Annotated in this window: 95 protein-coding genes and 6 pseudogenes; 79 read left to right on the top strand and 22 right to left on the bottom strand. The window is 43.0% G+C overall.

The annotated features are described in order from the left end of the window. Positions 1-416: 416 nt before the first annotated feature. A complete protein-coding gene (locus AB6E51_RS14445) occupies positions 417-1676 on the bottom strand; it encodes an adenylosuccinate synthase (RefSeq protein WP_372058412.1) in 1260 nt (419 codons plus the stop codon). Positions 1677-1890: 214 nt separating this feature from the next. Here AB6E51_RS14445 and AB6E51_RS14440 point away from each other — a divergent pair, with 214 nt between their 5' ends. The 4 genes from AB6E51_RS14440 to AB6E51_RS14425 all read left to right on the top strand — a co-directional run bounded on the left by AB6E51_RS14440 (position 1891) and on the right by AB6E51_RS14425 (position 6772). Then, entirely contained in the window at positions 1891-2763 is an 873-nt protein-coding gene (locus tag AB6E51_RS14440; RefSeq protein ID WP_017059183.1) for a LysR family transcriptional regulator, read from the top strand. 276 nt (positions 2764-3039) lie between these two features. Then, a complete protein-coding gene (gene dmeF / locus AB6E51_RS14435; RefSeq protein WP_017059184.1) occupies positions 3040-4035 on the top strand; it encodes a CDF family Co(II)/Ni(II) efflux transporter DmeF in 996 nt (331 codons plus the stop codon). Beyond that, positions 4013-4429: a MarR family winged helix-turn-helix transcriptional regulator gene (locus AB6E51_RS14430; RefSeq protein WP_017059185.1), complete on the top strand. Its 417-nt coding sequence runs from the start codon at positions 4013-4015 to the stop codon at positions 4427-4429. The genes dmeF and AB6E51_RS14430 overlap by 23 nt, the downstream gene beginning before the upstream one ends. A gap of 618 nt (positions 4430-5047) precedes the next feature. Then, positions 5048-6772: a methyl-accepting chemotaxis protein gene (locus AB6E51_RS14425; RefSeq protein ID WP_372058417.1), complete on the top strand. Its 1725-nt coding sequence runs from the start codon at positions 5048-5050 to the stop codon at positions 6770-6772. A gap of 145 nt (positions 6773-6917) precedes the next feature. Here AB6E51_RS14425 and AB6E51_RS14420 read toward each other — a convergent pair whose 3' ends face one another. The 4 genes from AB6E51_RS14420 to AB6E51_RS14405 all read right to left on the bottom strand — a co-directional run bounded on the left by AB6E51_RS14420 (position 6918) and on the right by AB6E51_RS14405 (position 10477). Then, a complete protein-coding gene (locus tag AB6E51_RS14420; RefSeq protein WP_004733935.1) occupies positions 6918-7157 on the bottom strand; it encodes a PAS factor family protein in 240 nt (79 codons plus the stop codon). A gap of 112 nt (positions 7158-7269) precedes the next feature. Beyond that, complete coding sequence (locus AB6E51_RS14415; protein WP_065583616.1) at positions 7270-7914, bottom strand: HAD family phosphatase; 645 nt, start codon at positions 7912-7914, stop codon at positions 7270-7272. 20 nt (positions 7915-7934) lie between these two features. Then, positions 7935-9020: a class I mannose-6-phosphate isomerase gene (locus AB6E51_RS14410; protein ID WP_065583617.1), complete on the bottom strand. Its 1086-nt coding sequence runs from the start codon at positions 9018-9020 to the stop codon at positions 7935-7937. A gap of 2 nt (positions 9021-9022) precedes the next feature. Next, the gene (locus AB6E51_RS14405; RefSeq protein ID WP_372058411.1) at positions 9023-10477 is read right to left on the bottom strand and encodes a mannitol dehydrogenase family protein; all 1455 of its coding nucleotides are present in this window, start codon (positions 10475-10477) and stop codon (positions 9023-9025) included. Between the two features lie 223 nt (positions 10478-10700). On the opposite strand from AB6E51_RS14405, the gene AB6E51_RS14400 reads away from it, so the two are divergent. From AB6E51_RS14400 to AB6E51_RS14385, 4 genes are all read left to right on the top strand, one after another. Beyond that, on the top strand, positions 10701-12473 hold the full coding sequence (locus AB6E51_RS14400) for a sodium:solute symporter family transporter (RefSeq protein WP_372058410.1): 1773 nt from the start codon (positions 10701-10703) through the stop codon (positions 12471-12473). A 67-nt stretch (positions 12474-12540) separates the two neighbouring features. Further along, a complete protein-coding gene (gene uxuA / locus AB6E51_RS14395) occupies positions 12541-13722 on the top strand; it encodes a mannonate dehydratase (RefSeq protein ID WP_065583620.1) in 1182 nt (393 codons plus the stop codon). A gap of 142 nt (positions 13723-13864) precedes the next feature. Then, entirely contained in the window at positions 13865-14407 is a 543-nt protein-coding gene (locus tag AB6E51_RS14390) for an acyltransferase (RefSeq protein ID WP_065101257.1), read from the top strand. 11 nt (positions 14408-14418) lie between these two features. Next, complete coding sequence (locus AB6E51_RS14385) at positions 14419-16698, top strand: heparinase II/III family protein (RefSeq protein WP_065583621.1); 2280 nt, start codon at positions 14419-14421, stop codon at positions 16696-16698. A gap of 37 nt (positions 16699-16735) precedes the next feature. Here AB6E51_RS14385 and AB6E51_RS14380 read toward each other — a convergent pair whose 3' ends face one another. Then, entirely contained in the window at positions 16736-17494 is a 759-nt protein-coding gene (locus AB6E51_RS14380) for an FCD domain-containing protein (protein WP_083190198.1), read from the bottom strand. Between the two features lie 414 nt (positions 17495-17908). On the opposite strand from AB6E51_RS14380, the gene AB6E51_RS14375 reads away from it, so the two are divergent. From AB6E51_RS14375 to AB6E51_RS14360, 4 genes are all read left to right on the top strand, one after another. Continuing rightward, complete coding sequence (locus AB6E51_RS14375) at positions 17909-18907, top strand: DHH family phosphoesterase (RefSeq protein WP_372058408.1); 999 nt, start codon at positions 17909-17911, stop codon at positions 18905-18907. Between the two features lie 487 nt (positions 18908-19394). Continuing rightward, the gene (locus tag AB6E51_RS14370; RefSeq protein ID WP_372058406.1) at positions 19395-21584 is read left to right on the top strand and encodes an immunoglobulin-like domain-containing protein; all 2190 of its coding nucleotides are present in this window, start codon (positions 19395-19397) and stop codon (positions 21582-21584) included. 229 nt (positions 21585-21813) lie between these two features. Continuing rightward, positions 21814-22734 carry a LysR family transcriptional regulator gene (locus AB6E51_RS14365; protein ID WP_372055872.1) on the top strand — a complete coding sequence of 307 codons (921 nt, stop codon included), beginning with the start codon at positions 21814-21816 and terminating at the stop codon, positions 22732-22734. A 181-nt stretch (positions 22735-22915) separates the two neighbouring features. Continuing rightward, positions 22916-24943, top strand: a complete 2028-nt coding sequence (locus AB6E51_RS14360) for a TonB-dependent receptor domain-containing protein (RefSeq protein WP_372058405.1) — start codon at positions 22916-22918, stop codon at positions 24941-24943. A 129-nt stretch (positions 24944-25072) separates the two neighbouring features. Here AB6E51_RS14360 and AB6E51_RS14355 read toward each other — a convergent pair whose 3' ends face one another. Continuing rightward, positions 25073-25816, bottom strand: a complete 744-nt coding sequence (locus AB6E51_RS14355) for a class I SAM-dependent methyltransferase (protein WP_102428729.1) — start codon at positions 25814-25816, stop codon at positions 25073-25075. Positions 25817-26275: 459 nt separating this feature from the next. On the opposite strand from AB6E51_RS14355, the gene AB6E51_RS14350 reads away from it, so the two are divergent. From AB6E51_RS14350 to AB6E51_RS14320, 7 genes and pseudogenes are all read left to right on the top strand, one after another. After that, a complete protein-coding gene (locus AB6E51_RS14350) occupies positions 26276-26800 on the top strand; it encodes a GNAT family N-acetyltransferase (RefSeq protein ID WP_017066999.1) in 525 nt (174 codons plus the stop codon). A gap of 14 nt (positions 26801-26814) precedes the next feature. Beyond that, positions 26815-27411 (top strand): LysE/ArgO family amino acid transporter, encoded by a 597-nt coding sequence (locus AB6E51_RS14345; protein WP_017059193.1) that lies wholly within the window; start codon positions 26815-26817, stop codon positions 27409-27411. A gap of 13 nt (positions 27412-27424) precedes the next feature. Next, positions 27425-27598 (top strand): annotated as a pseudogene (locus AB6E51_RS14340) (porin family protein); the annotation flags it as partial. A 213-nt stretch (positions 27599-27811) separates the two neighbouring features. Then, a complete protein-coding gene (gene sbcD, locus AB6E51_RS14335; RefSeq protein WP_372058403.1) occupies positions 27812-29065 on the top strand; it encodes an exonuclease subunit SbcD in 1254 nt (417 codons plus the stop codon). 5 nt (positions 29066-29070) lie between these two features. Further along, the gene (locus tag AB6E51_RS14330) at positions 29071-32787 is read left to right on the top strand and encodes an AAA family ATPase (RefSeq protein WP_372058402.1); all 3717 of its coding nucleotides are present in this window, start codon (positions 29071-29073) and stop codon (positions 32785-32787) included. 336 nt (positions 32788-33123) lie between these two features. Further along, positions 33124-33258: a DUF2256 domain-containing protein gene (locus tag AB6E51_RS14325; protein ID WP_372058400.1), complete on the top strand. Its 135-nt coding sequence runs from the start codon at positions 33124-33126 to the stop codon at positions 33256-33258. 160 nt (positions 33259-33418) lie between these two features. Further along, entirely contained in the window at positions 33419-34303 is an 885-nt protein-coding gene (locus AB6E51_RS14320; RefSeq protein WP_372058399.1) for a PA4780 family RIO1-like protein kinase, read from the top strand. A gap of 147 nt (positions 34304-34450) precedes the next feature. Here AB6E51_RS14320 and AB6E51_RS14315 read toward each other — a convergent pair whose 3' ends face one another. From AB6E51_RS14315 to AB6E51_RS14305, 3 genes are all read right to left on the bottom strand, one after another. After that, a complete protein-coding gene (locus tag AB6E51_RS14315) occupies positions 34451-35191 on the bottom strand; it encodes an SDR family oxidoreductase (protein ID WP_372058398.1) in 741 nt (246 codons plus the stop codon). Continuing rightward, on the bottom strand, positions 35191-36762 hold the full coding sequence (locus AB6E51_RS14310) for a cryptochrome/photolyase family protein (protein ID WP_102321009.1): 1572 nt from the start codon (positions 36760-36762) through the stop codon (positions 35191-35193). The genes AB6E51_RS14315 and AB6E51_RS14310 overlap by 1 nt, the downstream gene beginning before the upstream one ends. 293 nt (positions 36763-37055) lie before the next feature. After that, positions 37056-37478 carry a universal stress protein gene (locus AB6E51_RS14305; RefSeq protein ID WP_017063967.1) on the bottom strand — a complete coding sequence of 141 codons (423 nt, stop codon included), beginning with the start codon at positions 37476-37478 and terminating at the stop codon, positions 37056-37058. Positions 37479-37713: 235 nt separating this feature from the next. Between AB6E51_RS14305 and AB6E51_RS14300 the strand changes: the two genes are divergently transcribed. The 12 genes and pseudogenes from AB6E51_RS14300 to AB6E51_RS14245 all read left to right on the top strand — a co-directional run. Next, the gene (locus AB6E51_RS14300) at positions 37714-38844 is read left to right on the top strand and encodes a PcfJ domain-containing protein (protein ID WP_017059201.1); all 1131 of its coding nucleotides are present in this window, start codon (positions 37714-37716) and stop codon (positions 38842-38844) included. Positions 38845-38867: 23 nt separating this feature from the next. After that, complete coding sequence (locus AB6E51_RS14295; RefSeq protein WP_017070712.1) at positions 38868-39002, top strand: hypothetical protein; 135 nt, start codon at positions 38868-38870, stop codon at positions 39000-39002. Positions 39003-39068: 66 nt separating this feature from the next. Then, positions 39069-39503: a GNAT family N-acetyltransferase gene (locus AB6E51_RS14290; protein ID WP_017059203.1), complete on the top strand. Its 435-nt coding sequence runs from the start codon at positions 39069-39071 to the stop codon at positions 39501-39503. A 242-nt stretch (positions 39504-39745) separates the two neighbouring features. After that, positions 39746-40000 (top strand): DUF3297 family protein, encoded by a 255-nt coding sequence (locus AB6E51_RS14285; protein WP_017059204.1) that lies wholly within the window; start codon positions 39746-39748, stop codon positions 39998-40000. 541 nt (positions 40001-40541) lie between these two features. Beyond that, positions 40542-41915 (top strand): glycerol-3-phosphate transporter, encoded by a 1374-nt coding sequence (glpT, locus tag AB6E51_RS14280; protein WP_029235560.1) that lies wholly within the window; start codon positions 40542-40544, stop codon positions 41913-41915. Positions 41916-41992: 77 nt separating this feature from the next. Then, the gene (gene glpQ, locus AB6E51_RS14275) at positions 41993-43048 is read left to right on the top strand and encodes a glycerophosphodiester phosphodiesterase (RefSeq protein ID WP_372058397.1); all 1056 of its coding nucleotides are present in this window, start codon (positions 41993-41995) and stop codon (positions 43046-43048) included. A gap of 262 nt (positions 43049-43310) precedes the next feature. Further along, entirely contained in the window at positions 43311-43778 is a 468-nt protein-coding gene (locus AB6E51_RS14270; RefSeq protein WP_372058395.1) for an ASCH domain-containing protein, read from the top strand. 72 nt (positions 43779-43850) lie between these two features. Beyond that, positions 43851-43985: pseudogene (locus tag AB6E51_RS14265) on the top strand (D-2-hydroxyacid dehydrogenase family protein); the annotation flags it as partial. A 39-nt stretch (positions 43986-44024) separates the two neighbouring features. Continuing rightward, a complete protein-coding gene (locus AB6E51_RS14260) occupies positions 44025-44525 on the top strand; it encodes a GNAT family N-acetyltransferase (RefSeq protein ID WP_017080565.1) in 501 nt (166 codons plus the stop codon). Positions 44526-44568: 43 nt separating this feature from the next. Then, complete coding sequence (locus AB6E51_RS14255) at positions 44569-45063, top strand: HAD family hydrolase (RefSeq protein ID WP_372058394.1); 495 nt, start codon at positions 44569-44571, stop codon at positions 45061-45063. Positions 45064-45184: 121 nt separating this feature from the next. Next, positions 45185-45565 (top strand): STAS/SEC14 domain-containing protein, encoded by a 381-nt coding sequence (locus tag AB6E51_RS14250; RefSeq protein WP_102454181.1) that lies wholly within the window; start codon positions 45185-45187, stop codon positions 45563-45565. A 248-nt stretch (positions 45566-45813) separates the two neighbouring features. Next, a pseudogene (locus AB6E51_RS14245) lies at positions 45814-46104 on the top strand (NUDIX hydrolase); the annotation flags it as partial. Between the two features lie 53 nt (positions 46105-46157). On the opposite strand, the gene AB6E51_RS14240 reads toward AB6E51_RS14245, so the two are convergent. After that, the gene (locus AB6E51_RS14240) at positions 46158-46559 is read right to left on the bottom strand and encodes a YkgJ family cysteine cluster protein (protein ID WP_017065706.1); all 402 of its coding nucleotides are present in this window, start codon (positions 46557-46559) and stop codon (positions 46158-46160) included. A gap of 208 nt (positions 46560-46767) precedes the next feature. Here AB6E51_RS14240 and AB6E51_RS14235 point away from each other — a divergent pair, with 208 nt between their 5' ends. The 24 genes and pseudogenes from AB6E51_RS14235 to AB6E51_RS14120 all read left to right on the top strand — a co-directional run bounded on the left by AB6E51_RS14235 (position 46768) and on the right by AB6E51_RS14120 (position 59608). Continuing rightward, positions 46768-46929 carry a hypothetical protein gene (locus AB6E51_RS14235; RefSeq protein WP_017059212.1) on the top strand — a complete coding sequence of 54 codons (162 nt, stop codon included), beginning with the start codon at positions 46768-46770 and terminating at the stop codon, positions 46927-46929. Further along, entirely contained in the window at positions 46929-47627 is a 699-nt protein-coding gene (locus AB6E51_RS14230) for a pseudouridine synthase (protein ID WP_229647298.1), read from the top strand. Before AB6E51_RS14235 ends, AB6E51_RS14230 begins: the two co-directional genes overlap by 1 nt. Positions 47628-47692: 65 nt before the next feature. Continuing rightward, complete coding sequence (locus AB6E51_RS14225; RefSeq protein ID WP_017083580.1) at positions 47693-48067, top strand: VOC family protein; 375 nt, start codon at positions 47693-47695, stop codon at positions 48065-48067. 96 nt (positions 48068-48163) lie between these two features. Further along, positions 48164-48772, top strand: a complete 609-nt coding sequence (locus AB6E51_RS14220) for a sugar O-acetyltransferase (protein ID WP_061024768.1) — start codon at positions 48164-48166, stop codon at positions 48770-48772. Between the two features lie 160 nt (positions 48773-48932). Beyond that, entirely contained in the window at positions 48933-49271 is a 339-nt protein-coding gene (locus tag AB6E51_RS14215; protein ID WP_108111852.1) for a hypothetical protein, read from the top strand. A gap of 432 nt (positions 49272-49703) precedes the next feature. Beyond that, the gene (locus AB6E51_RS14210) at positions 49704-50117 is read left to right on the top strand and encodes a GFA family protein (RefSeq protein ID WP_372058393.1); all 414 of its coding nucleotides are present in this window, start codon (positions 49704-49706) and stop codon (positions 50115-50117) included. Positions 50118-50119: 2 nt separating this feature from the next. After that, positions 50120-50752: an RraA family protein gene (locus AB6E51_RS14205; protein ID WP_372058391.1), complete on the top strand. Its 633-nt coding sequence runs from the start codon at positions 50120-50122 to the stop codon at positions 50750-50752. Between the two features lie 30 nt (positions 50753-50782). Continuing rightward, a pseudogene (locus AB6E51_RS14200) lies at positions 50783-50932 on the top strand (GNAT family N-acetyltransferase); the annotation flags it as partial. Positions 50933-50950: 18 nt separating this feature from the next. Then, positions 50951-51508, top strand: coding sequence for a nucleotidyltransferase family protein (locus AB6E51_RS14195; protein ID WP_102333296.1), 558 nt, complete (start codon positions 50951-50953; stop codon positions 51506-51508). A 139-nt stretch (positions 51509-51647) separates the two neighbouring features. Continuing rightward, positions 51648-52064, top strand: a complete 417-nt coding sequence (locus AB6E51_RS14190) for an NUDIX hydrolase (RefSeq protein WP_102333297.1) — start codon at positions 51648-51650, stop codon at positions 52062-52064. Positions 52065-52089: 25 nt separating this feature from the next. Continuing rightward, positions 52090-52527, top strand: a complete 438-nt coding sequence (locus tag AB6E51_RS14185) for an NUDIX pyrophosphatase (RefSeq protein ID WP_102333298.1) — start codon at positions 52090-52092, stop codon at positions 52525-52527. Between the two features lie 87 nt (positions 52528-52614). Next, the gene (locus tag AB6E51_RS14180; RefSeq protein ID WP_102333299.1) at positions 52615-53022 is read left to right on the top strand and encodes a VOC family protein; all 408 of its coding nucleotides are present in this window, start codon (positions 52615-52617) and stop codon (positions 53020-53022) included. 168 nt (positions 53023-53190) lie between these two features. Beyond that, positions 53191-53661, top strand: coding sequence for a GNAT family N-acetyltransferase (locus AB6E51_RS14175; RefSeq protein WP_102462992.1), 471 nt, complete (start codon positions 53191-53193; stop codon positions 53659-53661). A gap of 89 nt (positions 53662-53750) precedes the next feature. After that, the gene (locus AB6E51_RS14170; protein ID WP_017063932.1) at positions 53751-54095 is read left to right on the top strand and encodes a VOC family protein; all 345 of its coding nucleotides are present in this window, start codon (positions 53751-53753) and stop codon (positions 54093-54095) included. Positions 54096-54214: 119 nt separating this feature from the next. Further along, entirely contained in the window at positions 54215-54631 is a 417-nt protein-coding gene (locus AB6E51_RS14165; RefSeq protein ID WP_017061801.1) for a VOC family protein, read from the top strand. Positions 54632-54683: 52 nt separating this feature from the next. Beyond that, the gene (locus AB6E51_RS14160; RefSeq protein WP_102333300.1) at positions 54684-55100 is read left to right on the top strand and encodes a GNAT family N-acetyltransferase; all 417 of its coding nucleotides are present in this window, start codon (positions 54684-54686) and stop codon (positions 55098-55100) included. 150 nt (positions 55101-55250) lie between these two features. Next, on the top strand, positions 55251-55610 hold the full coding sequence (locus AB6E51_RS14155; RefSeq protein WP_372058390.1) for a histidine kinase: 360 nt from the start codon (positions 55251-55253) through the stop codon (positions 55608-55610). Between the two features lie 75 nt (positions 55611-55685). Then, entirely contained in the window at positions 55686-56093 is a 408-nt protein-coding gene (locus AB6E51_RS14150; RefSeq protein ID WP_102333302.1) for a GNAT family N-acetyltransferase, read from the top strand. A gap of 67 nt (positions 56094-56160) precedes the next feature. Continuing rightward, the gene (locus AB6E51_RS14145; RefSeq protein ID WP_017063928.1) at positions 56161-56742 is read left to right on the top strand and encodes an HD domain-containing protein; all 582 of its coding nucleotides are present in this window, start codon (positions 56161-56163) and stop codon (positions 56740-56742) included. A 202-nt stretch (positions 56743-56944) separates the two neighbouring features. Then, positions 56945-57202: a hypothetical protein gene (locus tag AB6E51_RS14140; protein WP_017066541.1), complete on the top strand. Its 258-nt coding sequence runs from the start codon at positions 56945-56947 to the stop codon at positions 57200-57202. 69 nt (positions 57203-57271) lie between these two features. Further along, positions 57272-57793: a GNAT family N-acetyltransferase gene (locus AB6E51_RS14135; protein WP_136974254.1), complete on the top strand. Its 522-nt coding sequence runs from the start codon at positions 57272-57274 to the stop codon at positions 57791-57793. 200 nt (positions 57794-57993) lie between these two features. Beyond that, positions 57994-58458 (top strand): DUF302 domain-containing protein, encoded by a 465-nt coding sequence (locus AB6E51_RS14130; protein WP_017066540.1) that lies wholly within the window; start codon positions 57994-57996, stop codon positions 58456-58458. A gap of 259 nt (positions 58459-58717) precedes the next feature. Then, on the top strand, positions 58718-59233 hold the full coding sequence (locus tag AB6E51_RS14125; protein WP_065583646.1) for an adenylate kinase: 516 nt from the start codon (positions 58718-58720) through the stop codon (positions 59231-59233). Between the two features lie 132 nt (positions 59234-59365). Then, the gene (locus AB6E51_RS14120; RefSeq protein ID WP_372058389.1) at positions 59366-59608 is read left to right on the top strand and encodes a hypothetical protein; all 243 of its coding nucleotides are present in this window, start codon (positions 59366-59368) and stop codon (positions 59606-59608) included. A gap of 104 nt (positions 59609-59712) precedes the next feature. Here AB6E51_RS14120 and AB6E51_RS14115 read toward each other — a convergent pair whose 3' ends face one another. Further along, positions 59713-60045: a PBPRA1643 family SWIM/SEC-C metal-binding motif protein gene (locus AB6E51_RS14115; RefSeq protein ID WP_017068336.1), complete on the bottom strand. Its 333-nt coding sequence runs from the start codon at positions 60043-60045 to the stop codon at positions 59713-59715. 255 nt (positions 60046-60300) lie between these two features. Between AB6E51_RS14115 and AB6E51_RS14110 the strand changes: the two genes are divergently transcribed. The 7 genes from AB6E51_RS14110 (at position 60301) to AB6E51_RS14080 (ending at position 64180) form a co-directional block, all read left to right on the top strand. Then, on the top strand, positions 60301-61017 hold the full coding sequence (locus AB6E51_RS14110; RefSeq protein WP_372058388.1) for an HAD family hydrolase: 717 nt from the start codon (positions 60301-60303) through the stop codon (positions 61015-61017). 51 nt (positions 61018-61068) lie between these two features. Then, a complete protein-coding gene (locus AB6E51_RS14105) occupies positions 61069-61452 on the top strand; it encodes a nuclear transport factor 2 family protein (protein WP_372058387.1) in 384 nt (127 codons plus the stop codon). An 89-nt stretch (positions 61453-61541) separates the two neighbouring features. Continuing rightward, complete coding sequence (locus tag AB6E51_RS14100) at positions 61542-62273, top strand: glucose 1-dehydrogenase (RefSeq protein WP_017066537.1); 732 nt, start codon at positions 61542-61544, stop codon at positions 62271-62273. A gap of 93 nt (positions 62274-62366) precedes the next feature. Beyond that, complete coding sequence (gene catB, locus AB6E51_RS14095) at positions 62367-62999, top strand: type B chloramphenicol O-acetyltransferase (protein ID WP_017063920.1); 633 nt, start codon at positions 62367-62369, stop codon at positions 62997-62999. Between the two features lie 170 nt (positions 63000-63169). Continuing rightward, on the top strand, positions 63170-63421 hold the full coding sequence (locus AB6E51_RS14090) for a Rho-binding antiterminator (protein ID WP_137001806.1): 252 nt from the start codon (positions 63170-63172) through the stop codon (positions 63419-63421). An 8-nt stretch (positions 63422-63429) separates the two neighbouring features. Continuing rightward, entirely contained in the window at positions 63430-63663 is a 234-nt protein-coding gene (locus tag AB6E51_RS14085; protein ID WP_004733848.1) for a hypothetical protein, read from the top strand. Between the two features lie 67 nt (positions 63664-63730). Continuing rightward, positions 63731-64180, top strand: a complete 450-nt coding sequence (locus AB6E51_RS14080; protein ID WP_372058385.1) for a GyrI-like domain-containing protein — start codon at positions 63731-63733, stop codon at positions 64178-64180. 223 nt (positions 64181-64403) lie between these two features. On the opposite strand, the gene AB6E51_RS14075 is transcribed toward AB6E51_RS14080, so the two are convergent. Further along, on the bottom strand, positions 64404-64994 hold the full coding sequence (locus tag AB6E51_RS14075; protein WP_017061817.1) for a glutathione S-transferase: 591 nt from the start codon (positions 64992-64994) through the stop codon (positions 64404-64406). Positions 64995-65167: 173 nt separating this feature from the next. Here AB6E51_RS14075 and AB6E51_RS14070 point away from each other — a divergent pair, with 173 nt between their 5' ends. After that, positions 65168-67423, top strand: a complete 2256-nt coding sequence (locus tag AB6E51_RS14070; RefSeq protein WP_102333308.1) for a peptidase U32 family protein — start codon at positions 65168-65170, stop codon at positions 67421-67423. 187 nt (positions 67424-67610) lie between these two features. On the opposite strand, the gene AB6E51_RS14065 is transcribed toward AB6E51_RS14070, so the two are convergent. Both AB6E51_RS14065 and AB6E51_RS14060 read right to left on the bottom strand, forming a co-directional pair. Beyond that, positions 67611-68075 (bottom strand): thioesterase family protein, encoded by a 465-nt coding sequence (locus tag AB6E51_RS14065; RefSeq protein ID WP_017061819.1) that lies wholly within the window; start codon positions 68073-68075, stop codon positions 67611-67613. Between the two features lie 149 nt (positions 68076-68224). Then, positions 68225-69187: pseudogene (locus AB6E51_RS14060) on the bottom strand (ATP-binding cassette domain-containing protein); the annotation flags it as partial. 133 nt (positions 69188-69320) lie between these two features. Here AB6E51_RS14060 and AB6E51_RS14055 point away from each other — a divergent pair. From AB6E51_RS14055 to AB6E51_RS14020, 8 genes are all read left to right on the top strand, one after another. After that, positions 69321-70823 (top strand): tyrosine-type recombinase/integrase, encoded by a 1503-nt coding sequence (locus AB6E51_RS14055; RefSeq protein ID WP_372050146.1) that lies wholly within the window; start codon positions 69321-69323, stop codon positions 70821-70823. 8 nt (positions 70824-70831) lie between these two features. Next, positions 70832-73753, top strand: coding sequence for a hypothetical protein (locus AB6E51_RS14050; RefSeq protein WP_372050145.1), 2922 nt, complete (start codon positions 70832-70834; stop codon positions 73751-73753). A 12-nt stretch (positions 73754-73765) separates the two neighbouring features. Then, complete coding sequence (locus AB6E51_RS14045; RefSeq protein WP_372050144.1) at positions 73766-75889, top strand: hypothetical protein; 2124 nt, start codon at positions 73766-73768, stop codon at positions 75887-75889. Next, the gene (locus AB6E51_RS14040) at positions 75886-76347 is read left to right on the top strand and encodes a transposase (RefSeq protein WP_372050143.1); all 462 of its coding nucleotides are present in this window, start codon (positions 75886-75888) and stop codon (positions 76345-76347) included. Before AB6E51_RS14045 ends, AB6E51_RS14040 begins: the two co-directional genes overlap by 4 nt. 463 nt (positions 76348-76810) lie before the next feature. Beyond that, positions 76811-78295: a caspase domain-containing protein gene (locus AB6E51_RS14035; protein WP_372050142.1), complete on the top strand. Its 1485-nt coding sequence runs from the start codon at positions 76811-76813 to the stop codon at positions 78293-78295. Positions 78296-78455: 160 nt separating this feature from the next. Continuing rightward, a complete protein-coding gene (locus tag AB6E51_RS14030; RefSeq protein ID WP_372050141.1) occupies positions 78456-78905 on the top strand; it encodes a hypothetical protein in 450 nt (149 codons plus the stop codon). Between the two features lie 4 nt (positions 78906-78909). After that, positions 78910-79443, top strand: a complete 534-nt coding sequence (locus AB6E51_RS14025; RefSeq protein ID WP_372050140.1) for a hypothetical protein — start codon at positions 78910-78912, stop codon at positions 79441-79443. 27 nt (positions 79444-79470) lie between these two features. Next, complete coding sequence (locus AB6E51_RS14020) at positions 79471-80244, top strand: hypothetical protein (RefSeq protein ID WP_372050139.1); 774 nt, start codon at positions 79471-79473, stop codon at positions 80242-80244. A gap of 240 nt (positions 80245-80484) precedes the next feature. Here the strand turns inward: AB6E51_RS14020 and AB6E51_RS14015 are convergent, their stop codons facing one another. From AB6E51_RS14015 to AB6E51_RS14000, 4 genes and pseudogenes are all read right to left on the bottom strand, one after another. Beyond that, positions 80485-80970, bottom strand: a complete 486-nt coding sequence (locus AB6E51_RS14015; RefSeq protein WP_372050138.1) for a DUF1353 domain-containing protein — start codon at positions 80968-80970, stop codon at positions 80485-80487. Between the two features lie 21 nt (positions 80971-80991). Next, complete coding sequence (locus AB6E51_RS14010) at positions 80992-82077, bottom strand: hypothetical protein (RefSeq protein ID WP_372050137.1); 1086 nt, start codon at positions 82075-82077, stop codon at positions 80992-80994. A 13-nt stretch (positions 82078-82090) separates the two neighbouring features. Then, positions 82091-83182 carry a hypothetical protein gene (locus AB6E51_RS14005; protein WP_372050136.1) on the bottom strand — a complete coding sequence of 364 codons (1092 nt, stop codon included), beginning with the start codon at positions 83180-83182 and terminating at the stop codon, positions 82091-82093. Positions 83183-83403: 221 nt separating this feature from the next. Continuing rightward, positions 83404-83816 (bottom strand): annotated as a pseudogene (locus AB6E51_RS14000) (IS4 family transposase); the annotation flags it as partial. 236 nt (positions 83817-84052) lie between these two features. On the opposite strand from AB6E51_RS14000, the gene AB6E51_RS13995 reads away from it, so the two are divergent. The 5 genes from AB6E51_RS13995 (at position 84053) to AB6E51_RS13975 (ending at position 95535) form a co-directional block, all read left to right on the top strand. Continuing rightward, positions 84053-85996: an ATP-dependent endonuclease gene (locus AB6E51_RS13995; protein ID WP_372050135.1), complete on the top strand. Its 1944-nt coding sequence runs from the start codon at positions 84053-84055 to the stop codon at positions 85994-85996. Next, the gene (locus AB6E51_RS13990; RefSeq protein WP_372050134.1) at positions 85996-87753 is read left to right on the top strand and encodes a UvrD-helicase domain-containing protein; all 1758 of its coding nucleotides are present in this window, start codon (positions 85996-85998) and stop codon (positions 87751-87753) included. The genes AB6E51_RS13995 and AB6E51_RS13990 overlap by 1 nt, the downstream gene beginning before the upstream one ends. A gap of 262 nt (positions 87754-88015) precedes the next feature. Continuing rightward, entirely contained in the window at positions 88016-88906 is an 891-nt protein-coding gene (locus AB6E51_RS13985) for a DNA/RNA non-specific endonuclease (RefSeq protein ID WP_372050133.1), read from the top strand. Positions 88907-89178: 272 nt separating this feature from the next. After that, positions 89179-90120: an HNH endonuclease gene (locus AB6E51_RS13980; protein WP_372050132.1), complete on the top strand. Its 942-nt coding sequence runs from the start codon at positions 89179-89181 to the stop codon at positions 90118-90120. A gap of 333 nt (positions 90121-90453) precedes the next feature. Continuing rightward, positions 90454-95535 carry an AAA family ATPase gene (locus tag AB6E51_RS13975; RefSeq protein ID WP_372050131.1) on the top strand — a complete coding sequence of 1694 codons (5082 nt, stop codon included), beginning with the start codon at positions 90454-90456 and terminating at the stop codon, positions 95533-95535. A gap of 100 nt (positions 95536-95635) precedes the next feature. Here the strand turns inward: AB6E51_RS13975 and AB6E51_RS13970 are convergent, their stop codons facing one another. The 3 genes from AB6E51_RS13970 to AB6E51_RS13960 all read right to left on the bottom strand — a co-directional run bounded on the left by AB6E51_RS13970 (position 95636) and on the right by AB6E51_RS13960 (position 97683). Beyond that, entirely contained in the window at positions 95636-95938 is a 303-nt protein-coding gene (locus tag AB6E51_RS13970; RefSeq protein ID WP_372050130.1) for a hypothetical protein, read from the bottom strand. Between the two features lie 141 nt (positions 95939-96079). Continuing rightward, positions 96080-96559 (bottom strand): hypothetical protein, encoded by a 480-nt coding sequence (locus tag AB6E51_RS13965; protein ID WP_372050129.1) that lies wholly within the window; start codon positions 96557-96559, stop codon positions 96080-96082. 803 nt (positions 96560-97362) lie between these two features. Next, a complete protein-coding gene (locus AB6E51_RS13960) occupies positions 97363-97683 on the bottom strand; it encodes a helix-turn-helix domain-containing protein (protein ID WP_048662950.1) in 321 nt (106 codons plus the stop codon). Positions 97684-97797: 114 nt separating this feature from the next. On the opposite strand from AB6E51_RS13960, the gene AB6E51_RS13955 reads away from it, so the two are divergent. The 3 genes from AB6E51_RS13955 to AB6E51_RS13945 all read left to right on the top strand — a co-directional run bounded on the left by AB6E51_RS13955 (position 97798) and on the right by AB6E51_RS13945 (position 100316). Then, a complete protein-coding gene (locus AB6E51_RS13955; RefSeq protein WP_372050164.1) occupies positions 97798-98310 on the top strand; it encodes a hypothetical protein in 513 nt (170 codons plus the stop codon). After that, positions 98304-99683 (top strand): DEAD/DEAH box helicase, encoded by a 1380-nt coding sequence (locus AB6E51_RS13950; RefSeq protein WP_372050128.1) that lies wholly within the window; start codon positions 98304-98306, stop codon positions 99681-99683. Before AB6E51_RS13955 ends, AB6E51_RS13950 begins: the two co-directional genes overlap by 7 nt. A gap of 426 nt (positions 99684-100109) precedes the next feature. Continuing rightward, positions 100110-100316 (top strand): antitoxin Xre/MbcA/ParS toxin-binding domain-containing protein, encoded by a 207-nt coding sequence (locus AB6E51_RS13945; protein ID WP_372050127.1) that lies wholly within the window; start codon positions 100110-100112, stop codon positions 100314-100316. Positions 100317-100501: the final 185 nt, after the last annotated feature.

Raw genomic sequence — 100501 nt, 5'->3', positions numbered from 1 at the left:
AGCTGATCAGATCGTAGGTTCTTGATTTAGTTCCATTGAATTACGCAACAAAGCCGTATTACTATTGAGGTAGATGGGCTGTTTGTCTGAACCTAAACCTAAATCGCAATAGTTTGAAGCTAATTTGAGCTGGCATTGGACTGTAACAAGGTTCAATAAGGTCAGTTCTAAACTTAAGTAACACCAGAAGTAACATCCTAAAACTCTATTTTTATAATATTTATTTTAATCAATCGGATAGGGTAGATAGTAGAGTCCAGTAGCGGCACCAAATTCGTTCTTCATGAACAAACAAAAAAGCCCACCTAGTGTGGGCTTTTTTGTGTCTGTAATTCCTTGTGTTATCTCGTTCTTTATGAACAATCAAAAAAGTCCACTGAATGTGGGCTTTGATGTAGATCTTGTCGTCTTCTAAACTAAGCGCGAATGATCATTTGCTCGCGCTCTGGACCTACCGATACCATCACGATTGGCACACCCATCAGCTCTTCGATACGAGTAACGTAATCTTGCGCTGCTTGAGGAAGGCTCTCAAACGTGCGGCAACCCGTGATGTCTTCATCCCAGCCAGCCATATCTTCATATACGGGCTTTAGCTCAGCCGTTTGTGGCCAAATCGGGTTCTCTGTGTGCTCTCCTGAGTAAGCAGTACAGATCTTAAGCTCAGACAAACCAGACAGGCAATCAATCTTAGTCAGTGCGATTTCCGTTGCAGCTTGCAGGTCAACACCGTTGCGAGTTGCCACTGCATCAAAGTAACCCATATCACGTGGTCGACCCGTAGTTGCGCCGTATTCGTTAGAGCTTTCGCGGAAGCTGTCTTGTTCTTCCATTGCAGTTACTAGCGTGCCAGTACCAACAGACGAGCTGAATGATTTAGCAACAGCGATAACACGTTCAGGACGAAGTGCAGGTAAACCGCTACCAATGCCAGCATAAGCTGCGGTTACATTCGAAGATGTTGTCCAAGGGTATTCACCGTAGACAAGGTCGCGACCTGCGCCTAACTGAGCTTCAAACAGTAGGTTTGCGTCTTGTGATTGCAGCGCTTTAAGCGGCTCAGTTACGTTGCAGATGAACGGGCGCCACGCTTTAGTTACTTCAAGTAGCCATTCTGTCATTTCAGAAGCAGTCTGGGAGAAGTCACATTGAGGGTAGAGCGCTTTAAGCTGAGGCATCTTCCAATCAAGTAGGAATTGAATACGCTGCTCTAAAATTTCAGGTTGATTCAGCCAACCGACAAGAATGCCTTTCTTCATTACACGATCGCCGTACGCTGGTGCAATGCCTTGACGTGTAGAGCCGTAAGCGCCATCGCCCAAACGCTCTTCTTCAAGCGTATCTTCAAGAGCATGTAAAGGGAGACACAGTGTCGCACGATCTGCGATCGCCATTTTCACTTTGATGCCAGCCTCTTGAACTTCTGCAATCTCTTCAGTTAGCGCAGCAGGGCTGATCACCATGCCAGGGCCAAGAACCGCCGTACAATTAGGATTAAAAATACCACTAGGTAGTTGGTGCAGTTTGAATGTACCGAAGTCATTTACCACAGTATGACCTGCATTGTTTCCGCCTTGGAAACGAATGCTAGCAGAAGCTTGGTCTGCTAAAAAATCGACGATGCGGCCTTTGCCTTCATCACCCCAGTTTGCGCCCACAACAACGATAGATGGCATAATTTTTCTCCTAACTGATTGAGGAATCATGTTAGGCCTACAAGGTGGATAAGAGAAATTAATTATCTTTATTATCTTGATAAGGATTTCATATATCCTTAAAGTCTTAAGCTACAAACGAGATTCCCTATCACGTTCGTTCCTCACTGTAGGGAATGACGATGGGGCATTCTTTACTTTTAGGGAATGATATTAGTGACACGAGAGAGAGGACATGATGCTCGATATTAATTTGTTGAAGACGTTTGTGACGCTTGCGGAGTACAAGCATTTTGGGAAAGCGGCCAATGCACTGCACATGACACAACCCAATGTGAGTTTGCACCTAAAACAACTGGAACAACAAACACGCATAAAGTTGATAGAGAGAAGCCCTTTTCAATTGACTCAAGCGGGTGAACGGCTATTGGAAACAAGCCAAAGAACGCTACTCGAACTGCAGATTTGTCAGGCCGATCTCAATGCCATTAACGACCTTAAAATAGGGACGTTAACCATTGCCGTAAGTGACATCATTTCTCGATTTTTGCTAATTCGTCCGTTCCAGAAGTTCAAAGCGCAGTATCCCGGTATTGACCTTACGCTCTTGAATACCACGTCATCTCAGGCATCGAATTTAGTTAAAAATGCTCAAGCGGATATTGGTTTTGTTATCGCCAAAGAGCAGCACAACGAGTCTTTGTATTTCACTAAGCTGCAAGAGCTTTCTTGGTGTGCGCTTGGCGATGGGTTTGATATCCGAGACTCTGATGCAGAGCTCACTTTGATTCTACTAGGTCATGATACGAGAACGCGTGACTTTATTGATGAAGGTTTACCAAGCCTTAATCTACCTAATTATAGGGTGATGGAAGTAGGGAGTGTCGATGCTCAAATCGACTGGGCAGAAGCGGGATTTGGTGTGGCTATTGTCCCGGAGTTTGCGGTATCAACCAAGCAGCACCTGCATTCGAAAGTGACACCATTGACCAACTTCTCGAGCACCAGTCTTGGTTATATTGTTCGGCAGAACCAAGTCTTGTCGAAAGCAACCAAGCAGCTGTTAGGTTGGGTGAATGATGAGATTATTTCATTGCAAAACAAATAAATACAATCATTGAGTTTGACTCAATCAGCCCACCTCGAGTGGGCTTTCTTGTCCCTGGAAAGCCTCGTTTTTACTGAATCAATAATCTTTGGAACAAACTAGCGCTCACCATCAACTATTCGTCCCGCAAATCAGAGTTTCAAAATTCATCGTTGACAAAGTTTGACAATCAAACTAAATTTCAAATTATTACTTTGATCGTCAAATTACTTGTCAATCAAAGGGCTTTTATTTGCAACGATCATCTAACCACAAACACAAGCTAAGGACGCCATTTTGAGTTTTCCAACACGTCACCAACACAACTTTTCTTCACATAACAGTCAAGGTGAGAAACGCACGTTCTATGTCCTGTTATTGACCGTCGTTACCATGGTTGTCGAAATTGTTGCAGGTACTATTTACGGCTCGATGGCATTGCTTGCCGATGGTTGGCACATGGGGACGCACGCCGCAGCGTTTGGTATCACCTTATTTGCATACCGTTATGCGAAGAAACATGCCGAGAGCGAACGTTTCTCTTTCGGTACTGGCAAAGTCAGCGTGTTAGGGGGCTACACCAGCGCGATTGCATTGGGGATTGTGGCATTGTTGATGCTGGTGGAATCAGTACATCGTTTGTTTAACCCACAAGCGATTCAGTTCAATGAAGCGATCATCGTTGCTTGTATTGGTTTAACTGTGAATGTGGTGAGTATGTTTTTACTTGGCGATCACCATCATGATCACGGACACGAGCATGGCCACAATCATAGTAAGAATCACGGTCATTCACATAGCCATGAGCACGACAGCGACCATGGTCATAAACATGGCGAGCATCACGGACACCATCATGATCACAACCTACGCGCAGCCTACATGCATGTGTTGGCGGATACTCTAACTTCGCTGCTTGCGATTGTTGCGCTGCTATTTGGTAAGTTTTACGGTTGGAACTGGTTAGATGCAGCAATGGGAATGGTTGGCGCATTCGTGATTGCTAAGTGGACGATGAACCTTATGAAACAAACCAGCCCAATCCTGCTGGATGAGAATATCGACCAAGATTATCGTGACTCAGTGACCAAAACCTTAACGCCTTATGCGTCGGTCACCGATTTCCATATGTGGAAGGTGAGTGGGCATCACTATTCAGCAGCGATTACTCTTGAATCAAACAGTGATAAAACCGTCTCTGAATATAAACAAATGCTCGCCAAGTTTGATAAGATTAATCATCTTACTCTTGAAGTGCATTCAAACGACCATGCGAAATATAGAACAGCTTAACCAAATACTGACTGAGTTCTACGATAAAATGTCTTCGTGGGAGCAGTCTGTTGTCAAAGAGACGGGTTATTCCCTGGCTCAAGTACACACCATTGAAGTACTTGGTATGCATGGTGCGTTAAGAATGAAAGAGCTCGCTGAAAAGTTGGGTATTACCACGGGTACACTTACTGTTCAAATAGAAAAGTTGGTTAAAGCTGAATTGATTGAGCGCCATGAACACCCAACAGATCGTCGTGCGATTGTGGTTGCCTTGACGGATGAAGGGCAGAAGATACACGTTCACCACAATCAGCTTCACTTGAATTTGGTTAATGAGCTGACGCAAGATATCGAAGAAGACGAGAAAGCGGTGTTATTGAAGTGCCTAACCAAGATGGTAAAAGCGTTTTAGCCAGCCTTGAATTCGCACCTAACTCTTTAGCTGCAAAGCGATTGACTAGAAAATCAAAAGATGGACCTGACTCGAATTGAGTAGGTCCATTTTTTTCGCCGTTTACGCTCTACTGTACAATCATCAATAGACGGATTCACTGTTTAAAAACCAAGTCAAAACCTCCAATATTGCGCTTCGCTCGTGCTCTTCTGGAGAGCCAAAAAAATGTCATCATAAATAATGCATCCAAATGTGCGTCAAAGTCTTTTAATTCAATGCCTTGTACACCATGACATTCAAGCCATTTATGTTCCGTCAAATAGCTGTCTCTCACTTTTATCATTCAACTAATGTACATGTATTCAATTTGTGTTATTGATGCTTTTATCTTTAGTGAAAAGATTCATTCTCTGTTTGAATACCATTGAGAATGTCACTGCTGGTGGGCTGAACAGTCGCTAGATTTAGTGCTCATTACTGATACAAAAAATATAACAATAATCAGGTCGCGCAAGTTGGATATCCATTCTTTGATGCGATTTATTTGGATACTCATAGTTAATTTAGTAAAGACGAGCCACGTATATGAACATAAAGAAAAAGCTCTATTCGTTGGGGATGTTCTCCATCTTCGGCATGATTTCACTGCTGTTTACCACATCACAATTTGCAGACACCACCGCTCAAATGAGCGAAGCCAAACAAATTACCAAAGAGCTTGAAGTGCGTTTGCTCAACCTTCGCCGTAACGAGAAAGATTTTTTACTGCGTAGCGATATGAAATACCTCGACAAGTTCGACGTAAACTACAAAAAATTCTTAGCGTTTGAATCTGAGCTAGATACAGTGCTCAGTGATTTAGGTTTAGCCAACAGCACACACCTACGTGAAGACATCGAAACCTACCACACCAGCTTTGTTAACTTAGTTAAAGCGAGCGAAGTCTATGGGCTATCACGTGACAAAGGTATGCTAGGCGAGTTTCATGTTTTGCTCGATAACATCAGCGCGACAGCCAGTGCGGAACAAAAAATCGAGCTTTACCTGTTCAATGACTTAATTGAGAAGGGGGAGTTTGACCCGAGTGTTCTTTCTATAACTTCAAATATGAGTAGCTCAGCGGCTTTGATAGACGCTGCTCGCCAAGTGGTTGAGCAAAAGCGCGTGATCGGTTTGAAGCATAACGAAGGCCTGCTAGGCGAAGCGCGTTCTGGTTCGCACGTTATCGAGACTCAGTTTAAAGAATTCTCGGCGGTGCTAGACCAACAAACGCAGCAAGAGATGGACAAACTATCGCTGATCAACAACATCCTTTGCGTCACACTACTTGTGTCGATCATTCTGTTCAGCTGGTTAATCGTCCGTTCTATCATTGGCAAAATTGAGTCACTGCTTTCGGTTATCCGTAATATCGTTAACTCAAACGACGTGTCTATTCGCTCTCACCTAGATGGTAAAGACGAACTCAGCACGCTAGGCCAATACTTCAACCAACTGTTGGATCAACTGGAAGGGCTTATCGCTGCCTCTCAATCTAAGTCACTGCAACTGACACAAAGCACATCGAACATGCATGATGAGCTAGAGTCAGTAATCAAACAGTTTGAAGTTCAAGCAAATCACACATCTACAATGACAACGTCAGTTCAAGAGATGGTACTCACCATTGGCGAGATCTCTGAAAGCACATCGGTTGCCGCTGAAGGTGTACATCAAGCGAAAGTGAATGCCGATAAAGGCCGTGAAGTGGTGGTTGAAACCATCAGCAACATCACCCAGTTGTCTGAACGTCTTTCAAGCAGCCAAGATTCGATCAGTTCACTGAACCATCATGTTGACCAGATCGGCGATGCAGTAAACATCATCCAAGGCATTGCAGAACAAACTAACCTATTGGCATTGAACGCAGCAATTGAAGCAGCACGTGCGGGTGAACAAGGTCGTGGCTTTGCGGTAGTTGCCGATGAAGTACGCGCACTAGCAAGCAGAACGCATCAATCGACCACAGAGATAACTTCCGTGGTGAGTGCAATTCAAAGCCAGATGCAGGCGTCGATGACAGAGATTGGCGAGTGTAATCAACAAGGTCAACTAACGCTGAAAGATTCGGAAGAGCTGGATGCGAGCTTGCAACTTATCTTGAGCGACATGGAAAGCATCCAAGGTAATTCAGAACGTATTGCTTCAGCGATTGAAGAGCAGGGCGCAGTAATGGCGCAAGTGAGTGACTCAATTACTGAGCTGAACACTATCTCGAACGACAATAACGCTTCGGCGCAGCATTGCTTAGTTGAAGTGGACAAGGTAGCAGAGCAAGCGAACGATATGGACCAAGCGGTCGCGCAGTTCAAGACTTCATAAACAACATAGAACTTACTAAAACAAAAGGCGTGGATCATCTACGCCTTTTTTGTGCCTGAAATTCAAATAGATAGATGACGAGAATAAAAAAACGGCCCGATCTGGGGGAAGATCTGGGCCGTTATATTACGTATTAAAGGGGGGACTACTTATTTCGGCCTTCCAGCACATCCAGTGCCAGTTCAACCGCTTTATCAATATTGTCGCATCCCGCTAACTTACCTGAGCTGATAGGACCAAGCACATTAGCGTATAACGAGAGCTGCTTGTTAAATGGCAGGCTCAACTGCTCATATAAACGCTGGCGAATCTCGGCATGTTGCTCAGGAGCGTGAGCAGCAAGGCTTTTCAAAGTGTCATAAACAAGAGTGGTGGTAGTGTTCATTCGTCTCTTTATCTTTGAGTGGGGGATTTCTATTTTAATATCATTTGGGTACAAGTTGCTGTGATATATGTCATACAATAAGTCAAATAAACTTAGGGTGAGCATTTTGGTCTTAACTGACAAGTGAGAAATCATCAATGATTTTTAACGCACCTGAAAAATCATTGTTTATGTTGAAAGAATGTTGAAATGCAATGACTTCACAACCACTAGCTAAACCAGCCTGAAGTCCTGGAGCCGAGTCTTCAAAGATAATGGTTTTACTTGCGGTTACATTTAATCTAGATAGCGCCAACAAATAAGCTTCCGGATCTGGCTTGTGCATTGAAACATGCTCTTTAGCGATGACAAGATCAAACAAGTGCTCAAGTTTACAAGCTTCCAGTATTTGGTTAGCCATCCACTGTTGCGCAGAAGTTACAACCGCACATCGCTTCCCAGAAGATTTTAGTTGCTGTAGGAGGCCAACGACACCTTTATTGATAGATAATCTTTGTGAAAGGAGTAATTGATAATGTTCCTTAAATTTATCGTTAAACTCTTGTCTCTCTGGTTCGATTTCTCCAACTTTGAAAAAATACTGAACGACATTTTCCCATTTCATACCCATTACATTTTGATAAATACGGTGGTCAACGATGGAACCATAGTCTTTACAGGTCAGCGCTAATGCTTGGCCTTTGAGCGGCTCGGAGTTTACTAATGTTCCATCCATATCAAAGATAAAGGCGTCGTAATAAAGTTTTATTGGTTCCATTTCAATACGTTAACTCAGGATTAATTCGTTAATGGTGGGTAGCATTCAATAATCTCGACGCCATCGTCTGTTTCTATCGTGATATTTTCAATGCCAGCCGGGCAGAAAAATTTATCGTACTTATTGAGTACTAAAATTTCTTCGTCTAATTTAATCGTACAACTGCCAGCAGCAATAACACCGACATAAAAGTCGTTCTCAGATTTGGTGATGCTGCTAATGACTTTTGTGCGACAAACTCGATATCTGTCGGTTGTTTTGTCATCAATGAGAGACTCTTTTACCGATCCGTCAGCATAAGCTGTTAATAGTTGAGGTGTCTTTTTGTTCTGAGTTGCCACAGCTTCAACCGACTTCTCTGAATAGTCAAAAACATCAAGGCAAAAGTCCAAATCTCGCTTCATGTAGCGAGCTTCTTCAGGAAGTGTATAACCAGCTCGTTCAAACTCAAATCGAACAGCCCAGTCCGATGGTTCCATTATCTCAATCATTAGAATGCCTTCGCCAATCGCGTGAGGCATTCCTCCTGGAATAAAGTAACACTCACCAGGAGATACTTTGATTTTTTCGAAGCAAGTTTTCAGTCGGTTAATGTCTTGTTCAACAATGATCTCTTTCAACGTTTCTTTAGTCGGAGGCGTCTGAAATCCGAGATAAATATAAGGATCATCAATCTCCTCACGAACTTGTAAAATATAGTAGGCTTCAGCCTTGCCTGAATTTGAATCTAGGTGCTTTTGGGCAAACTCTCTGGTTGGGTGTGCTTGGAAATGTAAGCGAATTGAAGAGTCTAGAAACTTAATCAAAACCATAGGGTTAGGACCGAATCTACTGAAGTGCTCTTTACCTAAAAAATACTCAGGATCTAGATCTAATAATTCGGCGAAATCGAGTGAGTGATCGCCGATAATCGCAGTTGATTGACCTTCACTGATTGTTTCTCGACCTGGGTTAACGGCTTTAGTGACCGATGCAATCCAGTCTTCAGGAAAATGAGAGTCGACCGGAACGCTTTCGTTATTAATTTGGTCTAAAACCTTACCACCACTGTAAGAGCGCCAAACGCGGTTCTGACCAAATCGAATCAACTTATTTTTGTATTCCATGCCTAGCCCTTTAAGTTCAGTGTTTTTGTTAAGTTATGTAAAGTTTGCATTGCACCAACCTCTTGAATACATTCGAAAAGGTCGACTATCTTATTTACGAATTCGGCATCTGCAAGAAGGCTAGATTCAAAAATACCATCAATGCTTAATAAAGAAATGACAGCTTCACGAGGCGTTTTACTTTCTTGTTTGATTTGCTTGAACACGCCAGCCATTGGATCATGAACCTCGATAGCATCGCCGTTGTCATCCATGCCAATCACATAAGCCATCCACCCTGCAATGCCCAACTCTAACCAAGTTGTTTGAACAGCATTTTCACGGTTATATTTGAGAGATTCACAAAATCGTGGTGGTAATTTCTGACTTCCGTCCATTGCTATCTGAGAGGTAAGGTGTTTTAAATTTGGGTTAGAGAAACGTTCAATCAGCGAATCTGCGTAAGCTGCAATGTCAGTTTCCTTTGGTAACGACAATGAAGGCGTTTGCTCATTCATCATGAAGTCTAGAATCACCTTCTTAAAATATGGGTCTGAAATCGCTTCTGACACATACTTATAACCACTCAAGTATCCCAAGTACGCAAGAAGTGAGTGACTACCATTTAGCATGCGTAGCTTCATCTCTTCAAAAGGTATGACATCATCGACAAATTGCGCGCCCACTTCATCCCAATTTGGTCGACCAATTACAAACTTATCTTCTATTACCCATTGTCGAAAAGGTTCACAAGCGATGGCACATGGATCCGAGTAGCCGATAGCTGTTTCTATATAAGATAAGCTTTCTTTACTCGCCGCTGGAACAATACGGTCTACCATAGTGTTTGGGAATGTGACATTAGCCTCTATCCAAGAATACAACTCCAAGTCGACCAATTTTGCAAAACTAAGAATAGCCGACTTCGCTACTTCTCCATTGTTTTGAATATTGTCGCAAGACAATACGGTGAACGCGTTAATATTCCTTTCTTTTCTGAGTCTTAAACCTTCAACGATATAACCGATGGCGGACACTGGACGAGAAGGTGAGTCGAGATCGAGCTGGATGAGACGATTGTTAACATCAAGAGAGCCAGTACTTGGTTCAATGCAATAGCCTTTTTCTGTGATAGTCATTGAGACTATACGAACGTTTGGATTCGCAATTTTTTCGATGATAGTCGACTGACCGTCTAGATCTGGATGTAAGGATTGAGTGATTGCCTTTGATATTTTTATTTGTTCGCTTGTCGCACCTCTCTCCAAAACAGTGTAGCAATGACCTTGCTCTCTTAACTGCTGAATAAGCGATTGTGAACCAAATAAGTTAATGGAACAGATCGTCCAGTTAGACTTTTTATTGTCTAACAATTCGCTTGTATATAAAGCTTGATGAGCTCGATGAAAAGCCCCTAAGCCAATGTGAACAATTCTCTGTTCTTCTTTTAAGTATTGATTTAAAACATTTTTATTCATACTTCCGCACTCTCACTCCAATTTTTAAAATCAGACGGCTATAAAAATTACCATTAGAGAGTAACATTCATTTGTATTATTTAAACGGCATATCATCAGAGATTTATTTTTTTGTGAGAAGTGTCAACCAATTGGTAGACCAATTTTGACAGCCAATATCTAGGGGCGATATAAAAGAAAGCGAAAGGTGTTTAGTTTTTAAATATCACGGTTAGGGATCATTATGAATATCGATATACTTATAGTTATAGGCTACTTCGTTTTCCTCCTCGGAGTAGGTTGGATGTTTCGATCAGCAACGTCATCGACAAGTGATTACTTTAGGGGGGGAGGCAAAATGTTGTGGTGGATGGTTGGGTCCACAGCATTTCTTCAAGCACTGAGTGCTATGACGTTTACTGGCGTAATGGGAAAAGCTCTTGATGTTGGCTTATCCATCTCTGTTATCTTTTTTGCGAATGCTCTTGGTTACTTTTGTAACTACTTATTCTTTGCTGCAAGAGCTCGACAGATGCGAGTTATCAGTCCAATCCAAGGCATTCGCAAACGTTTTGGTCCTGTTAGCGAGCAAGTTGTAACGTGGGCGACGGTACCGTCGAGTGTACTTCAGGCTGCGCTATGGCTGAATGCATTAGCGATCTTTGCAAGTGCGGTATTTAATATCCCAATTGAAACAACGATAGTTGCTGCGGGTATGGTTGTACTTCTTATGTCTCTGGTCGGCGGAAGTTGGGCTGTAGTTGCATCAGACTTTATACAGATGATCATCATTACTGTTGTTACCTTCATAGCGACAATCGTAGCGATATACAAATCTGGTGGTGTAGCACCAATCCTAGAAGCGGGTTTGCCTGATCAAGGGTTTGTTGGAGAAGGGTATAGCTATACCTACTTATTTGTTGGCTGGTTTATCTGTATTTTCATCAAACAGTTCTTCAGTACAAACAATATGATTGATTCTTACCGCTATATTGCAGCAAAAGATACTAATAATGCACGTAAAGCTGCAATCCTAGCGTGTTGTCTAATGGCGTTTGGACCTTTCATTTGGTTCCTTCCTGCTTGGTATGTAAGCGGAAATTACCCAGATATGTCTACATGGGGCCTCGATGTTCTAGGCAAAGATATTTCTAATGCCACTTATTTTGTCTTCGTTCGTAACGAGATGCCCGTTGGGATGGTTGGCTTGATGATGTCAGCTATGTTTGCTGCAACCATGTCGTCAATGGACTCTGCATTAAATAGAAATGCCGGCATATTCATTAAAAACGTTTATGAACCTTACATGGCAAAAGACAAATCAGATAAATCGATCTTGTTTGCAAGTAAAGTTTCTACCGTGGTATTCGGCTTGTTGATTATTGTTTGTGGCTTGTTCATGAGCAAACTGCAAGATTTTGGTCTATTTGATGCACTTATGATGGTGAGTACGCTTGTCGCGTTCCCTGTGCTTATTCCGTCACTGCTTTGTTTCTTTATCAAGAAGACTCCAGATTGGTCATGTTGGGCAACCATTGCCGTAGGCGCTTGTGTTTCAGCCGTTATTGCTTCAACAAATGCACCAATGATCGAAAGCCTGTTTAATTTATCTGAACCATTGTCTAGTCGTGAATTCGCTGAAATGAAATCGATAACCATGGGCGTAACAGGGCACATTATTATCACAGGTGGTTTCTTCTTGCTGACTCGACTTTTCTATAAAGAGCCAACAGGTAAGCGTGCTGAAGAAATCGCAGAGTTCTTTAGTAATGCAGAAACTCCAGTAATTGTAGAAGATTCGCCTCAAAGCTTCGAAGCTGATAGACAACAGTACATTTTACTTGGTCGAGTGTTATTGGCGACAAGTGCAGCGCTTCTCCTATTAACGCTGATACCAAACCCTATGTGGGGAAGAATGTTATTTGTATTAATGGCAGCGATTGTCGGGTTTATATCTTGGCTATTACTACGAGCTGGTAAGTTAAATGATGTAAAACTAAAAGCTTACACTGTCTAATTAAATAAAATATCAGATGAAGCCTTAATAAGGCTTCATCAAAAAAATTAATAATAGGTAATAACTTATGAAGCAAACTTGGCGATGGTATGGTCCAAATGATATTGTAACGCTTAATGATATTCGTCAGGCTGGGGCAACAGGAATCGTAACGGCATTACATCATATTAAGAATGGTGAAATATGGTCTAAAGAAGAAATACTAAAACGTAAAAAGTTAATAGAAGAAAATTCACTTACATGGGAAGTTGTCGAAAGTATCCCTGTTCATGAAGAGATCAAGACTCAAACTGGAAATTTCATTCAATGGATAGAGCACTATAAGCAATCTATTATCAATTTATCTGAATGCGGAGTTGATACAGTTTGCTATAACTTTATGCCAGTTCTTGATTGGACGAGAACAGATTTAGAGTATGTACTCCCAGATGGCTCAAAAGCATTAAGGTTTGACCATATTGACTTTGCTGTTTTTGAGCTATGCATACTAGAACGAGAAGGTGCACATGAAGAGTATTCAAAAGAAGACATTGCACTTGCTCGAACTCGTTTTTCTAACATGCCTGATGACAAAATTGCACAGCTAACATCGAATATCATCGCTGGTCTACCAGGTGCGGAAGAAGGCTATACTCTTCAGCAGTTTAGAGAGCAACTGGATCAGTACCAACACATTGACGGCAATAAGTTACGTGAAAATTTAGTTTACTTCCTAAACGAAATTACCCCAGTGTGTGAAGAGTACGGCGTGAAGTTGGCCATTCACCCTGATGATCCACCACGCCCAATTCTTGGTTTACCGCGAGTGGTATCTACGATTGAAGATATCGAATTCTTGACGCATCGTGTACCGAGCAAAATGAACGGTATTACTATGTGTACCGGGTCTTATGGCGTGCGAGACGATAACGATCTTGTGAAGATGATTGAAACTTTTGGTGATCGAATTTATTTCACGCATCTGCGTTCAACAAAGCGCGAAGAAGAACCCGGCAACTTCCATGAAGCAGCTCATCTCAATGGTGATGTTGATATGTATGAAGTGATATTTGCACTTCTTAAAGAAGAAAATCGTCGTACTAATAATGGACAAAGTGATTTAATTCCAATGCGGCCTGATCATGGTCACCAAATTATTGACGACTTAAATAAAAAAACAAACCCAGGGTATTCTTGCATAGGCCGTTTAAAAGGCTTAGCTGAGATTCGTGGTGTCGAGTATGCATTGACTCGGTCTCATTTTAATTAATGTGTTTTCAATTCGATATTGGGTTTTTAAATTAAGCTAACCCAGGGATATTATCGGATTAGCTTATTTAGTGTCAGTGAAAATATTGATAATCAATAAGGGAAGTCGTTACTGTTACTTCCCTTTATTTATAGGTGATGATATGTCGGTTCAACAAAAATTTGGCGGTGAACTTTCGGATGAGGAATTTAGAAAATTCACCCTATATACAACACAAAGTAATAATAAACATGATGACGAGTCGAGAGCTCAAATCTTAGGCTTCACCAACAATAATGTTCGAGTTGCTCCAGGAGCTATCGTTCGCATTGGTGAAAACCAAATCGGAACACGAAGTTATATAGGCCTATACAGCTACATTAATGGTGATGTGGAGGTTGGTGAAGACGTTTTGGTAGGGCCACATGTTTCTGTCGTTGCGTCTAATCATTTATTTGACCCGACTTCAGAGAGCTTTAGTGGTCGTAGTGATTTGGAAAGCGGAAAGGTCACAATCGCAAAGGGTGTTTGGTTGACATCTGGTGTTGTTGTCACTCCAGGAGTGAGCATCGGTAAATGTTCATTGATTTGTGCTAATTCGGTAGTGACATCCGATGTGCCCCCATATTCGATTTTTGCAGGGACCCCAGCGAAGCAAATTGGTCATATTGATGCAGAGACAGGGCAATATCATTGGTCGAAATAGAGGAGTAACACATGCTACAACTAGAAAGAACGCATGATTTCCAAATTTTTTTGTCGCCTTGTAACGAAATTTCCTCAGTCAATCCCCCAAGTTTCAATTGGCCTCAAGGAGAGTATGGTTCTGCATATAACATCGAACTTGAAGACAAAGACGGTGAGCAAAAATGGGATTGGAAATCGGTGCAGTCTCCTTTACAACCGACATTTCAGTTACCTCAAGGTAGCTATCGCTGGAGAGTGACTTGCCTCAATACTCTAGCAAAATCTGATTGGATTGTTTTTGAAATCACGACGGAGTCAGAAAACTACTTGGCACCGGACGCTATGTCACTATTCTCACTGTGTACTAATAAAGACCAGTTTATGATGTATCTCGATGAAGATATTGACGCAGTCAGCAATGCTTCATTAAGTGCAAGAGACAAGTTACGCAATAGTGTTGAACTAACTGATATAGATGACATTTTATATTCTAATCATTATCGCCGTGGTAATGAAGAAGGGAAGCGTACAGCTATCGCTAACGTAAGACGTTGGATTGATCGCGATCTTATCGCACTAACATTACTATATAAGGTGTGGGGTGATGAGGTGGCAGGACATAAGGCATGCCAAATTTTATTGCGCTTATCCGAGTGGAGCCCTGAAGGCCCGGCGTCACTGTTAAGGCCTTGTACGTGGGGAGATGAAATTGGCCTGTCAATGACGCGAAATTTGTATCTTGCCTATCATTGGTTGTCTCCATTGCTGACGACCGACGAGTGTTCATTCGTCAGGCCGCTCTTAATTCGATATGCCTATCAAATGGAAGAGCGCTTAGAGCAAGATAAGTTTAAACAGTACCCGGGACATTCACATACATCGCGTTTGCCTGCTTACTTAGGCGTTGCTGCCCTTGTGTTACACAAAGAGTTTGAACTTAAAACTTGTGAACGTTGGCTTAATTACGCCTTAATGATTTACCGAGGTGTGTTGCCTTTCTATGGCGGAAAAGATGGCAGTTGGGTTGAGGGGCCTTTTTATTCTTCTTCCTATACCAAGTGGCACCATCCGTTTTTCTTGTCGGTTGAGCGTTTAAGTGGCTTTTCTTTCTATAATCACCCGTTTTATAAGAATTACGTTAAGTTTGCTTTGGACTTTGTGGCGAATAACGATCGAATTCATCCCTTTGGTGATGGCTTCTGGTGCAAGAGAGAAGGTAAAGAGTGGCCTGGTTTCTTTGCGCAAAATCCACTCAGAATATATGCACCACGGTATGGTTGTACGAAGTCGATATTAGAGTCCAAGAAGTTAGAGTCCAATATTGAGACTTACAAGCTCCATTTATTAGATATAGTACCGACGTATCCGCAGTTACAATTTGAAAAATCGGGTCAACATTCAACCGTTTCTAATACGTTAATGACTTCAAATGAGGCGTTTGTTTCTGACGAGACTGCTCTGTGTGTGAGCCCTGCGTCGAACAACATTTACTATTCATACGCAGGGTTAGGTAAAACTGCCCATAGTAAAATGTCGGTGTACTACCGAGCAAGTAAGTTTGGTAATAGTTCTCATCGCCATGCTGATCAAGGGAATGTTGCACTAGTCGATGATGGCGTTAATGTTCTTACTCCGAGTGGCAGTTATGGCTATAGGTTTGGTAGCAAACATCATAGTTTATGGACTCGAACTACGCAGGCGCATAATTTACCCTTATTTGGTGGTGTCAATTTAGACGATAGCGTTACCAACGCGACTGAAGGTCAGAAGATAGATTGCGCAACAGCTCAAGCAACAGTAATCACTCGAATTGATAGCAATGAGTTTCAATGTGTCGTTCTAGATCTCGCGAATGCTTATGAGAGTTGTGAGTCGTTTGTGCGAACAATAATACAAGTTGCAGATAACGGGGTCGTTATTGTCGACAACATTAGGCTATCTGAACCCAAATCGATGCAATGGCGAGCCCATACCCCGCTCGAAGTTGTTATTAAGGGGGGGAGTGTTGATTTGTACCATGAACAAGAAACTTATTATCTTGGAATGATGAGTGATCCTTCTTGTGTAGTTAAGTTAACAAGTGAAATTGATGACGGTGATGGTTTCAAAGGGAATGTTGAATCTGACGCTCAGAAAGATATTAAACATCTAGAATGGTTCATAGAAGAACAGCAGCAACATCAAGTGGTTATGAGTTGCTTAAAACAACCAATAGATTACGTGTTAACTGACGAAAATACTTTGATACTTGCCCATGCGGGCCAGTCTTTTAAGCTCAATGTAGAAACTGGTGAGGAGATCACTCCGTAAAAATCAGGTGACATAAGTATTTTATGTCACCAATTTTCTAAAGATTGTCTTTTGATGTCGCGATAGCGGGAATGGAGTTAAACAGATAACCATCAAAATTAGGGTCGGTAAAATCAGAAAGCTCTAAAAGCCTAATCTTCACATGTTCTAGATGTTGCCACATCGCTTGCTTGGCTTCGATTGGGTTCTTGCGTCTCATTGCTAGCAAAATAGCAGCATGATCATCTAGCCACTCTTTCCTATAGTCTTGGATCTCGATATGTGTATGCAGTATCTTCCACATAGGGCTAGACTCACGACGTTCCCACGATTCCTTTAGAATATCGACCAGCACAGAATTCTGTGTCGCTTCGGCAATACACTGATGGAACATTCTGTCACCAACCGGATTTTGGACATTGTTTTCAATTTCGCGGCGCTCAATTTCTAGAGCTTCACGCATTTTTTCGATATCAGCAGGGGTTGCTTGTGTTGCAGCAAACTCAGCAATACTGCTTTCCAATAACTGTCTTGCTTGAAGCATTTCAAAAGGACCTACATCTTCATTTTGTGCCACTGTTGATGTAGTCGGTAAGTTAACGATGTACACTCCCGAGCCTTTCTTTACTTCAACGAGTCCCTCAAGTTCCAGCATGATGATTGCTTCTCTAACCACAGCTCTGCTCACGGATAGACGCTCAGCAATATCTCGCTCGGGCGGTAAACGACTTCCAATCGGGTAAAGACCATCAGATAGTTCTTTTCTCAAGATAAGACCGAGGGTTTGATAAGGGCGTTTGGGTTCGAAGTTGATCATGGAAATGCAGTGTACCTTTGGATCTGTGGTTTGAATTGAAAGTTTTCGCTAACTCGAAAGTCATTTTAAACGCTTATAAATGTCAATTCGAGTAAAAACCTAACTAATCCAACTCTAATTGTATCAAAGCGTAACGGTTCGTTGTGGTCACTTTTATGTACATGAACAAAAGGTTATCAACTTCGATATTAAACTTTCAAAAGCCATACAAGGAACGCGCTCATAGTTTTGAAGTGAGATTAAGCGTATTTCGTATAATCTTGAGTTTTTGATCAATAGCACAAGCCGTGAATAACCGCTATGTTCAATAGAGTTATATCACCTAACAAGTTGATATTGATAATAAACAACGGTGCTTGTAAAAATACAGATATAAACTTCAAGCCTAATCTGATTGAGAGTAAAAGGAACAACATGCACTACGACGTATTCAACGGAGACGCAGATGGCATAATCGCGTTGTTACAGCTGCGATTAAGTGAGCCAAGAGAGAGCGTGCTCATTACTGGTGTTAAGCGTGATATTAAGTTGGTCTCTCAAGTTGTTACTCAAACTATGGAGCCGGGTAAGCAAGGTGATGTTTCTTCCGTTACCGTTTTAGATGTATCGATGGAGAAAAACCTGCCTGCACTGCACTCACTGCTAGACGCAAACATCAATGTATTTTATTGCGATCACCACCGAACAGGGGATGTCCCAACTTCTAGTCATTTAGATACTCTGATTGATACCGCGCCAGAGAGCTGCACGAGCTTGCTGATTAACCAGAAGCTGAATGGTGCGTATGTGGCTTGGGCAATCGCAGCTGCCTTTGGCGACAATCTAAAAACGGTGGCGGCGCGGCTAGCGGATGAAAATGGATTCGCTCAATCTCAAAAAGAGTTTCTAGAAGAGCTAGGTACCTTGATTAACTACAACGGTTACGGTTCGTCACTCAGTGATTTGCATTTCACGCCAGCTGAGCTCTACAAAACCCTTTATCAATACCCGAACCCGTTTGATCTTTTGGATGATAAAGACTCGGTGTTTTATCGACTGCGAGCTGCTTATCAAAATGATTGCCAGCAGTTATCAAACCTTGCTCCTGTTTATGAAAGTGAAGTCGCACGTGTGTTTGAACTACCAGGCGAGACTTGGGCAAGGCGCATCAGTGGCGTATTTGGTAATGAAATCGTTAATCAAGATCCAAACCGAGCGCAAGCAGTATTAACGAAAAACCAAGACGGCGAGTCTTACACGGTGAGCTTACGTGCGCCATTATCAAATAGAACGGGTGCAGACGAAATTTGCTCAAGTTTTGCGACTGGCGGAGGAAGAAAAGCAGCGGCTGGAATTAATCAACTTAATGAACTTGATAAGGTGAATTTTATTTCACTATTGGATGCATATTATTCATCTGGCACTGACGGTTAACTGAAAAACTCCCGACGTATACATTCAAAATCCTACAAATTCTTGCTCCTATATTCCGTTATACGTGTGTATTGCTAGCACATGTATGATGGCTATATCCAGGCTGTTTTAGTGATATCACTCGCAATGGTATCTGGTCTTAGGTCAGTAATTACGGCGTATTTGGGGTGATTTTTGCCGATTTAAAGTTTATTTTTTCCTATCGGTGATTTTTTATATTTTTGGTTAATTATCTTAGTGAATTAAGATTGATTAAGTATTTTCATGGTCAATGTATTCGACCGAAAATAACAGTTTTTAGCATTTCAATTTGAATAAAAAGTCAAAGTCATATTGATTCTGATATTCAATCTGTGACTTAAAATCACAAGTTAAATCAAAGGTCATCTTTTCCTAAAAATTCCATTACTTTTCTATAAATATTCATGATTACAATGAATTGGTTCGGTTGTGATTGGCACAGCTGTTAAGTAAGGAAGTGGGACTAATGTTGAAACGTAAAGCTCTACAATTAGCAGTATCGCTCGGCATGGCGGCAATGTCTGGCGCTGTTTATGCGAATGGTTCAGATATGACGAATCCAGACTCTGGCGTGGTGGTTGGCTATTGGCATAACTGGTGTGACGGTGGCGGCTACCAAGGTGGTAATGCGCCATGTGTGACGCTGGATGAAGTGAACCCAATGTACAACATCGTGAATGTGTCATTCATGAAGGTCTACGATGTGGCTGATGGTCGAATCCCAACTTTTAAACTGGACCCAACCATTGGGCTTTCAGAAGAACAATTTATTGACCAAATCTCGGAACTCAACAAGCAAGGTCGCTCTGTGCTGTTGGCTTTAGGTGGTGCGGATGCACACGTAGAGCTAGAAACCGGTGATGAAAGAGCCTTTGCTGATGAGATTATCCGTCTAACTGAGCGTTACGGTTTCGATGGCCTAGATATCGACCTTGAACAAGCAGCCGTAACCGCAGCAAACAATCAAACCGTGATTCCTGATGCTCTTAAGTTGGTAAAAGACCACTACCGTGCTGAAGGTAAAAACTTCCTTATTACTATGGCGCCTGAGTTCCCGTATCTCACGACAGGCGGTAAGTACGTTCCTTATATCGATAATCTAGAAGGCTATTACGACTGGATTAACCCACAATTCTACAACCAAGGTGGCGATGGTATCTGGGTTGAAGGCGTGGGTTGGATTGCTCAAAACAACGATGCGTTAAAAGAAGAGTTCATCTACTACATTTCTGATTCTCTTATCAACGGAACGCGTGGTTTCCACAAGATCCCACATGACAAGCTCGTGTTTGGTATTCCTTCAAGCATCGATGCTGCAGCAACCGGTTTTGTACAAGAGCCACAAGATTTATACGACGCATTTGATAGCCTAACGGCGCAAGGTCAACCGCTACGTGGTGTGATGACTTGGTCTATCAACTGGGACATGGGCACCAACAAAAACGGCCAACAATACAACGAGCAGTTCATTAAAGACTACGGCCCGTTTGTACACGGTCAGGTAACGCCACCACCAGTCGAGGGCGAGCCCGTTCTTAAAGGTGTCGAAAATACGCGTGTTCTTCACGGCACAACGTTTGATCCTATGGATGGCGTGACGGCAACAGACAAAGAAGACGGCGATCTAACGTCATCAATCGATGTTGAAGGTTACGTTGAAACCAGTGTTATTGGCACTTACGTTTTGACTTACCGAGTGAAAGACAGCGATAACAACGAAACCACTAAAGCGAGAACGGTAGAGGTTTACAGCCAGAAGCCAGTATTTAATGGCGTATCTGACACAACAGTTGTGTTGGGTACTGCATTTGATGCTATGGCAGGCGTGACGGCGAATGATGCTGAAGATGGCGACCTGACAAGCACTATTACACACACTGGCAGTGTCGATGTAAATGAAATCGGCAACTACACACTTGTGTATAGCGTGACAGACAGCGCGAACCAAACCGTAACCGTTGACCGTAAAGTGTCTGTAACTGATGGTTCTAACTGTGCTGCTGCATGGGATGCCGACACCGTTTATGTTGAAGGTGACCAAGTATCTCATGACGGTTCAACGTGGGGAGCAGGTTGGTACACTCGCGGCGAAGAGCCAGGAACAACAGGTGAGTGGGGCGTTTGGAGAAAAGTTTCAGACTCTTCATGTGGTGGTAGCCCAGATCCGGGCGATGACTTAGAGCTTTCGGTTTCAGGACTTCAATCACAATATGCGCCAGATAACGGCAACGTGCGTTTAGATCTGACACTGACATCAAATGAAGCATTAGATGTTACCGCTATGGTGATCAACAGTGCAGGTACTGTGGTTGAGCAAACTAAGGTTAACGTAACGGACAGCCGTGCTATTACCATCGACTTATACGATGTAGCGGAAGGGCAATATGCACTTGAAGTAGTCGGTAAAGCATCTGACGGTGAAATGGTGATGGTAAACGATTCGTTCGCTGTTAAAGACGGTGGCGGAACAACACCTCCTCCAGGTGATTACCCTCCATATGAAGCGGGCACAAACTACGCAGCGGGTGACATTGTGGTCGGCAGCGATAATGGCTTGTACGAATGTAAGCCTTGGCCATACACGGCATGGTGTGCAAGCGCGTCTTACGCTCCAGCAGATAGCCAATACTGGCAAGATGCTTGGACAAAGCTGTAGTCTGATAGCTCAACGCTAGCAATATAAAGTAGACGATCAAAGAGAGGCCATTGTGCCTCTCTTTTTTATGTTTAAACAGTTCTGACTTAGAGCTTTAAAACCCACTTAACCTTAAACTCTGCTCTGCATATTGCTCTAGATCAAAATAGGAGTGATTATCAATTGTATTACATGTTAAGAAATAGCACTATGCGCACATTGAATTTTATATATTGTTAATATTTGCATAATGAATCTTGCTCAAGTCGACCTCAATCTACTCGTTATTCTTAAACACCTTCTTGAAGAGAAGCACGTTTCCAACACGGCATTGGCGCTGGATATGAGCCAACCTACGGTGAGCCGATCTCTGCAAAAACTGCGTACCGTTTTCAATGATGATCTATTGGTGCGAGCGGCTTATGGCTATGAGTTAACGCCAAAAGCAGAAGCCATTAAGCAAGATCTCAATTCGGTACTGACACGTTTAGAAAAGCTGTTACATGGCGATGTATTCGAACCGCAAAGCAGTGACAGTACGGTTCGCTTCTTTGGTTTAGTGCCTAATGTCGCGCACTTGCTGCCCAAGGTAGTTGCGGAGATACGTCAACAAGCGCCAAACATGACTGTTGATATCGACTCGATTCCTAAACGACACTTTGAGCCTCTGTTATCCGGTGATGCGCACTTTGTGTTGTCGACCCACGAGCCGTTAAGTTCAGAGCAAAATTTGTATCGAATGTTCGTGATTAGCCGCGATTACCGTTTGCTGATGAGTAAAAAACATCCTTTGGCGGACAAAGAGATCACGGTTGATGACTTGTTGAATAGCCAACTTGGTCAAATCTCACTGCAAGGGGATAAGAAGCTCTCGATCGAAAGTCGATTTAAAGATCTTGGCTTGATTGATAAGCAGCGCCAGCTGTCCATTCCAATTCAGCTTTCCAATTTTAACGTCGCGCCGGATATGGCAGAAGCAACCGACATCATCTTTCATTTACCGACACCTTTTGCTCAACAAGCCGCTACGCAAAGAGATCTTGTTTGTAAACGCGTGCCTAAAGCGTTGCGCCACCCATCAGAAGACGTCTACTTATACTGGCATAAGCGCTTTCATAACGACCCGATGTGTCGCTGGGTTCGCAATATATTCAAAGAGCTTTATACATAATCCATCTGCAGGGTGAATGAAAATTACGAATACCTATCGAGTTGGATATAGATCTCTTTCATTATTTGAATGGTGAATAACGAGAATCGATTTTTGGTATGAAACTTTCGTTGATAAGAGTGGTAGTTGGTTGTTTAATGCAAACCATTATCATTACCAATCACATATAAGAATGAATATCATGTCTGAGAGATCTCTTTTGATTCGCAAACCCCTTTCGATCGCAGTCGCTGTTATTTGTACCTCACTTTCAGCTAACGTGTTGGCGCAAGAAGAAGCGCAAGCAACAGATGAGCAAATGGTTGTTACGGCAACTCGTACCGAGATGGCACTAAAACAAGCGCCAGCTTCAATGTCGGTTATCACCGCGCAAGACATTGAAGACAGCCCTGGTATTGCCTTGGCGGACATCGTTGCAGAATCAACGAGTGTAGAGTCTGATTTTGATAGCACACGTGCTGGCCGTCAGATGATCTCTATTCGTGGTATGGATTCAGATTACACTCTTATCATGGTGAACGGTCGTCGTTTAAGCTCTGCAAGTGCCATCATCCGTGGTAACGACTTTGACCTATCAACGATTCCTGCTGATTCGATCGAACGTGTTGAAATAATCCGTGGCCCAATGTCTGCACTTTACGGTTCAGATGGTATGGGCGGTACAATCAACATCATCACTAAGGCTCCAGAAAACGATTGGAGCTCTACACTGAGCATGGACACTTCATCTCCACTTGATGGTGATGGAGGGGAAGAGTATTCGATGGGCTTCACGACATCTGGTGCGTTGATTGAAGACGAGTTGTTTGCTCGCCTATCTGTTAACCAAACTAGCCGTGATGCTTGGCAACCCTATTCTGGTACGCATAGCTCTGGTTACGATCGTTCAGACATTACTGCGTTAGAAGAAAGAGAGACATTAAGCTTACTCGCGAGCCTGACATGGAATGCAACAGACAACCAAACCATTGATTTCGATTTTGGTTACAGTGACGACGAACGTGAGTCATCTGCGGAAAACGTATCATCTGTGATTGAGTCTGACACACGTGTTGTACGTCAGAGCCAAGCGATCACACATAGTGGTTTTTGGAGCTGGGGTGACACGCAAGTACGTTATTCACGTGAAAATGTGACAGATAATGATGCTGCGGACTCAGATACTAACTATAGCAGTGACATCGAAGAGCTGACTCAAATTGTTGAAGCTTCGGCGACCACTTATCTTGGTGATAGTCACACCGTAACGTTTGGTATGGACTACCAGTTGAGTGAATTAACCAACAAAGAAAACTTAGTCAATGGTACATCTGAAGCTTATCAAGGTGCGTTATTTGTTCAAGACCAATGGTTAATGACGGATCAACTAACGGCAACCATTGGTGGTCGTTTAGATAAGCATGAACTGTACGGTGAAGAGTTCAGCCCACGTGTGTACTTGGTTCATCAAACAACGAATGACCTGATCATCAAGGGTGGTGTGGGTAAAGCATTTAAAGCACCAACATTGACTCAAAATCAGACAGACTACACAGTTAATAGCTGTAAAGGCGTATGTGATTTACATGGTAATGAAGATCTTAAGCCCGAAACCAGCTTGAACTATGAGATCGCTGCGATTTATAGCCAACCTCGTTGGAATGTTGAAGGTGCCTTATTCCGAAATGAAATCAACGACCTAATTGATCGTGATGAAACCTATTGTGAGAACGGCGGAGTGTTTGAATCGGGTAAAGGTTGCGCTGATAGTTCAAGCTCAACTGGCTATGTGAATGGTAAGCGTACTTATACAAACGTATCAGAGGCTGTAGTTCAAGGTGCTGAGCTTACAGGCCAATTCCAAATTACTGATGAATGGGGTGTGTCTGGTAATTACACATTCTTAGACACTGAAGATAAGTCTACTGGTGACGAATTACTTGAGCGTTACAAGCATTCGGGTTTAGTTAAACTGAACTGGAGCCCAACTTACGATCTAAGTACCTTCGTGAGTGCGCGTTACCGTGGTGAACGTCAGATCGAAAGCGATCTAACTCAAGACGCTTACACAACGCTGAACCTAGGTGCTGTCTACAACGTGAATGCTTCAGTACGACTACGTGCAGGTATCACGAACTTAACTGACGAAGCTGTATCACAAGAGCTAGAGAGCATGGGCTATGTTGAAGAGCCACGTACTTACTACGTAGGTATGACAGCGGACTTCTAATTTAGAGTTCAGTAACTGATAGCTTGATACAAAAGAACCCACACTGGCTGATGCTCTAAAAGGACAATGGCGAGTGTGGGTTCTTTTTTGATCTATAGATTTGGTTTAATTTGCCGTTTATCTATTAATCTAGATTTTGACACATGTGATCAGCGCATTACCGGACTGAGTATCCCAAGGAATCAGCTTGTCGTAATCGTGCTCGAAGATATTAACCTCGAAGTAGGGCTTCAATATCTCGATTAACTCTTTAAACGAGAATGCCACCATTGGGTGTTCATCATTCCACACTTGAGTTTCACCAGCAGTCGTCTTTTCGATGCTAAGCTTTAGCGCTTGCTTATCACCCTGACCAGAGTAATACCAACCAGAACGGAACGTGAAATCGTCTTTGTCTTGGTTTTTTGTGTGTCTAACAAACAGGTCGTTGCTGATCTTGTCTTTATCAACCACGTTAAAACAGAAAATACCTTCTGGCTTTAACGCACGATGCACACTTTCAATACACTCTTTAAGTTTCTCAAGGTCATCGTTGTAATGGATGGAATACAGGAAGCAAGTGATAAGATCGAGTGGTTCCGTGACCTCAAAGTTACTCATGTTTTGTACTGAGAACTTGGCTTCCGGGCAGCGAACTTCTGCGATATCTAACATCGGCTTGTTAAGATCTAGGCCACCGCTTTGGTAACCGAAATCAATAAAATGACGAACGTGTGGGCCAGTGCCACAAGCTAAGTCGAGGTGTGTTTTTCCTTCATTTCCAAAGATTTGATGGAGTCTACGTACGCAGTTACTTTGCGCTTGGTAGTCAATATCTACACACATTAAATCATAGTAACCGGATAGGTCGGTATAGAGTGCGTTGGCGGACATATTTGCCTGCAGCATAAGCTGAAAAATTAGGGTGGCGCATCATATACCGAAATTGGAAAATCGCAATCAAATATTCGATCAATGAAAGCGTTTTATTTTCTAACTTATGGTCGTTTTAAATGAGACCGTTTAAAGGGATGTTTAAGCTGCCAACAACATCAGTACGCGTGTCATCGCTATTCACTTTGTCCTGACTACTTATTCGTTAACTAAAACAGGTGTTGCTCCCTCAATGCAGCGACCATACGGGCTTTGCGGAACGCTTTTATCACGAGACGAGATAGGAAAAATATGGTATCTAGGTAAACCCAGTGTGACATTTATAATTTTATGATTAATCAGTAATTTTACTGATTCAAACCGAGTTCTTGAAAAGGAAACAATTCAGGAAAGTGGGCTGTTGATAAAAACCAAATCACTCAAGCTAAATAAGCGAACTAAACAAGGAGAGTTGAAACAATGACATCAGCAATAAATGCACAGGGTTCAATGGAAAATAGAACAGCATTGGAAAGCAGTGCTTCAATAGAAATTAAGGTGGATGACTTGTCGGGTGGGGAAGTCATTGAATTACTTGAAGAGCACCTCGCTGATATGTACGCCACTTCGCCAGCCGAAAGCGTTCATGCACTGGATCTAGATGGGCTCAAGTCACCAGAGATTACTTTTTTCAGTGCTTGGAAAGACAGCCAACTACTTGGGTGTGTTGCCATTAAAGAGCTAAATACCCAACACGCTGAACTCAAATCAATGAGGACCTCACAGTTTGCTCGAAAGTCAGGTGTTGCCAGCCAACTTTTACAACACGTATTAGATACAGCGGCCATTCGCCAGTATCAAACAATCAGCTTAGAGACTGGCTCAGAAGACTACTTTAAGGCCGCACGTAACCTGTATGAAAAGTTTGGCTTTGGATACTGTGAACCCTTTGCTGATTATGTGTTGGATCCGCACAGCCAGTTTATGCGTATTGAGTTGCGTTAAGAGACTAGCCTTAGATGTCGACTTACTTTGCAGGCTTCTCCCTTGGCCTTTCGCTGATTCTTGCGATTGGCTCTCAAAATGCGTTTGTTTTAAAGCAAGGGCTTAAGAACCAACACGTATTGGCAGTTTGTGCTGTATGTGCCATTTCCGACGCCTTACTGATTAGCTTTGGCGTGACGGGCTTTGGCGCAATCGTTAAGCAGTTCCCACAAATAGAGCAGTTCGCCCGTTATGGTGGCGCTATCTTTTTGGGTGTCTATTCATTCTTAAGCTTCCGATCAGCATTTACCGAAAACCACGCCTTAGAAGCCACGGCAGAAACTAAAGACTCATTAACCAAAGCGATTGCGATGTGTTTGGCGTTCACTTGGCTTAACCCGCATGTGTATTTGGATACTGTGGTATTGCTGGGGTCTATCTCAACTCAATATCAACCGGATCAAATGTTGTTTGGCGCTGGGGCGGTATCGGCGTCATTCGTGTTCTTCTTTTCACTTGGATATGGCGCTCGCTTCTTGGCTCCAATGTTTAAGAACCCGAGAGCGTGGAAGGTGTTGGAATTTGTCGTTGGCGTGATCATGGCATCTATTGCAATATCTTTGATTGTCTAGCTGCGCGTAATTAGGCTTCCATTTTGGTATAGGTGTTGAATACACGCCAGTAGAAAGCCTAACCTTACGTTTAATCTCACAAGCAGATGCAGTAAATATCGAATTCTTCGGCCCGAATGGTAATAGACTGGCAAGCCGTGATGTCGCATTTAGCACAGTAACACTGGGTGCTTCATACAATTTTTAATGACCTCTGTGAAATAACTTACAGCTAATGTCATGGACACCTATAACCGCTCTAACGTTGAGCGGTTTTTTTATGTCAAAAATAACGATTGGTCACGCTATGGGCGGAGTTGGTCCAAAGCCTGAAATTAGTTGGTTTTCACAAGCTTATAAAAGGGAATTATCTCGACTATTTTGGTAGATTAAAGGTATTACAGACTTCCAGTGAGCAGCAATGAAGATTCTTCACACGTCCGATTGGCACCTTGGCCAAAACTTCTACAATAAAAGCCGTAAGAATGAACATGAACGGTTCTTACAATGGTTACTTGAGCAAGTTACAGAGCACGACATCGACGCGATCATTGTTGCTGGCGATATTTTCGATACCAGCACACCGCCGAGTTACGCTCGTGAGATGTATAACAAGTTCGTGGTCGACTCGAACAAGATCGACTGTCAACTGGTGTTGTTAGGTGGAAATCACGATTCGGTGTCTGTGCTAAAAGAGACACAACAGCTGCTCAAATACATGGGCGCAGACGTGATTCCTAATACCAATGAAGATCATGCGACTCAGGTTGTCGAACTAAAAGGCAAGAACGGCGATGTAGAAGCGCTGGTTTGTGCTATTCCTTTTATTCGCCCTCGCGATGTGTTGACCAGCCAGGCGGGCGTCACAGGCGTTGAGCGTCAGAAGCAACTCGGAGATGCAATCAAACAGCACTACCAAAGTGTTTATGATGCCGCTGTAGAAAAACGTGCGGAGTTTGAAAACAGCGAGCACATGCCGATTATCGCTACGGGTCATTTAACGGCGATGGGTGTTCAACAATCGGATTCGGTACGCGACATCTATGTCGGCAACCTTGATGGTTTTGCCGCTGATGGCTTCCCAGACGCAGACTATATTGCACTTGGTCATATCCACCGTCCACAAGTGGTGGCAAAGCGTGAATACATTCGTTATTCAGGCTCTCCAATCCCACTAAGTTTTGATGAACTTAAGTCTCAAAAACAAGTGTGTGTGGTTGAGTTTGTTGAAGGTGAGCGCACCATTTCTCAACTGCCTGTTCCCACATTCCAACCTCTAGCTGAAATCAAAGGCGACTTGAGCGAGATCGAATCTCAGCTTAACCAATACATAGGTTTAGATAGCGACCAAAGCGTATGGTTATCGATAGAAGTGCAAGCGCAAGATTACTTGTCGGATCTACAAGAACGTATGCGCGCACTGACCGAAGGATTGAATGTGGAAGTACTTCAACTGCGCCGAGCAAGAGAGCGTCGTAATCAAGCATTAGAGCAAGAGTCGGCAGAAACCTTATCTGAACTGAGCCCGATGGACGTGTTTAGCAAGCGTATTGCCTTAGAAGAGTTTGAAACGGATTCTGAAAAAGCGCGTTTAGAGCGCATGACGGTGAAGTTTAAACAAGTGATGGTTGAAGTGTCTGAGAGCGCTCAAGCGCCAAACAAAGTAGAAGAGTAACCAGTATGAAGATTTTAAGCCTAGAATTTGAAAACCTGAACTCTTTGAAAGGACGTTGGAAGCTCGATTTCACCCAATCACCGTTTGCAGAAAATGGTCTGTTCGCAATTACTGGTCCAACTGGGGCGGGTAAAACCACCATTCTTGATGCGATTTGCTTGGCACTTTTCCATCGCACACCGCGTTTGAAAAGCATTGCTAAAGGTAATAATGAATTAATGACTCGTGGTACGGGCGAGTGTTTTGCTGAACTGGAATTTGAAGTTCAAGGTAAAACGTACCGATCTAATTTCCACCAAAAGCGAGCGCGTGGAAAACACGATGGCGCATTGCAAACGCCAACGTGCGAGTTTGCCGATGCGGACACCGACAAAGTCTTAGAGACCATGTTGACCAAGAAGACCAAGCTGGTGGAGCAGGTTACAGGGCTCGATTTCTCACGCTTCACTAAATCCATCATGTTGTCTCAGGGTGAATTTGCAGCGTTCTTAAATGCCAATGCAAACGACCGTGCCGAGCTACTTGAAGAGCTGACGGGCACAGAAGTCTATAGCCTGATCTCTGAGCGCATCTACGATCATTTCAAGTCGAGTGAAGAGTCGCTTAATCACCTTAAAGCGAAAGCAGAAGGTGTGAGCTTACTGTCTGAAGAGCAAATCCAAGCGCTGACCGCAGAGCGTGAAACGCTAGAAGCCGAGCAGAAGCGTTTAGCCGAGCAATTAAAAGAGTGGCAAGCGCATCTAAGCTGGTGGAAAGACGTGACCAAAGCTGAGCAAACTATTGCGGCCAGTGATCACGATCTTAAAACAGCTCAAGATGAACTAGACCGAAACCAACCTGCACTAGAGCGTTTGGCAAACAGTGCACCAGCTGAAAAGCTGCGCCCAATGCACAAAGATTTAAAGCGTTGCGAACAAGAGGTGAACACCACTCAAGCTCACTTAGATAACAGCACCAAGTTACTTGCTGTTCGTGATGCAGAGAAGAAAGACGCGCAAACTAAACTGACTCAAAGCAGTGCAATTGTCGAACAGGTTAAAACCGAGCAACAAGAACAAGAGAAGATCATCGATCTTGTCCGTCCGCTAGATAACCAAATTGCCGTACTCAAAGATAAGCAAACTGCGGCCGTTAATGCAGCAAATACGCTAAACGAGCAACATACGCAGCAGCGTAATCAACAAGTCGTTTTAGTCCAAAAAACAGATGCACTGAAGCAACAAGATCAACTCAGCACTGAGTATTTAAATACACATCAAGCTGACCAACATCTGGAAAAATACCTAGGTCAATGGCAAGCCAAAGTTGAGCAAGTTCGTACTTTAGAGCGTCAACATGCAGAACAACTAAACTCAGCGAAGCAAGCTTTGTGTGCGGTTGATGCACAGCAAACGATCATCAAATCTGCGCAAGAAGCTAAAGCAACGCAAGACAAAACTTTAAGTGAATTGGTTGTGCTAGAGAGTAGTGCAAAGCAACAGTGGGAAGCATTGCAAGGCAACATCAGCGAACAAGTATTGAATGCGCAAAAAGATCTGTTGGAGTACTGGAATCGCAATACGCACTCATTACTTGAGATCAACCGTGGTTTCCTAAATGCCCAGCAACAGCTGCATGCAAAAACACAGGCACATCAAACTAACATTCAGTTGGTCGACAAGCTTTCGAAAGAACGTGAAGTGCTGGTGGAGCGATATAAAGAGAAAGAGACTTCGCTTGAGCGATTAACGCGTTTGATTGATCAAGAGGGCGAATTAGCAAAATACCGTGCAGCTCTGGAATCTGGATCTGAGTGCCCACTGTGTGGTTCAACAGACCATTCGATTGAGCAGTCGCAAGATATTGCAAATTTGGTTGCTCAAAAAGATAGGGAAAACCTAGAGCTAGCGGCTATCAAAAAAGAAGGCCAAGAGCATCGTCAGCAGTTAGATTCTCTTACCCTTGTGATTGTGGCGCTTAACGATGACATTCAACGTGCGCAAGCGGATATTCAACAAGCTCAGCTGAATTGGCAAGGCGTTGTCGGCAAGCTTCAACAGAGCTTATCGGATTTCGTTGGCACGGCTCCTGAACTGGCACTGCTAACGATTAACGATTTAGGCAATGAAGCTACAGTCGCGACCTTTGCTCAGCAGTGTGAACTTCAACTAAGTCAGAGCGCGCAGCAACTCAAAGCGTTGGGTGATGCTAAAGCGCATTACGCTGAAGCTGAGAAACAACGCCTGTCTGTAAGTGTTATGGCTGACAAAGCGCAGTCTAATCTCGAGTTGGCCGAGCAACGCTTAGCTGATCTGAATAAGCAAAATCACAGCACGAACGAACAAGTGGCTCAGATAGCTCTAGCAAAAGAACAGCAATGGAACGCTCTGAAAGAGAGCATTGTTCAAACGGCTATCGAAGCGCCTGAACTTGAACATATTGATGATTGGTTTACTGCTAAATCACAAGCATCAAGCACATGGCAGCAAACCAAACAGCAACAGGCCGATATTGAGAAGCAACTGATCACTCAAAATGCCGAATTGAAAACCTTAGATGACAAGCTAAGCAGTGTTGAGAGAGAGCTCGCGACACTGAAGCAAGAGAGTGAGTCTCTAGTGTTAGAGCTGACTCGTGTAACGGCTGAAAGAACAGAATTGTTTGGTGATAAAGACATTCAAGCCACCAGCAATGCGATGAAGCAAAAAGTCACTGAAGCGGTAAATGCATTTGATGCTGCGCAGTTAGTGCTTAACCGTTGCGAGCTGGAACATCGAACCGAGCAAACCAAACACACTGGTTTCTCGGACGAGTTAGTCAGTAAGCAATCGAGCTACATACAAGCGTCGAATGCTTGGTTAGCAGCGCTGAAAACCAGCCCATTCGAAGATGAGGCTAATTTTGAAGCAGCGTTGTTAGATGAAGAGGTTAGAACTCAACTTCAAAGCTTGAAGAAGTCTTTAGACGAAGCGATTGTCAGTGCGCAAGCTAGGTTGAACACCGCCACAGCGACACAAGTGGAGCTACAAAATCACGAAAATGCGAAAGCATGGCAAGAGCAAGACCAACAGCAAGTTGAAGAAGCGACTACTGAGTGTCAAAACGCACAGCAAAGCCATGCGACAAAGATCGGTGCAATTTCCGCCAATCTTGAAACGGATAGCCAGAACCGCAGTAATCAGCAAGATCTGTTCAAGCAGATCGACGAGCAGCAGGTCGAGTTTGATGATATCTCTCGTTTGAACTCACTTATTGGCTCTAAGAACGGCGACAAGTTCCGTAAGTTTGCCCAAGGTTTAACATTGGAAAACTTGGTGTACCTTGCGAACAAGCAGCTACAACGTTTGCATGGTCGTTACGAGCTTAAACGTAAAGCCGACGATGGTTTAGAACTGCAAGTGCTCGACACATGGCAGGGCGATGTGATGCGTGATACAAAGACTTTATCAGGTGGCGAAAGCTTCTTGGTGAGCTTGGCGTTGGCATTAGCGCTTTCTGATCTTGTGAGCTACAAAACCAGTATTGATTCTCTGTTCTTAGATGAAGGTTTCGGCACGTTGGATAGTGACACATTGGACATTGCCCTTAACGCGTTAGATAACTTGAATGCATCAGGCAAGATGATCGGTGTCATTAGCCACGTTGAAGCACTGAAAGAGCGAGTGCCCGTTCAGCTTAAAGTGACAAAACACTCTGGCTTAGGTGTGAGTGAGATGGAGAAGCAGTACAAGGTTGTCGCTTAGGTTGTTACTTTGGTTCTTGCTAAATTTATCTGCGCAGAAATAGAAACAGAGCTAGATGAAGCAGATCCCCGACTCAGTCGTTCCTCCTTCTCGAGGATGACGGAGTCGGGAGTAGTCACAAATCACTACGCAGTCACTCCTTAAAGTCAGGAACGAACGTCATAGAGAACTAGGCTTTGTTCGTATTGCCTTCGTCATTCTCTAAAGCGAGGTACGAACGTAATAGGGAATCTAGATTTGTTCGCATTACCTTCGTCATTCCCTAAAGCGAGGTACGAGCGTAATAGGGAATCTCTAGTAAACGCAGGAAGTGGATGCTTCAAGAAGGGAACGGCCATGCACAAGAAACCCCATTTACCGACTAAGATATGTCCTGTTTGCCAAAAGCCTTTCGCATGGCGTAAAAAATGGCAGCGCTGTTGGGATGACGTGCTCTACTGTTCTGAACGTTGTCGTCGTAATAAGTCTTAGTCCCATAATCTGAATAGATCAGGTCAATACTCATGATCTAAACCCGTTAACTCCAATATTTCCTTCCTTTGTCGTAATTTTGATGATCCTTTAATCGTTTCGTCATTCATTTCTCAAGTTAATATTTCTATCTGTAAGATAAGTGATGTATAAAGGCGGCATGAAGATACCTAAAAGAATACAGCCTTTAGTTGACGACGGTTTAGTCGACGAGGTGACAAGCCAACTCATGAGTGGCAAAGAAGCATCGGTGTACACTGTGCGCTGCGGCGATACGATCCGTTGTGCCAAGGTATATAAGGAAATAAGCCAACGCAGCTTCAAAAAAGCGACCGCGTATCGTGAAGGCCGAAAAGTCCGAAATAGCCGCCGCGCTCGAGCGATGGAAAAAGGCTCTGGCTTTGGTCGTGAACAACAAGAAAAGGTTTGGCAAAGTGCTGAAGTGGATGCCTTATATAAACTGGCAGAAGCGGGTGTTCGTGTGCCTGTCCCTTATGGTTGCTTTGATGGCGTACTGCTTATGGAGCTGGTCACTGACGATGAGGGTTACGTTGCACCACGTTTGAACGATGTGGTGATGTCAGCAGAGCAAGCGATCGAAGACCACGCCGTGATGATGACTTACGTAGTTAAAATGCTGTGTGTTGGTTTGATCCATGGTGACTTGTCTGAGTTCAACGTATTGGTGGATGAGTACGGTCCAGTAATTATCGACCTACCACAAGCGGTTGACGCTTCGGCTAACAACAACGCTGAGTGGATGCTGGCTCGTGACATCAATAACATCCGTGACTATTACGCTCAGTTTGCTCCTGAACTGGCAAAAACCGAGTATGCCAAGGAAATGTGGGCGCTGTACGAGAAAGGCGACTTGAAGCCAGACAGCAAACTGACGGGTGAGTTTACGGAAACCGACGACTTGGCTGATATCGAAGCCATCATGCAAGAGATAGACGCTGCGCGAATTGAAGAACAACATCGACGCGAGCGAGCTAAAGAAGAGAAAGAAGGTGTTGACGATACTAAGTTCAATTGGGCTGAATAATCGTGATGATCAGTTTTGATCTTTAGCTAGATATCAACCAAACGCCTTTTAAAACAGAGGCGTTCTTTCTAAATAAAAACCCAATGGAGCTTCAACTCTGTTGGGTTTTCTTTTTTAGCACTAATGAAAGACGGACACTCGTATCAACTACCAATTTAACTGTTCACCATCGTAAGCGTAGAAGTGCCCACTGTTATCCGGTGTGGCAGTGCGAATAATATCGACCAACTGATGGGCGACATAGCTTGACTCAAACAACTTACCTTCAGGGACATTGGTCTGAAAAGGCTTCGACAGAGCTGTGTCTGTCGTGCCCGGGTGCAGAGCCAACACGGTGCCTTTCTTAATGGTGCGTTGCCATTCGATCGACATGGTTTTGATGAACATATTTAGGGCTGCTTTCGATGAGCGGTAGCTATACCAACCGCCTAATCTGTTGTCTGCAATACTGCCAACCTTTGCGGATACCACAGCAAACTTTGGATTGTCGCTCGCTTTAAGTATCGGCGTGAAGTGTTTTGCTAATAACAAGCTGGGCAGGGTATTCACAGAGATGTTTTTGAGGAAAAAATCAGGGTCGATGGACGACAAGTTTTTCTCCGGTCCAAGATCTGGAGTGTGGAGCATACCCACGCAGTTGATCAACCAATCAAGTTGTTCAAACTCAGAACTCAAACGCTTGATATCAGCTTCATTGGTCGCGTCGACTTTGTGCCAGGTCAAGCGATTGTTTTCTAGTTCCGGCTGTTGAGAGTGGTAAGTCGCGTCTACATGCACATCAAGAAAATCAAACCGAGAGAGCTCAGATAATAGGTGTTTAACCACAGCGAAACCAATACCGCCGCTCCCACCGACCACCAATATGTGTAATCTGAGTTGCTCCACCATTATAAGTTCTCCAAGTTTGTGATTCGTTGTTCAGCAGTATCGAGAATCGCTTGTTGTGATTGCTCATCCATGTTGTCCCAAGAGCGATATAACATGCCCATACGTGGGTTGCGGTTTAACGCATCGCGGTGCTGGTCCATAAAGCGCCAATACAAGCTATTGAAAGGGCAAGATTGCTCGCCGCTGCGTTCTTTTATCTTGTAGTGACAGCCTTTGCAGTAGTCACTCATGCGGTTGATATAGGAACCGCTGGCAGAGTATGGTTTGGTTCCTACGATCCCGCCATCCGCAAACAGTGCCATACCTCGCGTATTTGGCATTTCAACCCACTCAATCGCGTCGACGTAAATACCGAGGTACCAACTATCGACTTGGTCAGGGTCTATACCCGTGATTAAACAGAAGTTGCCAGTGATCATTAACCTTTGGATGTGGTGCGCGTAAGCAAACTCAAGAGACTGGTCAATCGCATGCTTCATGCAGTTCATCTTGGTTTGTCCGTCCCAAAAGTAATGGGGCAGGTTATTATGTGCTGAGTAATGGTTTTTGTTGGCGTAAGCAGGCATGTTTGCCCAATAGACGGCGCGTATGTACTCTCGCCACCCCAGTATTTGGCGTACAAATCCTTCGACCTGTGCAATATCGATGCTTGGCTTATCTGGTGAGCTGTCTCGAAGACAGGATGCTTGGTAGGCCGACAGTGCTGCATCAATCACTTCTTTAGGGCTCAGCAGTTTACTGTTCAGCGAGAACGATATACGGCTATGATACAAGCTCCATTTAGAGTCGTGCTCTGTCGTCATCGCATCTTGAAACTGCCCAAATAACGGCAAGCAGACTTGGCAGAAATGAGCGAGTAGAGACAAGCTTTGTGCGCGGTTCACCGGCCATAGTAACTGGTTACCGACTTGACCAATGGTTTGTACTTGGTGACGTTCGATACGTTGCAAAATGTCGGTTATATCATTGGTAAACATCAGCGGCTGAGGTAGGTTTTCGATGTCTTGTTTCTTGAGCTTATTTCGATTGTTCGCGTCGTAATTCCATTTTCCGCCAACGGGCTTTCCGTCTTCTAGCAAAATGTCGAAACGTTTTCTCATTCGGCGATAGAAGTGTTCCATCATGATGTGTTTGTCTTTTGGAAACTGTTGTTCTATCTCCTCGAATGGAAAGAGGAAGTGTTCTGTATCACAACAACCTTTGGTCGCATTGGTCAGCTTGAGCTTGTTCATCTGCTCTAAGAGGCGATATTCATCTGGCCTTTGATATTCGAATTTCTCTGCGCCGAATTCGTGTACATAGTGCTTTAAAAGTGTGTCTAGGTTTTCAAATTGCGTTGTGTCGTCAAGAGTAAGGTGGAGTACTTGATGACCTTGTTCTTTGAGTTCGTTAGCGAAGTAACCCATCGCACAGAAAAACGCGGCCACTTTTTGAACGTGAGAGGCAACATAATCTGTTTCTTGTTTTAGCTCAGCAATGATGTAAATAACGTCATCGTTAACCTGTCTAAACCATGAATGCTCAATGTTGAGTTGGTCACCTAATACAAGTCGTACCGTTTTAAATTTCATAATGCGTCCTGGTTTGTGAGGCTTGTTGTGACTGCGTTACCGCCTGTCCATTGATTGATGAAGGCATGGTCTGGGTCGTACATTTCAGTACGTTGATTCAAATCGAAATGACGTGATTTGTTAATTATTAGACGCTTACGAGTTGATAGGCTGACAAGATCACAAATGACTACTCTAAGTGGGAAATAGGAGATTTCGATCAGGATGAGTGTGTTGAAGAGGATATCAAGCCAACCAATAATACCGATAGAGGTTGGCAATGCCGGTTATTTTTGAGTGTCGAACTGGAGCTTCTATTCCATTGGAACAACGAGAATATCGATAGGGGAAGTATCGATGATCTGTTTAGAATGGGAGATGAGCTTATGCCAAAAATCATGGTGATGGCCGCATAGCAATAGGTCAACGCCGTTGGCTTCGATGGCATTTTTGAGCTTATCGTTCAAATCACCCGTTCCCACGAAAATGTGCTTGATTGGGTGCTTGGCGTAGGCTTCAAACTCTTTCAAATGCTTAACGGCATCTTCATTGATGGGTAAATCACCGTCATTTCCCTGAATATCAACGAGCTCTGGATAAATTTCTCCATGCGTACCATCGATATAAACAAATGAAATGCCAGCCTCCAGTTTATCAGCGAAGAAGGTCGCTCTATCAATGAGAATCTTGGTGTCGTCAGACAGTTCAAGTGCGACCAGAATATGTCGGTAATCCATAATTAAAGCCTCTTGTTGTGAGTTATGTAACAAGCATAGTTTCTGTTGACGCAAATGATATCGAAGAGATCTCATATTCCGTAAAATCATCATTCAATGTTCTTCTAAGCACTATCGTATTTATATCGCTTTGATTGGTAAGAAATTTACAAAAGGTTGATATAGTGGTTGAAGCGCTAGCTTATGCTGTTAGATAGGCTTGATAGTTCAATGCGCCAATAACGAAGAGGCATCAATGACAGCACTACTAACCATTCCCACTCGAACATTAGGTTTCGACTACGATATTGAGATCCGAGACTGGTCTCAAAAGCTCGTCGGCTTTCATGTGTTTGAAGATGGTAGACGACCGCTTGATGGAGGCATTGGGCTGAGCCTCAACCTTGTTGAACAGTTTGACGTGAATGGTCGTTGGCTAAATTCATTACCTGCGCGTTATCGTGAAATCACCGACGACTTTCCAGAATACCAATACCAGATGTTGTGGCTTGCTGCGAATACTTATGAAGCCGCGCAATTGCTTGAATTAAGGCCTGTTATTTTGGCTTTGATCTGCATGAAATACAGTGTCGACAACAAGAAAGCACTGGCACTAAGTCGCTTAGGGCAGAAGAAGATCCTTACCAAGTTGGGCTTAGACGGCAGCAAGGCGACACTCAAATTCATCGACAAGCTAGAGCTTCATTACAATGTTGGTGATGAACTCGACCACATTGTTCGCATTCTCGAGCCACTGCAAAGACGAGTTCTTAAGTTTAAGCATTACTCAAAAGTTGGATACACAGCCCTGCGTTTGGACCAAGTTCATCCATTTCTAACTGGTAGCAGGCTAGGGATTGCAATGGTGGAAGAGGGCAGACTTAACGCACCATCGAAGATGGCGATGTTCCAAGATGCGATATTGCTAGGGCAAGATTTGGAGATGGATGACCCACTGCGCGCGATTACCAGTCAGAACTCTTTTGCGATGTTTGAACAACTCCATGACCGCTGGACGGAGCAACGCCAATTACGTCGTTTGGAGGGTAACTGCCCAATGGATAAAGACATCCCTTATCCCGTTCCTTTACTTGGCAATGACAACATTCATCCGCTCACGGATTATTACGACCTTGAACACGAAGGCATCGAGCAGAAGCACTGTATTGGCGTGTATCACAACCGAATCATGAGCGATCGTTATGTGGTGTTCCGCATGCTCAAGCCTCAGCGTTTAACCATAGGTTTACGCCGCGTCCCGAGCAAAGCATTTCCTTTTGAAATAGACCAAATCTGCGGAAAACGAAATGCACCTCCGTCGGAATCCGCTCGCCAAGTGATTCACGACTGGCTAGAAGCGAGTAAGCAAAAATATCCTAAGCAATAGCCATTAAGTAGAAGGAATACAGGATGTTTCAACAAGGCGATCTTTGCCCTCATTGTGGTTTGATTATTGTGATGCCTACGGATCTACAAGGTGAATGCCTAGGATGCAGCGAAGAAATTAATCAAGACCCAGCAGACGATTACGACGAAGAAGAGTAGCTTTACCTACACTTAGATTAAACAAGGCTAGGATAGCCGAATTACTCTCTTTAAAAGGACGGAAAAATGCAGAAAGTAATCTTTAGAAATTGCGATGAAAACTCACCTTATTGGCATGAGTTAGAGGGCTTATTTCAAAGTGAATGGTCTGATTTCAAGTTTAAAGATACATATAAAGAAAACGTACAACTCCCTCCAGTAATAACAGTACTTCGCGATAATGTGGTCATTGGTGGCTTGGCGTATTCCTATTTTCAAGAACCTCACCAAGTTCGTGATGTAGTGTGGATCAACGCTGTGTTTGTCGACCCTCAATGGCGCGGTCAAGGCATTGCCAGTGAACTGATTAATCGTGGTGTCAGACAGGTTTCTTCTGCAGTGCAAACTCAACTCTACGCGTACACCAATATCATGGGTCTCTACCAAGGGCTAGGTTGGTCAATCGTAAATATCGAATCAGAACCGAACCATAAAGTGATGAGTATTGAGCTTAATCGATAAGCTCGGAATAAAAGCCTGATATTAGTTTATCTGCCGTTCGAGTAATGAATTTCTCCCTTTCATCCATAATGCATAAACCTGTTAAATTTTCGTTGAAACTCATGCCGATATCGCCTTTAAATCAAACAACTAGCTGTTGATTAAAACGATCAAGACGATTTATTGCAGCAGTTGTTGAGCACAAAGCCTATATTGACTAGAATGACGCACTTTTTTTATTTACGTACATACAGGTAATGAACATGAGCGATACTAATTCAAGACCAGCTTTACCAGATCATCTTGCAGGTAACCCACGCAGCCCACACCACGTTGCTGAGTGTTTCGAATACCCAATTGGCATTCGTCTAAATGGTAAAGAGCGTACTGATGTTGAAGAATACTGCATCAGCGAAGGTTGGGTTAAGATCCCTTCTCCAAAAGCGCTAGATCGTTTTGGTCAGCCAATGCTTATTACTCTAAAAGGCACAGTAGAAGCTTTTTACATCGACGCATAATCATGTCGTGTGGCTAGCTAATACATCGACGCATAGTCACGTCGTGTGGCTAGCTAATACTTCGAGTAATTAGCTAATGTTTGCTTAATTAGCCAACATCAAGCCACCAAGCGTTATTACCTAAAAGGGTCTAGAGAAATCTAGACCCTTTTTGTTTGCATTGATTTTAGCGAACTTCTTTAACCAATAGCCCAAACCACCTTCATAACTCCACAGATTCAACCAAAATTGTTGTTATTCACTATGCATTCGCAGTAATAACAAAGTTGTTGTTGGTTGATTTATGTTCGCTCGCTCTTTTTGGATTTATTCGTACTCGAAAGTTCTGATGTTTAATTAAACAGATACAAACAAAAATATGAAGCGCAGTCTAATTAAATGAAACTAATATGCTGTATTTAAAGTTATTTTTTGTTAATAACTACCTCTATCACAGAAATTAATCCTGAAGCACATACAATTCCCTTGATTTCGAATGAGCGCTAAATTTTTTCGTTCGAGCATTTAAATTCTTCCTTCGCCCAATAATTATGAGGTTCCTATGTTTGGAATATTCAAACCTATGGCGCATATCGATCGCTTGTCATCAGATAAGATCGATAGCACCTACACACGACTACGATGGCAACTGTTTCTTGGCATCTTCGTTGGCTATGCGGGGTACTACTTAGTCCGTAAAAACTTTAGTTTGGCGATGCCTTATCTCATTGAACAAGGTTTTAGCCGTGGAGAACTAGGGGTTGCATTAGCGGCGGTATCTATCGCTTACGGCTTATCTAAGTTCTTAATGGGCAGTGTTTCTGACCGTTCTAATCCTCGATACTTCCTCAGTGGTGGCTTGTTAATGTCGGCACTGGTGATGTTCTGCTTCGGCTTTATGCCATGGGCTACAGGCAGCATTACTGCGATGTTTATCCTGCTATTCTTAAATGGTTGGTTCCAAGGTATGGGTTGGCCAGCTTGTGGGCGAACCATGGTTCACTGGTGGTCACGTAAAGAACGTGGTGAGATAGTGTCAGTATGGAACGTTGCTCACAACGTGGGTGGCGGTTTGATTGGCCCAATGTTCTTGTTGGGGCTGTGGGCTTTTAACGACGATTGGCGAACCGCTTTTTATGTTCCTGCATTTTTTGCCACTCTCGTTGCTGTCTTTGTTTGGTTTACTGTAAGAGATACACCTCAATCTTGCGGCTTACCACCGATTGAAGAACATAAAGACGATTACCCAGACGACTACGATACGTCTCATGAGAAAGAAATGACGGCGAAAGAGATCTTCTTTAAGTACGTTTTCTCTAACAAACTGTTGTGGTCAATCGCGATTGCTAACGCGTTTGTTTACCTTATCCGTTATGGCGTACTCGACTGGGCTCCGGTTTACTTAAAAGAAGCAAAAGACTTCTCTGTCGATAAATCATCTTGGGCTTACTTCCTGTATGAGTGGGCAGGTATCCCTGGCACCTTATTGTGTGGTTGGATTTCAGATAAGCTATTCAAAGGTCGACGAGCACCTGCAGGTATCTTGTTCATGGTTCTAGTGACAGTCGCTGTGTTGGTATATTGGCTGAACCCTGCGGGTAACCCAACGGTTGATATGTTGGCACTGGTTGCGATTGGTTTCCTTATCTATGGTCCTGTAATGCTGATCGGTTTGTATGCACTGGAACTTGCACCTAAGAAAGCTGCAGGTACAGCGGCTGGTCTAACAGGTTTGTTTGGTTACTTAGGTGGCGCGGTTGCTGCGAACGCAATACTCGGCTTTATGGTTGACCATTACGGTTGGGATGGCGGCTTCATTATTTTGGTCGGCGCTTGTGTAGCTTCAATCATCTGTCTGCTGTACGCCTTCTTAGGTGAGCGTGCGCACCATAAACAAAAAGATCTCGAACGAGAGAAAGAAGCGTTAGCTCAGTAGTGTATTTACTGAATCACATCTATAAATAACAACAGAGGCAGGTATATCCTGCTTCTGTTTTATCAAGGGAAACAATAATGAAAACAACGTCACTGTCTCTGACCTTATTAGCACTAAGCTTATCTGCAAATGCATTAGCAGATCCTTTAGTGATTGCGCATCGCGGTGCTTCTGGTTATTTACCTGAACACACATTACCCGCTAAAGCGCTCGCTTATGCAATGAAACCCGACTACATCGAACAAGATGTCGTGATGACCAAAGACGACCAATTGGTGGTTTTGCATGATCATTATCTAGACCGAGTCACCGATGTCGCGGATCGCTTTCCAACACGTGCTCGTTCAGATGGCCGTTACTACGCGATTGATTTTACGCTCGCTGAGATCAAATCATTAAAGGTGACCGAAGGCTTTAAGTTAGATGAACAAGGCAACAGAGTGGCAGGGTACCCAACGCGCTTCCCAATGTGGCAGTCTGATTTCCGTGTCGCTACCTTTGCAGAAGAAATCGAGCTGATCCAAGGCCTAAATAAGACCTTAGGTTATGACGTGGGCATCTATCCTGAAATTAAAGCACCTTGGTTCCATCGTCACGAAGGCAAAGATATCTCAAAAGCTGTGCTTGCAACCTTGCATCAATATGGTTACCTATCAAAAGACGACAAAGTGTATTTGCAGTGTTTTGACGCCAATGAACTTCAACGCATTAACGATGAGCTCATGCCAGCGATGGAAATGGATCTTAAGCTCGTTCAGTTGATGGCTTATACAGATTGGAATGAAACCATGACGTACCAAGGTGACAAAGCAACGCCGTACAGTTATGACTGGATGTTTGAAGCTGGTGGCATGGATAAAGTGGCGACTTATGCGGAAGGAATAGGCCCTTGGAAGCCAATGTTGGTGGACGATGCATCGACCAAAGATAACATCATTATTAAACCGTTAATGAAGTCAGCAAAAGACGCGGGCTTAAACGTTCACCCATACACGTTCCGTGCTGACCCGGGAAGAATCCCAGCTTATGCTGACAACTTTGATGGCATGTTGGATGTCTTCTACAACCAAGTCAAAGTTGATGGTGTGTTTACCGACTTCCCAGACAAAGCGGTCGACTTCTTGAACCGTTAATACCCCGTCAGTTACGAGCTATTAGTAACGAGACACTAAGAGCCAAAAGCACCGACTAAAGGTGCTTTTGGCTCTTCTTTCACTTTTTGGATCTCCTTGTACTGGCCTCGAAATCCTACCTATATTCTTCTTTCTCAGCCCACATTTTGATATTCACTCGGTTTACAGCTATAACCTGACTTGATAGGTTACTCCCACTGCAGCCAGATGCTTAATCTATAAGTGTTTATCGGCTCAACCTGATATTGAATTTGGAAAGATCATGGAAGAAAGAAGCAAAGCTTATCTTGATAGCTACCTCAACACATTACCAGCAGACGTTGCTTCGCAATACACCTCTTTTAGTGCCGACTATTACTGTGCTGATGAATACAACGCCAACCTCTGCGCCCAGTTAATTCTCAAGGGTGAAAAACAAGCGTCTTGCAGCCTTGAATATTGGTACAGCCATGAAGGCGAGACGAGACCAGTAGTTGGTCACTTGCAAGTCGTCACTGACTGGGATGGCAAGCCAGTTTGCATTGTAGAGATCACTTCAGTCTCACAGTGCAAATATAACGAAGTGACGGCGGAGTTTGCTGCTGCCGAAGGCGAGGGTGACAAAACACTCGAATGGTGGAAAGAAGCTCACTGGAACTTCTTCTCTCGTGAATGTGAAGAGCTTAAGATCTCACCAAGTGAAGACATGCTACTTATGTTGGAGCGTTTCAAAGTGGTTTATCAACAGTGAAGCCCCAGTGAGTGCCGTGTTGAATCTCGAGGCTCGGCACTTTAAGTGTCTTTGACTAAAGCAAGATAACTAGACACCGAACCGCTATTGTCCTTACCAAACGTCACTGCGACTCCACATTTGGGCTATGTTGAACAAAATAGCTACGAACTCTACTTCGACATCGCTTTCGACAACATTCTGTCCTATCAAAGAGGTGGCTTGTAGCGATAGAATCTGCCCAAAGCAATAAAAAGGTAGAGAAGTATGAGCTTAACAATCAGAGAAGTCGCGGTAGAAGATGCACAAGGCATTATTGATGTATTAAATCCAATCATTATCGAAGCGCGTTATACGATCTTGGATCAGACTTTTACTGTTGATGAAGAAAAGGCATTCATTGAGTCGTTCCCTGAGCGCGGTGTGTTCAGCGTTGCAGTCAACGAAACGACCAACCAGTTACTTGGTTTTCAGAATGTCGAACCATTTGCTACTTACACTAAGGCCTTTGACCACGTTGGTATTATTGGCACTTATGTTGATGCAAATAGCCGTGGGCAGGGCGTTGCCAAGCAGTTGTTTGATTACACATTCAAATCAGCCAAAACCAAAGGTTATGAAAAGCTGTTCGCCTATGTCAGAGCAGATAACGAACGCGCGTTAGCGGTATACCTTAAGCAAGGTTTTGAAATCGTCGGAACGGCTAAGAAACACGGTAAGATTGGCGACCAGTACTTTGACGAGATCCTGATCGAGAAGTTTTTATAGGCTCGCTTAAACATTAGATAATTCATCGTATGCAGGAGGCAAGATGACAAAGCTAATCGAATTAACAGAAATAGTCTTATTCGACTGGGGCAATACGCTGATGGTCGATTTCCCAGACGCACAAGGGAAGATGTGTGACTGGGAAACCGTACAAGAAGTGAGTGGTGCTCGTGCATTACTGGCGGAGTTGTCGAAAACTCATCTAGTTTATGTTGCTACCAATGCTGGTGATTCCAGTAAAGACGACATCATTCGAGCCTTTGAGCGTGTTGGCCTGTCTCAATATATCTTGGGTTACTTTTGTAAGGCGAGCATTGGCTTTTCTAAGTTCGAGTCGGGGTTCTATCCTGCCATTATTTCTAAGCTCGGTGTTTCACCACAAGAGATCACCATGGTAGGCGACACTCTAGAGAAAGACATTTACCCAGCACTTGAAGCGGGTTTGCAAGCGGTGTGGTTGAACACGGAAGGTGCTGAGCTTAAGTCACAGCATCCAGGTATCGTACAAGTTCAATCCCTAAGCGAACTGTTGGAGTAGCGCGATTAACTCTCTGATATTAAGTTCAGATAAAGCGCTTGTCCGTTTTGACGTAAACCTCTCATCTCTTTGCTGTCTAATCCTCTAAGCTAAGTCTAGTTTCCACTATGAGGGCTAGGCTATGAATATCGAACGTCACGGAATATCGGTTGGAATTGAACGTGTTAGCGGTGAAACCATTGTTGTGTTCAAAGCGAAAGGCAAACTCACACACGATGACTATCAAGCAATGATGCCAATTCTAAATACCACGTTAGAAGAACTCGATTCATCGAAACTCAAGATGCTGGTCGACATCTCCACCTTAACGGGTTGGGAGTTACGTGCTGCTTGGGATGATTTCAAACTGGGATTAGAGCTCAATTCGAAGATAGACAAAATCGCGATTTATGGTGACAAAAGCTGGCAAGAATTCGCTTCAAAAGTAGGGAGCTGGTTTGTGTCTGGTGAGATCAAGTCATTCGAAGACCACGATTCTGCGCTTAAGTGGTTGGTCGATTGATAATATTCGCGAACAGCTAACGAACAATCAGTAAACATCGCCAATGACAGTTGACGAGCATTGTCTCGAACGCTGTCATTTTTCGTTTTGGTTATGATATTTCCCATTCGATTCAATAGAGTATATTCATTCCAGCGTGTAACATACCCAGGCTTTGTTTGGTCGTGAGTAGCAGTGTGGCCAGATTCAGTAATAACGAGAACTAAAACAGACATGAGGTCTAACGACATGCATAAGGTAATTGATAAGCTGGCGAAAGTGATGAGCAAGCACTGGTTCGCGAAATCAAAGAAGAGATCTCGGTAGATTTAGTGCCTGATTCAATCAAATACGTTGAGACCTTTACAGGTCAAGCTGATGGCAAAGCGGAAGGCGTATCGGTGAAATTGACTTGTTATCTTGCCGATTATACTGGAGAACTGTCTCCAGATGCTGAAATCGAAGAGCTTAAGTTTGTTGATGGCAACGATAGAGCGGTATGCTCATTGGCGGCACTGGTTGCGCTTGATTGGTTAGAAGCGAACCAATATTTGGCTTAAGGTTTTATCTGATATTAGCTCATGCTGAAGATTGCTCTTCAAAAGATCATCGCTTACGAATAGCTTGAAGGGCGGCTGTCTTTCATCAACAGGTCGAGTTTCCTTTGAGCTTTCTTCGTGTCTTGTAAATCCACCACCTCAATCATTTCACACTCATCTCGTACCATCTCATTAATTAGGCTTGGGTAGTGTCGGCAATCTTCTGGTCGGTCTAAGTAAATGCTACATGTGTACTTGGCTTGAGCCTTGGTGTCTTTCGTCGGAACCAGCTCCAGAAAAGGGCAGCGAGTTAAACGTTCGCCAGATTCAGGGTCGAACCAGATCTCGCTTCCTCGAACATATTCAAAGATGTCTGGGTTGAACAACTCCCACAAATCGATCTCTTCTTGAGTCGCGGCAAGGTCGCCATCTCCGTATTTGATACAGCATTTTCCGCATTGATTACAATCTTTCATTATCGACTTCATAAGTTGGTGAGCTTTTATCATTTTACCACTGATAGGCGTGGCACGTTGATTTTGTTGTTCATGGTTAAGCCGTTACGGGCGGGAACTTGGAATAGCGGTACTTAAAATCAATTTATCTATGAACCGCCACTCCAATCAAAGCTGTAAACAGTGATACAATTTGCGCCTCTCACGTTATTCAAACAAAGGCATCAAGATGAGAACCGTATACACCACCGAAGGCAACATTAACGCAAAGAAACAAAAAGAGGCTTACCCAAAGCTCGCTTTATGTGACAAGTGCGTTGGTGACTATGTGGTTATCGAGCAAGGTGAACGAACTTACAAGCCTTGTGCTAAATGTGGTGCCGACGATTAATGCGCCTTGATAAATACCTATGTAAAAGCACTGACCTAACCAAGCCTGAAGCGATTGAACGCATCCATAATGGCGAGGTGAACGTAAACAGTGAAACAGTCACCGATGAATCGACTCAGGTTCATGAAACCAACGCCATCTTGTTTAATGGCATGCCGCTTAAATTGCGTGAATTTCGATACCTCTTAATGCACAAGCCTGCGGGTACTATCTGTTCTAATGTCGATGAAGTTTATCCTTCACTGTTCAACTACATCGAGATAGACAAAGCATCAGAACTGCACATCGCAGGGCGCTTAGATGCCGACACAACAGGCTTAGTCTTGATTACCGATGATGGGCGATGGTCATTCAACATCACTCTGCCAACCAAGTCATGTAAGAAGGTATATCGCGTGACATTGTCACGAGATATCAAAGATGATGTCGCTGACAAGTTCAAAGCGGGCATTCAATTGCAGGGCGAACAAAAACTGACGCGTCCGGCAGAACTCGAAGTGATTACCAGTAAAGAAGTGCTGTTGACCATTACAGAAGGTAAGTTTCATCAAGTAAAACGAATGTTTGCTGCGGTAGGGAATCGAGTTGTTGGACTACACCGTGAGCAGATTGGTGATGTTCGTTTAGATGTTGAAGCAGGTCAGTGGCGTTATCTAACTAAAGCCGAAGTCGACTCATTTCAGCAAGACTCTGAATAAACGCTGTAACCACTTAAAGCGTTAAGCGTGTCAGGACCAGAATATCAGCACTATAAGGATCTAGGATGGAAAACCTCAAAGTCTCAGAAATTAAGTCTTTCGTGCCCGCGAAAGACTTCGATTTATCTAAGCGTTTTTACCAGTCAATCGGCTTCGAAGTGATGTCTGAATTTCACGATATCGCCTATCTACGACACGGCAGTTGTGCGTTCCTTCTGCAAAATTTTTATGAACCTGCGCACTGTCACAATTACATGATGCACTTGCTGGTTGAAGACGTGAAAAGTTGGTATCAACACATTCAAAACTCTAATGTAGTGTCGGAATTTGAAGTCAACGTTTCCGAGGTTGTTGAACAGCCTTGGGGAATGCTTGAGTTTTGTATCACTGACCCAAGTGGTGTGCTGTGGCGTGTGGCTGAAAACATCAGGCCGCGTTAATTCATCCAACTTGCATTAAGGCCAGTGAAAACTTCAAATTATCCATCTGTTTCTTTATTTATGCCGACATAAGGCAATGATCAAATAGGTTCAAACATGGATATAAAGGCTAAAATGCACAGCCAAGACGTTTACTACTGTGACGACGTTGATTTGGTTGCTGAGCAAACTCAATGCTTAGAAGTGCTATACGATTTCAACCATACTCGCCCGAGCGAAGGTGATAAACGACAACAAATCATGAAGCAGTTGTTCGCCGAAGTCGGTGAGGGCTGCTACATTGAACCACCATTACATGCGAACTGGGGGCGTCACACGCACCTAGGCAACAACGTATACGTGAACTTTAATCTGACTCTGGTCGACGACACAGACGTATTCATCGGCGACAACGTGATGATAGCGCCTAACGTGACCATTGCCACTGGCACACATCCCATCAGCCCAGAACTCAGGCTAAAAGCAGCGCAGTTCAATGTTCCCGTTCGTATTGGTAACAACGTATGGCTTGGCGCGCACACAGTCGTACTTCCCGGTGTCACCATTGGTGAAAACTCAGTAATAGGCGCAGGCAGCATCGTCACCAAAGACATCCCAGCCAATGTCGTCGCAGTTGGCAACCCATGCAAAGTGATACGCGAAATCAACGAGAGCGACCGAGAGTATTACCACAAAGATCGCCGCATTCCAGATGAACTAAAGTAGGCGGTTTTTCACACGCCTGAAATTAGCTGTGACATAAGTCATTGCTATGCAATGGCTTGGTTGTATATTACTTATCTATCTTAGAAACTAGACAAAATTATTCTGGAGTTAAGTGCAGAATTTTTCTGTCTGATAGCTGTTATATGTACAGGGAGTTTCAATGAAGGGTTTTCTCAAAGGGATTTTATCTTATCTTGTTGTGATCTCGGTAGCTCTGCTAATTTCTCGCAATTTTTTTGATTACCTATCCACAATAGACTTGGTTGACTACATTGCATATAGCGGGGTTTTACTTGTTGTATTGGCAGGCATTACATTTGATGGTAACAATCTAGCTAATCAAGACTTTTTGTCGTTAATGATTCATCGTGAACTTGTGTCCCGAACCAATGACTTTCAAGACGAAACTAATAAAGTAAGTTTTGCAGTTAATGTCGGATTGATAGGAATATTTTTACTTATTGCTAGTGGCGTAATGGCTTGGCATATTAGTAAGTAAAACATATAACAAGGTGCCTAAATCTGAATCGTAAACGCGTGCCGAACTCGCTTCGCTCAGACATGACACACCCACTCACAGCGTAGCTAAGCGTTATGCCTCGTATTTCTTCCAGAGTTAAAGCAACTACCATATCTAGTCTTAATAGTATGTTTAGGTGCACGGTGCCTTTCTTAACTATTTGGTAGAGTGACATTTCAATGAGCATGGAGGTTTTGTAATGGGAACTGTAATCGGTTTGGTGATTCTAGCTGCTATAGATTGGTATCTTGTTCGTAAAACAGGGCTTCATATTCATAAATGGATCTCTACAAAATATGCCGCGTATCTGTCGGAGAAGGGAAACAAAAAATAGCCTTTCTTATTAAGTCATCGGTATAAAAAGTGTTATCTGCTATTCATTTTACACACATTGCAAAGATTGGAGGATTCATGAAAGGTAAAGGAAAGTGCCTATGTGGCTCGGTTGAGTTGGAAGTAGAGTACGCCAGTAATGAATTGGGGGCTTGTCATTGTAGTATGTGTAGAAATTGGTCTGGCGGGCCGATGTTAGTCATTGATTGTGCTGATTCCGTCAAAATATCAGGTGAATCAAATGTAGTGAGATATAAGTCATCCGATTGGGCTGAGAGAGGGTTCTGCGGTAAATGTGGTACTCACTTGTTTTACTTTTTAGTGCCAAATAATCAGTATCATCTTCCTGTCGGTTTATTGATGTCTGGGGGTGACTACAAATTAACTCATCAGATTTTTATCGATGAAAAGCCCGAATACTACGAATTTAAAAATGAAACACAAAATATGACTGGCGCAGAAATATTTGCCCACTTTGAAAGTGGAGAGTAAATATGAAGACAGATTTTTCTAAATTAGCGACAACTGAGTACGGAAATATACTAAGTAACAATCACTTTATTGACTTTAGTATTGGTCCTCTTTGGCAGGGAATGCCGCGAATTTGTGGAGAAGCGTTTACTGTCCAGTTAACGTCTGGTGATAATTTAATGCTTCATTCAGCCATATACGAAGCACCAAAAGGTTCCATCATTGTAGTAGATGGCGTTGATAGCGAATATGCTGTAGCCGGCGGTAATGTATGCGCAGTCGCGAAGAGTCGAGGTATCAAAGGCTTTATTATTGATGGTGTCATTCGAGATTTGACTGAAATTTCAGATATGAAGTTTCCAGTTTTTGCGAAAGGTGTTCATCCAGTTCCGGGAAAGAAAGAGGTCTATTCTGAATTGGGCGCTCCAATCACTTGCGGCGGAGCAAAGGTCTCTACGGGAGATATCATTGTTGCCGATGTAGAGGGTATTGTCGTTATTCCTAAACCCAGAAAAGACGAAGTGTTTTTAATGGCTTCACAGAAAGCGAGTAAAGAGGCGTCATTAACACTCGCTGAGTGGGAAATAAACCACAGGGCCAAAATAGCTCAAGCAATAACGTCTGCGAAACAAAAACCTGAGAGCACTGTAAGCTGATTCGCAATGCGCGGCATTCTTGTCTGTTAACAAGCGAAGTCATCATCCGCCTCTCACATCTCATGGACGGCAAGTCCGCACAATAAGAAAGCGCATGATTTCTACAAAAGGTTGGGTGCAAAGGTTGAGCGAATGGATGGTCAAAGACCTTATTTCCGTTGGGCAATGTACGATTCGTGATTAGATAAAAAGGGAATGATGAATAAACAAAAACTCAAGAACCTCATTCAACAAGTTCCTGAGCTAATCGAAACAGCCAACGTATGTCGTGAGGTGGGTTTGCCAAACTTCTATATTGCAGGCGGCGCCATCACTCAAATAATCTGGAATGATATCGAAAACAAACCGCTTCTAGACCAAGTTAAAGACTTAGATATTGTCTATTTCAATAATGCATCAGCCCTCACTGAGGACGAATTCAAAAACCGCATTCGTTCGCGGTTAAGTCATCGTGTCGACGTGGATGTAAAGAACCAAGCGACCATCCATGAGCGTTACGCTAAGAAGTTCGGTTGCTTGATTCAACCATACGATCGTGTTGAACAAGGTATCAAGTCTTGGCTTTCTGCGCTTGCTATCGGGTTTACTCTGGATGATTCAGGCGATATCAAGTTGTTTGCACCATACGGTGTAGAGGACGCGTTTGATATGCTGATTAAACCGAATAAGCGAGCAATGACAGAAGCGAACTACAACAAAATGACCGCTGGTTATAAGGCTAGATGGCAGCAAGTAAAAGTGTTTCCTTGGGTGTGATCGACAGAGCTTTACGAGATCATTCTCAACATTTGGTATTTAACTCGGCTTGGCGCTAGTGGTAAGTTTGAGCGTAATCTCGGCATTGTTAGTCACTTAGCTGTTCGTTTGTCTTTTGGTAAGAATTAAGGAGTTTTAAGTGAGTCAGGAAGTAAGAGTAGGTATCGCTGCGGTTATTCTACGTGAAGGGCGAGTGTTACTTGGAGAGCGAATTGGTTCTCACGGAGCTCATACGTGGGCAACGCCGGGCGGACACCTTGAATGGGGTGAGAGCATTGAAGAGTGTGCCAAACGCGAAACACTCGAAGAGACTGGCCTCGTTGTTAGTGGATTTGAAAAGCTCTCTTTTACCAATGATATTTTTGAGAAAGAGAACAAGCACTATATAACGCTGTTTGTTGTAGCTTCTGACGCTAGCGGCAAACCACAGGTGACAGAGCCTGATAAATGTAAGCAATGGAAATGGTTTAAGCTAGATGAGTTACCTGAGCCATTGTTTCTTCCTCTGACGAATCTGTTGAGCGACCCGGTCATCCTTGGGAAGTTAGCGCCGTAAACGTGAACGATTGGAGGGCATATCAATGAGAGCACCTTTTCAAGTTTTAGTCTTTCCCTATCAAATAGTCGACACCAAACCTCGGTTTTTAATCGTACGCAGAAGTGACAATAGTGTATGGCAGGCAATATCCGGTGGTGGCGAAAATGATGAATCAATTCTTGAAGCAGCAAAACGAGAGCTTTCTGAAGAAACTCAGTTAGTCGGTGATAACTGGCAGCAGCTTGATTCAATGTGCATGCTTCCAAAAGTCTTTTATGCAGGGAATTACAATTGGACTGAGCATCCATTCGTCATTCCTGAGCATTCCTTCTCAGTTAAAGTCACAGAAGATCCTGAACTATCAAGTGAACACACAGATTACCGTTGGTGCGACTACCAAGAAGCTATTGAACTTCTAACATATGACTCAAACAGAAACGCGCTTTGGGAGATTAACGAAAGGCTTTATAAAGCTAGCTAAAGTACACAGATTAATTAACTCTATATTAGAGTGGAAATCCTGATTAGATTCTTACTAATCTCTCGCTATTTAGTGAATAGGTAAATCATGACATTACGAGTAGTTCCAGAGCTTTATTGTTTCGATATTAATGTGAGCAAATCCTTCTTTGTCGATGTGTTGGGGTTTGAAGTGAAATACGAGCGCTCAGATGAAGAGTTTGTTTATCTAACGCTTGACGGTGTTGATGTGATGCTTGAAGGGATTGCGGGCAAAAGTCGAAAATGGCTTTCAGGTGATCTGGAGTTTCCGTTAGGGCGTGGTGTTAACTTCCAATGGGATGTTATCGATATCGAACCACTTTATCAGAGAGTTAACGAAAGCGCCGCTGATTCTATTTACTTAGCGTTAGAGTCAAAGTCTTATCAATGTGGGGATTCGATCGCGACTCAGAAGCAGTTCATCGTTCAAACTCCTGACGGTTATCTCTTTAGGCTCTGCCAAGATATTCATTAAGTCATGACCTTTTGGTTGGATACCAAATGCTGGTCTTTGCTCTAAATTATTGGATGGACTAAACGTATTAACTGAGTACTAAGGTTGCATTTCCCAAACTACGGTTCTCGAGACACTAGCGATGAGCTTTAGTCGGTTTTTCACGCGTGTTATACAGAAGGAACAACAATGATAACTATCGAAAGGCTTGAAGAATCACATGTGGCGTTAGTTCAGGCCATCCAACTCGCCCACGAACAGGTCAAGTTCGCTGGCACAGCTGCAGAGTTTTTATTAGACGGCAGTGAAACGACGCACTTGCACGTGATTAAGTCTGATAACGAAGTTGTGGGTTTCTTTAAGCTGGATATAGCTTACGCAGAGCACTACGAATTCTGCCCAGAAGGAAGCATTGGCTTAAGAGCTTTTGTGCTTGATAAAAACCAGCAAGGTAAAGGTTTAGGAACTGGCACGGTCAAAGCTTTGTTTCCATATTTAAAAGCGAATTACTCAGCGTATGAGTCGATTTACTTAACTGTGAATTACAAAAATCCGGCAGCATTCAACTGTTATAAGAAAGGCGGCTTCGAAGATACCATTGAGCAGTATTTAGGTGGCGCAGCAGGCCCGCAATTTATCATGCGCGGTCAAATTGCTTAGTAATATGAAACCGACTAATTATTTGATGAGAAACACCTGCACAGCTGTATGCAGATTGAGAGTCTTAAAGAACACGAGAAGGAAATTTGATGAAGGTTCAATATCTTGAAGTGGTTACCCCAGAAGTCGATGTTGTTTGTGCAACATACGCTCAGCTCTACAACGTGAAATTCAGTGGTGCAGATGTGAACCTTGGTGGGGCGCGCACTGCAAAGCTATCTAATGGCGGGGTAATTGGCATTCGAGCACCGCTTCGTGAAACTGAAGAACCAACTGTTCGTCATTACACGCTGGTTGAGGATATTCAGTCTGCAGTAACTGCTGCCGAGAAACTAGGCGCCGAAGTTGCGGTGCCGCCAATGGAGTTACCACGTCACGGGATGTGTGCCATTGTTATTCAAGGTGGCGTCGAACTCGGATTCTGGGAGTTATAGGTGGTACATAGCTTTTAGATTTTGAAGGACGAGATACTACGATTTATGATGCGACACCTAGTGTCTTTGCCAGCTTCATGGCATCATTCCACGCAGCTAAAACCCCAACAAGGTATGTTATGAAACAGAATATTGTCCACATTGCACTCGTGGTAAAAGACTACGATGAAGCGCTTGATTTCTATGTAAACAAGCTTAAGTTTGATCTCATCGAAGACACGTATCTACCAGAAGAAGATAAACGCTGGGTTGTTGTTGCCCCACCAAATTCAACCGGTGTGAGCCTGTTGCTTGCTAGAGCTTCCAAGCCAGAGCAACTTGACTTCATCGGCAACCAAGCTGGCGGACGCGTATTCCTATTCTTAAACACCGATGATTTCTGGCGTGATTACGAACGCATGACGTCTTTGGGCATTAACTTTGTCCGAGAGCCTAAAGAGCAAGGCTACGGCACCGTTGCTGTGTTTGAAGATCTTTACGGTAACTTGTGGGATCTGCTTCAGTTAAACCCTGAACACCCTATGGCTAACAGGTAGAAAAGCTTAGTCAACAACCTTAATTCTGGTCATACGGATAGGCAGGAGCGACATGGAAGTCACAAGGTATCAACCCAAGTATTTAACCGCTTTACAGGCGCTCTATCTAGAATCAAGACAGGACACCTTTCATTGGGCTGATGCCGACGCTTTTGAGTTATCCGATTTCGAATTAGATACAGAAGGTGAGCAGATATGGGTGGCTGTTTCCGGCGACAAGGTTTTAGGTTTTGCCTCTGTTTGGGAACCTGAGAGTTTCATCCATCACCTCTATGTGTGCCCGCGAACGCTACGTTCTGGAGTAGGCTCTGCTTTACTCAATACCTGCAAACAACATTACACTGATCTGACTTTGAAGTGTTTGACTGCCAATGAACATGCTATTGGCTTTTACCAGTCGCAAGGTTTTGTTATCTCATTCACAAAAGGAGAGGGATTAGAGCGTTATCATTTAATGGAATACAGATAGCTGATATCTAAAGTTAGGATGTGAGCTACAACTTAGCTCTAAGTATTGAAAAATCAAATTTGAGTTCTTTGTTTACGGTGCAATAGATAATTTCAAATGGTAGCGTCATCCAATTCTGTTTCAATGTTTAGTCGTTACTAGAGGTCCCGAATGAATCAAGTTGAAGTTCTTTATGCCCTAATGAATAGAATAGTGTCTGATTTAAATAAACGTTTGCCAGTTTCTTTGGTTCTACATCAGCAACAAATAACAACAAAGAATATTAGTTTGAGTGGGGCTAATGGGAGGGTATGGGTATCTCCATGTCAGGGCGGTTACGATATTTCGATTAGCGGAATTTCGCTCGAAAATGATATGACGGCAAGGTTAACATCTTATTTTGGTCGCAATCCGGATGGCTACAAACATAGAAATGCAACTCGAGGTTTTGAACGCCAGCCTTTTTGGCGCACAAGTAATTTTCTAAACGTCGAAGTCGTTTGTGAAATGTATGCCAAGACTACTCAATAGTAAATTAATGTTGAAAAGGATTTGCTTCATTTCAAGCTTGCATACTTACGTAGGTTTCTGAACATTGGAGATAATATGGAAATAAAACAGCTTTCAGCGACGGAGGTACTTCCGGTTAGGCATCAAGTGCTTTGGCCTGATAAACCGATGTCATTTTGTATGGTGCCAGATGACGAACAAGCAACGCATTACGGCGCGTTTGTTGGTGAGCAGTTGGTTTGTGTCGCGTCTATCTATATCCAAGGCAATGAAGCGAGGCTGAGAAAGTTTGCCACGCTGCCTGAATTCCAAGGGCAGGGAATCGGTTCAAACGTGATTGATCATGCCATCTCTAACCTCAAAGAATCAAACATCCAATATTTTTGGTGCGATGCGCGCACAACGGCTTTAGGTTTTTATCAAAAGTTTGGGATGGCTGTAGAAGGCTCTGAATTTGAAAAATCGGGTGTTGCGTATTACAAAATGTCGGTTCATTGGGAGTAACGCTTCTTTGTCGCTAAGTTAACTCTCAGCTCCGATAAATCATCAACTTAAGTTAAGGAAGCTCATCGTGGAAGAAATCAAAGGCATTCTGCAATTCATGGTCGAGATTGAACAATTAAAGGATGTTCATCGACAGACAAAACCGGTTGGATTGGATCGATATGAAAACTCCGCTGAGCACAGTTGGCACGTCTGTTTGAGCGCACTCATGTTGAAAGACTATGCCAATGAAGAAATCGATATTACGCGAGTAATGAAGATGCTGCTGATTCATGATCTTGGGGAAATCGATGCCGGAGACACCATCATTTATGCCAGTGAAACCGAAGAAAACAAGCTCAAAGAGAGAAACTGCGTCGAGCGGTTGCTGAAATCATTGCCGAGCCATTCAACAAGCGAGTATTTGGATTTATGGCTTGAGTTCGAAGCCGGTGAGTCACCAGAAGCTAGATTTTGTAAGGCGATCGATAGAGTGCCGCCTTTGCTTCATAACATCCATGGTGGTGGTCACAGCTGGAAGAAGCACAACATATCCAAAGACAAAGTACTGACCTTCAATGGCGAGCGTATTTCTAAAGGCAGTCGTGCCTTATGGAAAGAGCTAGAAGTGCAACTTGAAGGTGCTGCGGAAAAAGGGCTATTAAAGTAAAAGTTAATTTCATCCTTAGCGTAAGAATAGCTTTAGCTTTTCAATGAGGGAGATCTCGATGGTAACTGATTCAAGATGCATGGCACTTACCTTGTGTCTCATTTCTTTCTAATAAAACTCTAGTGGACAACAATAAGTTCGAGAACCGAGTGATAAGTTGTTAGTATGTATCAAATTTATAAATATCAGTTGGCTTATATAAATGCTTGATAATAAGTATATTAAACACCCTTATCACTGTGAGCAGTGCGACGCACTTACCCCGCACCTTGCTGTTAGCGCTTCCGATGCTGAATCTAAAGCGGACGCTGAATCTGAAAAGAAACAATGGAAGTTAGGCGTGTTGATGGAGTACCTGGTGACGTTATTGTTTAGAGGTGACCATAATGTTCCCGGTTTTTATGTAGACAGTGATTACGAATACCAATGTGAGAAATGTGGGACTAAGTCGTGGCACTGATTGGGTATGAACATTTGATGTAAATCTCATGACAATAATAAATATGAGTCAGAAATTACAAGGGACTGTATGGAAATCATATCCGAAATCGAAGTGTCCAAAAAGCAACATCAAGCCATTACCGCTCTGAGAAATAGCTCTTTCCCCGATCATCAGGTAGAGCGTTCTTATTATAAACAACTCCCTCATATGCGAGCTCTGCAATACCGTGAAGAACGACTGGTCGGCTACCTTGGTCTTGATTACCGTATGGTCAGTGTTGGTGACAGTGCTTACAAAGTATTAGGTGTTATTGATTTTTGTGTTGCTGAGAATGTCCGAGGGCAAAGTGTTGGTAAATCTATGCTGTGTGAATTGGATGAGTATGCAAAGAATAGGGATGTCGATTTCATTATTTTGATATCAGATCTTCATGATTTCTATTCCTCACAAGGGTATATCCAAATTACTAGTACTAACTCTTGGTTAAGACTTCATGAGCACCTTAGTTATGGCGTCGCTGTTGAAGAAATTGATGACCTATATGTAAAGCCATTGAACGGAAAACAATGGCCTTTAGGGGATATTGATTGGCTTGGCTATATGTATTAGCTCTCTTGTTTTAAGTTACTCCATGAGTTAACGATGTGAATAAACCCTAGGTAAACTGATGATAATAAGACGCATTAGAAAAGTGATCCTCTCTGCAAACTGAGAATGGAATCGCGTCTATACTGACATGGGTTACGTCGCTGAATTTGGAAGTGGCGCTATGAATGTAAGTTTGATTAGGTTAAATCTCAGAGGTGACGATGAAAAAATTACTACCACTATGCGCCATTTTACTCTCGGCATCATTTTCAGCTGCGGCTTCTGATGGTTTGATTAAATACCAAAGTAATTATTCAGTGAAAGAGACCGCTGACCGCTTTGAAGAAATCGCCAAGAGCAAAGGTTTGACCTTGTTTGCGAGAATCGACCATCAGAAAAACGCGAGTAAGGTCGATCTTGAATTGAGACCAACGGAAGTCATCATCTTTGGTAACCCGAAAGTAGGGACACCATTAATGCAATGTGCTCAAGAAGTCGCGATAGATTTACCGCAGAAGGTGTTAGTCACTGAGGATTCTAATAAGAAAGTATGGTTGTCTTACAACGATCCTAATTACTTGGTAGAGCGTCACGCGATCAATGGCTGTGACGAGGTCGTTAAGAAAGTATCGGGTGTACTAAGCAAGCTATCAGAAGCGACAGTGGCGAAAAAGAAAGCAAAATAACCAAGATCAATAAGCACTCATTAAGACTATTAATGGGTGCGATATGACGATGATATCGCTTATTAGTCATTGTGTTGACAACTAAGCAACAATATATAAAAGTAGTTTTATGAAACTGAATTTAGCGCCATCTAACCAACGAATTATCATCATTCCATAGGAATGGTGGGATTGTTGATGCGCTTTGTTTATCGAACCCACCCGTAAGGTGGGTTTTTTGTCGCTGTCTTATGGGTTTTATCTGAATAGAGGAAGTCATATGAAAAAGATCGCGGTTTTTGGCAAGCCTGGGAGTGGAAAATCCACAATCAGCAAGGCGTTAGCACTAGCTACAGGCATAGAGCTTCACCAGTTAGATTCTATTGTTTATAAGGCCAACGGAGAGTTTGTTGAACGTGAAGTATTCGAGCAGGCTCATGAGAGCATACTTAAGTCAGAAAGCTGGATCATCGATGGTTTTGGCCCTCTAGGCTCGTTCAACACACGTTTAGATGCAGCTGATACCTTGGTTTATATCGACCTTCCTTATTCAATTAGCTACTGGTTTGTAACCAAGCGAATGCTCAAAGGTCTATTCGTTAAACCTGAAGGCTGGCCTGATGGAAGTTCAGTTATAAAAGGCACGATACAAAGTTATAAGACACTAAAACTGTGTCCTAAATTTTGGAATGACGACTTTAAAGCGCAGTTAGAATTGCGCGCTAAAGAGAAAGAGGTTTACATCATCAGAAGCGTGACTGAATTGAATAACTTTGTTCATCAACACGTCACTTAACAGTCGAGAGCTTACCTTTCTTTGAAACGCTTTAATTTGCTCATAACTTCATGAAAATATATAGATTTAACTCAACATGTGGCATATTTGCCATGTGTTGAATTTGTGCTTTGAATTAAGGCTATAGATATTATGTATGGAAGTGAGAAGACGAGAGCGTTCTGCTGTAACTGTAAGGAACTTACACTGCATAGGTACACGATGTTCAGTAGCCAAGTGCAAAAGGCACCACAAGCTGAAGATAAAGAACCGAGCTTACTCCAACGAATTTTATCGGAGTTTCTATCTTTTGGTGTTATAGGTTCGGGCGCGACAGGTGATTACAAATGTACCCAATGTGGAACATATCTGAATACACCAGACAACCTCGACTGAGTTTGTGAGTTTGGCTTAGGCAAATAAAAACGGGAAGACCTCAATGATCTTCCCGTTAGATATTACTTAACTCATCGTGCTATTGGCAGTTTGAGTGAGAAGCCTTATGCACAACACTTCTTGTATTTTTTACCGCTGCCGCAAGAACACGGATCGTTACGGTTAGGGGTCTTTTCAAACGTCATCGTTTTCGGCTTGTTCAGTAGAGTATCAAGCTCGATGGTGTTCTCTTCTTTGTCTGCGTCGACTGTAACAGTAACGAAGATAGTATTTTCAGCGGCTAGTGCTTCAACTTCTGCTTTGCGCGCTTCAGTTTGAACCATTACTGCGATTGGAGATTCTTCAGTACCCGCTTTCACATCGCGGTTTACGTTGTAGCCAGCAAGAACGTGGTTCTGTCTTGTTTCGATACGGCCTTTGAAAAATAGTTTCGACATTGGGTACTCATTAAAAATGTTGAATGGCGCTATTTTTAACGGCGATAGCGCAATGGAGCGGGGATTATACGCATATATTGCAATTGATAAAGCAGTGATGTGAGCAAACACTGTTTGGTTTTTGTTTGCTAGTAACGGTTTGTTCTCTAGCTTTGCTTCTATTCGACAAATTTCGAAATTCAAGACAATAAAATTGCCCTAAATAGGCTTATGAATGATAAATTCAAATTATTAATCGAAACAAAGAGATAGTGTATGAAGTTAGATGCCATCCTGTGGGATTACGATGGAACCATAGTCAATTCCGTTCCAAAGAATATCGCAATCACAAAAGACATTATCTCTTTAGTCGCGCCACACTTGTCAGGTGATAACTTACCTAAATATTTGCTCAGCGAAGCGCTTTATCATGAAGCCAACCACGGGGCTAAAAACTGGCAAGCCTTATATGTCGATTATTACGGTTTATCACACGATGAAATGTTGACCGCTGGTGGAATGTGGGCAGAGCATCAAGAGAAAAACCAAACAGCCGTTGCCTTGTTTGAAGGAATGGAAACCGTGGTTAATCAGTTTGCTCATCTTCCACATGGGATCTGCTCTCAAAACTCTCAATTGAATATTCGTGGTGTGCTCGACAGTTATGGCATTGGTGATTTGTTTAAATCGGTCGTGGGCTATGACGATGTCTCGAACGGTAACCAAAAACCCCATCCATTTGGTGGTGTGAAATGTGTCGAGAACATATTTGGCGCCGATCCGACTAACGAGCTTTGTTTGATGTACATCGGTGACCATGAAGCGGACACACAGTTTGCTCGCAATATTGAAGCCGCGCTGGGTAAAAACGCAAAAGTGATTGCCGTTGCAGCAGGTTATAGCCGATCGAAACCTGAAAATTGGCAAACCAAGCCCGATTACATTGCTAACAGTGTCGATGATCTTTTAACGATCATTAGCAAGTACGCATAACGAAGCAGACATTTAAAAATCACCACACGTAAATAACTTTAAGGAAGAATAATGACACCAAAACAAGTGGTATTGGGATTTTGGGATGCAATGCGCAGTAATGATTTTGCAAAGGCAGTTGAATGGTTAACCGCAGATTTTGAAGGCTATTGGCCGCAGTCGTCTGAATTGACGTTAGGGCGCGACAACTTCACTGCAATCAATACTGAATACCCAGCCAATGGTGTTTGGGAATTCACGCTCAATTCGATTGTCTGTGAAGGTGATACGGTAGTCACGGACGTTTCGGTCACTGACAGTGTGTTGAAAGGCCGAGTGATCACCTTTCACACGGTTGTTGATGGTTTAATTCAAAAGCAAACTGAGTTTTGGCCAGAACCATTCGAAGCGCCGGCATGGCGATCGCAGTGGGTTCAGATCGTATCGAACAATTAGTTTGTATCGATACGATCAGTTTGTCACGAACAACTAGGTCGTATCGAATAATCAGGTTGCACAGAATAAGTAAACATTAGGAGGTTTCATTGAGCAAGGTAGTGGTTGTAACCGGCGGAAGCCGAGGTATTGGCGCAGCGACGTCTAAATTGTTGGCCAGTCAAGGCTATGCTGTATGCGTTAACTTCATACACAATGAGTCGCGAGCTGAAGATCTAGTGAATGAGATTCGCGAACAAGGCGGAACCGCGATTAGTGTGCGTGCGGATGTGTCTGTTGAATCGGACGTGAAATCTTTATTTGAGATTGCTCGTAATAAGCTAGGTCCAGTGACGCACTTGGTCAATAATGCCGGGATCTTGTTTACCCAGTCACCGTTGGTTGATATTGAATTGGATCGCTTTGAAAAGGTGATGAAATCCAACGTATCAAGCTGCTTTCTGTGCAGTAAAGCCTTTATCAAACAAGCCGATGGCGCGGGTTCGATTGTGAATGTATCGTCTGCCGCTTCTCGTACTGGCGCACCGTTTGAGTATGTGGATTACGCAGCATCGAAAGGTGCGATGGATTCACTCACCAAAGGCTTATCGCTTGAATTAGCTTCACGCAATATCCGAGTGAATGGCGTAAGGCCAGGTTGTATTTATACTGAGATGCATGCAGACGGCGGAGAGCCAGATCGCGTAGACAGACTAGCTTCGCAGTTACCGTTACAACGAGGTGGCACACCAGAAGAAGTCGCTAACTCTATCGCATGGTTATTGTCAGACGAAGCTTCGTATGTCACCGGCTCGTTTATTGATATTGCAGGCGGTCGATAGGGCACGTTTGCCTTTACACTAATATAAACAAGTTACAACCATCAACACGCAACAAAAGTACCTAACTAAAAGAACGAAACTAAGAGTACAACCATGAAAAACTATTTTGAAAGCCCGTTTGTTGGAAAGTCACTCAAAGAACAAGTGACCAACCCAAACATCATCGTGGGCGAGCACAGCTATTACTCGGGTTACTACCATAACCACAGCTTTGATGACTGTGCGCGTTACCTATTACCGGATAGAACCGACATCGATAAGCTGATCATTGGCAGCTACTGCTCGATTGGTTCTGGCGCCGTGTTTATGATGGCGGGCAACCAAGGCCACCAAAACCAGTGGGTGAGTACCTTCCCGTTTTTCTATCAAGACGATGAGAAGTTTGAAGGTGCGATAGACGGCTTTGAACGCTCTGGTGATACCGTGATTGGTAACGATGTGTGGATTGGTACAGAAGCCATGATCATGAGTGGTGTTAAGGTTGGTGACGGAGCCATCATCGCAAGTCGAGCGGTTGTGACTAAAGATGTCGCGCCATACTCGATTGTCGGTTCAAACCCAGCACGCCATATCCGTTATCGTTTCAATGAGACTGAAATCGCTCAGTTGCTAGAAATGAAATGGTGGGAATGGAGCGAAGAACAAATCAAAGGCGCAATGTCGCTAATGTGTTCTTCAGACATTGGTGGTTTGTACCATTATTGGAAAGGATTCTTGAAGCCTTAAATTGTCGTTCACAGATGAAATGTGAATGGTGAGAACGAGATTAAATTTAACAAATTACTCAATAATCTGATTATGGCAATGCGATTGTGATACGAGTAACTTATTGATTGTAAAGATATTGAATAGTATGGCATGTCGCATTAGCGTGGTGGATGAATTGGAAGGGTATTATGATTAGTTGCAACGATTACGATTATATTGAGATTGTGTGTATGCACCGATACCCAATCAAATTAACGCTGAAATCTGGCGAGCAGATTGAATGTGTCGGATTAGATACTCAACGCAATGATAGCCGTGAAGAGTGCATTAAGGTCAGTATTCAAGGTTTAGAACAACTTGTCGTACTCACAGACCTTTCCACACTAGAAGTTTGTGTCGACAACCCTCATTTTCAGCAGATTTCATTCAAAACGTCATAGGCTTTCAAATGAATAACACCATAGAACAATGCTATTGCACCGCATGCAGAGAAGACACACAACATGTTGTTGTGTTGGTCAGAAAGACGAGTGCGTTTGCAGACAAACCTAACCAAAAGCGAAGCGAGTTTTGGGCAGGCATGATAAAAGGTTGGTTCCTTGGCCCGTTTATCGCGTCAATGGATGAGTTTTCTCGTCACCTTGTCTGTGAAAAGTGTGGCCATAAAGAGATACAAGATTAGCATCGTTATCTTATAAAACATTGGATTCAATACAGTTAGATCGTCAATTGGCTTAGGAATAGAACGAATGAAAGTAGAAACGATTGAAGCCGTAAAGGCGTATGGTTTTTCAGTAAGAACCACTAATACCGATGAGATGGACCCAGCCAAAGCCAAGATAGGGCAATTGTGGCAGGGCTTTTTTGACCAAGCGTTTCCAAAATTAACGCCGGATTCAAAAGTGTACGGTGTCTACACCAACTACGAGTCAGACTTTACGGGTGAATTTGATGTTATCGCTTGTACTAGCGCACTCACCGATAACAATTTAGATGCGCTTGTAGAAACCGAAATACAAGCAGGCAAATACTTAACGTTTTCTGCTGAAGGTGAACTCCCTCAAGCTGTGATCGACCTATGGGGTGAAGTGTGGGCGTATTTCAGCGCTGCTGACTGCCCACATGTGAGAACTTACACGACAGATTTTGAACTATACAAAGGTGAAACTGAAGTCGAGATTTCGATAGCGATTCAGTGATCAGGTTAAAATGAACAAAAGGCTTAGCTTAGACTGTGTTTGCCAGTTAAGAGACAGTAGTTACCGGTAAAGAGACAACGGAATCCCAGTTAAGCCTTTGAATATCTGTTCTTTACAAAGAAGATACAGTGTCACGTAACTACTTTAATACCTAGGAATTATCTATTCCAGAATTCCCCTAGATCACCCTAGATACCCTTAAGTCACCCAAAATTCTCTTAAGTTATCCAAAAAGACAATCTTGCTTGGTTTCATTCCACAAAGGGTATTGCTTCATGACTTGGGTGTAGAGCTTACTTTCAAGGTGCGCTCTTAACCAACGTCCTACGTTTTGATATTCCGATTTCACAAACCACTTCTTTTCGACTCGCACAAACTGACTGACGAAAGGCATCACCGCAAAATCGGCCAAGCTTGGGCTTTCTCCAAAAAAGTAGGGCTGATCGGTAAGTCGCACTTCTAACTGCTTAATGAAGGTTTCGCAGGCTTGTCGGCGTTGTTCAACATCGATGTTTCGGTAACGAACCGATGCACGATACCTTTCTAAGTGACCAATAAATTCTTCATCGTTGGTTTTAATGAGCTGCTGAACTTGTTCGCTAAGCGTTGGATTGCTTGAACGCAGAAGATCTTGAGGATCGTTTTGTTGAAGTGACCAGTTCATCACATCCAAGCTCTGTTCAATGACTTGTCCATTGGGTAACACCAATACAGGCACTGTTCCTTTTGGCGAACTGGCCAATAGTTCGCTAGGCTTGTCTTTGGTAACAATTTCTCGAAGTAACACTTTTTGCTGTGATAGTGCGATGCCCATTCGTCCGCGCATTGCATAAGGGCAACGACGTAAAGAATAAAGGATAGGTAGATCGGATTCGTTCGGCATTATTGAGGTCATTTAGTTTGAAAAGTGTTGTACGGTGGTAAAGAGATCGTGATGTGGGTAGAATACGCGGCTTAAAAATTATAAGTAAGTGAGCGACTTCAAAAATGAGCAGAAAAATTGAGTTATTAGCCCCAGGTGGCGATGTAGAAGCGATAAAAGCCGCCATCGTAGCGGGTGCTAATGCAGTTTATTGTGGTTTAGACACATTCAACGCTCGTAACAGAGCCTCTAACCTGTCGTTAGACGAATTGAATGGTGTGATTCGCCTTGCTCATGAATACGGCTGTGAAGTGTTCCTGACTCTTAACGTTGTGCTACTGGAGCACGAGACTAAGAGCATCACCAAACTGCTGAACCAGCTTGTGAACACCAAAGTGGACGGCATCATTGTTCAAGACTTGGGTTTATTCAACCTGGTTAAGAAGCATTTCCCATCGTTAGACGTTCACGCGTCGACTCAGTTAACTACGCACAACGAAGGTCAGATTAAGTTCTTGTCTAAGATTGGCGCGACGCGCGTTAACTTGTCTCGTGAGTTGAACCTGCCTGAAATCAAGATGCTGACGGAAGTGGCACACGATCACGACGTATTAACCGAAGTGTTCGTACACGGCGCTCTGTGTATCGCATTCTCTGGTCAATGTTACTCAAGCTCAGTAAGTGTGGGTAACTCAGGTAACCGTGGTCGTTGTAGCCAAGCGTGTCGTGATGAGTACGAAATCACCAACGCGGGCAACAAGTTCCCACTTAACCTGAAAGATAACTCAGCTTACTACGACCTACCTGAATTGGTTGATGCGAAAGTCGACTCATTGAAAGTAGAAGGCCGTATTAAAGGCGCACACTACGTTTACACTGTGGTAGACACATGGCGTAAACAGATTGATAGCTTTGTAGAAAGTGGTTTGTTGATCGAAGACGATTCGAACCTACACAAAGTATTCAACCGTGATTTCACCAACTCTTTCCTAAAGGGCAACCTAACGAAAGACATGTTCATCGATAACCCGCGCGACAACAGCATGAACTACGCTGTTGAAAAAGCGACGGAGCAGAACAACGAAATCTCAGTTGTACAGATTCAAGAAGTGACCAACGAACTTCACCAAGCGAAAGACGTTCTTGGTAACGAAATGCGTGACAAGATCGAGTTCCTTGATATTCGCAAGACACCAGTAGCACTGTCGTTCAGCGCAAAAGTGGGTCAACCATTTACGGTGACTGTGAACACGCCAAAAGAGAACTTTACTCTTCAATCTAAATCGCTATTGAAAGCGGTTGAAGAGAAGGCGATTACTCAAGAGCTACTTGAGAAGCGCTTCAAAAACGTGAAGAGTGCAGTTCACACGCTAGAAAGCCACGACTTCAGTGAAGTGGATGCAGGCTTGTTGATTCCTCTAAAAGAAGTTTCAGACCTAAAAGACGAGATCGACTTCATTCTGAACGGCTCTGTGGAAGTGATTAAGCACGTTGAAGTGCCAGCACTGCCTCAGCACCCTAAAGTGAACGAGAAGCCGACTATGTCGATGCTTATCGCCGATGTAGAAGACTTACACCTGTATGACGTGACTGACGCGGATGTTTACTTCAAACTTCCAGAAAGCTTCAAGAAGCGTTGTAACAAGTACATCGACATCTTGGCAGCAAACCCACGTTTGATTCCTTGGTTCCCAGCGGTATTGATCGGTAAAGATTACGACGAAGCGGTTCGTATTCTTGAAGAGATCAAGCCAGCTCGCATCGTAACCAACAACACGGGTATTGCTTACAAAGCTTACGAGATGGGTATTGAGTGGGTTGCAGGCCCGTTCATGAACACGACCAACTCTCACGCACTGGTTACTCTGAAAGAAGAGCTGAACTGTGCAGGCGCATTCATTTCGAACGAGATCAACAAAGGTCAGATTCGTCATATTCGTCGCCCAGAGAACTTCAAACTGTTCTACAGCATTTACCACCCAATCTTGATGATGACCAGCCGTCAGTGTTTCTTCCAAAGAACCGTGGGTTGTAACAAGCCAAGCATCGAAGCAGGTTGTATGTTGAAGTGTGAGAAAGCGACCACGATTACCAACGTGAAAGGCATCTCTTTTGCGGTTGATAAACAGAAGGGTGGCTACCCAAGCATTTACAACCACGAGCAGTTCTTGAACCACGACGCAGTAACTGACTTCTCTGGTCTGTTCGACGAGTTCTTCATTGACCTAACCAACATCGGTGCAGGTTCTAAAGAAGTGAAAGACAAAGTTGAGCTTATCAAGCATTTCGAAGCGCTACTGAACGGCGTTGAAGGTTCACAACAGAACCTAGAGCAGATGGTTGAAGTTCGAACTAATGCTCAGTACGTGCAAGGTCTATAGCGTACAAGGTTTATAGGGTTCAATGTCTATGGGCTGTAAGGCTTATAGCTTCTAACGCAAAGAGCGTTCAAGGTTTATAACGCTCAACCGCTTATAAGCACTCTGAACCAATAAACAAAAGGCCACTCAATCGAGTGGCCTTTTTAATGTCTGAAACTTTCTGAATCTTTCTCAACCAACGAATACGTTATTCTGTCACGGCTTCTTGTTTGAAGCATGGGCTTTTCAACGTGTTCATCTTTTCGATTTCATTGGTTAAGCGCAGCGAGAGCAGGGCTTTCTGGTTCGAAGCAAAATCAAACATCACGATAGTCGCAGTGCCAACGGTCGTCAGTTTCTGTTGAGCCTTACTGACAATCGCGTATTCCATTGTGAACCGATCATCTTGAATATCGGTAACACGTGAGCCAACCATCAAGGTATCTGGATACGTGACTGGGCGGAAATACTTACAGTAAGTGTCACCAAGAACAGGGCCAACTTTGGTAATCGCCATCTCTTCCATCAACTCAACGTGCTTGAAAAAATCTAAGCGAGCGGTTTCGAAATAGCGAAAATATACAGCGTTGTTAACGTGATTGAGTGCGTCCATTTCTCCCCAAGCGACAGGGATTTCTGTTACTACCGGGTAGTCAGATAATAGTGCTTCCATGCGAACTCTCTTATTGTTATGTAGGGATAAGTTGTTATTGGAATAAAAACCCTACCGCTAAATTAACAAAACTGCAACACGCGTGATTTAAGTTTTTGAAGCTTGAAACCACACAATGTCAGTGACTTAGTTGCACATCCACTCAATAGTTAGGCACTAAGGTGTTTGAATTGCAGCTCAACTAAGCGTTGGTACAATTCGCAGCTATTGATGAGAGACTGGTGGTCGCCGATGTCTACTAGCTGTCCTTTATCGAGCACTGCAATCTGGTCGGCGTGTTTAATTGTTGATAATCGATGGGCGATAATAATCGTTGTTCTGCCACGCATTAACTCTTCTAACGCTTGTTGTACGTGATGCTCACTTTCACTGTCTAGTGCGCTGGTTGCTTCATCCAACAATAGAATATTTGGATCTTTCAAGATGGCACGTGCGATAGCAATACGTTGTCTCTGCCCACCAGAAAGCCTTACACCACGTTCACCAAGAAAGCTGTTGTAGCCATCAGGTAGGTTTTGAATGAACTCGTGTGCGTGCGCTTTCTTCGCCGCTTCGATCACTTGCTCGTCTGTTGCCTGCGGGTTGCCGTAGCGAATGTTATGGAACACATCGTTACTGAACAGAGCAGGTTGCTGCGGCACCAATGCCATCTGCTTTCTCAGCTCGTTCGGATCAAACTGATTGAGTTCAACGCCGCCTAACGTCACTTTACCCACTTGTGGGTCGTAGAAACGTTGCAGCAGTTCGAACAGGGTGGTTTTACCTGCGCCAGACGGGCCAACCAATGCTAACACTTTGCCTTCATGGGCAGTGAGCGTGAGGTTGCTTGTTGCGGGTTGGTCCGGTCTTGATGGGTAACAGAAGGTCACATCATCAAATGCTACTTCTGGCGTTACGTTAGCAAGCGAGGTTGGGTTCGCAACTGGCGCAACAATATGGCTTTCAACTTGTAGGATCTCGATTAAGCGCTCGGTCGCACCTGCCGCGCGTTGCAGTTCGCCCATAACTTCTGAAATCGTACCTAATGACGAAGCAACCATGATTGCGTAGAACACAAACGCGGCTAAGTCACCTGCCGACATAGTGCCGTTGATAACATCACTGCCGCCTACCTTCACGTAACTAATTAGGATAAACCTTCATTTATTACTATTATTAAAAAGTATTACCATATCCAAACCGTTTAAATAGGCGGCGTTAACATATTATTTTTGACCATGGAACAACCAACAGCTGGAGAAACCGATGACAGTCAATAAAGACGCAGAGTTACAAGCGTTGGTCAAAGTTATACCAACTCGGGTCAATGTTGGAAGCCACCCAGAGTTCGTTGTGGATGACCATGGTGAATACCAGATGACCACAATTGCTCCCGATATCAAATTGCGGACAGTGAGGTATGCAAGGGATGAGTTCGTGGATAAGTTCCCGATGCTTGTTTCACCGTATCGGGTGTCAGATGTGTTGGAGATGAACCTTTTCTTAATTCATCGATATATCGGTCAGTATTCCATTAAGAGGAACAATACAAAAGGTCGTAGTCATTTGGCTGAATCAGAAACCACCAGAGCCTCAGCCCGACCTTCTCGCGTCGACATTGCCACGGTAGAGGTTTCAGCAAAGCATCTGACAGTGTTCCTGCGCTGGCTCATCGACAACGATGTTGACTGGGCTGAGTCTCTGTCCGAACCCTTGAATGATCGTGTGTCAAGTTTAGAGTTGTTGCCCGTATGGCGATTTCGTGAAGACTTAATGAACCATGTAGAGTCAGGTCAACTTTCCTACCACTATGCGAGTAACCGTATTCAGATAGTTAAAACATTTTATGAATGGGCATGGAAAAACCATAGAATCAAATCAATTCCCTTCAAGCATATAACCAAAACTATCCGAAAGCGTGGCTATAAGGCCAGTAACTGCGGGTCTAACTTGGCTAGCTTGCTGTTTAGTATGGGTAATGGGCCCACCCCCAAAGGTGGAATTCCCGTGTTCACAACCAGCTTGGCGCTCCCGAGAAAGATCATACAGAAACAATCATCGCCAGAAGATGGGCTGCAACCTTACTCGCTTGATGAGCTTAATTCGCTGATCAGTAGCGATACGCTAAAAAAAGATAACTACGCACTTTGGACCGAATTGGGTTACCGCTGTGGTCTTAGGACAATGGATATAGTTCAACTAAACTACGAAGACCTTCAGAACCCTGACGTCGCTTCGAACAAACAGTTTAAGATTACCATCCTGTCATCAAAAGGAAATAAGGAACGCCGTTTCACCCTGTCCCGAGAGTTGATGGGGAAACTTTGGGCTTTCGTTAATAGCGATGAATACGCAAGCCGCCGTATGAAATACGAGATAAAACAAGGGCTTGATAGCAAACTGCCTTTGTTCATCAACAATATGGGTTGTCGAACAACAAAACGTAGTGTCAGCAACATGATTTCCATTGTTCGAGCTGAGGAAAAAGAGAAAGGGCGGCCTGTCCTAAAGCGTTCGTTCCATGATCTTAGAGCGACGTTTGCTACATACCTAGCCAGTTATATGCTTGAAGCCGGGTACTCGGATCAATTTATCAAGGTCACGTTAACTCGCGAACTAGGACACTCTAACTTTGAGACTTCACAACGTTACATTGATTTCGCTAAAACGGATTGCTCGTTCAGTAATGTTGCTTCGCCTTGGGTGACTGAAATTTACCAACCATTACAGGCATTGCTTTGCGAAGAAACAAAAGAACTGGTTATATGAGGACGCCAATGCAAAAAAACACGTCTAACATTGACGTCAACATACCGATGTTTCCACAGTGTAGTCCTATCTGCAAACAGCAGCTTGATGTGATAAACGCGGTGTCCATAAAGATCGCAAATGACGCATACCTGGTTGTGCAGCGATCTCTCGGGCGTGAAAGTGGATGGACATACCAAGTTACAATCAAATATTTAAAGGTGTTCGCGGAAAATCTATCTAATTTAGTAACTAAACTGGGTGATGATGCAGCCCCTCTTCTGCTACAGGGGTTCCAAGTGTTATTGTCAGATCGTGACTATTGGATGAAGATTGAGAAATGCGCTGAAGTGGTCTTTATACACAAGGAGGGAGTTAAGGGGAATAAGGGTGTTTCAGAGTTATCAAAAGCTATTTTATATTTGTTGAGGTCGTTCAAGAATAATCCTCCAGACCTGATATCTCCAAGTTCTATTAGATTACCAGATCAGAACAAGGCACACACTTACACACTAGCGGCACTTTACCAAATTTCCACTGAGCTGATATTAGAGTGCCAAGCTTTAATCATGCGCTATGTAGCAGCAAGCGCAATGCCTGAACGGGCCATACTAAAAACTCAACCAGCAGTCTCTGGGTTGGTTGCTGCCGCTCAAGACAACCAAATCAAGGAGGGGTTACAGGCAGAAGGCCTCAGATACATCGCCTCGGATGGTGAAAATTGTCTCCAGGCACTTAACGCCTGCCTTACAAGACAGGACAAACTTGCGTTATTGGTGTTGTTGCGAGAGTGTGACCCGAGCATTCTAGGCCCCAACGAAAAAGCCATTCCGGCCACAGTGAAATCCTTCCCTATTGAGTACGATGGTATTAAGAGAAACCTGCAGGCGGTCTATTTAATTTCTCCTAAAATGGTTCAGCAAGCCCAAGAATATTTATTAAAGGTAGCTGAAAGTCATGAGGATGCTTTAATTGGAAAATCGCCGAAAGAGTTTGTGAGCAACTTTCCCAGCGTAGGTCGATGGATCAATCAACTTCAAGACCAGCTTGACACTGACGACCGTCGACTGATTTATGACAAGGGAGCCTTAGCGTTCTTGGAAAATGAAGGTAAGTTACTTCGATGGTTATATGAAATGTCACAATCGTTAAAAAAGAAAAATACCAACATTGAGAAAAAATTGTCCATTAAGCCGACAATGGCTGGAACCAGTTTACAGAACTCTTATATCGCCCTTACGGGGCTGCTGTCATTTCTGGTAGGTCATAGAATTAAAGTGGAGCGCTATTATCCGTATTTTCTTGAGTTTCCCCATGAAGGTGATCCTCATGATTTTCGCTATTACTCGATCCAGTATATACATGAGAATTATCCGGCTCTTAGCTGCGATATAGTTAAGGCTAAAGATAGAATGCTAGGCTCTATGGCACATGACGCTCGAGCTAATGTATCGGTATATAGCTTCTTCCGAGTTTTGAAACCCATCTTTGAATTCTGTGATGGGTTGTTCACGACGAGGGAAAAAAATAGCTTAGCAAAAAAGGGGGTGCGAGCACTCTCGCTTCATCATCATAGGATCATGAAGAAATGCTTGGAGCGAATACAGCAACGTTTCAAGTCGGGCGATATCAGTTCAGAGACTGCTCACACTAGTCAAAGGGTACTCAAAGAGTTTTCTGCGATGCATGGTTTTACTTGGGTAGACTCTTTCCCAATTGATGCGGGTCGCGCCAACTTGTTGAATGATAAGAAAGATACAGATGACTATTATATTCTAGAGGAAGTAGCACAACTGGCTTTTCACATTGAATTGCTGTTGGCGAAAGACGATCTGCCGCGTCTGCATCAACTTTGGCTGAGAGTGGCGCGCATCATTCTGAAAACTAACTGGAATCTTACGCCTGTTTTAAACTTGGAGGTGGGGGACCTCTTCGAGGTTGAGTTCGCCGGTAAGCGCTCTTACCTTGTTCGGCTGTTCAAGCCTCGTGCTAACTACGACACCCAATGGAATCGCTTTGACACTGACATCAGAGCCGACGCGTTATTTACTGATGATATCAAGGTTGGTAAAGAGGTGTTGTCGGTGATCAGAGACCTTCAATTCATAATGAAGGACCTATCTGCAAGCATCAGGATTAACTTGTCAGATACACACCCTTTCAAAACGTCGCTGATGATATTCAATGACGGACTGCACTCCAACGGTCGGACAAAACGCTTAACGGAGGGCAGCTTTAAAAAAGGCATTAATGATCTGCTGTCGGCGAATAATTGCCCTATCCTATTTACGCCTACCAGGATTCGAAAAGGGGGGCTAAATTTCATCTATCGCCAAGTAGGTAAGGACGTAAGAAAATACAAGGCAGCGTCGAACCATACTTGGGAAGTATTCAAGAAGCATTACTTTAGATACGATGGAAAGGCCAGTGAGGAAACGTTATCAAATGCCATTTCAATCATGGGAGATTATTTCCATGGTCGGCCCATTATTGAGAAAATTAAAATAATCACAGAAACAGAAGAATATTGGCAGCAAGTACCGAATGGTAAATGCGCCTCGCTAGGCAATGATGTACAAGCTCAAGCTTACAACAAAGCAAACCATGCGCTATTCAAGGCACTTGGCATGGAGGATAGCGAACGTTGTGCCGACTTCAATGCCTGCCTGTGGTGTGAACATTATCGCGGAATCGCGGATGCTGAGCATGCTTACCGGCTTCTGTCATATCGTAATTTTGTTATTGCTGACATGGAGGCGAGTATTGGTGAGTCATTGAACACGGGGCTACAAAAAGAGTATACCCGCCTGCTAATGCAGCGAGTAGATGAGGTATTAGCCGATATGGATGCTATAAATCCTAACTGTCGTAAAACAGCAGAGTTCTACATGGAAGAGCATGGTATCCACTCAGATTGGATGTTAGCTAGTACGACAAGTGGCATGCAATAAAAAGGAAAGCATGTGGACATTACATATCTTATAGACCAGTTGCATCTGATTGACCCTGCTGGGCAATTGAAGCTGAAGAAACTTTGTTTAGAGCAATACCAACGACTAGATGAGTGCGTTTTGTGGCGCACAGAGCGTGGTCAGCTAAATCTGATAAAAAATGTCAGCTTTGGTGACAACGAATTCAAAGGAATGGGACGCTTAGACGGTCAAATGTCGTTTACGGGTTTGCGCCTATTTGACTATGAACTTAAGTCTCTTACGCTTCTTTATCATAAGATTGGTTATATTGAGGGTGACTATGGTTTTAGGTGGTCAACGACGCGAAGTATGCTTGCGCCAATCAAAAAGCTTGCCCTGTTTCTCAGCGAGAGAAACTACATTTCTTTTCGGCAGTTTGACCAAGTCCACCCCGTTATACAGAGAAACTTGTTAGATAACTTTCTATTGGCAAGCAATACTGAGAACGGTATGGATTTGCAAGGAACCGCATCATCACGTAAAACGATTCAGGATAGTTTGCCAGTTATTCATCGTTATGGTTTGTTCAGCGATGATACGGCAGCCACCTTTTATGAAGCTATTGATGCCATCCCAAGTATTGAAATTAGGGATTACAGCAGCTCACACCCAGTGATCCCTACTGGGATACTTAAGAAGGTGATCCAACAGTCCAAAGAGCGAATTGACGAAGCTGAAAGGCTACTCCCCGAGTGGGAGGATGCTAACGAACGCCTTATCAATAAACTAATAGAAGGGAGACCGAAGTTCGCAGAAAAACTAGCGAAAAAATCAAGCGATATTATTCGCCGTTATGTGTCGTCCAATCCCAATTATGATAATGACTTTAAAGGCGATCTCAAACGCCTGTATGAGACGTTTAAATGGCTCCGGGTTGAAGTTTATGTACAAGTACTAACATTCTCGGGCATGCGAAATCAGGAAGTGGCGGCATTGAAAAACAATGCCGCGAAATCTCGTGATGACCGTTTCTATATTCGGTCAGTACTGTTTAAGACTTCTCCAGGCCGGATGACCCTAAACTGGGTTAGTAATGCAGATACATACCGCGCAATTAGCTTACTGTCACGTTTCAACAAGTCCCTACATAAACGGGCGCAGATGCTTCTTGAACACCATAGGGATGAGATGACGCAAGAGCTCATCTACTACTTAGAGGATGGAATAAAACAAGACAAGCTGTTTGGCACAATACCTAGCCAGCGTTCAATAAGTTTTACTGATAAGTGTAAATTAAATACACGGTCGAACTCTCCAGGTAAAGACGGTAGGTTCAACTTAAATGAATACCGCTTTGAACTGTCAGAGCGCGATATTCAACAACTTAATATGATGAGTTGCAACTATCAGGGAATGGGGGGTAGGAGTCGTCGCACTAGATATAGGTCAGGCGACAAGTTCAACATCACTCCGCACCAGTTTAGACACACCTTCGCTTGGTTTATTATCGCTAACCGACTTGGTGACCTTGATGATATCAAGTATCAATTTAAGCACCTATCCTCATCGATGTCTATGGTATATTCACACCGGGGATATGAAACCATAGAAGAACTTCTGGATGTTATTGAGGGATTCGATGCTCAGATCACCGAGAAATTGGCAACCGAATTGGTGGCTAAGGCTCAAGTTCGCCGCCTGTCAGGCGGTGGTGGTCAGCGCTGGGTTAAGGCTGCTGAAGCACTTCAAATCAGTGTTAGTAATATTGATATAATTAATGATGACAATTCTGCATCCACCATAAAAAAGACACTGCATTTCAAAGATGTGGAGCAGTACACTGCTTTCTTAGTTAAGCACCTTAATGGGGTTAGGGGCTTGCCACATGGTCTATGTACAGGCGGCGAGGACTGCAAGATCAAAAATGCGGCTGTTCCGACTGGTTGTGTTTTATGCGGTAACTACATCGTTAGTGAGCGTCACCTACCGCATTGGAAAGCGATGGAAAACTACACATTAAACAAATTGAGTATTTTTGAACAAGCTACACTTGAGCAACAGGCTCCCTACCAGTTACAAGCTAAGTCATGGCACGCAACACTTAAAGCGGCAAGGATGATTATAGAACATGTTGAAACTGGTAAAAATCAACCATTTGGGGAGGTTGGAGTATGAGTCAGTCCACGAGGGAGAAACTTTATGCAGCTCTAGATAGGATGATCCAAGAGGGAGTGAAGATAAATCCTAACGCAGTTGCTAAACGTGCAGGAACTACTACAGCCAATTTACGCCATTATCCTGAACTGCATGCGAGAATCAAAATTCTGAAGGATCAGCAAAAACAGCAGAGAATTGAAACCGATAAGGATAAGTTGATCCGAAAGCAGGCCGAAAAAATCAAACGATTAGAAGCCAAAGTCGAACTGCTCTCTGCTAAGCTCGAGACTGGCAGTGACTCTGAAGCTATGGCTACAATGGTTGCTCAGATGGTAGAGATCTATCGTGCGTATGACGACGTCTGCGGTAACGCTCATGATTTAGCAAACTTGCTTGCGCATACGCAGAAACATTTCGAGTGTGGCCCTAACACTGGCGAGATATTGAAAGGACTTTGGCCAAAAGAGGACACATGATGGCTAGCCTAGACTGGATGTCCCTAAATAAAAGTTTCGACCTATAAAGGGTATATGAATGTGTATCTGATCTGGCAATAAAAGGTAGAAATACTTTAAAGACGACACAGGTCTCAGGGGCTAGAGTAGTTTTTATGAGCGCATGGGCGTAAACACATTTCTGTCCAGCTCCGTGCTGACGGGTAGATCATCGTAACGCAGATCTGCCCCAAACCTTCACAGAACCTGCAAACGGAACACCTGAGCAGTACACCAATAGGCCAAGTTAAACTAATCCGTGCTTTGTTCTCTCATACGGAATTTTTCCGTAACTCGCCCCAACAACTATATGTCGATTCACATAACAGGTTGATAGCAGTTGAGTTTCATTATAAATGGCAGCAACATAGACGGAATGCAAAGACGGAAAAAGTCCGCCTATAAAGCGTTAGGTCTAGGTAATAAAAATAGTAAAGAGGTACCTGTGGGTAAGAAATTGGCAATGTTAATTGGCGTATCCAATTACGATAATGAAGCGAGTCTAGAACCGTGCAGTCGCGATTTAGAGTTAATGTCATCAATAATTAATTTGACTCAAAAATATGACGACTGCCTTTTGTTAAATGAGAGCCCAAACAGCACAGAAGCAAAAGCTGCACTTTCCTCATTTATACGCAAGTATCATGAAGATGATATAGAAGAAGTGTTTTTCTATTATACTGGTCATGGGACCCGCTATGGAGATGACTTTCTATATCTTTTTTCTGATTTTAGTGGATCAAAAATCGAGCAAACGTCCTTAAGGAATAGTGAGTTTGATTCAATGTTAAAGTCCTTAAATCCTGACTTAGCTGTTAAAATTGTTGACGCGTGCCAATCTGGTACAGAGTACATAAAATCAAATAACGATTTACAGGTTGTATTTGAAAAATCGTCAACAAACAATTTTAATAAAACTTATTTCCTATTTTCATCGTCAAACACCCAATCATCAATAGCATTGCCTGATTATAGTGTATTCACAAAGAGCTTTGCTCATTCCTTACAAAACTTCGAAGGCAAAGATATTCGTTATAGAGATATCATGGCCTATATTTCAGATGATGTTTCAGTTCAGAAATATCAAACACCATTGTTTGTGCAGCAGGCTGATAATACGGAAGTGTTTTGTAATGTATCTGAGTTGCTAGGTGAAAAGTTGGAAGAATTACTACCTTCGTCATCTTCAATACAATTGGAAGATGAAGAAGGTGTAACAGAAGGTGGAAAATCTGAGCTTTCAGAAGATGAAAAGTTAATTCAGGCTATTCGTGCTAAAGCGAAAGATTACTGTGATGAAGAAAAGTGTATGCAGTCTCTTTCAAAGTTAATAGAAACGGTTAAGGCTTTTGAGTGGTCAGTTATATTAAATGAACTATACGATATAGAAGTTGACTTGGAAACTGACTGTGACAAGTTGAACAACACCGAAAGTATAGCTAACTGGTTAACATCAAATGATGACAACTATTTCGCAAGGCCTACATACAAAGATGAAGAGTACGAAGTTAAGGAGAAGGTCGAATATGAACCCCAATCAATTCGTTCTTTAGCTATGTTTGGTAGAGAAAAGCGTGTCGAATATAGGCCTGTAACTAAATATCGAAAAGTTGTCGATGGTTTTGAATTAACAGCACCGTCTCCTGGCTCGGCATTGGTTGTGACACTTACCCCATCTGAAGAAAACCTACCTTGGTATCAGGTGTTTATAACGTTCGTTTTCTCAAAGTCCAAACTTACAATTTTCTGCAAGTATGAAAGATTGAAGGAAGTAAGTTGGAACAATCGCAAACTAGGTAATTCGCAGGAATGGCAAATTGCCCATTGTAAACTTAGTGATCAGGATGAAATCCAAAATGTTATGAGCAACTTATTGAAGCAAGTAGAAAGCTCCATAGTAAAAGTTCTGATCAAACGCTTTGGGGAATAGACCATACAAACGCTTTAAGCCGACAACCAACGCGTGGCATTTTCGGTTTCAGCAAGTTTAGTGATTACGGTGTTTTGTTTTGTTTTGGCTCTGCATTGCGTTGGTTGCAGCTTAAGCGGGCGTTAGGCATCTATCAGACATAATGAGTAGAGGGATATCTATGAAATTGAAATATAAAGGACTTTTTGTGCTCGTACTGTCTTTTTTTTATGAAACGAGTTTGGCCAAAGATCATGTGGAGAGTCAAATTGTAATTAACTTTGATAAAGATAATTACCGAGAAGCTCAGGCTGTCTCTATGATTAGTCCCAATCAACTTGTTCAACTTTGGGGGTGGTTAAGGTTTATACCGGATGGAAAAATAGCTCCAGAAACCTATTACTTAGAGTGGGAATACCAAGTAGATGGAAGAACTGAAAATTTGGGTAACTACAATACCAATAAGAAGTATCTTCACTATCAACGAAAAGCAGACAGAGAAGAGGCCTTTTACTGGGTTTCGAAAAGGGTTTGGAGTCAGAGTAAAGGACGTTATGTTTTTCGTGTTTATGTCGAACGTAACGGTAAGCCACAGTTAGTAAGTGAGTCGATGGTCGAGATAGGGAGCTAAGGGTATGAAAAATATAAAAATTGTATTGTTCTCACTTTTCTTCATGTTTTCTTCGTTATGTATCGCAAATGATGAAAAGACAAACATTCTATTGGAACAAATTAACCAAGTAGAGAATACTCTTCGCTCAGACAATGAATTTCTAGAAGAAAGGGTGAAATCTTTAGAATCAAGACTCTCTAAATTGTCTATTGAGCTCGCAGATGTACAATCGCTTAGAGAAGAAATTGAATCAAAATATCAAAGCATCCTAAGAAAAGAGGCTTCCTTTAGCTCAATATCTGAAGATATAACGGCTAATAAATCTTCTATATCTTCCATAAAAACAGACATTATTAACATGAAAACTAATCAAGTTCGGTTGGAAGGTGATATAGACTCATCGCAAAAAATCGTGACTTGGGTGACTTTGATTGTATCTGTTGTAGTTGTCTTAATTGGTGCATTTTTCTCACGGTCATTTTTGGAGCTTTACTCAAATTATAGAGTGGTATGCGCACGTTACCCAGAAGCAAGGGAAGCTGAAAAAGATGCCTAACAAACGCTTCAACCTGACTGCCAACCCGTGGCATTTTTAGTTCAGTTTGGCTTTCGTGAATACGGTGGTCTGTTTGAGTGTGATGCAGTTGGCAGCAAGTTAAGCGGGCGTTTAGTTTGCAGGAGAAAAGTTGTGTGCAAAGATGTAGAAAGAAACTTAGAAGAGTTTGAACGCTGGAAATTGGCTCAAGATATAACCCAGCAAATAGAGAAAAATTTGACGAAAAAGTATGCCTGGATCGGAGCGCTGAGTGCGTTGATAATCAGTGTTGTATTAACAACGCTAGTTCAATCCTATACTAGTCAAGCATTAACTGATGCGCATGTTCAATTGGAAGTGTCTAAAGCACTACTAGAGGATTCGAAAAAAGAGCTGGATGAACTGCGAACTAAATCTAAATTAGTAGATGAACTCGAAATAAAAGTTATAGAGCTTAACAAGCTCGGTGAAAGCGCCAGTGCGACCTTAAAAATTATTAATACCGATTTTCTTTCCAATAAAGGTAGCACTTCTAATCGAGAAAATGTTTGGAAACAATATGAGGCTCAATTCTACATTTCCACTAATGTGACAAAAGGCCATGCATTAGTTTGTAGCGGTAGTGGACTATATAGTAAAGAGTTGATTGTTCGTTCAATTGGTGGGAGTAGCTTAATTTCTGTTTATGCAAGTGCGCACAATGCTTGTGAATCTTCGGGTAAAGAGCAAGTTTGGGTTAACAGTGAAGACGCTCTCTTAATAGGTTTAAGTGATGAATGGGGGTGGAACGTCTTTAATGTATCCGTGAGAAATACAAACTAACAAACGACTATGGCGTCAATAACTAATTTTTAGCTATGTTCTCATCCCACATGACGCCATCTCTTAGCATCGTATTTAATGACAAGATGTGATTCTAACTTAAGATAATGATTTCTATCAAAATAATTAGCGGACTCATCAGTGCTGAATGCCAACGATTCACTCCAAGTAGTGCTTTCATAATTATTGACCCTCCCCGATGGCTGGTGCTTTGTTTCAGATAATATTGTCACCATGGTTTTATTCCCAAGGATAAAGCTCTTCCGCACTTTTCCTTCGATTGCTTTCCCATGCAAAACCACCGAATACCCATAGGGCGACGTAAGCTAAACCGCTGATGATGGCCATCTCATTGACTTCTTTACTGACCTCATGGAAAAGCTTATCCCACGCTTTGTGATTATGCATTTCTAGCGACTTTTTATAGCCCGTCGGTGAGTCTTTATCGACCTCCCACAAGTATTGGTAGCGATAACCATAATCGTGGATAAGCCCAGGGATTAACAATAATCCTGTCGGAGATAACAAGAACCACAGCAACCTTGGGATCGACGCGCCATCAAACACGAACCCTTTAGGGATAACATATTCATGTCCCTGATAAACATAATGCCAGTTTTCCAGCAACTCCCATTGGCGGATCGAGGTTATCCATCTAAATAATTTGATGGGGAGCGTTTCACCTTTAGTTTTTATTGTTAATGGACGAATACTCGGCATACTCATTTCAGTTCACCTCACAGTGCACTATTGATTGTTCAGCAGTTTATTCGCGGTTTGTTGCCATCGCATAGCTTCGCTCTTCTTATCTTCAAAGATTTTAAGCAAATCCACCGTGACAAAATAACCAATGTCACCATCTCGTGTCGTCACCCCAAGTGAGTAACTATTATTGATATGAAGCATAACGCCATGCCCAAAGTCATCAACTCCGGCTCTATCAGAATATGTACTAACAATTGACGCACCGCACCCAAAGTTCGCGCCTAAGCAAGACCGCCAAGCGTTGATACCAAACCATTCTACCGCAAGGGCCGCTTTGAATTGGTTACCATCTGATGCGTCATGGACGTATTCGAGTAATGCATTTGGGTGGAAGAGAAAGTATTGCAATTTCGGAGGGAGGGCAAACTCCTTTTTTGTCAGCTCTTTTCGGTTAAAGCCCGCAGTCACCATCCGGTCTAGAAATGTTTGAGAACGCGCATTGTCGAAATAATTATCCCACTCTTTACCGTAGGCTAGCGCTAAACCAGAAATTATCTTTGATTCAACTTGAACAATTGGGTCTTTGTAAGCGCTCACCGCAGACGCCCACCCGTCGAGATAGAGTCGGCAGGCGTTAGCGTTATTTTCTGGCGAAAGGCACTTCATTTCAGACGCGCAGCGCTGACTGTTCGCGATGGTATCGACTTCAAATCCGAGCACATCTCCGTCTTGTGGAGAGGTATCTTCTAGATACAATTCATCTGGTGAGCCAGACCCATGTCTTGCCTTATCAAATCTGACACCAAACAATGGCCAAACGTTCGTCACTTCCGTTTGATGCTGAAACTTAGTCATCAAATGGGTTGTACTGTTTTCCTGATTTAACAGCAGCGTTCTATCTACCTCTTCAGCACTCATTTCCAACCGTTCAAGCCACGTTGTCACCTGTTTTTTCTCCGACTCTGTCAACCCCCTATCTTTCGCTTTCAACAACATTTCGCCGAGCTCTGTTGAGGTTTTGTTCAGTATGTTCCAATGTTCGTATCCGCTGGATGGTTGACACTCAGAACCATTAACCATTTGGCTCCAACCCATCACTAAGACTAGTGCTAGTTTATAGACTTTCATGGCTTGTCCTCCGTTACTCATCATCGTCATCAAAAAGACTTTCTATAAACATTCGATAGTCTTTGAGCATCAGAAGTAAACCCTTCATATCATCAAATGAGTCCATCGCTGATACATAGTTTTTGATGGCCTTTACGCCTTGGTATACATCCTTAACTTGCTGATGCGCTTTCTCAACTTCAGTATCATTAACTGAGAAACTGCCTTGAGGCATCACTCTATCTAAAAACTGTATCGCCACATTCGGGTTGCTAAGGTAACCCACCAGATCATGTGGATTTGCAGAGTGAGTAAATCTTTCAGTCTCCATACGAATGTAATTGCGTTGATAGGCACGTACTGTCACCCAACCTTCATCCGCTTTGGGATCAAAACGATAGAAGAGATTAAACGGGTCATATTCATGAAAAACATTATAAAAATATTCCGTGCACCCAGTATTGTCGCGGCTTGGTTTAACTTTTGTAGATAGTGGGTTCAGGCTTGTACCAAGGAGCTTACGATTTACGGAATAGAGCAAGTTACTGACGTTGGAAACCATCCAGAGTGAGTCCAATCTTAGCTCATTTGGAGTGTAGCTATATGATATACCAGTCTCAGGGTCTTTTATTCCCCCACCGTATAAACATGCTAATGTGTCATGCATTGCCGCAGTTCCTAGTGAATGCGCCAACACATGAACCTTCTGTTGCTGGGTGCGAGTCGCCATAGCTTCGGCAAACTTTTCAGCCAGTCTCAACCTCACCCTTTGTCCGTGTAAACCCGCATAGAGCAATACATCGAGGATATGGGTAGTAAAAAAGGTATCTTTATCAATCTGTGATTCCAGAGAGACGATGTGCTGAATAAAGCTGGCAGGCAGGTTTGAATGGGCTTGAAAGTAAGCACTGATGGGCTCGTTGGCCTGTTTTATTCGTTCCCGCTCTACCTCGAAAATATCATCGTAGCCAATAGAAACAATATCGACGTGGTTTTCAAACTTAACGTCCTTTGAGGAAGGGTATCGACTCAAGGCAATGTTTGCAGCTTTGATGATTTTTGCTTCAGTGGCACTTGCCGTGTGCTCACCCATGCCGTGGGTGACGACGAGTATTGATTTGCTCATAATATGTCTCCAGCCAACTGGATTTATGCAGTTGCCAGACACGCTTTTGATAAGTCTTTTTTAATACTAGCGACTGCATATTAAACTATAGCAACCGCTGAATCAGTCGCCTGGAAATTATCACTAAATATCTTGATATTGATCGCAAAAACCAAAAATTTAAATTGAAGTCTATTCATAAAATAAAAACTCATACGTCTATCTCTTAATCATATCTCGGTCTAATAATTCAGCAGCGATGCTGTTTCTTTGCTCAAATAGTAGCCACTAAGCATATCCTGTAGTTTGTCCCACCCGAGCCTCATGGTTGCCCAACTGGCGATTCCTGTGCGTTTGGAGTCATAAAAGCCGCCAAGTTTGTCAATAGCTTGATAGAGGATACGCCTTCGTCATGTGTGAGCACGTTTGTGCAAGGTTGTGACTCAATCGCTTCGGCCTGTTATTTGAGCCCGCGAGCCCTGAGTTGCGCCGCCAGCTTCAGGCATTCTTGCAGCTGCATGAGCCTAACGGCGACAAAGGCTAATATCGAGACCATACGCTCAAGGTTTTTCGGTTCAGTCATGCGTTGACGTTCTGCGCCGGCACCGGTTATCCAGGCTTTGTGATAATCCTCAACGCGCCAACGTTGTGAGTAAATTTATCATTTAGAGTAAAAGTTCAATCACATTGCTTTTTCATTAGTTTGCCATAGTAAAGGTTATGCAAAGTAACATGTGTATATAGTGAACTCGTCGACCTCCTGTTAGAACCATTAAAGTCCGCATCGTACATGAATAGTGTTAGCTAAGTCACTCAAGTCAGCTATCAATATAGTTACCCAAACCATATCAAACAGTTAGAATATGTCTATTCAAGTAGGTAGGGTAAGGCATGTATTTAAGTAACTTAAAAGCTGAAGGTTTCCGGTGTTTTGGAAAAGAGTTTAACGTCCAATTAGCAAGCGGATTAAATGTGATAGTTGGTGAAAATGGCGCAGGTAAAACGGCCATAATTAGCGCTATTAGACAGCTTTTTCACGATTCTGAATCAGGTAGATATAGCATTATTAGCGATGATTTTTTTAGCCCTTTTGTCGCTGGAGGCATAGATGCTTCATCGCTCTCTATAAGCGCTGAATTTGATGGGCTAGACGCAGCTGACAAAGTTGCTTTTCTTCCCTGGGTGGGAGCCTCTAATACTGCGCTGTTAAACCTACAAGCTGAAAACAAGGAAGTTCGAGGGCGATTCAAAAAAGTTATTTGGGGAGGGATATCTAGAAGCTCCCAGTTTGATCCTGAGTTACTAGATCTCGTTCAGTGTATTTACCTTCCCCCATTAAGGGACGCTGAGGCAAAACTATCAAATGGACGCCAATCTAGGCTATCAAAGCTTTTAAAAGCTCTAAATCGTAAACAGTTAAAAGAGTGTAAAAGAGACACTAAACTTCATCCTCTTGAATCTAAGTTGAAAGAATTCAATGAATCATTGGCTGATGACGGTAAATTAGGGATTAAAGATGCTAGTAAGCTAATAAATGATAATTTGACCAAGGCAATTGGGCATTACTTCGGGCAAAAAACCAGTATCCAATTTGCAAAAAGTGATTTTACTAAAATTGCCGAAAGCCTGACCTTGCTCTTCTTCCCAGACTTATCTGAAAAAGATCAGGAACTGTTCCGTGAGCTTAGTCAAAATAGCTTGGGCTATAACAACTTGCTTTATATTGCGTCGATTTTGGCAGAGCTAACGCTTGATGACGAAGATGAAGACCAACCACTTTTCAAGCTATTACTTATTGAAGAACCAGAAGCCCATCTTCATCCTCAGCTGCAAATAAGGCTGTTAAATCACTTAAGATCAGTGGCGGAAGAGAACAAAAATGTTCAAGTCATAGTAACTACACACTCTACCGTTTTAGCTTCTTCTGTAGACCTTGAGTCGATCATTCATTTGTCCAAATCACCAACCCCAGTAGCAACTCCTCTGCGTACCTGTGGACTTCCTAAAACTAGCAGTCAGTTCATAAACCGATGGTTAGATGTAACTAAATCAAACTTATTATTTGCAGGTGGCGTAATCCTTGTAGAAGGGATTGCAGAACAAATGATAATTCCAGCCTTGGCAGAAATCGTACTGAAAGAACAAGAAGAAGGACGCCAAAACCTTGAAGACTTAGGCATCTCGGCAATTAACTTAAACGGAATCTATTTCAAGCATTTCATGCAGTTATATTGCAATATTGATAGCAAAGATGATGACGATAGGAGCTCCTGGAATAACATTCCTGTAAGATGTGCCGGCATCACAGATCTAGATCCACCGAAGAGGCAAACAAGGCAGATTTCCGATCCAGAAGATACAAGCAAAATAAAAGAAATCGAAGAGGATTTCAGACCCTATGAAGGTAACACGAAAGACGGGACTAACCATGCCATCAAACTAGTTGCCTCTATCAATGAATCTACCAATGCTCGGCTATATGTTAGTAATTACAAGACCTTAGAGTATGACTTAGCTATGGAAGGAAATAATGCTGCGTTAATGTCTGAAATCATCGCTTCTCTGTGGCCTACGCCAGAAACAGGAACGAGCAAAATAATTGAACATTTTTCACAGCTAGCCTCGATAGACTGGACAAAAAAATCTCCAGAAGATGTCGCTGTAATGGCTCACAACATTCTAAAAAGAATTGACGACGATAAGATTGGGAAAGGGATTTTTGCTCAAGTGCTCACCGAAAAAATCCAACGTGAGGGTCGCCCTTTTGCTGTCCCTAAATACATCAGGGATGCAATTCTGTGGGCTACATCAATTGATGTTGCAGAGGAATGCTAATGGCTGTGGAATTTACTGATGAGCAACTTGCTTATGTGCACTCAAGTATAGAAGATAACATCTTTTTGGAAGCGTGTCCCGGAAGCGGAAAAACTGAAGTTGTTGCTGCAAAGGTTGCTAAGGAAATCGATGCTTGGGAAAAGCATCCAGGTGGACTTGCTGCACTTTCGTTTGCAAACAGCGCTACAGACGAGTTAGCGAGAAGAGTCTCAAAGTATCTACCCAGAGGTCAGAGCAAATTCCCTCACTTTTTAGGTACATTTGATAGTTTTATGTACAAGAATATCGTTTCTCCACTCTCTACAGAACTGACAGGCTATACTGGAGAAGGGCATGATGCATCAATTCGCATTGTTGAGCCAAGTGCGTATTTAGGATATCGAACTGCAACTGATATTTCAGAACGCGGGCGAATAAGTGCCCACCATTACTCTTTTGACCCGATAAAGAAGAAATTTATTTTTGCAACTGCTGACCAAAAGTTAGATAAAGCCCTTAATTCAATTGCCTTAGAAGACACCCAAATACAAGATCTGATCACTACCAAGAGAAAAATGCTCAGAGGCGGGTTTGCTACCTATCAAGATATTGAATATTTAACCTATAAAGCACTGAAGAAAAAAGAGTTTGACAACTATTTTTCTTTGCTTGCGGTACGATATCCACTAATCATTGTTGATGAGTGCCAAGATCTATCAGAATTACAACTAACAATTGTAAAGCTACTTGCCCGTAATGGAACAAGTCTCCACTTTGTTGGAGATCTTCATCAAGCAATTTATGGCTTCCGTAAAGTTGAGCCAGAAAAAGTAAAACAGTTTGCACAAGATAATAATTTCACTTGCTTGTATCTAACGCGAAATTTTAGAAGTTGCCAAAATATCGTCAACCTTTGTGCGACATTAACTGGTCGTGACAATATAGTTGGAAACATGACTTGGCTTGAACCAAGGTGCTTAGTGCTTCAGTATGACAAGTGCCCTACAGAACTCATAAGTTCTTTCGAGGAAAAATGTGATGGGTTCGAAAACAACGTCGTTGTGTCAAGAGGCCACTCCATACTGAATAAATTCCAGACTTCTATTGCCAAGCCAAACAACATTCAGAGGCTAGCTCTCGCTGTTAAGCTATATGACCCCGATAATATGGAAGCCCTCAATCAGTCTTTACAGCACTTCTCAGAGTTTCTTCGCTATCACTTAAAGGAAAGCTATAAGCCAAACAGTTTAAATTGTCCTCAATCTATTAGCTCTAACCTTACATGGCGCAAGTTTTTATATGGGGCTTTAAATTATTTGATTAGTAACTCTTTACAGAATGTCGATATTGAGTGGTCAAGCTGGGCAAAAAAAGCAAAGGTATTAATCCGAGCTCTCCCACAGCAAAGCTTTTGTTCTGAAGCTATTGTAAGCACACTAGCTCCGTTGGAAGACGTTAACTTAATTTCCCCGCCAGGATCTGCCAAACTTGAAGTTGCGCTGTCATTGACTGTTACTAACAAGCCATTTTTGCAGTTTACAAAAGGAACGATTCATAGTGCGAAAGGCGAAACCCACTCGGCCACTATAGTTATATCATCTGCTCGCTCAGGAGGTGATGCTCATTGGAAAGATTGGCTCAAAGACCCTGATAGCGAGGCTGCTAGGTTTGCTTACGTTGCATCATCAAGGCCGAGAGAACTTCTGATTTGGGCAGTGAAAACGCTGAAACCAGCAGAAAGGCAGCAACTAGAGTCAGTTGGATTTACTATTGTGTAGTGGATAAGGGAATTTAGTCACCACATGTAGGCAGGTCGCATGGTTGCAATACTAGAATTAATCCGAAAAAGTAAGAATGATCTTTGGGTCATAACTTAGAAATGTCCAAAACCCTCCCACCAAAACCATAGCGACCGCTGTATCCAGCTCGCCCCTCATATCCTCGACACATTCCCAAACCGACACAAGAAGTTAGGCCGTGCAAAGTGCTATGCTTACACTATAAGCGTTCCTCAACTGACAGAATAACAGGGAAGTGTCGATGAACCATTCTATCTTGTTGATTATGCGGCTGGCTTTGGCCGTGCCATATAGCTTCGCTGAAAATCAAATTCCTTATGAACACGACAAATGGGGCACTTTGCCGAAAGACACAACTAAAGACTTCATCGCCTTCACTGCGAGTATGGATTCCAAAGATGATAATGACGGGTTACCCGGAGAGGATGTAATAGGGGCACCGGAGTGGGTAGCTTATGAGATTAAGAAGTATGCTGAAGAGTGTATTCCTACTGAGAAGCGGCCAGAGTGGCGATCGGAGAGACGGTTTGTCGATGAGGGGATAGCACCGAAAGACAATAGTTATAGATACGCACGAGCGTTTAGAAGTGCTAACCCTGATTGGTATGTTCGTGGGCACCTCCAAATGAAGTTAATCGCAGAGAGGATTAGCCATGAAGCGGCAGCGCAAACACACACCTTTTTAAATGCGGTTCCTCAACGAGCTAAATTCAATGAAGGGATCTGGCTCGATTTAGAATACATCACCTCAGCTTGGGCTCAAGAGTATGGCAAGCTTTGGGTGGTGACTGGGCCGATTTATATCGACGGAATGCCCTCAGGCTATATAGGTGAAGAAAACGAATTCAAAGTCGCGATCCCCGATGCTTTGTTCAAAATAGTAATAAGGGAGCTCACAGAAGGAAAACCGGAGGTGCTCGCGTTTATTTACCCTCAAGTGGGGGCCGGTTACTACAACGGCACATATCAACACTTTCGTTACCTGACGACGATAGATGAAATTGAAGTCATGTCGGGATTATCATTTTTGAACAACCTAAGCTTGGCGGAGCAAAATCGTCTCAGAACCAGCTTGTCCAGTAAAATCTGGTCTCACAATCCAGAATCGATCAAAAGAGCTTGTCGAGATTGATGTGAGAGTTGATAGCTATATAACGCGCATCACAAAGACTGGGTATTAAGTTTAGTGACTTTTCATAGACGTAATTATGCATAATTTTCTAATTAACTAGAACTGCCACAAAACCAGCTAGGCTAACCCTGTTAGTTTAGCCTTCAACCTTTAACAGCTTTCCCCGACACCTTAGCAACCGTCTAACTCCCGTTTTGAAAACTGGAATTTGACGAAGGTTTGCTAGACAATATAGTGTCTAGATAATATCGGTTGATTACCTGAGCTAGGTTATGAATTACAAAACAATATATGAGAAAGAGCTAAACAATTCTGGCACAAATTTCTTCATACTTGATACTAAAGGAAGCGGTGTGAAGCATGATGATACGGACTTTGTAAAATACTCTTGGCGAACAAACAAATTTGGCCTAGTTAAGCCTGGGGACCTCTTCATATACCGTCGGCCGGGCAAGGCATCTGAAACCGGTAAGTTTTACTTTTTTGGTGCAGGTAAAATCGAGACAATTACCTCTGCGGTAGATTTAGGCATTGACGTAGATGATGAAACTCGCGTGAATGGTGCTATAAGTAAAGCGTACCCATTTATCAATAATCTTCACCCTGATGATCTCGACAATTTCAAATGGACGTTTAAAGACCGAAAGCCAGGCTCATGGATGTACTTCTTCAATCAATACGGAATGAACAAGATTGCTAGAGAGGACTTCATTGCCTTAATGGAGCTCGGAGCGAGGGATATTGAGTATGACAATGAAGCTGCTACAGAGGCGCTTCAAGATATCCAAAATGAAAACTACCATGCGGATGATGAAAGAAGTGAAGCGAATCGACGTTCGAAGCAAAGTGTCTTTTCAAATAAGGTTAAGAATAACTATGGGAATATATGTGCCATATGTGGAATTCAAACCAAATCCCTACTAATAGGATCACACATTATTCCATGGGCTACACGAAAGGATATCCGTCTCGACCCATCAAATGGAATTTCGCTTTGTGTTATGCATGACAAGCTTTTTGATGCGGGCTATATAACACTTAGCTCCGAAAATAAAGTAGTCGTTTCTGACGTTGTGAATGCCGATCTACCGCTAAAAGCTGTAACAGACCTGATTAAAGGGGTAAAAATTCACAGACCGAGAAAGTCACCACCCAAAGAAGAATACTTAAACTACCATCGCAATCAAGTGTTTGAAAGTTTTTTGAAAGACTAGCGTTCTCTTGAGAATTGTTCAATCAGCCACCTTTTTCGTCTAGATCATACTTTGGGGTGATCACAACTTTGGGGTTATTAAAGCTGACTCGTTTTTGCCCCAAAACGTGTTTGCATGTATAAAACCATCATAATATTTATTTGGTCAACAAGTTGTTGACCAAATACGAGAAATTGTATTCGTGAAATGCACTAAATATTCTTTGCGTACCGTTCTGATATTTGTACGCCCAAGGCTTAAGTTTTTTATTATAAAGTCAATGATTTCATATTCTTGATATATTTCTGAACGTCTGGTGTAATGGATCAAACCTTGAAAGAATAAAAGCTATAAATGAACTCTAAGTCTCAACTAATCAGCTATCAGCGGCAGCTTATCAAGTCCTTAGATACGCCTCTCTTAATCGAACTCAACAAAAAAGAAATGGACGCCATTGCTCCCAAACCCGAGCAATCGAGCGTCGATGTTTCTTATTTTCTTGCAAAAGCGATGTATGACGCCAACTCAGAGAGAAATGCGACGAACATCATTGTCATAGATGGACAAATAAAAGAAGGCACAGAGCCGTTTGTTCTTTTGGAGAGTTTGATTGAGCAGCTTCAAGATGAAATCAAAAATATTAAAAACGTTGAGATCGTCCGAGAGGTTATTAGTACCGGACTTGCGGTAGGGACTGGCGGATTACTCAATCAGTTTATTGGTACCTATGTTGACAAAGGGGTGGACTTTCTCTTTGACGATTTAGGCGAACGTTTTTCAAACATACTCTTCAATACGCTCACAGAAACCATTGATGTTTCTAACCAAATCACGGGTAATGTTGAGGGCTTAATTCAAGATGCCATTGCAAATGGCGTGGCAAGGATGACGGGCGAGCAGCCTAAACGTCCATTAAGTCTAAGTCGTGAGGCGATAGGGGAATTAGAGTTACTTTCGCAGACGTTTAGTAAAGCCGGGAAGCACGATATTTTTCAGCTGACTTTTAAGGTATTGCTCGCCACCTCCATTGGTTCCTCGAAACTACTCTATGTGAAAAACCCTCACAGGCTCGATGATAACTCTTTAGCGATCATCTCGTTGTTACTGTCATATGCAAAACACCGAAAAGACGAGGGCATGCATTTGGGCCTCTCTGTGGTTTACGCGCATTGCGATGAGGAGTGCCAGCCCTACGGTAAAGTGCCCAAGGCGTTAGAAACTAAGAAACGCCTTCTTGATGAGCAGCGCCGTTTCGCGCAGCGCTACGCGATGTTAGTGAGCCCAAATAATGAAGTACCCACTGTGGCTGCAAAGCACTCTCACTTTATTGGGAGAGAGAGTGAACTGCAAGCGCTTCGAGACCGCTTTGAGAAACATTCGGGTTTTACTATGATGGCAGTGAGCGGTGAGCCCGGCGTTGGAAAGACCACTCTCATTAAAAAGCATATCGATGACATTGCGCCTGAGCGCAGCGTTGTGCTTTCCATGCTTAACGAGAACGGACACAGCTCTCTCAATACAGGGCTTTGTTCTTTAGAGCAAAGTATTCTCGAGGAGGCAGCAAGGCTAGAGCAGCTAAAAAACTGGAAAGAAAAGAGCCTCGACTATTTCTTTAATCTGGATAAAGAAAAGCTGGTTGTCGATGCCATTGGTAAAGTGTTTAGTAACGTAGACAACTTCATCAATACCGGTTTGGCAGTCAAGCAGCGTCTTGATGTGGGATCTGTGCTTGAGAAGACCAAACAAGTGGGCAGCGGTGACTTGAATGGTGAGCACAGCAGCTACAAGCAGCAACAGTTTAATAAACTCGATAAAGCAATCAGCCTGCTGTGCAAGTTGGTTGACCCGAGCTCGCCACTGATGCTTTTTATTGACGATCTTCAATGGATTGATGAAAGTTCCAGTGAATACGTCCTAACTCATCTTGCCAAGCATTACTCCCTTTACGTAGTGACTTCGGTGAGGCCTAGTGATGCGGCGACGCTGTACAAGGTCCACGCTGAATCAAAAGACGAGAATGCCTTTAGGCTGTCATTGTTAAAGGCGATTGGTACTTTCGGTAGTGATGATACCGAGTATGCTCAGGGGATCGTCACACCGCAAGCAAGTAGCCTACACCTTAGAGGCTTCGACTGTTTTCAGCTTCAAGCATTTATCGAGAAGGTCGTCGCCGGCAATCAACAGCAAGCGGCTGAATTAAGTCAGGCGATTATCTCTCAGTTATCGGGTTCCAATGCAGAGACGGTCAATACTTTGTTTGCAATTGAAGCGATCAACATGCTTTGTGAGCAAAGGCTATACGATGGCATGGATGCAGAGCAATTAATTTTGGTTGAGCCTATCAGATTCAATGACGATGTGACGAGTATTCGCTATACGATGGAAAGAACGTTTGAATCCTTGCGTAGTAAGTATCATGACGCGTTCAAACAAGCCTCTTCAGTGCACGATACACTGCGGTTCAATCTATCAACGTACGCAGTTTTTGAAGAGAGGTTGCATCACCTTAAGCTGTATCTCAATGACTATGGTAACGCCGCAGCAAATACTTTGATTTTTTCATCGATACTTGGCACTCAGTTTTCGCCAGACAATGTATTAACGTTATTAAAATCCCTTCGAAACACACGAGACCCTTTGCTTATCCCCATGCAAGAACACGTCTTTGGAAAAGGGACGAACTTCTATATTCAGGAAGAGCACTATACGATCATCGAGCAGGTGTATGAGCTCCTGCGCCGTGTGGATTCGCCGCAGGAAAGCTACCGTCATTACCATAGCTTGTTGAACTACTACCTTGTTAGCCAACGAGAAAGTTTGCTTAGTCTAGTGTGTGGTACACCGAAAGAAAAATCATGGGTCGCGTTTTATGAGCTGGTTCTTGAAACGCTAGAGTCTATTGGGGCGCCTTTTGTTAGTGACAAACCGATTGCTCTCCTGGCCAAACAGGATGCAGATGAAGTGTTAAATCTTTTACTCATCAAAGATCGTTTGCTGAGGGAGGCTTTAAAGAAGGATAGCAATGTCTGGGCAAAGCGTTTTGTTCAAAATCGCATTGATTGGTTTAACGCTTGTTTTGACTTAAACCACGGATTAGTAAGCAGCTTGCCTATTTTCGAGACGTCTAGGATTTATTCGACTTATTTTGAGCGTTACCCAGGGGAGCATTATGCGTTTTACTGTGAATTGCTGCATTGCAAGTACAAGCTATTTTTGAAAGCACCGGCGAGGTGGCGAGCAAAGCATTGTCAGGAAAAAGTTTGTGAGGTCTTTGAGCAGTACCATGAAACGGGAACTAGCCCAGAGCTAGACATGAGGTATGCTTACCACCTCGTAACGTTATCAGAGTATTTGGTGGATGACTTTTACTCTTCAATTAATGACTTTCAAAAAGCCCATGATACTTGTAAAGATGCGCTTGAAATTATTGGGCGCTATGAACACCAGCTAACAGAGAATGATGAAAGCTGGGCCAAGCTCAAAGCTTCGGCGCTATTGGCCCTTGCCTCTACTGATGAATATCTGTGTTCCCGTAAGTCGTCACACCATAGCGAACGACAAGAATCCTTTAGCATCAGAGAGCAAGGGTTCTATCGTAACCCCGATTTTTGGCGGAACGACTACATTGAAGGTCTCACTTCGAATATGGTCTATTGCTTAACTCAAGCCGATGAAGCTAAGTACTCAAAAGGAGCACTGACAACTCGGACTTACGATCGTTACAATGAGTCGATGCGGCTTAGCACTGTCTTAATGGAGGCTATGAAGCCTCTACTGAAAGAAAACCCTCAGGCTTGGAATGAAACGTACATTCAGCACCTTCGAATAAAAGCGCTAATTTGTTTTGAAATGGAGCAATATGAACGAGCTGTGCACACTGAGGAGATGGCATTATCCATTCATAACGTATTGAGCCAAAAGGATGCACACTGCTCGGCAGCTGGTGACGTCATCATTCACGCTACACTTGCCAAGTATTGCTTACATGCACAGCACTATCAAGCATCTGTGAATCACTGTGAGAGAGCAATTACGAGTTTTCGTTCAAAGGAGGAGTGGCGCTCCTCGGTTGGACAAGACTACCTCAGGATCAAACATAAGGCCGTGGTTTTGGAAGTGGCAATAAGTTACGAGGAGGCGCTACTCAACCTACCTTCGGCTTACATGCAGATGCGGCAGAGCTCAGATGCTGTTACCAGTGTCATGGACGCAATGAACCATGTGACACAGCAGGTTAGCATGGACAATGATTTTAGTTGCCGAACCCTACTTTTGTCGGCGTTGACTTTCTGGAAGGCGGGTTACTCAGTGCGAGCTCGCGAGTATCATGATAAGGCTATGAGCCTAGAGAGCTTATCCGCTATTCATCGTCAAGATCGCCTGCTATTGTCACGCTATTATCATGATGTAATCCATTATGTTGAAGCCGAAGAACTAAGACAAACATATCGAGCACTGGGTATTAGTATTGTTCCTGTTAATGCTGATTGGGCGCGAAAGTCACTCGAATGCAGATCAGAAACACTACAGTCGCTATTGGGAAGCAATGACAGCTTTTTCTTGATTCCGGGTTTTCACTGTGACTATTGCGATGATGCTGAGCAGATCAAGGAAACGTTTTCGACTATGGTGCGCTCTTTCAATATCTACCCGCAGAACCTTGAAAAAATGCACTTTAAGGGAGCGCTTATCGCCGCAGCAGTCTATGGAGTGAGGCCCTTAGACCAAGGGGAAGGTTTATTACAGGCGAATGTCATAATTGATGGAAAACACCGGATTGTTAACTTGATAATCGGCGTTATGGCCCTATATGCCATCTGCGATGAGGTTGCGCCAATGGATGACGCAGCGAACTCCTCATTAAAGGATTGGATTCTTAACAGGATTGAACAGTTAAAACAGAACTTGCTGTCTTGCTTTACAGTATCTTCATGTCTGAAAAGGGAAGGGGCGGTTGGCACATACTTGCCGAAGGTGTTGGGGTGTCGAACTACGGAAAGACAAGTCGCGGATAAATACTGGAACTATTCTAATGAAGATATTGACCCGAGTTCGCCTTACTCGCAAGTTATCGAGGCCTTTGTTGAACGATATGTAAAGAAGGAAAGTAGCACTTCTCTTTCCGAGCAAAAAAGAAACAACCATTTTATTTTCGATAATGTGGATGTCGCAAAAGCTTGCCTGCTTGACGAGTTGGCATCATCATGGGACTGCACTTTGTCAGAGCTGGTTGAAGTGTGTCGATTGATTATAGATGGCAAGTTAGGCGTAGAAGGTTTTCCTGTTGATTATCAGACTGATGAACTAGACAAATATAAATTAGCACTAACAGTGATTGTTTTCGGGCACTCAATGTTGAAGCGAGTTTGTTGCACGTTTGCCATTGTAAATGAAACTGAAAACGCAGAGTACATGTATGATGCCTTGCATAATTAGGTCGTTTATTAGCGTGTAACGGAAATGTAACATAAGCAGCGTTTAGGTGCTCTAAGGCTAGTATAATTTCGAGGTGAGCAACCAAGTTGGGTGTTGATGGTTAAAAAAAATGTGGATAGCGCAGTTCAAGATGTTTAAGCTCTAGCTTCTCTACCTCCAATAAGCTGTGTTCATCTTGTTTTTCATATAGATAATCAATAGCACTCCCTAAGAGATATTCTTGAGTTAGCCCATCAACTAAAACATGCGTATCAAAATAGTCTTGCACTCTGACTTCGATTTCACCGACATAGGTAATGGGCCTCGGAAACAGGCAGTACAGTGCCTCGAAGTCGCATGGAGATACAATGATTGGGTGCTCAACCTTGCCCAGTAAAACTCTGATTAGTCCTTTAAATGTCATACTAAGCTCCCTTTGAGCACTACATAACTGATCTAAGTGCTGCATAGCTAATGGTTTCTATTTAGCCACCAGCTCTGCTGTGATTGCACGCAATGTATTGCATTAGTGCCTATTGCCACCTCTTATCAGCCGAAAGGTCGGTTAAAGGGCGCGGATGCGACTCAATAGTTGAGGGGTAACTCCTAACTCTGCCGATGACTTTAAGTATCGGCTTTGTTGATGTGCAAGTTGCCAATTTAACTTACTGCCACCACAGCACCACCATTGTTTTACCCCTAAATTTTCCGCATGCAAGAGCGTTCTTGCGGTAGTACCGCCACTCCCCATTCTCAGCTTTCCTCGCCAATCGATATCAGGAGCCAAAGATGCAGGACTGAAAACCTCTTGGTCTCGAACCCATTTATAGGATCTAAACGGCTCAACAGGGTAGATTTTCAAAGAGGCGTCCGAAACAGCTTTTTCAAGCAACCTCGCAGATACTGCGTCATGAGGTAGGCTGTCTGTGATGCTCATTGGTTGATAGCTGATAGTGAATTTCAGGTCATCAAAAAAGACTTCGTGGCTTTCAAGGTAGCGCTTTGAATAGAGAAGCCCAACCACATCGATATACAACACTCTCACAACAATTCCTTGTGCTCTGTTTTCGCCAAATATTGCTTCAATGCATGTTGGCTCCCTGAACCTCGATACAGATGATTATCGAGGAAAAACTCAACGGCATCTGGATTTGGCTTCTCTATACAAAAAGATTTAAACAGGGTTTTGTAAAACAACCAACTCTTGCACTCTACGATGACCCAGAAAAAGGATAGAGACGCTGCAAACCCGAAAAACCATTTGAGTTCGATATTCAATGTTAAGGCACTCAAAGTAAGTTGAGTAAAGCAGTATAAGCCGAACAAGATGCTCGCAATAAAGCCGAGGTTACACATTCGATTCACCCACGTTGGGATCTGTGCCCGCTCCATGATAAAATGAAGATGCTTCACTTCAACTCTCACCACTGCCTATCGCTCCAACAGTTAATAACCCTAAAGACACCAAAGTTGCTGATTTATAAGCTACTCTATCAATTAATCTTCGAAAGGGCACGAACAAAAATATTAACAGGTATCAATGTTTAGCCATTAAAGATGTGATGGTAATAAATAACAGATTTTGTTCGGACTTGGTGATGTGTTGTGGATCAGTTGACTTAGCCAAACGTTAGAGGATTTGCCATACCTATGGTTATCCGTTTGTTACTAATTTAGCGAAGCCACTGACACGTTTTTGTCCAGCTCCTTGCTTGGGAGTGGACATACTGTGTGGACGTACTCGGTAATTACGCCTTTGAATTCTGCCAACAAGAAACAGTAAAGGAAGATCCTAAATAGTACCTATTTAGTCAGGCCGCAGACCAAATCTAAGTCTGGATAGTGCAATTAGACTTCACGTTTACTTTTGGCTAGTAATGATGAAATTAATTCTTTCCTCTCACTCTCTGTCATTTGAGAAACAATACATGCTAGTTCTGCGGCGCTTGCATCTTCACAGAAAAAGTAACTTAAAGGCACACCTAGTTCATCGGCTAATAGCTTTAAGGTTTGTACGTCTGGTGTGTGTTTACCCTTCTCGTATTGATTCATTCTTGGGCTAGCAGAGCTTTCATCCATACCTATACGTACTCCCAATGCTTTTTGAGAGAGGTTTGCTTTTTTGCGGGCTTCTTTGAGCCGCACTGGAATTGGGTTTTCGAATGGCACTTAAGTTTCATTTCTCTGATCTCACGGTAACTAAGATTTTCTTAGTTTTACTGATTTCTGTATACTAAGCAATCCTTAGTATTTTAGTGGTGTATGCGGTACATGAAGCGTTCTTTGAAAATCAGTGATGAAATGCACAACCTATTGATTGAAAAAGAGATGGATGGTTTTTTAGTTGTTGAGCTAAGAGATGCATTTGTTTCGATTGATGACTCCTATGTTGATTTGGATGATGCTCGTCGTAAGGTTTATCGACAGCTCCTTCGTTTGGTGAAGAACAATTGGCTTCGAGTTGAAGGGACGGGGCAGCAGAAACGATACTTTCAAACAGACTTATTTAAAGGCCTTCAAATCGATACTGCATCAGACAAAACTAAGGTTACTTTTACCACCTCGTCTGCTTACTCGGTATTAAGACACGAACGCAATCAGTACAAAGGTGAGCTAGAGATTGTTTTTGGGGAGATTAATGAGTATCAATCTCTCTGTAGCCGCTTTCCTGAACTCGAGCCGAGGTTGCTTCCACTTCTTGAGCAAGCAAGAGTGCATTCAGCGCAGTTGTTAGGAAGAGTGAATGTACTCACCAGTGTTCTCAAAACACTTTGTGAGGACAACCAGTCGTGCTAAGGCAATGGCAGGCAGAATGCTCAGAGAAGGCATTACAGAAATACAGCTCAAACCAACAGCACTTTTTCTGCCAAGCAACTCCAGGGGCTGGAAAAACGGTACTGGCTGCGACGGTCGCTTCAAGGTTGATACAAGAGGACAAGATCGACCTTGTATTATGTTTCTCACCCTCTTTAACGGTTTCAAGTGGAATAAAGAAAACCTTTTCACAGATTCTAAATTGTACCTTTAATGGAGGGTTAGGTTCTATTGGACGATCTCTCACTTATCAGTCGATTCAATTTTTAAATGAAGAGTTTTGGCTGACGTTAAGAAATCATCGAGTTTTTGTGGTCTTTGATGAGATACACCACTGCTCTGGTACAGAGATTGAAAATGCGAATGTTTGGGGGCAACAAGTCCTTGCAAAGATTCAAGGACTCGCAACGTATACCCTTGCTATTTCAGGGACTCCGTGGCGTTCAGACTCTTTGCCGATAGTATTGGGACAGTACAGCGATCCTGACGGGATACTTTTGGTTGATTATCAATACACGTTGAAACAAGCAATCGGGGATAAGGTTTGCAGAGCCCCTAAGATTGTTTTGGTTGATAATGAACACTTGACCGTGACGAACGATGAGAAGGTGGAGTCTTTTTCTTCAATATTGGAAATGATTAAGCAGACTAAGGCCTCATATCAAAGCATCATTCATAATCCAGATGCAATGGAGTACTTACTTGGATTGGGCTGCAAAAAGCTTGCCGAAATCCGTGCTTTATCCCCGATGGCTGGAGGGTTAATTGTTGCTGCATCAGTTCAGCACGCACAAACAATTAAAAAGGTACTTTTTGAAAAGTATGCTCAATCGGTCTCAATAGTGACCTATCGGCATGAAGAGCCTTTAGCAGAGATTGAACGTTATAGACTAAGCGATACTCAATGGATTGTCAGCGTTGGAATGATTAGTGAGGGAACTGATATTCCGCGCCTTCAAGTGTGTTGTCACATGAGTTCTGTCAAAACCGAATTATACTTCAGACAGGTGCTCGGGCGAATTCTTCGTGTGAACGGCGCGACAAATCAACAAGCGTGGCTATTCACTTTTGCTGAACAAAGCTTGATTGACTATGCAGAAAGGATCGAACAAGATATTCCTGAGTCGTGTATATATGCAAAATGGGAAAAGTTTGCAGAAGCCGAGCCAGATACTAAGCGCAACCGTCTGAGCGAAAAGGGGGGGCTAGAAGAGAGAGGAGGACTTAGCTCTAAGTTGGTATGGAATAGCACGACAAGGAATACTGAGAATATTGATGTCGCATTTGGTGCGTTTGATGAGCTTCGGCTCGGAGCTTTTAAACAGCGGGTAATATCGGCATTTTTGGCTTCTTGAATAGGCCTATTGTTTTACCAAGTCGTTTGATTCAATATAAATTCAGCATTTCGACCTGTATTGCTTCTGGCCCGAAAGAGCTAGTAAATCCTGCTAGCTCAAAAATACCCCAAAACGTTTCAGGAGCCATAGTAAAACCCATAGGATTAGCTAATGAACAACTACCGAGGAATCCTCAGTAGTTGCAAAGTTTGCAACTACCCCTACATGCCCAATTGTCCAATAGCCTGTTGGATAAATTTTAATACCTAAGTTTTGCAAGAGGGTCTTGCAAAAATGCGAAAGAAGTTGTTTCGTAAATCGTCTTTACCCAATTATTGCTGAGCTCATTACTATCTATCCGTTCGCTAATCATTATTTGACCAACTTTTCCTGATGTAGGTATGGTGTATAGGAGTTATCATATAGATTTGGGCGGAGTTTAAGGTGAATAAAGAAACCAAAAAGAATTTTGATAAAGTATTTCAGGCTGCGTTAGCACTGTGTGGTAATGAAGAAGCTGCTAATCACTGGCTTAAGCACCCAGTTCGAGGACTTGGTAACAAACGACCAATTGATATGCTTTCGACAGCCGAAGATACCAAGGCTGTACTCAATTTGATTGGCCGTTTAGAGCATGGAGTGTTTTCGTGAGCTTTGTTGCTATAAACTTTTGCCCCAAAGTATGCCAGAGAGATTGAACTCAGTTTCATACCTGCAACTTGCCTTACTTTTCCTCATGCCTAAGGATCCAACAATGTAGCTAAATCTTCTAATCCACAATCATAGACAGAACCTTAAGCACTAAGCTCAGCGTAAATTCCGTCTAACGTAATGTT

Source organism: Vibrio sp. 10N.247.311.47 (genome assembly GCF_041467535.1).
GTDB lineage: Bacteria > Pseudomonadota > Gammaproteobacteria > Enterobacterales > Vibrionaceae > Vibrio > Vibrio crassostreae_C.
The sequence above is the reverse complement of the archived record's forward strand: the minus strand, read 5'-3'. Positions and strand labels throughout refer to the sequence as shown.

Excerpts from the sequence above, each read along its gene's own strand:
- AB6E51_RS14220 (WP_061024768.1), top strand. The coding sequence starts at position 48,164 with ATGGATATAAAGGCTAAAATGCACAGCCAAGACGTTTACTACTGTGAC.
- AB6E51_RS14400 (WP_372058410.1), top strand. The coding sequence starts at position 10,701 with ATGAATATCGATATACTTATAGTTATAGGCTACTTCGTTTTCCTCCTC.
- AB6E51_RS13990 (WP_372050134.1), top strand. The coding sequence starts at position 85,996 with ATGGCTGTGGAATTTACTGATGAGCAACTTGCTTATGTGCACTCAAGT.
- AB6E51_RS14210 (WP_372058393.1), top strand. The coding sequence starts at position 49,704 with ATGAAAGGTAAAGGAAAGTGCCTATGTGGCTCGGTTGAGTTGGAAGTA.
- glpT (WP_029235560.1), top strand. The coding sequence starts at position 40,542 with ATGTTTGGAATATTCAAACCTATGGCGCATATCGATCGCTTGTCATCA.
- sbcD (WP_372058403.1), top strand. The coding sequence starts at position 27,812 with ATGAAGATTCTTCACACGTCCGATTGGCACCTTGGCCAAAACTTCTAC.
- glpQ (WP_372058397.1), top strand. The coding sequence starts at position 41,993 with ATGAAAACAACGTCACTGTCTCTGACCTTATTAGCACTAAGCTTATCT.
- AB6E51_RS14205 (WP_372058391.1), top strand. The coding sequence starts at position 50,120 with ATGAAGACAGATTTTTCTAAATTAGCGACAACTGAGTACGGAAATATA.
- AB6E51_RS14445 (WP_372058412.1), bottom strand. The coding sequence starts at position 1,676 with ATGCCATCTATCGTTGTTGTGGGCGCAAACTGGGGTGATGAAGGCAAA.
- AB6E51_RS14315 (WP_372058398.1), bottom strand. The coding sequence starts at position 35,191 with ATGGTGGAGCAACTCAGATTACACATATTGGTGGTCGGTGGGAGCGGC.
- AB6E51_RS14250 (WP_102454181.1), top strand. The coding sequence starts at position 45,185 with ATGAATATCGAACGTCACGGAATATCGGTTGGAATTGAACGTGTTAGC.
- AB6E51_RS13980 (WP_372050132.1), top strand. The coding sequence starts at position 89,179 with ATGAATTACAAAACAATATATGAGAAAGAGCTAAACAATTCTGGCACA.
- AB6E51_RS14115 (WP_017068336.1), bottom strand. The coding sequence starts at position 60,045 with ATGTCGAAACTATTTTTCAAAGGCCGTATCGAAACAAGACAGAACCAC.
- AB6E51_RS14040 (WP_372050143.1), top strand. The coding sequence starts at position 75,886 with ATGAGTCAGTCCACGAGGGAGAAACTTTATGCAGCTCTAGATAGGATG.
- AB6E51_RS14215 (WP_108111852.1), top strand. The coding sequence starts at position 48,933 with ATGAAGGGTTTTCTCAAAGGGATTTTATCTTATCTTGTTGTGATCTCG.
- AB6E51_RS14155 (WP_372058390.1), top strand. The coding sequence starts at position 55,251 with ATGAATCAAGTTGAAGTTCTTTATGCCCTAATGAATAGAATAGTGTCT.
- AB6E51_RS14370 (WP_372058406.1), top strand. The coding sequence starts at position 19,395 with ATGTTGAAACGTAAAGCTCTACAATTAGCAGTATCGCTCGGCATGGCG.
- AB6E51_RS14385 (WP_065583621.1), top strand. The coding sequence starts at position 14,419 with ATGCTACAACTAGAAAGAACGCATGATTTCCAAATTTTTTTGTCGCCT.
- catB (WP_017063920.1), top strand. The coding sequence starts at position 62,367 with ATGAAAAACTATTTTGAAAGCCCGTTTGTTGGAAAGTCACTCAAAGAA.
- AB6E51_RS14255 (WP_372058394.1), top strand. The coding sequence starts at position 44,569 with ATGACAAAGCTAATCGAATTAACAGAAATAGTCTTATTCGACTGGGGC.
- AB6E51_RS14365 (WP_372055872.1), top strand. The coding sequence starts at position 21,814 with ATGAATCTTGCTCAAGTCGACCTCAATCTACTCGTTATTCTTAAACAC.
- AB6E51_RS14185 (WP_102333298.1), top strand. The coding sequence starts at position 52,090 with ATGAGAGCACCTTTTCAAGTTTTAGTCTTTCCCTATCAAATAGTCGAC.
- AB6E51_RS14350 (WP_017066999.1), top strand. The coding sequence starts at position 26,276 with ATGACATCAGCAATAAATGCACAGGGTTCAATGGAAAATAGAACAGCA.
- AB6E51_RS14325 (WP_372058400.1), top strand. The coding sequence starts at position 33,124 with ATGCACAAGAAACCCCATTTACCGACTAAGATATGTCCTGTTTGCCAA.
- AB6E51_RS14360 (WP_372058405.1), top strand. The coding sequence starts at position 22,916 with ATGTCTGAGAGATCTCTTTTGATTCGCAAACCCCTTTCGATCGCAGTC.
- AB6E51_RS14260 (WP_017080565.1), top strand. The coding sequence starts at position 44,025 with ATGAGCTTAACAATCAGAGAAGTCGCGGTAGAAGATGCACAAGGCATT.
- AB6E51_RS14180 (WP_102333299.1), top strand. The coding sequence starts at position 52,615 with ATGACATTACGAGTAGTTCCAGAGCTTTATTGTTTCGATATTAATGTG.
- AB6E51_RS14440 (WP_017059183.1), top strand. The coding sequence starts at position 1,891 with ATGATGCTCGATATTAATTTGTTGAAGACGTTTGTGACGCTTGCGGAG.
- AB6E51_RS13975 (WP_372050131.1), top strand. The coding sequence starts at position 90,454 with ATGAACTCTAAGTCTCAACTAATCAGCTATCAGCGGCAGCTTATCAAG.
- AB6E51_RS14050 (WP_372050145.1), top strand. The coding sequence starts at position 70,832 with ATGCAAAAAAACACGTCTAACATTGACGTCAACATACCGATGTTTCCA.
- AB6E51_RS14055 (WP_372050146.1), top strand. The coding sequence starts at position 69,321 with ATGACAGTCAATAAAGACGCAGAGTTACAAGCGTTGGTCAAAGTTATA.
- AB6E51_RS14160 (WP_102333300.1), top strand. The coding sequence starts at position 54,684 with ATGGAAGTCACAAGGTATCAACCCAAGTATTTAACCGCTTTACAGGCG.
- AB6E51_RS14415 (WP_065583616.1), bottom strand. The coding sequence starts at position 7,914 with ATGGAACCAATAAAACTTTATTACGACGCCTTTATCTTTGATATGGAT.
- AB6E51_RS14380 (WP_083190198.1), bottom strand. The coding sequence starts at position 17,494 with ATGATCAACTTCGAACCCAAACGCCCTTATCAAACCCTCGGTCTTATC.
- AB6E51_RS14005 (WP_372050136.1), bottom strand. The coding sequence starts at position 83,182 with ATGAGCAAATCAATACTCGTCGTCACCCACGGCATGGGTGAGCACACG.
- AB6E51_RS14090 (WP_137001806.1), top strand. The coding sequence starts at position 63,170 with ATGATTAGTTGCAACGATTACGATTATATTGAGATTGTGTGTATGCAC.
- AB6E51_RS14295 (WP_017070712.1), top strand. The coding sequence starts at position 38,868 with ATGTTTCAACAAGGCGATCTTTGCCCTCATTGTGGTTTGATTATTGTG.
- AB6E51_RS14240 (WP_017065706.1), bottom strand. The coding sequence starts at position 46,559 with ATGAAAGATTGTAATCAATGCGGAAAATGCTGTATCAAATACGGAGAT.
- AB6E51_RS14175 (WP_102462992.1), top strand. The coding sequence starts at position 53,191 with ATGATAACTATCGAAAGGCTTGAAGAATCACATGTGGCGTTAGTTCAG.
- AB6E51_RS14330 (WP_372058402.1), top strand. The coding sequence starts at position 29,071 with ATGAAGATTTTAAGCCTAGAATTTGAAAACCTGAACTCTTTGAAAGGA.
- AB6E51_RS14345 (WP_017059193.1), top strand. The coding sequence starts at position 26,815 with ATGTCGACTTACTTTGCAGGCTTCTCCCTTGGCCTTTCGCTGATTCTT.
- AB6E51_RS14195 (WP_102333296.1), top strand. The coding sequence starts at position 50,951 with ATGAATAAACAAAAACTCAAGAACCTCATTCAACAAGTTCCTGAGCTA.
- AB6E51_RS14405 (WP_372058411.1), bottom strand. The coding sequence starts at position 10,477 with ATGAATAAAAATGTTTTAAATCAATACTTAAAAGAAGAACAGAGAATT.
- AB6E51_RS14150 (WP_102333302.1), top strand. The coding sequence starts at position 55,686 with ATGGAAATAAAACAGCTTTCAGCGACGGAGGTACTTCCGGTTAGGCAT.
- AB6E51_RS14125 (WP_065583646.1), top strand. The coding sequence starts at position 58,718 with ATGAAAAAGATCGCGGTTTTTGGCAAGCCTGGGAGTGGAAAATCCACA.
- AB6E51_RS14420 (WP_004733935.1), bottom strand. The coding sequence starts at position 7,157 with ATGAACACTACCACCACTCTTGTTTATGACACTTTGAAAAGCCTTGCT.
- AB6E51_RS14140 (WP_017066541.1), top strand. The coding sequence starts at position 56,945 with ATGCTTGATAATAAGTATATTAAACACCCTTATCACTGTGAGCAGTGC.
- AB6E51_RS14310 (WP_102321009.1), bottom strand. The coding sequence starts at position 36,762 with ATGAAATTTAAAACGGTACGACTTGTATTAGGTGACCAACTCAACATT.
- AB6E51_RS14430 (WP_017059185.1), top strand. The coding sequence starts at position 4,013 with ATGCGAAATATAGAACAGCTTAACCAAATACTGACTGAGTTCTACGAT.
- AB6E51_RS14390 (WP_065101257.1), top strand. The coding sequence starts at position 13,865 with ATGTCGGTTCAACAAAAATTTGGCGGTGAACTTTCGGATGAGGAATTT.
- AB6E51_RS14110 (WP_372058388.1), top strand. The coding sequence starts at position 60,301 with ATGAAGTTAGATGCCATCCTGTGGGATTACGATGGAACCATAGTCAAT.
- AB6E51_RS13985 (WP_372050133.1), top strand. The coding sequence starts at position 88,016 with ATGAACCATTCTATCTTGTTGATTATGCGGCTGGCTTTGGCCGTGCCA.
- AB6E51_RS13995 (WP_372050135.1), top strand. The coding sequence starts at position 84,053 with ATGTATTTAAGTAACTTAAAAGCTGAAGGTTTCCGGTGTTTTGGAAAA.
- uxuA (WP_065583620.1), top strand. The coding sequence starts at position 12,541 with ATGAAGCAAACTTGGCGATGGTATGGTCCAAATGATATTGTAACGCTT.
- AB6E51_RS14025 (WP_372050140.1), top strand. The coding sequence starts at position 78,910 with ATGAAAAATATAAAAATTGTATTGTTCTCACTTTTCTTCATGTTTTCT.
- AB6E51_RS14130 (WP_017066540.1), top strand. The coding sequence starts at position 57,994 with ATGAAAAAATTACTACCACTATGCGCCATTTTACTCTCGGCATCATTT.
- AB6E51_RS14320 (WP_372058399.1), top strand. The coding sequence starts at position 33,419 with ATGAAGATACCTAAAAGAATACAGCCTTTAGTTGACGACGGTTTAGTC.
- AB6E51_RS14065 (WP_017061819.1), bottom strand. The coding sequence starts at position 68,075 with ATGGAAGCACTATTATCTGACTACCCGGTAGTAACAGAAATCCCTGTC.
- AB6E51_RS14030 (WP_372050141.1), top strand. The coding sequence starts at position 78,456 with ATGAAATTGAAATATAAAGGACTTTTTGTGCTCGTACTGTCTTTTTTT.
- AB6E51_RS14010 (WP_372050137.1), bottom strand. The coding sequence starts at position 82,077 with ATGAAAGTCTATAAACTAGCACTAGTCTTAGTGATGGGTTGGAGCCAA.
- AB6E51_RS14080 (WP_372058385.1), top strand. The coding sequence starts at position 63,731 with ATGAAAGTAGAAACGATTGAAGCCGTAAAGGCGTATGGTTTTTCAGTA.
- AB6E51_RS14165 (WP_017061801.1), top strand. The coding sequence starts at position 54,215 with ATGAAACAGAATATTGTCCACATTGCACTCGTGGTAAAAGACTACGAT.
- AB6E51_RS14230 (WP_229647298.1), top strand. The coding sequence starts at position 46,929 with ATGCGCCTTGATAAATACCTATGTAAAAGCACTGACCTAACCAAGCCT.
- AB6E51_RS14355 (WP_102428729.1), bottom strand. The coding sequence starts at position 25,816 with ATGTCCGCCAACGCACTCTATACCGACCTATCCGGTTACTATGATTTA.
- AB6E51_RS14270 (WP_372058395.1), top strand. The coding sequence starts at position 43,311 with ATGGAAGAAAGAAGCAAAGCTTATCTTGATAGCTACCTCAACACATTA.
- AB6E51_RS14285 (WP_017059204.1), top strand. The coding sequence starts at position 39,746 with ATGAGCGATACTAATTCAAGACCAGCTTTACCAGATCATCTTGCAGGT.
- AB6E51_RS14105 (WP_372058387.1), top strand. The coding sequence starts at position 61,069 with ATGACACCAAAACAAGTGGTATTGGGATTTTGGGATGCAATGCGCAGT.
- AB6E51_RS14290 (WP_017059203.1), top strand. The coding sequence starts at position 39,069 with ATGCAGAAAGTAATCTTTAGAAATTGCGATGAAAACTCACCTTATTGG.
- AB6E51_RS14375 (WP_372058408.1), top strand. The coding sequence starts at position 17,909 with ATGCACTACGACGTATTCAACGGAGACGCAGATGGCATAATCGCGTTG.
- AB6E51_RS14225 (WP_017083580.1), top strand. The coding sequence starts at position 47,693 with ATGGAAAACCTCAAAGTCTCAGAAATTAAGTCTTTCGTGCCCGCGAAA.
- AB6E51_RS14070 (WP_102333308.1), top strand. The coding sequence starts at position 65,168 with ATGAGCAGAAAAATTGAGTTATTAGCCCCAGGTGGCGATGTAGAAGCG.
- AB6E51_RS14170 (WP_017063932.1), top strand. The coding sequence starts at position 53,751 with ATGAAGGTTCAATATCTTGAAGTGGTTACCCCAGAAGTCGATGTTGTT.
- AB6E51_RS14235 (WP_017059212.1), top strand. The coding sequence starts at position 46,768 with ATGAGAACCGTATACACCACCGAAGGCAACATTAACGCAAAGAAACAA.
- AB6E51_RS14015 (WP_372050138.1), bottom strand. The coding sequence starts at position 80,970 with ATGAGTATGCCGAGTATTCGTCCATTAACAATAAAAACTAAAGGTGAA.
- AB6E51_RS14300 (WP_017059201.1), top strand. The coding sequence starts at position 37,714 with ATGACAGCACTACTAACCATTCCCACTCGAACATTAGGTTTCGACTAC.
- AB6E51_RS14305 (WP_017063967.1), bottom strand. The coding sequence starts at position 37,478 with ATGGATTACCGACATATTCTGGTCGCACTTGAACTGTCTGACGACACC.
- AB6E51_RS14425 (WP_372058417.1), top strand. The coding sequence starts at position 5,048 with ATGATTTCACTGCTGTTTACCACATCACAATTTGCAGACACCACCGCT.
- AB6E51_RS13970 (WP_372050130.1), bottom strand. The coding sequence starts at position 95,938 with ATGACATTTAAAGGACTAATCAGAGTTTTACTGGGCAAGGTTGAGCAC.
- AB6E51_RS14410 (WP_065583617.1), bottom strand. The coding sequence starts at position 9,020 with ATGGAATACAAAAATAAGTTGATTCGATTTGGTCAGAACCGCGTTTGG.
- AB6E51_RS14085 (WP_004733848.1), top strand. The coding sequence starts at position 63,430 with ATGAATAACACCATAGAACAATGCTATTGCACCGCATGCAGAGAAGAC.
- AB6E51_RS14120 (WP_372058389.1), top strand. The coding sequence starts at position 59,366 with ATGTATGGAAGTGAGAAGACGAGAGCGTTCTGCTGTAACTGTAAGGAA.
- AB6E51_RS14135 (WP_136974254.1), top strand. The coding sequence starts at position 57,272 with ATGGAAATCATATCCGAAATCGAAGTGTCCAAAAAGCAACATCAAGCC.
- AB6E51_RS14075 (WP_017061817.1), bottom strand. The coding sequence starts at position 64,994 with ATGGGCATCGCACTATCACAGCAAAAAGTGTTACTTCGAGAAATTGTT.